The organism is Catenuloplanes japonicus, from assembly GCF_000717135.1.
Taxonomy (GTDB): domain Bacteria; phylum Actinomycetota; class Actinomycetes; order Mycobacteriales; family Micromonosporaceae; genus Catenuloplanes; species Catenuloplanes japonicus.
On the sequence record NZ_JNXY01000018.1, the window covers coordinates 1 to 115343 of the forward strand.

Here is a 115343-nt window from a genome sequence, read left to right on the forward strand (position 1 = left end):
CCGTGTGCGACCAAGCCAGCAACCCTCGATCTACCCGTGCGCTCAAACCTCAACAGCGCACCCCGCAAAACCACTGCCCAGCAGCTACACCAAGCCCCCCATACAAACTGCCACCGCCCCACCCAAGGCGACCACCGGAGGGGTTCGGGGCATGGTGCCTCACTGAGGGATCAAGCCTGACCGCCCGAAGTGAGGCACCATGCCCCGAACCCCCACCCAACGCAACCCGCGCAACGAAGTCAGACGTCGCGAAAATCGCGCCAAAACGCAACCACCCACGGACGGCGAGCCCGCGGGAGCATGCAAAAAGCAACCACAGCGAAAGCGGGAAGAAAAAGCTCTTAACGCACTGAGGTCTTCACAAACGGAGGCTTGACGATGGTCATCGCAGTGCGACGCCCACGGATATCCACCTCAACCGTGTCCCCAACAGACACTCCCGCCGCCGCATCCACCAGCGCCAGCGCAATGCCAACCTTCCGCGTCGGCGAGAACGTGCCGCTGGTCACCTCACCGACGCGCGCGTCGCCGGCGTAGACCTCCATGTGCGCACGCGGAATTCCGCGCCCCTGCGCCTCCAGCCCGACCAGCGTGCGCCGCGCCCCGGCCGCCTTCTCCGCGAGCAGCACGTCGCGCCCCCAGAAGGACGGCTTCGACCAGCCGACGGCCCACCCGGAGCGCGCCTGCACCGGCGTGATCTCCAGCGAGAGGTCTTGCCCGTGCAGCGGGTAGCCCATCTCGGTGCGGAGCGTGTCGCGTGCTCCCAGCCCGCAGGGCTTCAGCGTCGGGTCCGCCTCGAACAGCGCGTCCCAGACCGCGACCGCTGCGTCGGACGGTACGACCAGCTCGTAGCCGTGCTCGCCGGTGTAGCCGGTGCGGCAGACGACCAGCTCCGTGCCGGCCAGCGTGGCCGTGCTGAAGCTCATGTACTCGTGGTCGGTCGGCAGGCCGAGCGTGGTGAGCAGCGCTGCGGAGTTCGGCCCTTGGACCGCGAGCACCGCGTACGCGTCGTGCTCGTTGGTCACGGTGACGCCGGCGGGCGCGGCTTCGGTGAGGCGGCGCACGACCTCGGCGGTGTTGGCCGCGTTCGGGATGAGGAAGACGTGTTCGTCGTCGTAGAGGTACGCGATGATGTCGTCGACCACGCCGCCGGTCGCGTCGTCGCAGCACAGTGTGTACTGGGCGCGGCCGGGGCCGATGCGGCCGAGATCGTTGCTGAGGCTCGCGTTGACGAACGCGGCGGCGCCGGGGCCGGTGACCCGTGCCTTGCCGAGGTGGGACACGTCGAACACGCCGGCGTTCTCCCGGACCGCGGTGTGCTCGGCGATGACGCCGCCGTCCGCGTATTCCAAAGGCATCTCCCAGCCTCCGAACGGCGCGAACTTCGCACCTCGGGAGACGTGCCGGTCGTGCAGGGGAGATCTCTTCATGGGTGGCAACTTACCTGCAACAGCCCGTCTGGTTAGCATCGGCGGGACATGATGTTGTCCAGCGGGTACCGCTCGCAGACGACCTACGCCACCGGATGCGCACCCGCATGCCGCCCACAAGTCGGAGAAGCCGAGTGACTCAGCCCAATCCCTCCCTGCACCTGGTGGACAGCGACCCCGCCGAGCTTGCCGTCGACGCCGTCGTGATCGGCGTGCACAGTCGCGACGACGAGCCGTCCGGTCTGCTGATCGCCAGCGGCGCGGAGAGCGTCACCGTCGCCTTCGAAGGGCGGCTGGCGGAGACGCTGCGGCTGCTCGGCGCGACCGGTGGCGCGGGTGAGGTGATCAAGATCGCAACGCTGGGTACGGTGACCGCCCCGATCGTCGCGGCTGTCGGCCTCGGCCCGGAGCCGAAGGGTGCCGCGCCCGAGCCCGAGGTGCTGCGTCGTGCCGCCGGTACTGCCGTGCGCGCGCTGGCCGGTGCCGGGACCGTGGCGCTGGCGCTGCCGCTGCCGGACGACGCGGACGGGCCGGCCGCGCTGAGCGCGGTGGCCGAGGGCGCGGTGCTGGGCTCCTACCGGTTCGCCGGTTACAAGACGAAGCCGCAGCCGGGCCGCCGCGAGCAGGTGGCGACCGTGCAGGTCGTGGTGGCCGATGCGGCCGACTCCGGCCTGGTCGCGGCGCTGGCGAAGGCGTCCGCGGTGGCGTCCGCCGTGGTCCGCACGCGCGACTGGGTGAACGCCGCGCCGAACGAGCTGCGGCCGCCGGAGTTCGCGGAGCAGGTCGCGGCCGCGGGCCGGGCGGCCGGCCTCGAGGTCGAGGTGCTGGACGAGAAGCAGCTGCGCGACGGCGGGTACGGCGGCATCACCGCGGTCGGCCAGGGTTCCGAGGCCCCGCCGCGGCTGGTGAAGCTCACCTACACGCCGCAGTCCCCGGTCGAGGGCGCGAAGCGGGTGGCGCTGGTCGGCAAGGGCATCACGTTCGACACCGGCGGCGTCTCGATCAAGCCGGCCGCGGGCATGTGGGAGATGAAGTCGGACATGGCGGGCGCGGCCGCGGTGGCTGCCACGCTGCTGGCGGTCGCGGAGCTGAAGCCGGGCGTGCCGGTGACCGGCTACCTGCCGATCGCGGAGAACATGCCGTCCGGTTCGGCGTACCGGCCGGGCGACGTGGTCACCATGTTCAACGGCAAGCGCGTCGAGGTGCTGAACACGGATGCCGAGGGTCGCATGGTGCTGGGCGACGCGATGGCGCGGGCCTGCGCGGACGGCACGGACTACCTGTTCGAGACGTCCACGCTGACCGGCGGCCAGGTCATCGCGCTGGGCAAGCGCATCTCGGGCGTGATGGGCACGCCGGAGCTGCTGGAGCGGGTCAGGACCGCGGGTGACCTGGTCGGCGAGCCGGCCTGGCCGATGCCGCTGCCGGATGACGTGCGCAAGGGCATGGATTCGGACGTCGCGGACATCTCTCAGGTCAACGCCGGCATGGACCGGGCCGGTCACATGCTGCAGGGCGGCGTGTTCCTGCGCGAGTTCGTCACCGAGGACGTGGCCTGGGCGCACATCGACATCGCGGGCCCGAGCTTCCACACCGGCGAGGCGACCGGCTACTGGACCAAGGGCGGCACGGGCGTGCCGGTGCGGACGCTGGTGGCGCTGATCGACGACGTCGTGGCCAACGGCTGACCAGAAGCATCGTGCGAACGTCGGGTAGTCAATCAGGGCGTCCCGTCAACGGGACGCCCTGATCGGCGGTAGATTTTCTCAGGAGGAAGCGCGTTTACGACGCTCGTTGTAATCGCGCATTCGCTGGGGATATCCGACCAGCTGGATGTCGTAGACCGGGATCGCCATCTTGTGTGCGAACCGGCGCGCGCTCTCGGGAGAGTCGATGCGCCGGCGGGTCCACTCGCCGTCGTGGGCGATGAGAATGACCGTGTGTTCCGTCACGGTCGTCTTGGGCTCGATGAAGACCTCGACGCCCTGCCGGGACGTCACGAACTGTGCGAGGTGTTCCAGGGCCTCATTGTGTGCTGCTCGGGCGACCGAGGCCCCACTCGTCTTCTTCTGCCGCCTGAACCAGGCCACCGCCGTTTTCCCCCATCCGCAACCGTCACGGGCGACTCGCCGCCAAGGGTACTGCCAGGAGACGTGTTCCTGGGCACCTCCCTACGCGGCCCCCTTCCACAAGTGACAGGATGGGCACGGCACCATGCACGTTACGACAGTGTGACCGTCGTATGCAGCGACGCGCGACTTGGGAGTTGACTGTGAGCCAGCCGAACGGCGAAACCTTCGACATCGTCATTCTCGGCGCCGGCAGTGGTGGCTATGCCACGGCGCTTCGTGCGGTCCAGCTGGGCCTGACCGTGGCCCTGGTGGAGAAGGACAAGCTCGGCGGCACCTGCCTGCACGTCGGCTGCATCCCCACGAAGGCGCTGCTGCACGCGGCCGAGGTGGCGGACGAGACGCGTGAGTCCGAGCAGTTCGGCGTGAAGGCCGAGTTCCAGGGCATCGACATCGCGGGGGTGAACTCGTACAAGGACGGTGTCGTCTCCCGCCTTTACAAGGGCCTCAGCGGCATGCTGAACGGCAACAAGTCGATCACCGTGATCGAGGGCGAGGGCAAGCTCGTCGCGCCGAACACGGTCGAGGTGAACGGCAACCGCTACGTCGGCCGCAACGTGGTGCTCGCCTCCGGGTCGTTCTCCCGGAGCCTGCCGGGCCTGGACGTCGACGGCGAGAAGATCATTACCAGCGAGCACGCGCTGAAGCTGGACCGCGTGCCCAAGTCCGTCATCGTGCTGGGCGGCGGCGTGATCGGCGTCGAGTTCGCCAGCGTGTGGAGCTCGTTCGGCGCGGACGTCACCATCATCGAGGCGCTGCCCCGCCTGGTCGCCGCGGAGGACGCGGACGTCTCCAAGGCCGTCGAGCGCGCGTTCCGGAAGCGGAACATCAAGTTCAAGGTCGGCAAGCCGTTCGAGAAGGTCGAGAAGACCGACTCCGGTGTGCGCGCCACGATCCAGGGCGGCGAGGTCGTCGAGGCCGAGCTGCTGCTGGTCGCGGTCGGCCGTGGCCCGCGCACCCAGGGCCTGGGCTACGAGGAGCAGGGCGTCAAGATGGAGCGCGGCTTCGTCCTGACCGACGAGCGCCTCCGCACCAACGTGCCGAACGTGTTCGCCGTCGGCGACATCGTGCCCGGCCTGCAGCTCGCCCACCGCGGCTTCCAGCAGGGCATCTTCGTCGCCGAGGAGATCGCGGGCAAGAACCCGGCCGTCATCGACGAGCTGGGCATCCCGCGCGTCACGTACTCGAACCCGGAGGTCGCGTCCGTCGGCCTGACCGAGGCGAAGGCCCGTGAGCAGTACGGCGACAAGGTGAAGACCTACAACTACAACCTGGCCGGCAACGGCAAGAGCCAGATCCTCAAGACCTCCGGCTTCGTCAAGCTGGTCGGCGTCGAGGACGGTCCCGTGGTCGGTGTTCACATGGTCGGAGCGCGTGTCGGTGAGTTGATCGGCGAGGCGCAGTTGATCTACAACTGGGAGGCGTTCCCGGGCGAGGTGGCTCAGCTCGTCCACGCGCACCCCACCCAGAACGAGGCGCTGGGCGAGGCGCACCTGGCCCTGGCGGGCAAGCCGCTGCACGCCCACGCCTGATCTTGAACATACAGTCGCGGTTGCTTGTTAAGGAGTCTTGAGACATGCCGGTATCGGTCACCATGCCCCGGCTCGGCGAGAGCGTCACCGAGGGCACCGTTACGCGCTGGCTGAAGCAGGTCGGCGATACGGTCGAGGCGGACGAGCCGCTGCTCGAGGTCTCCACCGACAAGGTCGACACCGAGATCCCGTCCCCCGCCTCGGGCGTGCTGACCAGCATCCTGGTGAACGAGGACGAGACCGCGGACGTCGGCAGCGAGCTGGCGGTCATCGGCGGCGAGGGTGACTCCCCCGCCCCGGCCGCGGCCCCCGCCGAGGACAAGGACGACGCGGCCGTCGAGGCGCGCACGGAGCAGGCCGAGCCGGAGTCCGGCCCGGAGGCCCCGGCGGCGGAGCCGGAGACGCCGGCGCCGTCCAGCGGCGGTTCTGCCGAGGGCACGGTCGTCACCATGCCGGCGCTGGGCGAGAGCGTGACCGAGGGTACGGTCACGCGCTGGCTCAAGGAGGTCGGTGACACGGTCGAGGTCGACGAGCCGCTGCTCGAGGTCTCCACCGACAAGGTCGACACCGAGATCCCGTCGCCGGCCGCCGGCACGGTGCTCGAGATCAAGGTCCCGCAGGACGAGACCGCCGAGGTCGGTGCGGCACTGGCCGTGATCGGCGTGGCCGGTGGCGCGGCCCCGAAGGCGGAGGCTCCGAAGCCCGAGGCCCCCAAGGCCGAGGCCCCCGCGCCCAAGGCCGAGGCTCCCAAGCCGGCTCCGAAGGCCGAGGCGCCCGCGCCGAAGCCCGCCGCGGCGCCCCAGCCCGTCGCGGCCGACAAGCCCGCCGCCGTGGCGACCGCCGAGTCCAACGGTGCCCCCGCCGACGGTGAGGCCGCCTACGTGACGCCGCTGGTCCGCAAGCTGGCCGCGGAGCACAACGTCGACCTGGGCGCGCTGACCGGCACCGGTGTCGGTGGCCGCATCCGCAAGCAGGACGTGCTCGACGCCGCGGAGAAGGCGAAGGCGGCCGCCGCCAAGCCCGCTCCCGCCCCGGCCGCGGCGCCTGCCCCCGCGGAGAGCAAGGCGAAGCCGGCGCCGAGCCCGCTGCGTGGCCGCACCGAGAAGCTGACCCGCACCCGCGCCACGATCGCCAAGCGCATGGTCGAGTCGCTGCAGGTCTCGGCGCAGCTGACCACCGTGGTCGAGGTCGACATGACCAAGATCGCGAAGCTGCGCGCGCAGGTGAAGGACGCGTTCCAGCAGCGGCACGGCGTGAAGCTGTCGTTCATGCCGTTCCTGGCGCTGGCCACGGTCGAGGGCCTGCAGCAGCACCCGGTGGTGAACTCGCGGATCGACCAGGAGGCCGGCACGGTCACCTACTTCGACGCCGAGCACCTGGCGATCGCGGTGGACACGCCGAAGGGCCTCATCGTCCCGGTGATCAAGGACGCGGGCGACCTGAACCTGGGTGGCCTGGCCAAGCGCATCGCGGACGTGGCGGAGCGTACCCGGAACAACAAGATCGGGCCGGACGAGATCTCGGGCGGCACGTTCACGCTGACCAACACGGGCAGCCGGGGCGCGCTCTTCGACACCCCGATCATCAACCAGCCGCAGGTCGGCATCCTCGGCACCGGCTCGATCGTCAAGCGCGCCGTGGTCGTGGACGACCCGGAGCTGGGCGAGATCATCGTGCCGCGCTCCATGATGTACCTGGCGCTCTCCTACGACCACCGGATCGTGGACGGCGCGGACGCGGCCCGCTTCCTCACCACGCTGAAGGAGCGCCTGGAAGGCGGCAACTTCGAGGCCGAGCTCGGCCTCTGATCCAAACAAGATCACAGGGGGCGAATCCCGGCCGCGCGCCGGGGTTCGCCCCCGATCTTTTCCGGGAACAATGGGCCCATGAGGATTCTGCTGGCGGGGGCGTCGGGCTTTCTGGGAACGGCGTTGCGGGAGCGCCTCGCGGCGGACGGGCACGACCTGCGACGCCTGGTCCGGCGTACGCCGCAGTCCGGCGACGAGATCCCGTGGAAGCCGTCCGCCGGCCACCTCGACCCGGCCGCGCTGCGCGGTGTGGACGCGGTGATCAACCTGGCCGGCGCCAGCATCGGCGGGCAGCGGTGGACCGCGGCGTACAAGCGGAAGCTGCGCAGCAGCCGGGTGGACACGACCGGCACGCTGGCCCGCGCGATCGCGGCGCTGCCCGAGGGCGAGCGGCCGTCGGTGATGCTCAACGGCTCCGCCAAGGGCTTCTACGGCGACACCGGTGACACGCCCGTCGAGGAGGACGCGCCGCCCGGCGACGGTTTCCTGTCCGACCTGTGCCGGGTGTGGGAGGCCGCGACCGGCCCGGCCGAGGACGCCGGCGTGCGCGTGGTGCACCTGCGGTCCGGGTTGCCGCTGGACAAGCGCGGTGGCCTGCTGCAGCCGCTGGCGCTGCTGTTCAAGGCCGGTCTCGGCGGGCGGATCGGCAGCGGGCGGCAGTACATCCCGTGGATCTCGCTGGCCGACTGGGTCAGCGCGACCGTGTTCCTGCTGGAGCGCGACGACATCTCCGGCCCGGTCAACATGGTCGCGCCGGCCCCGGCCACGAACGCGGAGTTCACCCGGGACCTGGCGGCGGCGCTGCACCGGCCCGCGCTGATCCCGGTGCCGGGGTTCGCGATCTCGGTGGTGCTGGGCGAGTTCTCCACGGAGATCCTGACCGGCACGCGTGCGCTGCCGGGCGTGCTGCTGCGGTCCGGCTACGAGTTCGCCCACCCGACGCTGCCGGCCGCGCTGGAGGCGGCGCTGTAGGGGTCGGGCGCGGCCTCGACGAAGAGCAGCGTTCGCCGTACCCCCGGAAGGTCTTCGATCGTGTCGTGGATCCGGCGGAGCCGGGCCGCGTAGGCGTCCAGGTCACGGTGCGCGGGCGGCGAGCCGTCGATGCGCACGTAGTCGCGGGTGCGCGCCAGCAGCTCCTCCAGCCGCGGCGACGGGCCCGGGGCCAGGTGCACGGACGCGTGGTCGGCCGCGGCCGGGTCATGCCCGTGCGCGGCGGCCGTGGCGGCCCACACCGCCAGCATCTCCTTCTTCTGCGCGATGTCGGCGTCCATGCCGAGCAGCAGCGGCAGGCCGCGCCGGGCCGCCAGCTCCACGGTCGGCCGCGAGGTCGCCGCCACCCAGATCGGCATCTTCGCGGGCAGCGACACCGTGACCTCGCGGAAGCGGTGGAAGTCGCCGTGCGCGCCGAGCCGGGCGGCCCCGGAGAGCCATGCGCGCAAAAGATCAAGAGCTTCGGAAAAGCCCTGCTCACGGTACGGCAGGCCGGTGCCGAACACCTCCAGGTCGACCCACGGCCCGCCGCGCGCCACGCCCAGCCGGAACCGCCCGCCGGACAGCGCGTGCAGCAGCGCGGCCTCCTCGCCGAGCGCGACCGGGTGCCGGCTCGGGAGCACGCAGGCCGCGGTGCCGATCTCGATGTGCCGGGTGGCGCCGAGCGCGTGCCCGGCCGCGACGGTCGCGGACGGGAGCGTGCCGTACGCGGTGAAGTGGTGCTCGGCCAGCCACACGTCGTCGAGCCCGGCGTCCTCGGCGGCGCGGGCGAGCGCCGGGATCGAGGCGGGCCCGTGCGCGCCGAGCAGGAAGAGGCCGAGCCGCCGGCGGACCGGCGACCCGGCATCGGCCTCGTGCATCAGCAGTCGCGCAGCTCGGGGCTCTGGTTGGCGATCTGCGCGGTGGGCGAGATGAACCGCTGGTACGTGTCGCCGCCGACCGCGGACAGCTTGAACGCGGCAACCCGGTGGCAGTTCTGGAACGCGAGCTTCACGCCGAAGTGGCGCTCCAGCCCGGCGCGGATGGCGTCGCTGGCCAGCGCGCGGAGCAGCTGGCCGCGCTCCTTCTCGCTCGGCGGCGGGACGGCGTGGTCGACGAACTCCGCTCCACTCGCGGCGGACTGGGAGGCGACCTCGGACACGATCGTCCAGGCGTACGGCAGGGACTGACGGACGACGTCGACGAACTCGGCGTCGTCGACGACCTGGCCACGCTCCACGCGCTCGAGCAGGGCGGTGGGTACGTCGAGGGACATGCGGTTCTCCTAACGTGGTACCCGTGGATCTGATTACCCACGGGAGTCTATTAACTCCGTAGAGCTACGTCGATGGCTGACGGATTGATAATGAAATCCAGATCGATCTGCTCGGTAAGGTCCGCGCCGACCCGATCACTGGCCCACGCTGCGGCGTTGCGGCGGTGGAAGTCCGCGGCCTGCTCCGCGTAACGCGCCCAGTCCTTGTCGCGCGCGTCCAGCCGCGCGCGCATGTCCGCCAGCACCGCGCGGTTCGCCGGCTCCAGCGCGTCGATCGGCTGGAAACGCCCGCGCTCGGCCGCCTTCACGAACGCGGAGCGGCCCACCCAGCCGGCCAGGTCGTCGCCGACCTCCTCACGCAGGAACTCCACGTCGGACTCGTCGTCGACCTTGTTGCCGATCACCTTGACCGCGACGCCGAAATCCCGGGCGTAGCCGGTGTACTGCTTGTAGACGCCGATGCTGCGCACGGTCGGCTCGCAGACCAGGAACGTCAGGTCGAAACGGGTGAACAGCCCGGAGGCGAACGAGTCCGCGCCCGCGGTCATGTCCACCACCGCGTACTCCCCCGGGCCGTCCGCGAGGTGGTTGAGCAGCAACTCCACCGCGCCGACCTTGGAGTGGTAGCAGGCGACGCCCAGATCCTCGGACGCGAACGGGCCGGTGACCGCGAGCCGCACGCCGTGCACGTCGCGGACCAGCGCGTCGTAGAGCGGGTTCGGCCGGTCCACGCCGATCAGCCGGGAGCCGCGGCCGGGCGGCGTGGTCTTGACCATCGCCGCCGCGGAGGCGATGCGCGGATTGTCGCCGCGCAGGTACTCCTTGATCTCGGGCAGGTGGTCGCCGAGCGCGGGCAGCAGCACCGCCTCGTCGTCCGTGGCGCCGAGCGCGGCCGCCAGGTGCTGGTTGATGTCCGCGTCCAGCGCGAGCACCGGCGCCCCGCCGGCGGCCAGGTGACGCGCGAACAGTCCGGCGAGCGTGGTCTTCCCGCTGCCGCCCTTACCGACAAAAGCTACTTTCACAGGATTTTCCCCTACACGGCGTTGTGTGCGTGGCCTATACATATTGGTAGTCATTTCCAATAACGGAGTCAAGCCGGGGTCACCCGAAAGATGGGGCTAGCCTGGGCGGCGTGACGAGCACGGTTACGGCACCGGAATCGGTGCGCGCGGGAGTCGTGGACTACGAGACGGCCTGGGCCGAGCAGCGCCGCCTGCACGAGCTGGTGGCCGCCGGCGAGCAGCCCGGCACGGTGCTGCTGCTGGAACACCCCAGCGTCTACACCGCGGGCCGCCGCACGGAGCCGTTCGACCGGCCGATGGACGGCACCCCGGTCGTCGACGTGAACCGCGGCGGAAAGATCACCTGGCACGGTCCGGGCCAGCTGGTCGGCTACCCGATCATGAAGCTGCCGGCGCCGCTCGACGTGGTGGCGTACGTGCGCCGGGTCGAGCAGCTGATGATCGACAGCTGCGCGGAGCTCGGCCTTGAGGTCACCCGCGTCGAGGGGCGCAGCGGCGTGTGGGTGCTCGCGGACGACCGCGGGCCGGACCGCAAGGTCGGCGCGATCGGCATCCGCGTCGAGCGCGGCGTCACGCTGCACGGCTTCTCGCTCAACTGCGACTGCGACCTGACGTTCTTCGACCGGATCGTGCCGTGCGGCATCCGCGACGCGAGCGTGACGTCGCTCAGCGCGGAACTGGGCCGCCCGATCACGGTCGCGGACGCGCTCCCCGTGGTGGAGCGCCGCCTGCACACGCTGTCCCGCTGATCGGGGCACCCGCCGGGCACCCCGATCAGCGACGCCTCAGGGCGTGAGGCGGTGCAGGTCTCGCGGGAACGCGGTGACCTCACGCACGTTCGCCGCGCCGGTCAGCCGGGAGACGAACCGTTCCAGCCCGATCGCGAAACCGCCGTGCGGCGGCATCCCGTGCCGGAACGTCTCCACATAGGACGCATACGGCTCCAGCGGCTCGCCCCGCGCCGCCAGCGCCGCGACATAGTCGTCGTAGGCGTGCAGCCGCTGCCCGCCCGTCACCAGCTCCACGCCGCGGAACAGCAGGTCGAAGCCGTTCGAGTAGCGCGGTGCGGCCGGGTCCGGCGCGGTGTAGAACGGCCGCTTCGCCATCGGATAGCCGGTCACGAACACGAAGTCCGACCCGTGCGCGTCCCGCGCCCACTCCCCCAGCGCCCGCTCGTGCGCCGGCGCCAGGTCCGGCTCGTCCGGGTGCGCGCCCGCGATCCGCAGTGCCTCCGGGAACGCCACGGCCGGGATCTCGTCCGGCACACCGGGCAGGTCCGCCACCGACGGCACCCGCTCCCGCACGGTCGTGACCATCCGCGCCAGCACGCGGGTGAGCACCGCCATCACGTCCCGGTGGTCGCGGATGAAGCCCAGCTCCGCGTCGAGCGACGTGTACTGCGCCAGGTGCCGCGCCGTGTCGTGCGGCTCCGCCCGGAACACCGGCCCGACCTCGTAGACGCGCTCGAACACGCCGACCATCATCTGCTTGTAGAACTGCGGCGACTGCGCCAGGAACGCGCGCCGCCCGAAGTAGTCGATGCCGAACACGTTCGCCCCGGACTCCGTCGACGACGCCACGATCTTCGGCGTGTGCACCTCGACGAACCGTTCCTCGTCCAGCGCGGCGCGGAATCCCGCGACCGCGGCCGCGCCGACGCGCAGCGCCGCGCTCCGCCGCGGATGCCGCAGAGAGATCGCCGCCTGGTCCAGTTGCGTCGGCAGCGTCGCGGACAACTCGGGCCGATACAGAGCGAAATCAGTGGGTACGGCGAGCGGGCTGAGGGTCCGTAGCGCGACCTCGACCATCTCGGTCCCGCCCGGGGCAGCCGGGTTCGCGGCCACCAGGCCGGTCACCTCGACGACGGTCTCCTCGGTCAGCCGTTCCAGCTCGGCACGCGTCGCAGGCGCGGTGATCACCACCTGGGCCAGGCCGGACGCGTCGCGGACCACCAGGAACGCCACCGATTTGAGCAGCCGGCGGCGGTGGATCCAGCCCTGGATCGTAACGGTCTCACCGGCGTGCGCGGCCAACTCGGCGGAAAGGATGCGTTGCATGAGGGCACCTCCAGATCGCTTCGCAACGCGATCCCGGCACCTCCCGGCCGGACGGCCGTGAGGCAGGTGCGGGCGAGCGGGTCCTCGCGGTACCACCGCACCTTCGCGCGGCCCCTGGACGGGATCGCGCCTCGTTCGTCGCCCGATGACGGGGGCCAGACCGGCGGGTTCTACTCCGCGCGACTCCCACGCGTTTCCTCCCGCGGCTCGGGAGGGTCTTCGCACGCCGGCGCACGATCGCCTTCACAGCTTCCGGCGACTCTCTCGGCGTGCGGTCCGGCGCGCTACTCGTCTCCGTCAGCGCCGTTGCCGCGTACCGTACCCACGGCTCCGGCTCTTGATCTATTGATTTTTTCTGTGCGCTTTTCTGCTTTTCTGTGCGGTATTTTTCGCCGAAGGAGACATTGCCGTTGGGTAACCGGAGGTTTGCCGTTTGTGGTGAGCGCCGTCACACGCCATCGGGCGTGAGCCACGTCGCGGTGCGCCTCTCGGGGCCCAATGCCCGGCGTAGGCTGACTTTCGTGACGATCGAGCGCTCCGGGCCGCCGACAGCGACCGCGATTAACAGCAGCATCCACCCCGCCCCCGAGGGCCGGAGAATGTTGCGCATCGAAGCGCGCAATGCGAGCACGCCGATCGAACGCAAGCCTCCGTGGATCAAGGTCAAGGCCAAGATGGGCCCGGAGTACACGGAACTGCGCGGGCTCGTCTCCCGCGAGGGCCTGCACACCGTGTGCCAGGAGGCCGGCTGTCCCAACATCTACGAGTGCTGGGAAGACCGCGAGGCCACGTTCCTCATCGGCGGCGACCAGTGCACCCGCCGCTGCGACTTCTGCCAGATCGACACCGGCAAGCCGGCCGAGTTCGACGCGGACGAGCCGCGCCGGGTGGGCGAGTCCGTCGCCACCATGGGCCTGCGCTACGCGACCATCACCGGCGTGGCCCGCGACGACCTGCCCGACGGCGGCGCCTGGCTCTACGCGGAGACCGTCCGGCAGATCCACAAGCTGCAGGCCGACTGCGGCGTCGAGCTGCTCATCCCCGACTTCAACGCGGACCCGGTGCAGCTCGCCGAGGTCTTCGACTCCCGCCCCGAGGTGCTGGCGCACAACGTCGAGACCGTGCCGCGCATCTTCAAGCGCATCCGGCCCGCGTTCCGCTACGAGCGCTCACTCGACGTGATCACCCAGGCCCGCGCGGCCGGGCTGGTCACCAAGTCCAACCTGATCCTCGGCCTCGGCGAGGAGCGCGAGGAGGTCAGCCAGGCGCTGCGCGACCTGCACGCGGCCGGCTGCGAGCTGATCACCATCACGCAGTACCTGCGGCCGACGCCGCGGCACCACCCGGTCGAGCGCTGGGTCAAGCCGGAGGAGTTCGTCGAGCTCCAGGCCGAGGCGACCGAGATCGGTTTCGCCGGCGTGATGAGCGGGCCGCTGGTGCGCTCTTCGTACCGCGCGGGCCGCCTCTACCAGCAGGCGCTCGACGCCCGCTCGGCCAAGGTCGCCTGAGAATCCGACTTCACCTTCACCACCCGCGCGGCCCGATTCGGGCCGCGCGGTTTTTCTGTCCGCGGGTTTCCGGGGTCGTCCTGAGCCGTTGCGGCTCAGGTCAGCGGGCTGCGGCTTGCTCCTCGGGCGGCTTCCGGACTCCCGATAGGCCTCCGGACCCGGCAGCATCCGGGCCCGGCAGCATCCGGACCCGGGCGGCCCCCGCACCGGGCGATCTCCGGACCCAGACGGTCCCCCGTACCTCGGGCGGTCTCACCCAGGCGGCCTCCGGACCAGGGGCAGCCGCCGCCCCCAGGCGGTCTCCGGACCGGGCATCCTCCGCACCCGCGGCAACCGCCGCCCCAGGCGGTCTCCGGACCAGGCGGCCTCCGGACCCGAGGCAACCGCCGCCCCCAGGCGGTCTCCGGACCGGGCAGTCTCCGCACCCGAGGCAACCGCCGCGCCCCCGGGCAGCCTCCCCGGAGACCGATGAGCTTCCGGTCCTCGGTCAACCTTCGATCACGGGTCAGCCCTCGGTCAGCGGGCGCTACGCGCCCGAAATTTCATGAAATAGCGGCCTGCTTGGCCAGCGGGGTCTGAATGCGATCGCGCGCGAGCGGGCCGCTCCGCGGGTCAGCGGGCGATCACCGGGGTGCGGGTGCCGATGACGTAACCGCTGGTCAGGGCGATGGTCAGGACACCGACCAGGATCAGCGCGGTGATCGCGAGCGCGCGGCCCTGGGCGCCGGTGCGGCGGATGCGGTAGAGCGCCATCGGCGCGGTGACCAGCGCGGCCGGGGCGAAGACCAGAGCCAGGACCAGCGAGATGATGGCCAGATTGTCGTAGCCGACCGGGCGCGCGGTGGAGATGAAGTCGCGGCGCGGATCGGCCTGGCGCGGCGCGGACCAGGAGTTGAACGGCGGCGCGGCCTCGTGCCTGCCCTGCTCCGGCTCGGACTCGAAACGGCGCTGCTCGGGCTCGTCGTCCTCCCAGCGATCCCACTCGTCCGGCGACAGGAACCCGGATTCCGGCAGGTCCGACTCCTCAGGACGCGGCTGCCACTCACGGAAGAGCCCACCCTCGGGCTCGCCACGGTGCGGCTGCCGTCCCCGGAACAGCTCGTCCTCCGGCTCGCCGCGGTATGGCTGGCGCTCCCCGACCAGCTCGTCCTCCGGTTCGCCGCGGGAAGGCCATCCCTCGTCCGGCTCGTCACGATGCGACTGCCGCTCCCGGAAAAGCCCCTCCGGTTCGCCCTGGGCGGGCCATCCCTCGTCCAGCTCGTCGCGGTGCGGCTGCCGACCGCGGAACAGCCCGCCCTCCGGCTCATCGCGCGAGGGCTGCCCCGCGTCCGGCTTCCCGCGGTGGGGCCGCCACGCCTGGAAGAATCGGTCGTCCGACGCGCGGGCGCGGTCGGCGGGCGGTTCCCGGAAAAGCCCCTCGTCCGGGTCCCGGGACGGTGGCGGCTCCGGCTCGCGGGCGTGCGGCTTGCGGGCCGCCGGCTCGGGTGCGGGTGGTGGCGGTTGCTGCCACGGACGTGGCGGCGGACGACGCGCCGGGGGCGGGCTCGTGGCGCCGACCAGCAGGACCGTGCGGCGGTAGCGGTCGTACTCGTCGCGGAGGGCGCGATCGGAAAGGGTGTCGTAGGCGACGTTCAGCAGCGACTGGATGTTGTCGCTGCCGCCGACGTCCGCGTGGTGCAGGCGGGACATCGCGCGCCAGGCACGCTTGATCTCCCGGGCATCGGCATCCTCGGCCAGGCCCAGCAGCGCATACGCGTCACGGCCGCCCAGCTCGCGGAAGTCGCGGCTCATGCCGGACACCCCGCGAGGCCGGCAACGCGGGCCAGGCCGGCAACGCGAGCCGAACTGGCAGCGTGGGCCGAGCCGGCAACGCGAGCCAAGCCGACAACGTCGGCCAAACCAACAGCGTGACCGGCAGCGCGATCAAGACCAGCGGCGGCGGCCGAGCCGGCCGCGCGGACCGGACCAACACCGCGGGCCAGGGTGACAGCGCGCCGAGAACGGCGGCTCGTGGGCTCGCTCATGCGGGTCGGTGGGGCTCAGGCGTTCCGGAAGCAGGCAAAGCGCCTCCACGCGGGATGAACCACTCCTTCCGGCCGAAGGAGGTGGGTAGTGCGAACGTTACCCAAGGCGATCCTAGATCGCCGCTCATCCACGCGGTCGCATTCCCGTCGCTTTCCGATATACCCGTTTTGCCCCGTAATGAAACCGGTCCTGGACCCGGTCCGGGACCGGTTTGGGACTCGGTCCGGGACCCGGTTCGATGCCCGGTTCAGCAGGCCCGCGACTCAGTCCCCGGCTCAGCCCGCGACCGCCGGTGGCGCGTTCAGGAGGCCGAGCCGGTGTGCGACCGCGGCGGCCTCCACCCTGTTCGCCACCTGGAGCTTCGCGATGATCCGGGAGACGTGCACGCTGGCCGTCTTCGGCGAGATGTAGAGCTCGGCCGCGATCCGCGCGTTGCTCAGGCCCTCCGCGACCAGCCGTAGCACTTCACGCTCCCGCTCGGTGAGCAGCGCCGCGCCCGGCGCGGTGACCGCGGTCGAGAGACCGGCGACGGTGCCGCGCAGGCCCAGGCGGCGCGCCAGCGTGCTGACGTCCGCGGAGAGCGGGGTCGCACCGAGCGCGCCGGCCAGCGCGCCGGACTCCTCCAGCGCCGCGACCGCGGCGTCCCGGTCTCCGGCCGCGGCCGCGACCTCGGCCAGGCTCAGCAGCGCGCAGGCCAGGTCGTGCGGCCGGCCGTCCCGCCGCCACGCGTCCACGGCCGCACGCCAGGCAGCCGCCGGATCGTCGTTCGCGGCCTTCGCCATGACCTCACCGCGCGAGATCGGCAGGCCGCCGACGCTCTCCAGCAGCCCCAGCGAACCGGTGACGCCGCCCGGCAGACCAGCAACGTCTCTCACCGAACCGGCCGCGCCCACCGGCAAACCGGCGCCCACCGAACCACCAGCACCGGTGACACCGCCGGCCGAGCCCGCGACGCCCACCCGCCAGCCGGCCATGGGCAGAGCCGGAACCAGGCCGTTGAGCAGTGCGAACGTCTCGGCCGCATACGCCTGCTGCGGCGGATACACCGCCGGCCAGCCGCTCATCGCCGCGGCCGCCTTGCCCGCCAGATCCGTGTCCGCCGTCTCCCGCGCCGCGTGCGCGACCGCCACGATCAGCGGCCAGTCGTAGCGCGGATATTCGCCGAGGCGTGCGTCGCCGATCGCCCGGTACGCCGCCTCCCGCGCGGCCGGCCCGTCGCCGCGGGCCAGCGCCGCCGTGATCGACAGCTCCAGCAACGGCATCCGCAGCTGCTCCTCCAGGTACGGCCGGCCGAGGAACGCGAGCGCCCGCGCCACCGCCTCGTCCGCGCCGGGCAGGCCGCGGGCCAGCCAGAGCCGTGCGCGCAGCGCGGTCCAGTGCGCGCCGAGGTTGCCGGGCGGGTCGAGCCGGGCCGTGTCCGCGCAGCGTGCGTCCGCCTCGTCCCAGCGGCCGAGCGCGATCAGTGCCTCGGCCGTGTTGGAGATCAGGAAGAGGCCGACGGACCGGCTGATGCCGACGCGTTTCGCCTCCGCCATGCCCTCGGCCGCGGCCCGTGCGCTCGCGGCCCAGTCGCCGATCTCGAACAGCGAGTCGGAGTTGTTGACCAGCGCCTTGACCAGGCCGTGGACGTCGCCGATCTCACGGGCGAGCGCGATCGCGCGGCGCTGCTCCTCGATGCCGGCGCCCATCTCGTTGCTGCGGCAGTCGATGCGGGCCAGCGCCAGGATCGCGGCGACCTGGGCCGGGCGGTCGTCCGTGTTCTCCGCAGCGGACCGGACCAGTGCGGCGGTCGCGAACCCCCGCTCGCGCCCGGTCTTGGTCAGGTGGCCGGAGATGTCGGCCAGCAGGTGCACGCGGGCCGCGGAGGGCTCGCAGCGCACGGCCAGCTCCAGCGCCCGGTCCATCTCCGCGCCGCCGTCGGCCTTGCCGAGCACGCGCAGCAGGCGGCCGCGCTGCTCCAGCAGCCGGGCCACGCGCAGCGGCTCCGCGTCGTCGTCGGCCTCGGCGAGCGCGGCCCGGGTGAGGCTGACGCCGCGGTGGTAGTCGCCGGACGCGGTGACCGCGCCGAGCGCCTCCTCGACCAGGTCCAGGTGGGTCATGCCGAGCAGCGCGGACGCCTCCGGCACCTGCTCCCAGAGGTCGAGCATGCGGTCCAGCAGGCGGCTCTGCTCCGCGTACGCGTACCGCCGGCAGGCGGCGTCCGCGGCCGCGTGCGTGGTGACGAGCGCCCGCGGGTGGTCGTGCGCGACGAACCAGTGGTGGGCGATCTCCGCGGGCGCGCGGGACGAGCCGACCAGCGACACGTCCGCCTCGATGATCGCGGCGTAGCGCGCGTGCAGCCGGGTGCGCTCGCCGGGCAGCAGGTCGTCGTGGACGGCCTCGCGGACCAGCGCGTGCCGGAACTCGTAACCGCCGTCGGCGTCCGTGACCATCAGCTGGCCCGCGATCGCGGCGCGCAGCGCGGCCTCCAGCTCGTCCGTGGGCAGGCCGGCAGCCTCCGCGAGCAGCTCGTGGCCGACCTGGTTGCCGCCGACCGACGCGATCCGCAGCACGCGCTGCGCCGGCTCCGGCAGCCGGTCGACGCGGGCGAGCAGCAGGTCGCGCAGCGTCTCCGGGATGGTGGAGCAGCCGACCGGGTCCGCGGTCGCGGCCAGCTCCTCGATGAAGAACGGGTTGCCCTGCGCGCGGCCGTGGATGTCGTCGACCGCGCGGGCCGTGGGCTCGGCGCCGAACAGGTGGGTGAGCACGCGCGCGGTGCCGTCCCGATCCAGCCGGTCCAGCTCGCGGCGCTCGACGCCGCGCACGCGGTCGAGCTCGGCGAGGTAGGGCCGGAGCGGGTGGCCGCGGTGCAGCTCGTCCGACCGGTACGTGCAGAGGAGCAGCACCCGGGCGGTGCGCCCGGAGCGGATCAGGAACGCGATCAGGTCGCGCGTGGACCGGTCGGCCCAGTGCAGGTCCTCGATCAGCAGCACCAGCGGCCGTTCCGCCGCCATCCGCGCGAACAGGCCGGCGACCAGGTCGAACAGGTAGCCGCGACTGGCCTCGGCGCCCTCGGGGCGGCTCAGCTCCGGCAGCAGCACGGAGAACTCGCGCTCGTGGCCGGCGAACAGGTCCGCCCCGCCTCGGCGCAGCACCTCACGCAGCGCGGACGCGAACGGCGCGAACGGCAGGCCCTCCTCGCCCAGCTCCAGGCACTGGCCGGTGAGCAGCTGCACGCCCTCGCCGCCGACGCGCCGGCCGAACTCCTCGCAGAGCCGGGTCTTCCCGACCCCGGCCTCGCCGCCGATCAGCATGACCGCGGTCTCGCCGCCGCGGGCGCGCTTGAACGTCTCACGGAGGGCGGCGAGATCGCCGTCCCTGCCGACGAGCGTGCTTCCGGTCGCGTGAGAGCTCACAGGACCGAGCATGCCATGGGGGTACGACACAGGCGTCGATGGCACGAGCGCGAGCACGGGCCGGGCGGCCGTCTCCGGCGCCCGGCCCGCGTTCCCCCGTGCCGACCCCTCAGCGGTTCCGGGGTGGTCCATCATCCGATACGCCGTTTCAGCCCTGCGTCGGGGCAGGTCCGGGACGGCGGGGATGCCATCGGCCGGCTTTCCGGACGCGTACGCGGGAGGCGAGCGCGTCCGCCCGCGCCGCGCGGATCAGGTCGGCCTCGCGGGAGCGGTGCAGTGCGAGGATCATCTCCGAGTTCTGCAACATGATCGATATGCCTTTCGTTCGGTGGTGCCCGTCTCCGTGCTGACACCTACGGTCCTCGGGAAGGCAGGCCCGCCGCATGGGGTGCGTGCCGCATTCCCGGGCGATATTGGCGTCTTACGGACGTCTTAGCCCGGCTCGGTAAGGGCCGTATTCGCCGTAAGGTACTTACGCAGCGCGGGCCAGGACGGGCGCGCGGAGCGGTGGCGCGGCACCGTAGACTCGACGCATGGCAAAGCCCCAGGAGAAGGTCACGTTCGGCGCGCGGCTGAAGCAGATCTGGATGGTGTTCCAGTTCACCGCCAAGCACGACAGGTGGTTCGCGCCGCTGCTCGCGGCCGCGCTGATCATCCCGATCGCGCTCGCCGTGCTGGCCATCCTGCTGAGCTGGGGCGTCTTCACGGTCATCCTGTTCTTCCTGCTCGCACCGCTGGCCGCGCTGGTCGTGCTGAGCATCCGGTCGAACAGCGCGATGATGACCGCCGCCGAGGGCCAGCCGGGCGCGGCCGCGTCGATCCTGGAGCAGATGCGCGGCGACTGGCGGGTGCGGCCCGCGGCCAGCTCGACCACCAGCTTCGACATGGTGCACATCGTGATCGGGCGGCCCGGCGTGATCCTGGTCGGCGAGGGCGACCCGAGCAAGGTCCGGCACCTGCTCGGCTCGGAGAAGAAGCGGCTCTCCAAGGTGATCGGCAACGCGCCGCTGCACGACTACGTGATCGGCACCGGGGAGAACGAGCTGTCCATCCGCAAGCTGCGGATGACGCTGCTGCGCCTGCCGCGCGACATCTCCGGCGCCGAGGTCAACGCGCTCGACAAGCGGCTGGCCGCGCTGTTCGCCCGGCCGCAGATGCCGAAGGGCGCGATCCCGAAGAACATGCGTCCCAGCAAGGGCCAGTTCCGCCAGTCGCGCGGGCGCTGACCGACCGCATCGCCGTCAGCAACAGGGGGAGGTCTGCCGTGCCGCTGCTGCGCCGCATCATCGGGTCGGTCCTGCGCCGGATCCGGCTCGCCCAGGGCCGGACGCTGCAGGACGTGTCCCGCGACGCCGATGTCTCGCTGCCCTACCTCTCGGAGATCGAGCGGGGCCGCAAGGAGGCGTCGTCGGAGATCCTGGCCGCGATCTGCCGCGCGCTCGGCATCGGGCTCGGCGACCTGCTCGACGAGGCCCGCCGTGAGCTGGCTCGCACCGACCCGCGCCGCATCTCCCCGCGCGCCACGGCTCACGTCTCCTTCGTGCGTCTGGGCGGCGACGCCCGTCCGGGCGGCGACGCCGGGCAGGTGACGGCCTCGGCGCAGGGCTCGCGACGGCGCGGCCGGGTGACGGCCTCGACGGGCGATCGCGCGCGGTCCGCCGCGCGTGCGGGCGGCTGGGTGACGGCCGCCGCAGGCCGTGGCCCGCGATCGGCCGCGCGCCTGTGCGGTGGCAACGCCGGGCGGTTGCGGGCGACCGTTGCGCTGGCAGCGATTCTCCGCGCAGAAGAATCCTTCGAGGGTACGGCGGCGGCCGCCGCACGCTGAACGGAAGCGATCGGGTGGGTCCGCCCACCCCCGACTTCCGGGAGCGTGTCATGCACCCCATCCGTCCGGCCCTGCCCACCCAGCACCACCCCGCGGCGCGGCACTACGCCTCGGCGCAGCCGATCAGGATGCGCGACGAGCCGCCCACGGGTGGCGGCCTGTTCGAGGGCCAGGTCTTCGAGCGGCTGCTGCAGGAGCGGATCATCTTCCTCGGCCGTGAGGTCGACGACGCGATCGCGAACACGATCTGCGCCCAGATCCTGCTGCTGGCCGCGGACGATCCGAAGCGCGACATCGTGCTCTACATCAACTCCCCCGGCGGCTCGGTCAGCGCCGGCATGGCCGTCTACGACACCATGCGCTTCGTCCGCAACGACATCGCGACCGTGGCGCTGGGCATGAGCGCGTCCATGGGCCAGTTCCTGCTGTGCGCCGGCACGCCGGGCAAGCGGTACGCGCTGCCGCACGCGCGGATCATGATGCACCAGGTCTCCGGCGGCATCGGCGGCACCAGCGCGGACATCGCCATCCAGGCCCAGAGCATGCTGCACGTGCGACGCACCACGATGGAGCTGATCGCCCGGCACACCGGCCAGACCCCGGAGCAGATCGCGGCGGACTGGGACCGCGACCGGTGGTTCACGGCCGAGCAGGCCCGCGAGTACGGCATGGTCGACCACGTCATCGCCAGCGCCGACCAGCTGGCCGCACTCCACTGAGGTCTCGCCGGGTGGCCGGGATCCCGGCCACCCGGCCCGGAGGCCCGCGACCACCGCGGGGTGTGCGGGACCACCCACGGATCCGTCGGCCGCGGGAGCGCGCGGAACCGGACCACGCTGGAAGCGGGAAATCTGAAATTTCGGCTTTTAGGGTTTTCTCTGGGGTTATGGGTTTCTGCGCGGTGCGGGGATGACGATCGAGCGCGCGAGGCGGTCGTGGAGGCCGCGGCGCCGGTCGTCGAGCACGAGCAGCGGGATGACCAGGCAGATCGCGAGGCCGCGGATCAGGCCGCGCAGCGGGCCGATCCGAGCGCCGGTGGTGACGTCGACGACCGCTATGCGGACCAGTGCCATGCCGGGCGTCTGGGCGAAGAAACCGGCGAAAACCGTGTAGACAAAGATGAGCGCCACGACCGGTGACCAGCCGTCGTGGGCCGGATCGCCGTAGATTGTCGCGACGAGAAGGCAGAGCGCCCAGTCGATGACGAGCGCGCCGAAACGGCGGCCGAGAGTCGGCAGTTCGATTTCTCCGCCGGGGGGCGGATCATTCGAGTTCCGTTGTTCATTCGCGCGATTCGTTGCCACGAAGACCCAGGTTAACGGTCAGTATCCGGGAGGCGTGAACCCGGTCCGGGTGTGCGCTGTATGGTCCGTTCAGGCCATGTCGAGACCCCTGCACGGTGGATAATCCAACAGCACGCGGTCGTAACACGGCAGAAACAATCGAGACATGCTCGGGCAATCCCGCAGCCATACGGTCGCGACCAGCCTAGCCAAAAGTGGACGTGCCAGGAGGACGTGTGTTCGCCAATTCCGAGGAACTCCTGCGATACCTCAAGGATGAGGACGTTAAGTTCGTCGATGTACGTTTCTGTGACCTCCCGGGTGTGATGCAGCACTTCACGATCCCGACGGAGTCCTTCGACGAGTCGGTCTTCTCCGACGGCCTCGCGTTCGACGGGTCCTCGATCCGCGGGTTCCAGGCCATCCACGAGTCCGACATGCTGCTGCTGCCGGACGTCGCGTCCGCGTTCATCGACCCGTTCCGGGTCCACAAGACGGTCGCGCTGAACTTCTTCATCCACGACCCGTTCACGCGTGAGGCCTACTCGCGTGACCCGCGCAACGTCGCCAAGAAGGCCGAGGCATACCTCGCCTCCTCCGGCATCGCGGACACGGCGTATTTCGGCGCCGAGGCGGAGTTCTACATCTTCGACTCGATCCGCCACAGCACCTCGGCCAACGAGGCGTTCTACCACATCGACTCGATCGAGGGCTGGTGGAACTCGGGCAAGGAGGAGCCGGGCGGCAACCGCGGCTACAAGACCGCCTACAAGGGTGGCTACTTCCCGGTCCCGCCGGTCGACCACTACGCCGACCTGCGCGACAAGATGGTCACCAACCTGATCGGCTCGGGCTTCACCATCGAGCGTGCGCACCACGAGGTCGGCACCGCCGGCCAGGCCGAGATCAACTACAAGTTCTCGACGCTGCTGCACTCCGGTGACCAGATCCAGCTGTTCAAGTACATCATCAAGAACACGGCGTGGAACGAGGGCAAGACCGCCACGTTCATGCCGAAGCCGCTGTTCGGCGACAACGGCTCGGGCATGCACACCCACCAGTCGCTGTGGGCCAACGGCGAGCCGCTGTTCTACGACGAGACCGGCTACGGCGGCCTCTCCGACACGGCCCGCTGGTACATCGGCGGTCTGCTGAGCCACGCCCCGTCGCTGCTCGCGTTCACCAACCCGACGGTCAACTCGTACCGTCGCCTGGTGCCGGGCTTCGAGGCGCCGGTCAACCTGGTCTACTCGGCGCGTAACCGGTCCGCCTGCACCCGCATCCCGGTCACCGGCACCAACCCGAAGGCCAAGCGCGTCGAGTTCCGCGTGCCGGACCCGTCCAGCAACCCGTACCTGGCGTTCTCCGCCATGATGCTGGCCGGCCTCGACGGCATCAAGAACAAGATCGAGCCCCCGGCCCCGATCGACAAGGACCTCTACGACCTCCCGCCGGAGGAGGTCGCGAACGTCAAGACCGTGCCGGGTTCGCTCGACGCCGTGCTCGACAAGCTCGAGTCCGACCACGAGTACCTCACGGCCGGCGGCGTCTTCACCGAGGACCTGATCGAGACCTGGATCGACTACAAGCGCTCCAACGAGGTCGACGCGGTCCGCCTGCGCCCGACCCCGCACGAGTTCGCGATGTACTACGACTGCTGATCTCGCTTGATGCTGAAGGCCGGGCCCCTGCGGGTCCGGCCTTCAGTCGTGTGTCGGACGAATCGGCATGCTCATGACTCCCTATATTCAAAGACGGTAGTGTTCGACCGGTTGCCGAAGGTAATGTCATCGCGGTTCGCTCGCCGAGTCGTGATGGAGGTCGGCCTTGCCGGACTGGCGCGATTCAGTGGTCACCGCGCTGGATTTCTGGATCACCGCCGAGGGCGGCCCGCGGCGGTCCGGGAAAGCATCGGTGATCGGGCAGGCCCGGCCGGCAGAGCCCGGATGGTTCTCGGTAGATCTCCGGGGAACGCGCTTCTCCGGCCTGGATCAGGTCGAGTCGCTACGGCTGTGCGGGCCGGCGGGTCCAGAGTCCGGTACCGCGCATCCGGTGCTGGAGGCTGTGCTGGAGGGCGAGACGATCCGCTTCCGCGCGCCGCAGTTCGCCGACCTGGACGATCCGCAGCTCTGGCAGATCAAGCAACCACCCACGCACCTGCTGGTCAAGCTACGCGAGGGCATCACCGGACTCGGCGATGCCGGCTTGGCTCATGATCTCGCTGCCGGCAGGCTCGCACCGGCGCCTCCCGTCACCCGGCAGATCAGCGGCTTCACTCCGGCGCAGAACTCGGCCTACTCCGCCTGCCTGGGCCGCGGCGTGCACATGGTCTGGGGACCTCCGGGGACCGGCAAGACGCGGGTCATCACCGAAGCGATCGACACGCTGGTCCGCGACGGCAAACGAGTCCTCCTGGTCTCGGCAACCAACATCGCCGTGGACAACGCGTTGCTCGGCGCGATCAAGAGCGGACGCCACCAGCGCGGCGACCTGCTACGCGTCGGCCCTCCCCACCATCCCGAGGTGATGTCGCACGCCGATGTCTGCCTCCCGGCCCTGGTGGACGAGCGACTGGCAGCCGTCGCCCGGAGCCGTAGCCAGATCGAGCAGCAACTGGTCGGGATCCGTGCGGAGCGCGACGAACTCACCCGGCTGGACATCTCACTCACGGGCTTCGCGGCCGATGCCTATCACCTTGCGAAACGCGTCGTGGCCGCAGCCGCCGCGATACCCGGCCTTGCCCTGGCGGCCGCGGACGCCCGCGAGGCATCGAGATCGGCCCGATCCGCGGCCGAGGAGGCGAGCAGCAGCCTTGCCGACGCGGAACGAGCCTGGGAGGCGCTCGAACCCGCGCGACAGGCGTACAGCCGGATCGACGACATCCAGCAGGACCTCATCGATCTGGAGGCCGCCGCGGACGGGGAGGCCGCCCAAGCGCTTCGCGCTCGCCATCAGGCCGACCTCATCGACGCCGAGATCCAGGCTCTGACCGGTACGCACCGGTTGTCCCGCCTGACGAACCGCGGCCGGTTGCGAAGACTGGCCGAGGATCTGAGCCAGGCCAGGTCGCACGCCGAGGAGGCACAACTGCGCGCGCGGGAGGCGAACGAACTCCTCGGCCGCCGACGCCGCCGTACCATCGACCTCGCCCGGGAGCTGACCGATTCGGCGGGATGCGGACGTGCGGACCTCGATCGTGCGGAGTCCGCGCTGGGGACGGCGCGGCGCGAGGCAACACGCCTGAGCGACCTCGCCGACGCGGCCGGGAACGCACGCGAGACCGCGCAGCAGCGTCTTCTTACCGCCGAGGCCGGCGGCCCGACCGAAGCGCAGCGCGTCCTGGTCGCCGATGCGGACCGACGCGGGCTACCGGCGCTCCTCGCCCGCGCAAACATGCTCCGGACTCGGGCCGGCACCTCCGAGGCCGAGAAGCACCGCCTGGAGCAGCAGTACGCGAAGGTTCAGGAGGACTACACACGGCTGAGCCGCGATGCCGAGGGCGAGATCATTCGTGGCGCCCGGCTGGTAGCCACCACGCTCGCGCGGCTCCGCACCAGCAGGCCGCTGATGGACGGCCCCTACGATGTCGTGCTCGTCGATGAGGTCGGCGCCGCGAACCTGCCCGAGGTGCTGCTCGCCGTTTCCCGAGCGACCCGGGCCGCGGTGCTCCTCGGGGATTTCATGCAGCTGGGCGCCATCATCGACAACAAGCAGGTCAAGGACTCGGACCGGCCGGACGTGAAGACCTGGCTCCATCCGAGCGCCTTCGCACACTGCCGGATCGCCGACCCTCGCGACGCCCAGCGGCACCCGGGCTGCACGATGCTTGACGTTCAGCATCGGTTCGGGCCGGAAATCATGGAGCTGGCCAACGCGATCGCATACGACGGTCGGCTCACCGCAGGAGACTCCGTCCGGGCACATCCCGCGAACGATCCCGAGATCGTGTTCATCGACGTCGACGATCTCGGGGAGATCGCTCGTGTCAGGCCGGACGGATTGCACAGGGGATGGTGGCCTGCCGGCGCGCTCCTGGCCCGGGTGCTGTCCGACTATCACCAGAGCAGGGGCGAACGGACAGGGATCGTCACACCGTACGGCCGGCAGGTCGAGGCGACGCTGGAAGCCCTGCGCGACCACGAGACGGGATCGTCGCTCACCACGGAGGTCGGCACCGCCCACCGCTTCCAGGGCCGTGAGTTCCCGATCGTCGTCTTCGACCTGGTCGAGGACGCCTTCGCAGAGCGCTGGATGGCCAAGGCCGGCAGGGGGACGGACGCCTACCTCTTCGATGGCATCCGCCTCTTCAACGTCGCCATCACCCGCGCCCAGCATCGGCTGTACCTCATCGGCAGCCGAAGCCGGCTCACCGCCGCGATGCCTCACTCTCCGTTCGGCCACGTCGCCAGGCTGATCGAGCAGCGACGAGCCCGCGTCGTCCGCGCGAGTCAACTGGTGAGCCCCGCGAGCACTCCCCGCGACAAGCTGGCCGTGCTGGCCGAGACGTTCACCGGAGAGCTCGCGGAGTTGCTCGCCCAGCACGTCCGGGTCTCCGACATCGGGGACGAGCGCGAGTTCTACGCCACCTTCGCCGATCATCTCGCCGCCGCCCGGCGCTCGATCTGGCTGTGGGCGCCCTGGACCACCAAGCGGGTACGGACGATCCTGCCGATGTTGCGCGACGCCGTCGATCGCGGTGTGCACGTCACACTGTTCGTCCGGGACGAAAGCGATCAGGTGCAGCGGAAGCCCGAGCACCAGACGTTCCTCTCCGATCTGCGATCGGTGCTGCACACCGTCGTCGAGGTCAACGTCATGCACCAGAAGATCGTGGTCATCGACGAGCAGGTCGTGCTCCTCGGCAGCTTGAACGTGCTCTCGCAGTCGTGGACCCGCGAGGTGATGGTGACCATGCGAGGGTCGCACTTCGCACGGAAGCTGCTCGATCACGAACACGCGAAGGACTTCTCCCGGCCGCCGCCGTGTGGCGCCTGCGGTGGGAACGACGTCGCGCTTCGCCGGAGAAAGACCGGGGTCTGGTTCTGGCGCTGCTACTCGGAGCGATGCCCCCGATGGCGGCCGAACGGCCACGGCCACTGGTCGCAGGATGTCGTGTTCGGCGCGGCGGGGCAGCAACGACGCGCTGCGGGAACGACGGCGGCACCGCGCCGACGTGCGTGAGCCGGCCGCGGTCCGTGGTGCGGAGAAGGCGCAGTCCCGCGGGCGGGGTTAGGGACGCCCGCGGGACTGCTGTTCGGAGTGGCGACCGGCGGGGGTGAACGCTGCCGTGGTTCACCCCCGCCGGCGCCGGAGCTACCCCTGCGGCGGGGGTTTGGGGGCCGACGAGACGCTGGGAGGCGTGCTCGGCCTGCCGCCGGGGTAGCCGTTCTGCCCGCTGCCACGGGATGGATCATCGGACCGGGAGCCGTTGCCGTTGCGAGGGCTGCGGCCGCTGTCGCGGGGGTCGGTGCGGGACTGGTTCTGCGAGGAGGGGGACCAGGAGGGCTGGCGGTCGCGGCAGAAGGTCGCGACCCGGTCGGTGCCGCCGGCGTCGCGGACCAGGTCGTGGTAGCGGACGTCGCGCAGGGCGCGGTCGCGCTGCCCGTCGTCCATGCCGGTCAGCTCGCGGCAGAGCTGCCGCGGGCTCGGCGTGCTGCGGCCGCCGGCCTGCTCCGACGGGTCGGGGGCCGGAGGTGCCGGAGAACCGTAGGACGGCGGCGCGGCCGCGACCGGCGGCAGCGCCTGCGTGGTGCCGCTCTGCGACCGGGCCGACGCGGCCGGCCGGGTGCCCTCGCCCGGGTGCTGCAGCGGCGCGGCCACGGCGACGAGCGCGACGCCGCCGACGCCACCGACCGCGAGCAGTCCGAACGCCGCGATCTTCGCGGTGAGGAGCCGGGAGAGCGTGCCGGAGCGGTGGGGCACGGGTGCGGACCGGAACGCGGCCAGCGCGGCGGCCTCGCCGGGCAGCTCGCGGTCGGTCGGGGCGGGCACGGAGGCGGCGGCGAGCAGCTCGGCCAGCGGGTCGCGGGCACGGCGGAACCGGCCCTCCCGCAGGAGGTTCTCCGCTGATTCCCGGTCCATGCTCATCTCACCTCCCTCAGCGCCGGGGCCGGGGAATGTGTCACCCGGGGTGCGGGCCGGGGCGGCGGCGCGGGCGTGGAGAGGCGTTCGGCCAGCGTCTTCAGGCCCCGGTAGGCGGCGGTCCGCACCGCGCCGGCGCGTTTGCCGAGGATGCGCCCGGTCGCCTTCGCGTCCAGGCCGATCACCACGCGCAGCATGACGGCCTCGGCCTGGTCGCGCGGGAGTGCGGCGATCAGCGCGACCGCGGCCTCGGTGCCGATCAGCTCGATGGCCCGGTCCGCGGTGTCCTCCAGCACGCTGACGACGGATTCCGGCAGGTGCTCGATCGGGAGCGCGGAGACCGGGCGGCGGCGCTGGGCGCGCAGGCTGTCCATGGCGCGGTGCCGGGCGATGGTGGCGGTCCAGCCGCGGAAGCCGTCCCAGTCGCCGCTGAAGCCGCGGAGGTCGCGGGCGATCTGCAGCCAGGCCTCGGAGGCCACGTCCTCCGCGTCGTCGCCGACCAGCACGCGCAGGTAGCGCAGCAGGGCCGGCTGCTGGAGCCGGTAGAGCAGCCGGAACGCCTCCTCGTCGCCGGCCTGCGCGGCGCGCAGCGCGACGTCGACGTCCTCCGGTTGCTGCATCAACGACCTCCGCGCCCAAAATGCCCAAAATGCCGGTTTGCTGCCTGGTGGACGTGGGGTCCCTCAGTGACAGCGCCGGACGGCGGGAAAGTGTTACAGCGCGGCGGGCTCCCCGTCGAGGGTCGGCTCCTCCAGCGACGCGGTGTAGATGGTCGGACCGAGCCGGCCACGCTTCGCCACGTACATCGCGATGTCCGCGTGCTGGAGCAGCTGCGACGCGTCCGCGGCGTCGGTCGGGAAGATCGAAATGCCGATGCTGCCGTGGGTACGCAGTACCTGCCCGTCATCCAGCACGATCGGCTCGGCGAACGACTCCGCGATCCGGCGCCCGACCAGCAGCGCGTCCCCGGGCGCGGACAACCGGGGCAGCAGCACGGCGAACTCGTCGCCGCCGAGCCGCGCGGGCGTGTCCGAGTCGCGGACCGCGCCCTTGAGCCGCTCCGCCACCTGCTGGAGCAGCACGTCGCCGACCGCGTGGCCGAGCGTGTCGTTGACCTCCTTGAACCGGTTGAGGTCGATCAGCAACAACCCGATCCGGTCCTGGTGGCGCGCGGCCTCCCGTACCGCGCGATCGGTCTGCTCGTGGAGCAGCAACCGGTTGGCCAGGCCGGTGAGCGGGTCGTGAAGTGCCTGGTAGCGGTTGGCCTCGGCCTGGCGCTCGATCCGGCGCTGGTAGCCCAGCAGCACCGCGGCGGAGAGACCGAGCGGCAGCAGCACGACCCCGATCATGGCCAGCGAGGTAGCGCGCAGCCGGTCGTTCTGCTGCTCCGCCTCCTCCAGGAAGCCGGTGGTCTCCAGCCTGATCCGGTCCATCTGCGCGGAGATCTGTTTGCGCAGCGCCTGCTCGGCGAGGTCGGCCTGCCCGGCCTGCGCCTGCACCTGCGCGGACGCGCCGTCGTCGCCCAGCTCGATCATCTGGCGCAGCGTCCGGCCGTACGACCGGTAGGCGGGCAGGATGACGGCCACCACCAGCCGGTCGTCCGCGTCGCCGTTCTCCGCCAGCCAGAGCAGATTCTGCTCACCGCCGCCGATCGTCGAGGCGAGCGGTTTGCGCCCCACGTCCGAGCCGGCCCGCAGGTAGTCGCGCATCGCGTCCTGCTCGGCGTTGAGGCTCTGGAAGACCTGGCCCCACTCGTCGCTGATCTGGTTCAACCGGCCCACGCCGGACGTGGCGCGCTGCATGATCAGGTTCGAGGCCATGGCCAGCGCGGCCAGCGCGAGCAGGCTCAGCGCCAGGCCCGCGATGGCCACCCGGGCAACGCCGCGCCCGCCGGGAAAACGCGCCGGCATGCGGCCACCTCCCGTGCGACTCGTGCGGCCCTGCGGTGTGTGCGGCCCTGTGAGGTCACCGATCGGTCTGCCCCGCCGTCGGCTGAGACGTTTCGGGCCGGCCTCAGCGCGCGTCCGTCATCGGCCGGATCCCCGCGGGCAGGCCCGCCTTGATCGCCTCCACCTGTGCGCCGAGCTGCTGCGCCCGCGCCTCCGCGGACGCCTGGCGGATGATGATCGACTCGACGTTCTCCGCGGAGACCGGCAGCCCCGGGATGTAGACCCAGCCCTCCGGCAGCGACTCGCCGCTGAGCGCGTGCTCGGCCTGGATCCACGCCGCGACCGCGCTCTTGAGGTAGTGCTCCGGCGAGACGACCGCGGTGAGGTGCCCGTCCCGGATCGCGGTCAGCGTCTGCGCGTCCAGGTCGAACGCGCCGGACAGCCACGTCCCGTTCAGCTCGGTCCGGACCGACGCCAGGTTGTACGCGTCCGGGTCCCCGTTGCCGATGAACGCCAGTGCGTCCGGGTTCGCCGTCGCCAGGCGCGCCCAGGCGGCGCGGTTGGCCGGCACGTCCTGCGCGGTGTCGTACGGCCCGGTGACCGTGATCTTCGGCAGTTTCTCGGTGAACCGGTCGCGCATGCCCTGGGTCCGGAAGTCCATGGTCGGCACGCCGGGCGCGATCGTGCCGAGCACCACGGTCCCGGTCGTGTCCGTGGGCAGCCGCCGGATGATCTCGTCGGCCAGCATCCGGCCCAGCTCGTAGTTGTCGTTGCTGACCAGCAGCGGCACGCCGGACGCGGGCGCGGGCCGCACGCCGACCGCGATCAGCTGGACGCCGGCCTTCGCGGCCTCGGCCATCGGGCGGGCGAACAGCTCGGGCGAGAGCGTGGTGACCGAGATGCCGTCGATCCGGTTGTCCGTCAGCGCCTGGAACTGCTGCACCTGCCGCGGCCCGTCGACCACCTCGGGGCCGGAGACGGAGGACTGCACGCCGGCCACGCGCGCGGCGCCGGCCTGATATCCGAGCCCCATCTCGACCGAGAAGTTCGAGGCGGTGTCCGGCACCACGTAGGCGATGGTCGGCGTGCCCTCGTCGCGCGGATCGTCGCACGCGGTGAACGCCGCCAGCCCCGCGAGGCCGAGCAACAGACGGCGGCGAGTGGGTCTCATGCCACCATCTTTCACACTCTTAAAACATGATTTGTCGTATTCGGCGGATCAGACTGCGCGGGCGGTGCACACGGGAAACCACCCGGAAACCGATAACCTCATCACGTGGGTACGGCGCTGGTAGTGGAGAACGATCCTGCGGACGACGTCCGGCGACTCGGCGAGTGGCTGACCGAGGCAGGCCTGACACTCGAGATCCGTCGGCCGCACGCGGGCGACGAGCTGCCCGAGACGCTCGACGGATATGACGCCTTCGTGGTGCTCGGCGGTGATCAGAGCGCCTTTCCGGCCGAGGACGGCACGCCCGGCGCGCCCTGGTTCCCCGCGCTGGAAGGGCTGCTGCGCAAGGCGGTGCGGTTCCGCACGCCGACGCTCGCGGTCTGCCTCGGCGCGCAACTGCTGGCCACCGCGCACAACGGCACCGTGATCCGCAGCCCGTCCGGCCCGGAGATCGGCCCCGGGCTGATCGGCCGCCGCGACGCCGCCGACAACGACCCGCTGTTCCGGTACGTGCCGCTGCTGCCGGACGTGCTGCAGTGGCACCTCGACGAGATCACCGAGCTGCCGCTCGGCGCGGTGCTGCTGGCCGCGTCCACCCGGTTCCCGCATCAGGCGTTCCGGCTCGGCGACCGGGCCTGGGGCCTGCAGTTCCACATCGAGTGCGACACCGACATGATCGCCGGCTGGACCGCGTCCGACGCCGGGCTGCTGGCCGACCTCGGCTACGCGCCGGACGTCGTGATCGACGCCTGCACGGCCGCGCTCGCCGACGTGGAGGAGATCTGGCAGCCGTTCGCCGCCCGGTTCGCCGCGCTCGCGCTCGGCACCCCGCACGGCGCCGGGCCCGGTCGCCCGCTGCCGCTGCTGGGCCAGGAATGACGAGGCCGACGAGCGCGCGGCTGGCCCGCTACGGGTTCTCGCTCACCGACGCCGGCCCCAAGGCGGCAGATCTGCTGGGCGGGCTCGGGCTCTGGAACACCGACGGCCAGGAACCGGCCGACGAGGGCGCGGGCGAGTTGCTCACCGTACTGTCCCGGACCGCGGATCCGAACCTCGCGCTCCGCCAGCTGCACCGCGTGGTCGAGGCCGAGCGCCGCGCCCACCCGCCGGCCGAGACGCCGCCCCCGCCCGCCGAGAGCCGGCTGCGCCGCGCGCTGCACCTGCACCGGCACCACGAGGAGCCGGTCGACGAGAGCCTGCTCGGCACGCTGCGGCGGGACAAGGGCCTGGCCCGGCGGCTGTTCTCGGTGCTCGGCGCGTCCAGCTCGCTCGGCGACGACCTGGTCGCCGACCCGGACCGCTGGCAGGTGCTGCGCACGGAGAAGAACGGTGTCGCGCCGTCCGCGGAGGGCACGCTCGACCTCGGCGCGGACGGGCCGCCGACCGTGCCGGCGCTGCGCCGGGCGTACCGTGCCGCGCTGCTGAGGATCGCCGCCGCGGACCTCACCGCGGGCCGTGGCCTGGAGCAGACGATGGCCGCGATCACGGCGCTGGCCGACGCGACACTCGGCGCCGCGTACGACATAGCGGTCTCCGAGGTCCCGGCCGAGCCCAGCCTCTCCGTGATCGCGATGGGCAAGTGCGGCGCGGTCGAGCTCAACTACGTCTCGGACGTCGACGTGATCTTCGTGTGCCGCGGTGACGAGGATCTGGCCGCCGGCACCACGGTCGCGGCGCGCCTGATCGAGATCTGCGGCCAGGTCGCCTGGCCGGTCGACGCCGCGCTGCGCCCGGAGGGCGGCCGTGGCCCGCTGGTCCGCACGCTCTCCAGCCACCTCGCCTACTACCACCGGTGGGCGCGCACCTGGGAGTTCCAGGCGCTGCTCAAGGCGCGGCACGCGGTCGGCGACGCGGAGCTCGGCGCGGAGTGGCTCGCCCAGCTCGGGCCGCTGATCTGGCACGCGGCCGAGCGCCCGGAGGCGGTCGACGACATCCGCAAGATGCGCCGCCGGATCATCGACCAGGTCCCGCCGAAGCAGAAGGACCGGGAGATCAAGCGCGGCCCCGGCGGCCTGCGCGACATCGAGTTCGCGGTGCAGCTGCTCCAGCTCGTGCACGGCCGGGTGGACGAGTCGCTGCGCGTCGGCGGCACGGTCCCGGCGCTGCGCGCGCTGGTCAACGGCGGATACGTGGGCCGGCAGGACGGCGAGACGCTGCTGCGCGGCTACCGGTTCCTGCGCGCGGTCGAGCACCGGCTGCAGCTGCAGCACCTGAGCCGCACGCACACCGTGCCGGCCGGCACGGACGCGCAGCGCTGGCTGGCCCAGTCGCTCGGCTACGCGCCGCTGCCCGGCCGGGACGTGGTCGAGTCGTTCCGCGCGGACTGGGTCGCGCACGCGGCCGGCGTCCGCCGCCTGCACGCGAAGCTGCTCTACCGGCCGCTGCTGGAGTCCGTCGCCCGGGTACCCGCCGAGCAGCTGCGCATGTACCCGGAATCGGCCCGCCGCCGCCTCCAGGTGCTCGGCTATGCGGACCCGGCCGGCGCGCTGCGGCACATCGAGTCACTGACCGGCGGCCTGTCCCGGACCGCCGCGATCCAGCGCACGCTGCTGCCGGTGCTGCTGGAGGAGCTGGCCGACGCGCCCGAGCCGGACCGCGGCCTGCTCAGCTACCGCCAGCTCTCCGACAAGCTCGGCAGCGCACCCTGGTACCTGCGGCTGCTCCGCGACGAGGGACCGGTCGTGCGCCGCCTGGCCCGGCTGCTCGGTCTGTCCCGCTACGCGGCCGACCTGCTGGCCCGCGACCCGGAAGCGTTGCGGCTGCTCGCGGACGACGCCGAACTCACGCCGCGTACCCGCGAGGTGCTGGAGCCCGGGTTCATGTCCGCAGCCACCCGGCACCTGTCCGCCGACCTCACACAGGCGATCGCGGCCGTCCGCGCGCTGCGCCGCCGGGAACTGCTGCGCCTGGCCTGCGCGGACGTCCTGGCCAATGCGGAGGATCTGGCCCCGGCCAGGCCCGCCGCCATGCAGGACGTCGCGCGCGGCCTCTCCGCCGTCACCGACGCCACGCTGGCCGCGGCGCTGCGCGTCGCCCGTGAGGCCCAGGACACCCGCCCCGGCCTGCGGTTCACCGTGATCGGCATGGGCCGGCTCGGCGGCGACGAGATGAGCTACTCCTCGGACGCGGACGTGCTGTTCGTCTTCGACGCGCCGGCGTCCGATCGTGCAGCCGGTCAGTCCTCCGACTCTCAAGTCGCGCACGCGATCGCGGAGGAGCTGCGCCGGCTGCTCGGCATGCCCGCGCACGACCCGCCGCTCGGCATCGACGCGGACCTGCGCCCGGAGGGACGGCAGGGGCCGCTGGTACGCAGCCTCGCCGCCTACCGGTCGTACTACGAGCGCTGGTCCAAGGTCTGGGAGGCGCAGGCGCTGCTCCGGGCCCGGTACGTCTGCGGCGACGTCTCGCTCGGCGACGAGTTCCTCGCGCTCGCGGACACGCTGCGCTACCCGGACGGCGGGCTCAGCCGCGAGCACGTCACCGAGATCCGCCGGATCAAGGCACGGGTGGAGAACGAGCGGCTGCCCCGCGGCGCCGACCCGGCCACCCACACCAAGCTCGGCCGCGGCGGCCTCGCGGACGTGGAGTGGGCCGTACAGCTGCTCCAGCTCCGGCACGCGCACGCGGTGCCCGGCCTGCGGTCCACCCGCACGCTCGACGCGCTCGACGCCGCCCGGGACGCGGGCCTGGTCGACGACGCGGACACGGCCGCGCTCCGGGCCGGCTGGACGCTGGCCGCGGAGGTCCGCAACGCGCTCACGCTGGTCCGCGGCCGGCCCACCGACCAGCTGCCCCGGCACGGCCCGGAGCTGGCCGGTGTGGTCCAGATGCTCGGCGCGCAGGACCCGCAGGAGTTCGTCGACGAGTACCTGAAGACCACCCGCCGGGCGCGCGCCGCGACCGAACACGTGCTCGAAGGGTGACGTGTGCCGTGTGAGTCGTGCACGGGTGGCTTAGCCTTTCTCCCGGCAATGGCCGCCGATCCGGAAGCAGACCTCACCGTGTCCGAACAGACCACCGCCCTGTCCCCGCCCGCCCCGGCGCCGGCCGACGCACCGTCGCGTCTGCCGCTCCACCTGGCCCGCTGGGCCGGGCTGGCCGGCGCGGTGCTGCTGGCGACCGCGGCGTACCTGGGCGGCGCGCTCCCGGTGATCCAGCCGGAGTGGGTGTCGCCCGTCACGATCTGGCACGCGGAGAACGGTCCGGCGTCCGTCATCGCGTACTTCGCCGGAGTGATTCTGATCGCTTTCGCGTGGTGGCGGGCCCTGGCCGGCGCGATGACCGTGCGCTGGGTCGCGGTGACCGCGGCGCTGTGGTCGCTGCCGCTCATCGTCGCGCCGCCGCTGGCCAGCCGGGACGTCTATCCGTACTCCTGCCAGGGTGAGGTCTTCGCGGCCGGCATCGATCCCTATCGCCACGGCGTCGCCGCGCTGCCCTGCGAGTGGCTGGACCTGGTCACGCCGATGTGGCGGGAGACCGGCGCGCCCTACGGCGCCGTGTTCATGGCCGTGGCCGGCCTGGTCGCGCACGTCACCGGCACACTCTGGGAATCGATCGCCGGATTCCGCACGGTTGCCGTGATCGGCCTGCTGCTGGCCGCCGTGAGCCTGCCCGCGCTGGCCCGCCGCGCCGGCGCGAACCCGGCCCGCACGCTCTGGCTCGGCCTGGCCACGCCGCTCGTCGCGATCCATCTGCTGTCCGGCGCCCACAACGACGCGCTCATGATCGGGCTGTTCCTGGCCGGCCTCGCGGTCACGCCCCGGCCGGCCGCGCGGCGCCACGCCGTCTGGTGGTGGCGGCTGGCCGCGGCCGGCGTGCTGATCGGCCTGTCCGTCGGCGTCAAGGGCACCGCGATCGTGGTGCTCCCGTTCGCGGCGCTGCTGGCGCTCGGCGCGCCGTTCAGCTGGCGCGCGCTCTGGCCGGTCGCGGGCGTGCTCACGGCCGGCGCGGTCGGCGTACTCACGGTCACCACGGTCGCGGCCGGGCTCGACCTCGGCTGGCTGGCCGCGCTCTCCGGCACCGGCGACTCCGTGGTGTGGCAGTCGCCGCCGACCTCGTTCGGCCTGACCATCGAGTGGCTGATCCGGATGGTCGGCATCCGCTTCAAGTTCATCAACACGTTCCGGGTGATCGGCCTGGTCCTGCTGATCCCGGTGCTGGTGGTCGTCTGGCTGCGCGCCCGCCGCGACCAGACCGACGCGACGGTGCTGCACCACGCCGGCCTCGCGCTGGCGGCCACGCTCGCGCTCTCCCCGGTCGTGAACATCTGGTACATGGCCTGGCCGATCACGCTGCTGGCGATCGCGGCCGCGTCCGGCCGTGGCCTCCTGGGCCTGACGTTCGCCACCATCGGCGGACTGTTCCTGATCATGCCGGACGGCACCGGCCTGGCGTACTTCACCCGCATCCCCGGGGCGCCGCTGATGTTCGCGTTCTCCGTCTGGTTCCTGGTCCGGTTGTACCGCCGTCTACGCGAAGAACGGCAGCTGAGCACCGCATAGTGTCACCATCGGCTGATGGATTCGAACTCGTTCTCGTCCGAGGGGGCCGTGACCGCGCTGCACACCGCCGTGCTCACGGCCTGGAACACGCGTGACGCCGCCGCCTTCGCCGCCCTCTTCGCGGACCACGGCCTGCTGATCGGATTCGACGGCAGCCAGGTGCCGGCCGCGGAGATCCCCGCCCACCTGGAGCCGATCTTCTCCGGCCACGCGACCGCGGCCTATGTCTGGAAGGTCCGGGAGGTCCGGCCGCTCGCGGACCGGGTGGCGCTGCTGTCCGCGATCGCGGGCATGCTGCCGCCGGGCGCGGAGGTGGCACATCCGGCGCTCAACGCCGTGCAGTCGCTGGTGGCGGTGCGTGCGGCGACGGGGTGGCGGGTCGCACTCCTGCAGAACACGCCGGCGCAATATCACGAGCGGCCGGATCTGGCCGAGGCTCACACGGCGGAGCTGGCGGGCGCCTGATCACGGCGTCCCGGGCGCGGCCAGGTGCAGAAAATTCTTGATCCTCCCGCTTCCGGCGCGGTCCGGCAACGTTGCTCCCGCGGGCGCTTGAGCTTGCCTGGGGACGACCCCAGACCCCGAGCCCGCCGGCGCGCTGGTCCGGCCCCGCGCCTCACCGCCGGAATCCGCGCCGATCAGAAGACGGCAACCCAGATCAAGATCTTGCTTTCCCGCTTCCGGCGTGGCCCAGCAGCGTTGCTCCCGCGGGCAAACCTCGCCGTCCGCCAAGCCTCCGCCGGCGCTCCGCTTGCCTCCCGGCGTCGGAGCCGGTTCCGCCGTGGCACCGGAAAGAGCGCGCGGCTCCCGCCGTGCTCGCGTCGGTCGAGGCGCGTCGCGTGCCGCGGCAGCGATGGTGGCAACCGCCCGGACAGGTCTTTGCGCGAAACCGGTGCGGCGCGGGAGCGGAAGGGAGGAGCGCCGGCGACGACCGGTGCCCGCGGGAGCATGCGGACCGCAACCACCGCGAAGCGGGAAAATGAACTAGATCTTGATCTGGCTCTCAGTCCGATGGGGCGTGCAGTTCCAGGGCGGCGATGGCGGCGCCGCGGGCGCCGGCCATGTCCAGGTCGGGGACCAGGGCAAAGGTGGCGACGGCGGCCTGCTCGGCGCGGAGCAGCGTGTGTTCGCGGACGGTCTTGATGAACCACTCGCGGAAGTGGGGCTGGGTCTCGACGACGCCGCCGCCGACGAAGTAGGCGTGCGGGTCGGTGAAGTTGGCGGCGACGGTGAAGAGGCGGCCGATCGCGGTGGCCTGCTGGGCGAAGACGCGCAGCGCCATCTCGTCGCCGGACTCGGCCATGCCGCGCAGTTTCTTCGCGGCGGCCAGGACGGACGGCTCGGCGTGCAGCGGGTGGTCGGGGTAGCGGGTCAGCCAGTAGGGAAGCAGGTTCTTCGCGATGCCGGTCAGGGACGCGATGCTCTCCGAGTCGCCGGTGAAGCCGCAGTTGCAGAGCGGGAGCGGCTGGTCGTCCTCGATCAGGCCGTGCAGCGGGATCGTCACGTGGCCGAGCTCGCCGGCCATGCCCGCGGCGCCCTTGACGACCTGGCCGTCCTCGACCACGCCGCCGCCGAGTCCGGTGCCGACGATCGCGGAGATGGACGACGTCTCCGCCGCCTTGGCGCCGAAGTAGACGTGGTGGGCGTAGAGCGCGGCGGCGTTGCCGTCGTTGTTGTAGACGACCGGCAGGCCCAGCCGGGCCTCCAGCGCGCCGCGGATGTCGAAGCCGTGCCATTCCGGCTCGGAGAAGTTCGTCGAGCCCTTCTGCGAGATCACGCCGTGTGCGGTGGCGGGGCCGGGCGTGTCCAGGCCGACGGCCACCACGGCCTCGCGCGGCACGTCGGTGACCTTCAGGATGTTGTCGAGCGCGTCGGAGAGGGCGCCGACCGCCGCCTCCGGGCCCTGCTTGACCAGGCTCGGGATCTCGACCATGCGATCGACCAGGAACTCTCCGGCCGCCGTGAGGATGGTCGCGTTGTTGGCGGTGCCGCCGTTGTCGATGCCGACGACCACCGGACCGTTCACCAAGACCATCGTGCCTCCGCCCGTACGCCGGAACCCTGACCCGCATCGTACCGACGATCTTCTCCGGTGGAGATGAATCGGCCCCCGGGACGATCGTCCCGGGGGCCGTTCGAAGATTTAGCGGGCGAGCGGGAGGCCCTGCTTGTCCTTGAAGCTGCCCACGGCGATGATGATCAGATCGATCAGCGTCCAGACGCCGAAGCCGCCGAGCGTGATCAGCATGAGCAGGCCGGTGCCGATCTTGCCGACGTAGAAGCGGTGGACGCCCAGGGTGCCGAGGAAGAAGCACAGCAGAAGGGCGACGATCCAGGACTTCTGGCCGGCAGCGGTGGTGGTGGACATGGTGGTGTATCTCCTACCTGAGAGTTACCTGCAAAAATCGATGCACAATAACGGGGTACGGTGCTCATAGGCAACAGCCCCGCTGCTCATTGCTAATCTTCTGTGCGTGCCGTCCGACGGATTTCGTGCAGATCTCTCCCAAGCGTTCCGTGCGCGAATTCCCATTCTCTACGTCGAGTCATATGAGGAACACCGTGCGCTGGCCGAGATCGCCGCGGTCGCGCGCGATCCGGAACTCGTCCGTACCCCGCGGGCGCTGCTCACCTGGTCACCGACGAGCGGGCTGATCCAGCCCGACGGCACGGCCCGGCGCGGCGCGATCGACCCGGAGGACGCGATCGTCGCGGCGCTGCGCACGGAGGAGCCGAGCGTCTTCGTCTTCTGCGACCTGCACGCCACGCTCGGCCCCGCGGTCGTCCGGCTGCTGCGCGACGTCGCGGCCGCGTTCCGCGCCGGCCCGGTCCCGCGCACGCTGGTCATCCTCGCGCCCGCGCTGCACATCCCGCACGACCTGGAGCGGGACGTCTCGATCCTGGACTTCCCGCTCCCGGCCGAGACGGACATCCGCGCGCTGCTCGACCGCATGATCGACGACAACGTGGCGACCGGCCGGATCACGGTCACGCTCACGTCCGGCGACCGGGAGCGGTTCGCCAAGGCCGCGCTCGGCCTCACGCTGCACGAGGCGGAAAATGCGTTCGCGCGCGCCATGGTCGACGACCAGGTTCTCGCGCCGGCCGACCTCGCGGTGGTCCACGAGGAGAAACGTCAGGCGGTCCGCAAGTCGGGGCTGCTCGAGTTCGTCGAGCCGCACGCCGGGCTCGCCGACGTGGGCGGTCTGGAGAACCTCAAACGCTGGCTGGTACGCCGCGACGGCACCTGGCTCGACGAGGCCGCCGCCTGGGGCCTGCCCGCGCCGCGCGGCGTGCTGATCACCGGCGTGCCCGGCTGCGGCAAGTCGCTCACCGCGAAGGCGGTCTCGGCCGGCTGGGGGCTGCCGCTGCTCCGGCTCGACATGGGACGCGTGTTCAGCGGCCTGGTCGGCTCGTCGGAGCAGAACATGCGTACCGCCATCCGCGCGGCCGAGGCCACCTCGCCGTGCGTGCTCTGGGTCGACGAGATCGAGAAGGGCCTGGCCGCGTCGTCCGGCTCCGGGGACAACACCGGCACCGGCGCGCGGGTGTTCGGCACGTTCCTCACCTGGCTGCAGGAGAAGACGCGCCCGGTCTTCGTCATCGCGACCGCGAACGACATCGACCGGCTGCCGGCCGAACTGCTCCGCAAGGGACGGTTCGACGAGATCTTCTTCGTGGACCTGCCCACCGGGCCGGAACGTACCGCGATCTGGACCGTCCACCTCAGCCGCCGGCTCAGCCATCCGGCCGTCGCCGGGCGCCTCGACCTCTCCCCTGACCTGCTGTTCGAGCTGACGAAGCTGACCGCGGGCTACTCCGGCGCGGAGATCGAGCAGGGCGTGGTCGCGGCGCTCTACGACGCGTTCGCGGAACGGCGGCCGCTGCAGCGCGACGATCTGGTCCGCGCGGTGTCCAACACGGTGCCGCTGAGCGTGACCCAGGCGGAACGCATCGCAGCGATCCGGGCCTGGGCCTCCACCCGCGCGGTCGCCGCGACCGCGCCGGAGGACTGGGATCTGGGCGCGGGCAACGGACGGGCCGTAGAGTTCTGATCTCCGGACCGGTTGCGGGGGGTTTCTGGTGAGTTGGTGGCAGCGCTTTACCGCTTCGTCTCCCGACTCCGACGACGCCCCGGATCCGGACTGGTCGGCGAGCCCGGGATTCTGGCCGGCGTCGCCGTCCCGGTCCGATGAGTCCGCCGCCCGATCCGGTGCGTCGTTGTCATCGCGGACCGGTTACTCGTCGGCGAGGCCGGGGCCGCAGTCCGGCCTGTCGTCGCAGTCCGGTGCGGGGTCGGATCTCGGCTCGGGGTCGCAATCCGGTTCGCGATCCGGTCCGGGGACGCGAGCTAGTTCGGGATCACGATCCGGTTCGGGGTCCTGGTCCGGCTCGGCGTCGTGGGGCGGGCGTGCGGAGCCGGCGCCCTCGCCCCGGCTCCCGGCCGCGTCGTCGCCCGCGGCCGAGGACCAGCTGGTGCTGCCGTTGCTGCCGCCCGGCACCCGGCCGCCCACGTTCGTGGACCGGGTCGACGTGAACGCGGCCACGGCGGAGGAGCTGTCCGTCCTCCCGGGAGTGTCGCTCACCGGCGCGACCCGCGCGGTCGACCTGCGGGAGATCGGCGGCCCGTTCGCGAACCTCGACGAGTTCGCCACCGCGGCCGGCGTCGACCTGACCGAGCATCCCCGCCTGGCCAACCTGCTCGCCTGCCACAAACCCCAGGCCCCCTACAACCGGGCCGCCCCCTATCTCCCGGACGCCCGCATCCTCGACGTCTGACGGGCCTGGGCACCACCAGGGGTTTTCCGGACCACGACGGGACCGGCTCCTCGCGTCGAGCGGAGCGCCAGCGGAGCCCGACGCGAGGTTTGCCCGCGGGAGCAACGCTGCTGGACCATGCTGGAAGCGGGAAAGAAACTGGATCTTGTTTTTAGGATTTTCGGGCGCCGGTGAAAGCGATCGACATCATCGGGTGTTTCGCGCGGCCGGTCAGCGTGTCGCCGGCCACCGAGGCCTCGCAGCGCAGCGTGGCGGGGAAGGGGGACGTGATCCGCGCGCGGAAGCGGACCGTGTCGCCGTCCGCGCTCGCGTCGTCGATCATGCGGCCGTCCAGCGCGCCGGTCACGCCCTCGTCGGTGACGCGGAGGCTGAGGTCGGCGCGCTGCTCACCGCCGCCGGTCTGGAACGTGAGCGTCCAGTCGCCGGTGAGCGCGCGGCCGTGGAGGTAGCGGTCCGCGTTCTGGTGATATCTGCGGTGTTCGGCGGAGGTGTCCGGGGCCTGATAGGTGTCCTCGTCGTCGACACCGATGCCGAAGAACGCCTGGGTCGCCCGGTTCGCCCCGGCGGCGAGCCCGGCCGCGCGGGCGCGCATGGCCGGCTCGTAGCGGCGGATCGCGTCGTCCACCGTGGGCTCCTTGGCGATGGCGTGGGCCAGCTGGAACAGCGCCTCCGCGACATCGAAGCCTTCACCGCCTGGCTGGAGGCGCAGCCACGCACGCCCGGCCTTCTCCGCGTCGCTGCACTACGCTGGCTCGACACCACCACCGAGGAACACGTCAACGCCCAGCGTCTCGCTCAGGCCAATCAGGCCGCACATCGCCGCCTGGCCGACGACGGCCCTGGCGTCCTCGACACGTTCGCGCGTATCGTTCACATCTTCGCGCCTCCCGGCGCACCCCCGGCGGAGACGCTCTACATCCGCTCCGTCTTCAACGCGGTCGGTTCCGTCCTCCTGGTCACCGGCCCCGCCGACGCGGCCCCCGCCGACATCATCGCAGCAGCACGCCGCATGGTGATCTCACTGACCGACGAGTGACCCAGCTCAGGCGGGCGCGGCCACGTTCAGCCCGGCGCTCGCCGCGATCACCGCGAGCCGCTTGTCATATGTGACGAACGCGCTGATCTCCTGCCCCGACGCTATGAGCAGGTCCGCCGTAGCGAGGTGAACGGCGTCCAGAGACCTGAGCAGCGGATCCTGATAGGCGCCGGCGGTTGCCCGGACCGCAGCATTGATCTCCACCCGATGAAGCCGTGCAATGACGCCTGCCACGCTGCCCAGGACACCCGGCTGCGCGCGACGCAGCGCACGCGGCACCTCGACCTCAACCAGCGCCGAGGCCACCAACGGCTCGGACGCGCGCTCATTGAGCCAGGCGATGAGCGCGGCGGACTCCTCTTCCACGCGGATCAGTTTGATCAACGCTGCGCTGTCAAGGTAAATCACCAGCGCTCCTCCTCGCGGAGTGACGAGAGGAGGGCTGCGGCCTCCGACCCAGGCTCAGCCGCCACTGTCGGCATCGGAAACGGCCCGGTCACGGTGGGTGGGAGCACTGTTCCGGAGTCGATGAGCGCGGTAAGGGAGTCGGCGCCGGCGGGCACGATCCGTGCGATCGTCCTGCCCTGGCTCGTGATCTCGATGACCTCGCCCTGCTCCACCTTGGCGAGAACCGCTGCGGCGTCCTGGCCCAGGACCCGGATCGGAATCTGCTCCATACATGAAGCGTAGTGCCTCATGCATGGGACACGAGGCACTGGAAATGTCCGGCGGTGCCGACGCGACCGAGTCCCGGATCCATCGGGTCCGGGGCTCGGTCGCGGGACGTTACAGCGCGCCCAGGTACCTCTGCCGCTCGTACGGCGTGACCTCGCGGCGGTACTGCTCCCACTCCGACCGCTTGTTGCGCAGAAAGAAGTCGAAGACATGCTCGCCGAGAACCTCGGCGACCAGTTCGGAGCCGGCCATGGCCTCGACGGCCTCGGACAGGTTCTCCGGGAGGGCCTCGTAGCCCATGGCCTTGCGCTCGGCGTTGGAGAGCGACCACACGTCGTCCTCCGCGCCCGGCGGCAGCTCGTAGCCCTCTTCGATGCCCTTGAGCCCGGCGCCGAGCATGACCGCGAAGCCCAGGTACGGGTTCACGGCCGAGTCCAGCGACCGGATCTCGACCCGCGCCGAGTTCGGCTTGCCGTAGGCGGGGACGCGGACCAGCGCGGAGCGGTTGAGGTGGCCCCAGCAGACGTAGGCCGGCGACTCGGTGATCTGGTTCGGCAGCTGCTGCGGGAAGAGCCGCTTGTACGAGTTCACCCACTGGTTCGTGACCGCGGTGTACTCACGCGCGTGCACGAGCAGGCCGGCGATGAACGCCTTGGCGACCTTGGAGAGCTTCATCGGGTCGCTGGCGTCGTGGAAGACGTTGCGCTCGCCCTCGAAGAGCGACAGGTGGGTGTGCATGCCGCTGCCGGGCTGGTCGGTGAACGGCTTCGGCATGAAGGTGGCGCGGACGCCGTGCGAGAGCGCGACCTCCTTGACCACGTGCCGGAACGTCATGATGTTGTCGGCGGTGGTGAGCGCGTCCGCGTACCGCAGGTCGATCTCCTGCTGGCCGGGCGCGACCTCGTGGTGGCTGAACTCGACGGAGATGCCGATCCGCTCCAGCGCGAGCACGGCCTGCCGGCGGAAGTCGCGCGCGACCGCGTGCGTGGTGTGCTCGAAGTAGCCGCCGGTGTCGACCGGCGTGGGCACGGAGCCGTCCAGCGGACCGTTCTCCAGCAGGAAGAACTCGATCTCCGGGTGCGTGTAGAAGGTGAAGCCCTTCTCCGCGGCCTTGGAGAGCATGCGGCGCAGCACGTGGCGCGGGTCCGCCCAGGACGGGGAGCCGTCCGGGAGCAGGATGTCGCAGAACATGCGCGCGCTCTCGCCGCTGACGCCGCCCTCGAACGGGAACACCTGGAACGTGGTCGGGTCCGGCATGGCGACCATGTCGGACTCGAAGATGCGGGCGAAGCCCTCGATGGCCGAGCCGTCGAAGCCGATGCCCTCCTCGAAGGCGGACTCCAGCTCGGCCGGCGCGACCGAGACGCTCTTCAGCGTTCCCAGCACGTCCGTGAACCAGAGCCGGACGAATCGGATGTCGCGCTCTTCCAATGTGCGGAGCACGAACTCCTGCTGTCGGTCCACCTTCTGTACCCCTCGCAACGACGTGCCTGCATCACCAAAGGCCGTCGGATGGCCTGATGGAGACCTTACGCCCACCTAGGCCGGAGGGCCTGGCGCACGGTGTTCCCCAGCCCACCAACACGCTCAGCGGCGCCAGTGTCTCCCGGTTCGGTTACGCGCGTGTTACGCCGCATCCACACACGCCGATGTGCGCAACCTGTCCGGTTTATAGGCGTTGGAACCATTCAGACGGAGGGAGCGCACATGCGACACCTGAGTGGGCGGCCCCTGACGGTCGCCGGTGGCCTGCTGCTCGGATTGCTGCTCGCCGCCGTTCTGCTGGCGCTCAACGTGATGGGCGTCCACATCGACGACGATCCGCGGCCGCACGCGCGGCCGACGAACGCCGCCGGCGAGCCGCTGACCGGCAACCAGCCGGAACTGTCCAGCGCGCTGATCTCCACGGCCGACCTGGCCGCACGCCTGACGCCCACGCCGTCCGCGTCCGCGCCCACGCCGGCGCCGCACCGGACCGAGGCCGCGGCACCGCCTCCCACCCGGGCCGCGGCCGTGCCGCCGGAGCGCGCCGAGCGGTGCCGCACGCTCTTCATCGCACCGTGGGAGCTGATGCCGTCCGGCGAGGCGATGGCCGACTCGCAGATCACCATCAACCCATCAGGGGGTACGCCGCTGCTGCGTCAGATGCTGTCGCTGTTCACGGACGACGGCGCGACGGCGGCCTACGAGACGATCCGCGACTCGGTCACGGACTGCCAGGCGTTCGAGACGACGCTGGAGGACGGCAGCGCGGCCACGATCTCGCTGCGCGAGCTGGAGGTGACCGACGGCGGCGCGGACGGGGCGTACGCGGTGCGGATCGTCGCGCGCGGCAAGGAGGGCACGCTCACCGGCTATCTCGCGGTCGGCCGGGTCGGGCCGATGCTGTCCGTGCTGCGGACGGTCGGTCCGGAGGGCGCGATCGACTCCGAGGACGCCGAGACGACGCTGGACCTGGCGATCGACAAGATGGCGCTGCTGGAGGGCGTGATCCCGGACTGAAAGACTCAACCTGAGTCAATCGTGACCGGGTTAACACCTCCGATTGCGGCGTGACCGGGGTCCGGCAGGGAAAGATGAGCCCATGCCCACGTTGCGCCTCGCGCTTGCTCAGGTGAACCCGACCGTCGGTGACCTTCCGGGGAACGCCGCCCTGGTCCGGCAGTGGACGCGCGCCGCCGCCGGCTCCGGCGCCCACCTGGTCGCGTTCCCGGAGATGATGCTGACCGGCTACCCGGTCGAGGACCTGGTCTACCGGGAGTCGTTCGTGGCCGCGTCCCGCGCCGCGCTGGAGTCGCTCGCGGCCGGGCTGGCCGAGGACGGCCTCGGCGACCTCCCGGTGATCGTGGGCTACCTCGACTCGGACGGCCCGGCCCGGATCCGCGCGGACGCCACGCCCGGCCGCGGCCCGCGCAACGCGTCCGCGGTGCTGCACGGCGGCGCGGTCGTGGCCCGCTACTTCAAGCACCACCTGCCGAACTACGGCGTCTTCGACGAGGACCGCTACTTCGTCTCCGGCGACGACCTCACCGTGGTCCGGATCGGCGGCGTCGACGTGGCGCTGACCATCTGCGAGGACATCTGGCAGGCCGGCGGCCCGTTCGCGGTCGCCCGGGAGGCCGGCGTCGGGCTGGTCATCAACATCAACGGCTCGCCGTACGAGCTGGACAAGGACGACGTGCGCCTCCCGCTGGTGCAGCGGCGGGCCGCGGAGGCCGGCGCGACCGTCGCCTACGTAAACATGGTCGGCGGGCAGGACGAGCTGGTCTTCGACGGCGACTCGATGATCGTGGCCGCGGACGGCACGCTGCTGGCCCGCGCGCCGCAGTTCACCGAGACCCTGCTGGTCCACGATCTCTCCGTACCCGCGGCGGCCGTTGATCCCGGTTCTTTCGAGGGCCCGATGGGGGTGGTCCGGGCACACGTCACGGACGCACTCGCACCGCTGGACCCGGCCGGCCTGGAGGGTGGCATCGTCGAGCGGTCCGCCACCGAGCAGGAGATCTGGAGCGCGCTGGTGCTGGGCCTGCGCGACTACGTGCAGAAGAACGGGTTCCCGTCCGTGGTGCTGGGCCTGTCCGGCGGCATCGACTCGGCCGTGGTCGCCACGATCGCGGTGGACGCGCTCGGCCCGCAGCGCGTGGTCGGCGTCTCGATGCCCAGTGAGTACAGCTCGGAGCACTCCCGCGACGACGCGGCCGACCTGGCCAAGCGGCAGGGGCTGGACTACCGGGCGCACGCGATCGCGCCGATGGTGGACGCGTTCCTGGCCAACCTCACGCTCTCCGGCCTCGCGGTGGAGAACCTGCAGGCCCGGGTGCGCGGCGTCACGCTGATGGCGCTCTCCAACCAGGAGGGCCACCTGGTGCTCACCACCGGCAACAAGAGCGAGCTCGCGGTCGGCTACTCCACGCTCTACGGCGACTCGGTCGGCGGCTTCAACCCGATCAAGGACGTGCCGAAGACCACGGTCTGGAAGCTGGCCCGCTGGCGCAACGAGGAGGCGCAGCGCCGGGGCGAGACGCCGCCGGTACCGGAGAACTCGATCGTGAAGCCGCCGAGCGCGGAGCTGCGGCCCGGCCAGCTCGACTCCGACTCGCTGCCGGACTACGAGGTGCTGGACGCGATCCTGGCCGGTTACGTGGACGGCGACCTGGGCCGGGACGGCCTGATCGCGGCCGGGCACGACCCCGCGGTGGTGGACCGGACGCTGCGGATGGTGGACCTCGCGGAGTACAAGCGCCGCCAGTCCGCGCCCGGCACCAAGATCTCGATCAAGGCGTTCGGCCGTGACCGGCGGCTGCCGATCACCAACCGGTTCCGCGACGAGTCCTGAACCGTCGTTCACGAGGGTGCAACAATCCATCAATGCGTGTGAAATCTTCCACTCTTCCTCCACGCTCGTTCGCGCTGGTGGGACGATCTCGCTAGGAGCCCGGGGACCGCGGACGCGGCCTCGAGGTGAGAGGAGACCCCGATGTCAGAGGAAGTGCCCACGCTGTACGGCATCGCCGCCAACCGGCGCATCCGCACGCGTGACCTCATCGCCGCCAAGCAGCGCGGCGAGCGCTGGCCCATGCTGACCTCGTACGACCAGTACACCGCGTCGATCTTCGACCAGGCCGGCATCCCGGTGCTGCTGGTCGGCGACTCCGCCGCGAACAACGTCTTCGGGTACGAGACCACCGTCCCGGTCACGGTCGACGACCTGCTGCCGCTGGTCCGGGCCGTGGTTCGCGCCACGAAGAGCACGCTCGTCGTGGCCGACCTGCCGTTCGGGTCGTACGAGGAGGGCCCGACGCAGGCGCTGCGCACCGCGGTCCGGTTCATGAAGGAGGGCGGCGCGCACGCGGTCAAGCTGGAGGGCGGCCGCCGCGTCGCCGCGCAGATAGCGGCCATCACCGGCGCCGGCATCCCGGTCATGGCGCACATCGGCTTCACGCCGCAGAGCGAGCACGCGATCGGCGGCTACCTGGTCCAGGGCCGTGGCGACGCCGGCGAGCAGCTCCTGGCGGACGCGCACGCGGTCGCGGACGCCGGCGCGTTCGCCGTGGTGCTGGAGATGGTGCCGGGCGAGGCCGCCAAGCGCGTCACCCACGAGCTGGACATCCCGACCGTCGGCATCGGCGCGGGACCGGACACGGACGCCCAGGTGCTCGTCTGGCAGGACATGGCCGGCCTGCGCACCGGAAAGGCGCCCCGTTTCGTCAAGCGGTACGCGGACCTGGCCGGCGAGCTGAACCGGGCAACACGGGCATTCGCGGACGAGGTACGCGGCGGCGAGTTCCCCGCGGGCGAGCACACGTTCAGCTGACTCACAGGTGAGGGAGTCACGCTTCCCCCTCACCACGGAACGCGGGTCGATTCGGGCATAGCCGTACTAGGCTGAATAAATCGGCCCGCGCTTGCCCCGGGCCGGCCCCGAGCCCGAGAGGAGGCCCGCCGATGCACCGCACCGACGAGACGACACCACAACCGGATGCGCACGCTTCCGGCCCCAGGTCAGACCGCTCCCCCGGTACGGCCGGCAGGCCAAACCCCGCCATGCTCGGAGCCCGCCTGGCCCGCATTCATGCGCAGGCCGAGCAGGCTCCGGCTCCGGACGAGGACGAGCAGGCCGCACCGGCCCTCCAATAGGAAACGCAGATGACGGTGGCGCGGACCCTTTCGGGGTCCGCGCCACCGGTCTATACGTGCTGTCAGATCTTGGACCGGGATCGGGCGGATTTCGCGGCCTGGCTCGCCGGCGTCGCACTCCTGGCCGTCGCCTTCGCCGGCGTGATCTTCGCGGACGCGGCCTTCGCGGTCTGCTTCGCCACGGCCTTCGCGGCCGCGGTTCCCGTGGCCGCCGTCTTCGTGCCCGTTGCCTTCGTGCCCGCTGTCTTCGTGGCCGCTGTCTTCGGGGCCGGCGTCTTGGCGGCCGTCGCCTTCGTGAGCGAGGCTTTCGCGGACGGCGTCTTTGAGGTCGGCGTCTTCGCGAGCGAGGCCTTTGCGGTCGATGCCTTCGTGTCCGGTGTCTTCGTGAGCGACGCCTTCCCGGTCGGTGCCTTCGCGGCGCCCGCCTTTGTCGCCACGGTCCTCAGCGCGGAGGTCTTCGAGGTCGGCGTCTTCGCGACCGGCGCCGCCGCCCCGGTGGTGGCCCTGGCGGCCGTCTTCGTGGCGGTGGTCCGGGTGACACCGAGCGAGTCGGACGTCTTCCTGGCCGCCGCCTTGGCCTGCTTCGCCAGGCCGGCGGCCTGACGCACGGTCTCACCGGTCCTGGCCGCGGTCGCCGAGGCCTTCTGCGCGACCGCCTTGGCCGTGACCGCCTTCGTCGCGGCCGTGCCGGTCCTGGCCGTGGCGGCCCGTCCGGTGGCGGCGTTCCCGGCCGACGCGGTCCGGCCCGTCGTGCTCTCGTTCGTCGCGCTCCGGCCGGTGGTCTTCGCCGGTACGGCGGCCCGGCCGGCCGTTGCCGTCATGCCGGCCGCTGCAGTCCTGCCGGCCGTCGCAGTCCTGCCGGCCGTGGCATTCGTGCCGGTCGCGCGGGGCGTCGCCGCCTTTCCCGCGGCCGGGGCGGGCTTCTTCGCAGCCCGCGCGTTCGGCACCACGGTCGAGGCGATGCTCCCGCCGGAGGTCCTGGTCAGGACCGAGTTCCCATTGGTGATAGGCGTCTTGGCCGCATTCCCGTCCTTCGCCCTGGACGCCCGCGGCAGCGACGCCGTGCCCACGGATTCGAACGTCGCGCCCTTCGCGGCCGCCGCCCTGGTCGAGGCGGGCCGCGGCACCAGCGCGTCGACGGAGGTGGCACGCGTGCTCTTCGTCGCGGCGGCCGTGCGACCCGCGCTCTTCACCGCCGAGGTCCGCGACACGGCGGCCGTGGGTCCCGTGGCCTTTGCGGCACTCCCGGCTCCGACGGACTTGCGCGGGCTCGCGGCGGCGGCCGTCTTGGAAGCACCCGCGGCGGCGGCCGTCTTGGAAGCACCCGCGGCGGCGGCCGTCTTGGAAGCACCTGCGGCGGCGGTCGTGCTGGACGCGCTCGGGGTGGCTGTCCTTGACGTGCTCGCGGCGGCCGCCGTCCTGGACGTGCCGGCGGCGGGCCGGGAGCCGTTCGTCGTGGTCGCGCCGATTCGGGCGGCCGGGCTGGTCAGCGACGCCTCCAGGTCGCGTGCCTTCTTCGCGGCCGAGGTCATTTTCGTCGCGGCGGACCGGGCCGAGGCGGAAGCGGCCTTGGCGTTGTTCGCCGCCGTCCGGGTTGCCCGTCGTGTGGTCGTGACGGAATCGGCGGCACCCTCCGTGGCATAGGCGGCGCCAGTGTAGAGCGCACCTGCCGCCAAATCACCATTTGTGCTGATATTTTGCCCGACGCGAGAAGAGGCACCGCGCGCCTTGGACCCGCCGACCGGCACCGAGGCCCGGCCGGTCACCTTGCCGTTCCGCGAAGCGGGCAGATCGGCCACGGACTCACCGCCCGCCGCATTCGCGGAGGCAGCCGCCCCGCGCGCCGCCGACGCGCCGTTACGCGACGCCGCCGAGCCGTTCCGCGAAGCGGGCGAGCCGTTACGCGACACCGCAGATCCATTACGTGATGCGGCAGAGCCGTTACGCGACGCGACCGAGCCGACGGACGTGGCCGACCGGCTCCTCGCCGTCTTCGGCACCGTGGCCACCCGCTCGGCCCGGCCCACCGCCGGCGCCGTCGGCATTCCCGCCTCGAACCCGTCATCCGGCTCTCCCATGACCCCCGCGCCTCCCGCCGTCGGCGGCATCGCGGCCAGTCCGGTCGCCGGTGCGGTCCGGGAGTCCGCGGCCATCGCCGCCCCCGACTCCCCCGGTTCCATCGGCGGGATGGCGGCCACCGGCGAGATCCCGCTCGGCGGCATCGACGCGGCCGCCGGGCCCGGACCCGCGGAGATCGCGCCGTCGCGCTCGGCCTCGGGAACGAGCGGCTTCCGCGTACCCCCGGCGGCCTTTGATGTTTTTGTGGGTCGTGATCCGGCGGCTCCGCCGGAGGCTGACGCGGCCGCGCCGGAGGGGCGGGATCCGGCGGAACCGGACGACCTGGTCCGTGCCGGGCCTGCGACCGCGGAGGTGTCCGCACCGGTCGCCGGAGCGGCGTCCCCGGGGCGGGCCGCGCGTGAAGACGTGGTGGCCGAGGTCTTGGCAGACTTCTTCGCTGCGGCCATGGTCGGTCCTCCCTGGGACTTTTGTGCATGCGCCACCGCGCCCGGTGCTGTCTGCGCCGGTGCGGTCAGATTCGCTTGTGCTGCGGCACGATCCGGATGCCGCTCCGGCCTAACGCTCCCCCGTCCAGCGTTTGTCCTCGGCCTCCCACGACTCGTTGCGCTCCTGGACCTTCTCCAGGGCGTGCGAGGCGTCTTCCTCGGAGGCGAAGGGGCCGATCCGGTGTTTGGCCGGGCACAGATTCGCGTCCGATTCGACGCGATTGTGGCGTATACACCAATAGAAGCGGCCGACACTGTCGCTCATGACATCACTGTGCACCGCAAAGCGGCCAAGCGCTACCGATTCGCGCAAATACCAAGGTAGAGGGCTGCACGCCGTCCGGGGCCGACTCCCACCAACGGGCGACGAAGCCACCCCATCGGATGACAGAGTCGACAGCGAGGCCGGGGATCGCGCGATGTGCACCCCCATGGCCAACTCGGCATGATCTGCGACACAGTGGGGTAACGACGCTCAACCGTTTCGGCCCCGGGAGAGTCGAAACGGTCGGGGATGGCGCGACGCACCAGGGAAAGGCGGCCAGCATGCTCAGTCAGGAGGACAACCGCCGGCTCAACGAGATCGAGGAACACCTGGCCCTCACCGATCCGGCATTCGTGGCCAGGATGCGAGCCAGGAAGGCCAGGCGTCCGGGCATCGGCGCGCTGGCCACGATTGCGGTGATGTGGGCCGCCGTGCCGATCATCGGGGTCGCCGGCGGTCTGGTGCCGGCACTGTTCGCGGGCCTCGCGTTCGTGGCGGGCACCGTGCTGGTGCTGCGGCGCCCGTTCCGCCGGGCCTGAGGATCAGAAGAACAACAGCAGCGGGGGTACGCGTACCCCCGCTGCTGTGTGCGGTCAGGCCGTTCGTGGTCAGGCCTTCAGGAAGGCGAGCAGCGCGGCGTTGACCTCGTCGCCGTGCGTCCAGAGCAGGCCGTGCGGCGCGCCCTCGATCTCGACGTAGGTCGCCTGCGGCAGCCGCTTGCGGAACTCACGCGCGGTGGCGTCGATCGGCAGGATCCGGTCGCCGGTGCCGTGCAGGATCAGCGCCGGCACGTCGACCTTGGGGATGTCGTCGCGGAAGTCGGTGATCCAGGTCGGGACCGCGGCGCTGGACGCGAACCAGGACGAGCCGGCCGCCACGTTCCAGCTGTTGCGCAGCGCCTCCTCGGACAGGCGCGTGCCGAGGTTCTCGTCCGTGTTGTAGAAGTTCGTGTAGAAGTCGGTGAAGTACCGGTACCGGTCCGCCTTCACGGCCGCGCTGATCCCGTCGAAGACCTCCTGCGGCACGCCGGCCGGGTTGTCCTCCGTCTGGAGCAGGAACGGCTCGAGCGAGGCGAGGAACGCGGCCTTCGCGACCCGGGCCGAGCCGTACCGGCCCAGGTAGCGGGCGACCTCGCCGGTGCCCATGGAGAAGCCGACCAGCACCACGTCGTTCAGGTCGAGCGTCTCGAGCACGGTGTTGAGGTCCGCGGCGAACGTGTCGTAGTCGTACCCGGTGGTGGGCTGGCCGGACTGACCGAAGCCGCGGCGGTCGTACGTGATGACGCGGTAGCCGGCCTCCAGCAGCACCGCCTGCTGCTTCTCCCAGGAGTGGCCGTCGAGCGGGTAGCCGTGGATGAGCACGACCGGCTGGCCCGCGCCGTGGTCCTCGTAGTAGAGGTCGACGTTGGTGCTGTTCTCGGTACCGACGGTGATGTACGGCATCTCTGCCTCCGGTGCGCTCAGTGGAGAACGTGCGTTCTCCGCTCATCACGTACTCTAGAGAACGCGCGTTCTCCACCGCCACTTCACACACGGTGAGAGGCGTCACGGAACATGGAGGGAACATGACGACGCCGACCGACGACGCGGTACGGACCCGGGTGCTGGACGCGGCCGACCGCCTCTACAACGCCCGCGGCATCCAGGCCGTCGGCATGGATGCGCTGCGCGCCGAGTCCGGCGTGCCGCTCAAACGCCTCTACCAGCTGTTCCCCGCGAAGGAGGCGATCGTGGCGCAGGTGCTGCACCGCCGCCACGACCTGTGGACCTCGCTGGTCGAGGACGCGGTGGCGACCGCACCCGCGCCGCGCGAGCGCCTGCTGGCGATCTACGACATGCTGGCCCGCTGGTTCGACGAGGACGACTTCCGCGGCTGCGTCTTCATCAACACGTTCGGCGAGCTGGGCACCGGCGCGCCCCGGCTGGCGGAGATCATCCGCGCGCACAAGGCGGACTTCCAGGCCCGCGTGGCGGAGCTGTGCGCGGACGCGGGCGCGCCCGGCTCGCTCGCGCCTCAGCTGGCCATCCTGGCCGAGGGCGCGCAGACCACCGCCGCCATCGCCGGTACGAACGAGGCGGCCGGCCACGCGCGGGCCGCCGCCGAGACCCTGATCGACCTGGCCCTGGGGAGGACAACACCGTGACAGTCGAGGCGGTAACACCGACCAGCCCGCGCCCGATACGCCGTTCGATCATGGCGCAGAGCTGGCACGACCTGTCGTTCCTGCACTGGCCGGCGGACCCGGCGACGGTGCAGCGCTTCCTGCCGCCGGACACCCGGCCGGACACGTTCGAGGGCGTGACCTACGTGGGCCTGATCGGGTTCCGGATGGTCGACGTCGGGCCGGTGCCGGGCGTCGGCGTGCCGTACCTGGGCACGTTCCCGGAGACGAACGTGCGGCTCTACTCCGTGGACGGCCGGGGCCGGCGCGCCGTGGTGTTCCGGTCGCTGGACGCGTCCCGGCTGCTGCCGGTGCTGGTGGCGCAGACCGTGTTCCGGCTGCCGTACAAGTGGTCGCGGATGTCGCTGCGCCGGGACGGGGACGTGTTCACGTACACCAGCCACCGCCGCTGGTTCGGCAGCCGGGCGCGCAGCAGGATGGTGGTGCGCGCCGGCGAGGCGATCGCGGAGCCGACGCCGCTGGAGCACTTCCTGAGCGCGCGCTGGGGCCTGCACGTGGACGCGTTCGGCCGCTCGCTGCACCTGCCGAACGTGCATCCGCAGTGGCCGCTGCACCGCGCCGAGCTGCTGGAGTTCGACGACGAGCTGCTCACGGCCGCCGGCTTCCCCGCACCGCTGGAGGCACCGGTCAGCGTGCTCTACTCGCCGGGTGTACCGGTCCGGTTCGGCACGCCGCAGAGTATCGACAGGACTCCGCCCGGTAACTAGTCTGAACGGCATGACTCCTTACACGTTCAACGGTCCCGCGTGGCAGGAAAGCTGGGATCGCCAGCAGGAGGCCTACCTTCCGGACCGTGAGGAGCGCTTCACCGCGATGCTGGACGCGGTCGAGGCCGTCACCGAATGGCCGGCGCCGCGCATCCTGGACCTGGCCGGCGGCACCGGCTCGATCGCGCTGCGCGCCCAGCGCCGTTTCCCGCAGGCGAACACCACGCTGCTCGACCTCGACCCGGTGACGCTCGCGATCGCACGCGCCACCCTGGACGAACGCTCCACCGTCGTCACCGCGAACCTGATCGACCCCGGCTGGGTCGCCGCGCTGCCGCACCGCGACTACGACGCCGTGCTGGTCGCGACCGCGCTGCACTGGCTGACCCCGGAACGACTGGCCGCGCTCTACGCCGAGATCCGCACCGTGCTGCGCCCCGGCGGCATCCTGGTCAACGCCGACCACATGCCCGACGACGGCCTGCCCGGCCTGTCCAAGCGGCTCGGCGAGCGCGCCGACGCCCGCCGCGAGGCCCGCTACGCCGCCGGCGCCGTCCTCTCCTGGAACGCCTGGTGGGACCACGCGAAGACGGACCCCACGCTCGCCCCGCTGGTCACTGAGCGGGCGGCACTCTTCACGGCCGACCACCACCAGGAGTGGCTGCCGCCCGCGTCCTGGCACCAGCAGGCACTGCGCGACGCCGGCTTCACCGAGGTCGGCCTGATCTGGCGCGGCGCCCAGGACGCAGCCGTCGCCGGCGTCAGATAGCCGCACCTAGGATCAATCGCATGTCCGCTATCGACGACCTGCTGCCCGCCGCCCACGAAGCCGTCGACCTGGCCCGCGACATGATGCGCACCATGCGCCCCGGCGTCCTCACCGCCAAGGGCGACCGCGACATGGCCTCCGAGGTCGACATCGCCATCGAGCAGCGGGTCCGCGCCTTCCTCGCCGACCGCACCCCGCACGTCGGCTTCCTCGGCGAGGAAGAGGGCGCCCGCGGCACGTCCGACGGGCTCACCTGGTCCCTCGACCCGGTCGACGGCACGGTCAACTTCGTGCACGGCTCGCCGCTCTGCGCGGTCTCGCTCGGCCTGATCGAGGACGGCGAGTCCGTCCTCGGCGTGATCGACACACCGTTCCTGGGCACCCGCTTCTGGGCGTCACCCGGGGGCGGCGCGATCTGCGACGACGTGCCGATGCGGGTCAGCGAGGTCGCCGACCTGTCCGAGGCGCTGTGCGCGATCGGCGACTTCGCGGTGGGTCTCGACGCCGACGAGAAGAACCGGGAGCGCTTCGCGATCCTGGAGACGCTGGTCCCGCGCGTGCAGCGGATCCGCATGCTGGGCACGGCCGCCACGGACCTGGCCTGGCTCGCGGCCGGGCGGCTGGACGTGCTGGTCATGATGTCGAACAAGCCGTGGGACACGTCCGCCGGCACCGCGATCGCGCGCACGGCCGGCGCGCACGTCGTCGACCGGGACGGCTCCGCGCACAACGTCGCGTCCGAGGCCACGATCGCGTGCGCGCCGGGCCTGGCGGAGACGCTGCTGCCGCTGCTGGCCGCGCGGATTCAGTGATCAGCTCCGCGGGTTCAGTGAGATCAGCTCCGAGATGAGTCCGCCGCCGGGGAAGTCCATCAGGACCATGCCGGCGCGGACGACCGGAGTGTGCACCTCCGGGCCCTCGTTCAGATAGGTCAGCAGGAACGGGTTGACGCCCTGCACACCGAGCGCGCCGCCCGCGACCGCCTCCGGCGTGGCGAAGACGCTCGCGCCGGAGGTGAAGTTGACGTACATCTTGGCCGGGTCACCCGCACTGGTCCTGTCGAGGTGGCGGCGGACCTGGTCGCGTTTGGTGGCGATGGCGCCGACGTTCGGCACGTTGTACTCGTCCTGGACGTAGGTGGACGATCCGTCGCCCCACTCCGGCGTGAACTGCGACAGGCCGTACTGGTTGTAGCGACCGCCGAACGGCCCGTGTAGCAGCGCCAGCACCACCCGGCCGCGCACCGCCCCGAGCGTCGGCGTGGCCGCGGCAGCGGACCGGTTCACGGACGGCGCCCAGAACAGGCCGGGTCGCGCGTCGCGGTAGCGGTCGAAGATGTCCGGGAACGCGAGCTGGCCGGACGCGTCCGTGCACGAGCCGGTCTGGGCCGTGCACTCGTGCTTGAACCGCAGCACCACGGTCTCGGCCGGGTGCGCGCCGAGGAAGCTGGACAGCACGTTCAGCACGTCGTCGAAATTCGCGTTCTGGTACGTCGCGCCGTGGTGGATCGTGAACGTGTTCCCGTCGTTGATCCGCGCCCGCACGTCGATCACCCGGATCCCGGCGTCGAGCTGCGCGGCCAGCGTGGCACCGCTGTCGCCGTGGTTCTCCTGGGTCTGGGTCCAGGTGCCGCCGCGGATGGAGAGCGTCTCGTGCGTGCCCGGGATCGACATCGCGGCGAGGCTGGTCCCGCTCGGCACCGTGGCCATCCAGTCGGGATTGCTGGTGCTGCGCAACGACCGGTACGACGCGTCCGCCGCGAGCACCTGCCCCTGGGTGAAGAGCACGCCCGCGCCGGCCAGCAACACCGTGGCCCCGATGGTCAGAATACGTCGCCGCATACCGGCCACCCTGGACCCCGGACACGTCGAGCACCAGGGCACGAATCAACGAACGGGAATATCCCTCACGAACGGCCGGTGGCCTTGTTCACCGTGAACAGCTCGCCGGGCTGGCAATCGAGCGCGTCGCACAACGCGGTCAGCGTGCTGAAGCGCACCGCCCGCGCCCGCCCGTTCTTCAGGATCGACAGGTTCGCCAGCGTGATCCCGACCCGGTCGGCCAGCTCGGTGAGCGTCATCCCGCGTGCGGCCAGCAGCGCGTCGATGTGCACGTCGACGCGGTGTTCCTCCTCCGGTGGCACGGGTCAGACCACCTCGTCCAGCTCCGCGCGCAGCGCACCGCCGCGGCGCAGCACCTCCGCGACCGCGAGCAGCCCGAAGCCGAGCAGCAGCCACCAGAAGCCGGAGCGGAACGACAGCGCCCAGAACTCGCCGTAGACCACGGTGGACGCGGCCGCGTCGATCGCGACCTGCGCCAGCTCCGCGCAGACGCCGAGGACGAGCGTGGCAACGCCGAGCCGGCGCAGCCTGCGGGGCAGCTCCGGTGAGAACGGGTCCGTGCGCCGGGCCACGGCCACGATCCGCCAGAGCAGCACGATGATCAGGAGCCCCAGGAGGTACGCCGGCGCACCCTGGAGCGCGGAGAGCAGCCGCTCGCCCCACGCCGGGTCCGTGACCGTCACCTCCACGCCGCCGCCGTCCGCGAGCCGCACGCCCGCGGGCAGCCCGGTCACGCCGGTGGCGCCGGCGGTCTGGATCGTCAGGTCCACGGTGCCCGCCACGACCGCGCGGCCGATCGTGGCCACGCCGCCGAGCACGCCGAACCCGATGCCGACCACCAGCGCGGTATGCAGTTCTCCCAGCCAGTCCCGATGCGCGTCGATCATCGCTACCTCCCCGTCTTATCGAAAAACGATGTATTGATAATCGATAAGTTACGGGCCGTTGTCAAGCGGCGGCCGGGGCGTCCCACGGACGCCCCGGCCGCTGACCGGGAGTTGACCAAGCGGGGATCAGGACGAACAGGATTCCCCGCGCCGCGAGGTCCGAGGCTACGGCCGGGATGCTGCCCCCGGAGAACAAACATTGCCGACCGTAGATCTCACCACCGCCGCGACGTGACCGCGGCCGCGGGCGGCGGGCGACCGGCCGCGGGACTCGCGGCCGTTGCCCGTGTGACGCGAACCGGCTCCGATCGGCGATCGGAAGCGGAGCGCCGGCGGAGTCTTCCGAACGCCGGAGGTTGGCCCGCGGGAGCATGCGGGCCGGACCACGCCGGAAGCGGGAAATGACGTTCTTGCTCCTGGGGTTATTCCTGGGTCGTGGTGACCTTGGCACGGCCGACCGCAGGGCGGTTGATCGTGGCGCGACCGGCGGGACGGGCCGTGGACCGGGGCGTGGCGCCGGACGGGCGGCGGTTGAGCGGCGTGCCACCGGTGGCGGCCGGGACGCGCGTGTCGTTGCCCGCCTCGGGCTGCGTCGACGCGTCGTCACTGCGCGGCGACGCGTCGACGGCCGGCGGCGTGGCCTGCGCGGGACCGGTCGTGGCGGTGAGGTCGTCGAGCTCGGGCCGGAGCTCGCCCGGGGACTCGCGGAACGGGCGGATCTCGCCGGTGAGCAGGCCCGCGTCCCGGGCGGCCGCATGCCAGCGGAGGCTCTTCATGCCGGTCGTCGCCGCGGTGGCCGCCTCGACGATGCCGATGGCCAGCGCGGAGACCGCCACCGTGGCCGCGGGCAGGTGACCGGAGATCGCGGCGGCGCCGGTGGCCAGCGCGGCCGGCAGGTAGACCGCGGCACGCGCGCCGACCCTGCTGCGGATCCCGCGGCGCATCGCGACCGCCACGTCCGCCAGCGCGATCAGCGACAGCACCACCGTCACCGCGATCGCGAGCGGCGCGTCCACGCCGACCAGGCCGCGCAGGATCACCATCGCCGCGAGCAGCGCGGCCCCGGTCGCGACCCAGCCCGGCAGACGACGGCGACGCGTCGCGGCCGGCGGGTCGGTGAGCAGGTCGGAGACGCGACAGAAGGCGACGCCGAGCAGCCACATGCCGACGAACACACCACCCCACATGTGTACGGTCGCGGGCCATAACGCGATCAGCAGACCGAGCGTGGCCGACAGGCCGCCGAAACTGATCCCCAGCCACCAGGCGAGGAGTTCGCGGACCTGGCCACCCAGGTAGGCGGCCTCGTGTCGGGCGTGCGTGACCAGTTCATGTGGCATGTTCGGACCAACCTCCGTTGTGGGGTGACGGATACTGCTTTACCCAGGAGACCGGGCACACACCCGAGGAAAGCATCGTCTCTTCGACGGACAGCACGCCCGGCGCTTCCCGTGCGGGCGATACCCGCACCTCCGGTCGCCTTACGATTGACCCCGGGTTCCGGGCAGGCAGGATGATGTGATGGACGACAGCGGTGACGACGTGCTCGGCACCATCGAGACACAGATCGCGCTGCTCATGCGCCTCGGCGAGGCCACCCGGCGGGCCACCCCCGTCGAGCCGCACCGCGCGCTGGACAGGGCCGCCTACGTGATCCTCCGCCACCTCGCCGAGGCCGGCCCGACGAACGTGTCCGCGCTCGCCGCCCGCCTCAACCTCGACGGCTCCACCATCACCCGCCAGGTCTCCGCCATGCAACGCGACAACCTGGTCACCCGCGGCTCCGACCCCGCCGACGGCCGCGGCACGCTGGTCTCCCCCACCGACCACGGCCTCCACTGCGTGGCCGTGGTCCGCTCCGCCCGCCGCGACCTCTACGGCCACATCCTCGCCGACTGGAACGCCGCCGACCGTGCCACGCTCGCCAGCCTCATGCATCGACTGAACGTGTCGCTCTCCGCCCACAAGCCACCCGCGCGCGGCTAGTTTGTAGGATGTTCACGCGATGAGCGAGTCGGCTGGACGGCCGCGTCAGCGACTCCCCGGAGTCCTGCCGAGGAACGTCCGGACTCCACAGGGCAGGGTGGTTGCTAACGGCAACCCGGGGCGACCCGCGGGACAGTGCCACAGAAAACAGACCGCCGCCGCAGTTTTGCGGCGGTAAGGGTGAAACGGTGGGGTAAGAGCCCACCAGCACCCCGGGTGACCGGGGTGGCTCGGTAAACCCCACCCGGAGCAAGGCCAAAAAGGGCCCCAGGGCCTGCGCAGGTGCTTGAGGGCTGCCCGCCCGAGCCTGCGGGTAGGCCGCTCGAGCCCGCCGGCAACGGCGGGCCTAGATGGATGGCCGTCACCCGGCGCCAGTCGCCGGCACAGAATCCGGCGTATCGGCCGACTCGCTCATCGCCCCTTTCTGTTCACAGTTGTCGATCAAGTCTCGGTTGGCCAACCGGCGGCTCTGGCAGCCGACGTGGGCTGCCAGGCCCAGCCGGTGGCGTACTCCCGGCGCTCATGAACTTGCTTTCTGGGCCGTGACCGGCTGCTTCAGTGCCAGCGGAGCGAGTCCGGCCCCGATCGCCACGGCGGCCGGCGGGAGTAGGTCGAGGCTGGCCGCGATCGCGAGGAAACCGGCGAGGACCGCGAACGGGGACCAGCGCGGCACACCGCGCGGATCGGTGAAAGAGAGCAGGCCGAGCAGCGTGAGCAGGCCGAACTGGAACAGCAGTGGGCCGATGAGCTGGAGGGCGCCGGGCAGTGGGAGCGCGCGGCGGAACGGGTCGGAGAGGTCGCCGGCGATGATCCAGCCGAAGCAGCCGGCGCCGAGGATGGCGGCGGCCGTGGCGGGGGTGGCGAGCGGGGAGTGAGTCACCGCGGGGCGGATCAGTGTGGCGAGCAGCGCGAACAGCAGCATGGCCAGGAGGAATGCGGTGTGGCCGGCGTCCCAGGCGAGGCCGTTGCCCCGGTCGCCGTCGAAGCCGTCGATCCAGCGGAGGATGCCGTAGGTGAGCAGCAGCAGCGGGGCCGCGACGGCACAGAGACGCGTCATGGGGGAAGCCTGCACTGATGCGGGCGTACGTTCATCGGGGTTCTTCCCTGGACTGACCCGGATCTGACGGCGCGGGCGGCCACAGGGGATCATGGATGGATGAACGAGTTCCCGGTGGGCGGCGCGCCCTATGGCATCGTGTGTGACGCGGACGGGCAGGTGTGGACCACGCTGATCCACACCGGGCAGATCGCGCGGGTGTCGCGTACCGGCGAGGTCTCGGTATTTGATCTTGAAGCGACGGAGAGCGGGCCCGCCGTGATCGTGGCCGCGCCGGACGGCGGCGTGTGGTTCACCCGGTCGCGCGATCATCAGATCGGGCGCATCTCCGCCTCAGGTGTGATCGAGGCGTCTCCGCTGGCCGGCGCGGTCGGCCCGTTCGGGATCACGTGTGCGGCCGACGGCGCGGTCTGGTTCACGGAGATGGCGGGCAACGCGGTCGGCCGGCTGGCGCCGGACGGATCGGTCACGGAGTTCCCGCTGCCGGTGCCAGAAGCATTTCCAAGCATGATCGCCGAGGGTACGGACGGCGCGCTCTGGACCACGCTCAACGCGGCGAACGCGCTGGCCCGGGTGACACTCTCCGGCGAGGTGACGGTGTTTCCGCTGCCCACGCCCGCTGCGGGACCGGTCGGGATCACAGGCCGTTCCGACGGTACGGTCTGGTTCGCCGAGATCCTGGCCGGGCAGATCGGGCGGTTGTCGCCATCCGGCAAGATCACGGAGTTCCCGCTGCCCGATCGTGACGCCAAACCGCACGCGATCGTGGCGGATCCGGACGGCGGGTGCTACTTCACGGAGTGGGCGGCCAACAGGATCGGGCACGTTACCGCGGCGGGGGAATTCCAGCACTGGGACCTGCCGACGCCCGGCTCCGAGCCACACGGCCTCGCTATCGCACCGGACGGGGCGGTGTGGGTGGCGCTGGAGGCCGGCTCGGTCGTGCGCGCGGAACTCGCCTGAACGCGCGAACGCCGGTTGTCAGAGTCTCACCAGCGCCGTTCCTAGCGGAGGATCTCCCGATGCCCCGTCCTCATGTGCTGCTCAGCGTCGCCGTCTCCATCGACGGCTACATCGATGATGCGAACCCGGAGCGGCTGCTGCTCAGCAATACGGAGGACTTCGACCGGGTCGACCAGGTGCGCGCCGAGTCCGACGCCATCCTGATCGGCGCCGGCACCATGCGCGCGGACAACCCACGGCTGCTGGTCAACAGCCCGGAGCGGCGGGCTGCGCGGGTGGCGGCCGGTAAGCCCGCCTACCCGCTGAAGGTCACCGTCTCGGCCGGCGGCGACCTCGACCGCGACCTCACGTTCTGGCACCACGGGGGCGAGAAGGTCGCCTACACCACGGACGCCGCGGTCGAGAAGCTGCGCGAGCGTCTGTCCGGCCTCGCCGACGTCGTCTCCACCGGCCCGGCCGTGGATCTCGGCCGCGTCCTGGACGACCTCGGCGCACGCGGCATCGGCCGGCTGATGGTCGAGGGCGGCTCCCGCATCCACACCGCCTTCCTCTCCCAGTCCCTCGCCGACGAGATCCAGATGGCCGTCGCCCCGATCGTCGTCGGCGACGCCGACGCCCCCCGCTTCCTCAACCCGGCCACCTACCCGGGTGGTTCCGGCCGGCGCATGCGCCTGGCCGAGGCGAGGCCGGTCGGCGACGTGGTCCTTCTTCGTTACCTGCCGAAGCCCGAGGACATGCTCGAGTGGTGATTCAGCCACCGAGACTCGAGTGAGTGCAGGCCTCGAGGCCTTCCTTAAGGTGTCCCTGTGACACTCGAGCCCCACGTCGTGCAGAATTTCGGCGAAGTCTTCACCCGTCGATGGGTGGTCGAGGCGCTGCTCGACCTGACCGGCTACACCGAAAGCCGCGATCTCGGCTCGTTGCGCCTGGTGGAGCCGTCCTGTGGTTCCGGAGCATTTCTGGGCCCCGTGGTCGAGCGCCTCATCGCCAGCGCCAGAAAACACGGACGCGACCTGGCCGGCCTCGGCGACGCGATCCGCGCCTACGACCTCCAGCCCGAGCACGTGCAGGCCGCACGACGACTATGCCAGGCGCTTCTCCTCGCCGCGGGCGCAGCGGAGTCGACCGCGGCGAACCTGGTCGGCACCTGGATTCACCGTGCTGACTTCCTCATCCCGGGGCGGACGGCTCTCACCGCCGATGTCGTGATCGGGAACCCGCCGTACATCAGGTACGACGACCTCTCGGAGGACCTCGCGACCGAGTACCGCAGCACGTGGCCCACGATGCGTGGCCGGGGTGACATCTTCGTCGGGTTCATCGAGCGGTCGCTGAGGTTGCTGAAGCCGGACGGCAAGGTGGGGTTCATCTGTGCCGATCGCTGGATGCGGAACCAGTACGGCGCCGAGCTCCGGGCCCTGGTGGCGCGTGAGTACGCGGTCGAGCACGTCTGGACGATGCACGACGTGGATGCCTTCGAGGCACAGGTGTCGGCCTACCCCGCGATCACGGTGTTCGGAAATCACGCGCAGCGCGTCGCCTGGGTCGCGGACACCAACAGCGATTTCGGCCCCGCCGCGGCACAGGCGCTCACCGAGGCCGCGCAGGATGACAGCGTGGAGGAGTTCTCGACCGCCGGCGTCAAGGCCAACCGGTTGCCGCATTGGTTCGACGGCGGCGAGATGTGGCCGACCGGGTCTCCCGCCCGTCTGGCGCTGATCGAACTCCTCACCGATCAGTTCGCTCCGCTGCACGACCCGGATACCGGTACGAAGGTGTCGATCGGCGTCGCCACCGGAGCGGACAAGGTCTTCATCACCAAGGATCGGACGGTCGCCGAGCCGGATCGGCTTCTCCCGCTCGCGATGCGACGAGACCTCATGACCGGCTCCTTCGCCTGGCAGGGGAATTACCTGGTCAATCCGTGGGCTGAGGACGGTTCCCTGGTGCCGTTGCGGGACTATCCCCGCATGGCCGCATACTTCGGCCGACACCCGGTTCTCAAGGACAGGTTCGTGTCCCGGAAAGATCCGTCCTCCTGGTATCGCACGATCGACAAGGTACAGTCCGGCCTCACCGGAAAGCCGAAACTGCTGCTGCAGGACATGAAGACCACCATCCATCCGGTGCTAGAGGAAGGTGGCCATTATCCGCACCACAACCTCTATTACGTCATCTCCGACAACTGGGACATGGAAGTCCTCGGCGGGCTTCTGCTGTCGCGGATCGCGCAGGCCTTCATCGAGGCGTACTGCGTTCGCATGAGGGGCGGGACACTCCGTTTCCAGGCCCAATACCTGAAGCTGATCCGGGTGCCCAGTCCTGAGGGAATTGATGCGGAGACGTGTGATGCACTGAGGTCGTCCTTCCGGACACGTGACGTGCGCGGCGCGACTCTGGCCGCGGCGCGGGCCTACAAGATCGACCCCGCACTGTACGAACTCGACGAAGCATAGGGAGACCGCGGTACGTGAGTGCGACATTCGAGGATTACGATGCGGCCATCAGGGCCTTCTGGACCGGCCGCGATCTCCAGACTCAGAAGCAGATCGAGTCGGGGAAGGTCGACGCCGGCACGCGGGGAAGTGTCACCGGTGGCCAGCACCTGACCGCGCTGCAGAACCTCATCGCGTCGCAGTTCGCCCCGCTGACGGCGCTCGGCGCGACGATTCGGCAGACGGGTGTCATCCCACTTCCCGGCTATTATCGGCGTGCCAAGAACTGGGACATCGTCGTGACCTACGGCGACACCCTGGTGGCGGCCATCGAATGCAAGTCCCAGGTCGGCTCGTTCGGCAACAACTTCAACAACCGGACCGAGGAGGCCATCGGAAACGCGGTCGATCTATGGCGTGCCTATGAGGCGGGCCTGGTCGGTCCGGTGAAGCCGTGGCTCGGGTTCGTCTTCGTCATCGAGAATGCGGCCGGATCCACATCCGTCGTACGTGATCAAGGAAGACCGCTCTATGCGCCGGACCCCATGTTCGACAGCTCGTCCTACGTTCGCCGCTACGAACTCCTCTTCGAGCGGCTGTTGCGCGAACGCCTCTATGATGCCGCCTGCCTGATCAGCACCACCAAGGGTGAGGGCATTCATGACGAGCCGCTGGCCGCCGTGTCCACGCACAATCTGACGGCCGCGATCGCGGGCAGAATCGCCTATATCCAGGCCCTCGGCTGAACGGGGCGGCAGGACACGTCACCTCGTGTGACTGACCGCGGGCCAACGGCATGGGTCGTGCCTGCATCCGGACATGCGAGAACCCCCCGAGGCCCAGCCTGCCTCGGGGGGTTCTCTACTACCGGGGTGATTGCCTATGCGGCCTGCAGGAACGTGACCGGGGGTGTGGCCTGGGACGGGACTGCGGTGACCGGGGAGGGAGCGGTGGCGGTGCGGATCGCGGCGAGGGTGAGGGTCGCGATCCGGGTGGCGGCCTGGCCGTCGCCGAAGGGGGACGGGGTCTGGGCCAGGCGGGCCAGGTGGGCGGGGTCGAGCAGCCGCTGGGCGGCCTCCAGGATCGTCTCGGGCTGGGCGAGCAGGGCGAAACCGGCGCGCATGGCCTCGGGGCGTTCGGTGCTGTTGCGGACCACGACCAGCGGCTTGCCGATCACGGTGACCTCCTCCTGGACGCCCCCGGAGTCGGAGACGATCAGGGTGGCGGAGCAGGCCAGCGCCAGGAAGCGGCCGTGGTCGAGCGGGTCGATGACGGTGATCCCGGAGGGGACGCGCACGCCGTACCGTGTGATGGTCTGCCTGGTCCTGGGGTGCAGGGGCAGGACCACGGGGTGGCCGAGCGCGGCCAGCTGCGACAGGATGAGCGCGAGCCGGGCCGGGTCGTCGGCGTTCTCGGGGCGGTGGATGGTGGCGAGCACGAAGTCGGGGTCGGTCAGGCCGGTCTCGGCGAGGATGCGGCGCCGCTCGAGCTCGGTGGGGAGCATCGCGCGGGTGGCTTCCACGATCGGGTTGCCGGTGACGTGCACGGAGGAGGCGGGCGTGCCGGCGCGGAGCAGGAATTCCGCGTTCTCGTCGGTGGCGGCGCAGTGGACGTCCGCGACCGCGGAGATGACCAGGCGGTTGATCTCCTCGGGCATGTTGCGGTCGAAGCTGCGCAGCCCGGCCTCCACGTGCACCACGGGAATTCCGAGGTAGTGGGCGGCCTGCGCGGCCGCGTTGGCCGTGTTGGTGTCGCCCTGCACGATGACGGCGTCGGGGCGGTCCTCGCGCCACAGGCCGGTGAGGCCGGTGAGCATCAGGGAGAGCTGGTCGGCGCGCCCGGTGCCGCCGATGCCGGGAAGCGCCGGCTTGAGGTCCGGCACACCCGCGACCGACAGGAATGTGGCGACCAGCGCCGCGTCGTAGTGCTGGCCGGTGAAGACCGGCCGGGCGGCCGGACCGAGCGCGGCGATGACCGGCCCGAGCTTGATGATCTCCGGACGGGTGCCGAAGACGACTGCCACCGCGGTCATCGGGTACCGCGCAGGGAGTGAGCGAGGTTCTTGATCCGGTGACGGCCGAACCACATGGCGACTGCGAGCACGCCGCCGGCGATCGGGATGCCGTGGATCGGCAGCGCCGGCGTATACATGGTCTGGCCGCACTTGACCTTGCCGACCTCGACGGTGGAGCTGAGGACGCCGACCGCGCCGAGCAGTCCGATCCGCAGCGCGGTGGCGCTGGCGCTGTTGGTGGTCGCGTCCGTGCTCTGCTCGTTGATCATCAGCGTGGCGATGTTGCCGAGGCCGAGCAGTCCGCCGACGTTGATGCCGGTGTTCGGGCCGGTCTGCCCGGCGAGGCTGGTGGTGGACGTGGTGCCGGTGCCGATCAGGGGCGTGGTCTTGGTCTCGAGCCGCAGGTTCGCGAGGGTGGACTTCGCCCGGAGGTCGCCGAGGGACGTGGCGTAGCACTCGCTGGTGATGGCGTCCGCCTTGAGCGTGACGGTGCCGAGGCCCGCGACGTTCAGCAGTTCGAGCGAGACGCCACCGCCGCCGGAGACGGTGCAGGTGCCGTCGTTGCCGATGGCGACCGCGCCACCGTTGCCGGCCACGCCGGCGCAGGCCGCGTCCCGGCCCTCGGCCCAGGCGGTGGCCTGCTGCACGAGCACGCCCGCCTTGATGATGCTCTGCCCGCCGACCAGCGCCGGCGTGCCCGGGTTGGCCGTCTGCATGGGCTGGGTGCCGTCGTTCGCGACCTGGCTGGGCGTGGTGTGCGCGCCGACCAGGCCGCCGACCAGCGAGGTGTTCAGGGCCTGGGCGTACGCGTTGGACGTGTCGGCCATGGCCGGGGTGGCCGCACCGAAGATCGTCGCGAGGCACACGCCCGCGGCGAGCGCCGCGTTACGTGCGGTCTTCCGTCGTGAGTTCATGATCTGTGCCTTTGCGGTTCAGACGCCGGTGAGCGTGGAGGAGGAGTGGTGGTGGAGCTTCTGGGCGGTCTCGATCTCGGCCGCCCACTCGTCGGGCGTCTGCGCCTGGGCGAGCGCGATGCCGACCCGGGTGCCCGGGTGCTGGGTCTTCTTCCAGTCGGTCTTGCGGCGGATGATGCGGATGAGCGCCCACCACACCGCGGCCTGCAGCAGGTAGCCGTAGAGCAGGTTGCCCATGGCCAGCGCCAGCGCACGCCGGCGGGTGATCATGTTTCCGCAGCGGGTGCGGTAGAGCAGGCCCCAGACCGCGTGCGGGAACACACCGAAGAGCAGCGCCAGCGGTACGACACCCCAGGCGCCGGTCACCCACCATCGGTCCGCGCCGCCGCCGGTGTTGAGCGCGTACCAGAGGTCGATGCCGATCGCGGCCGGGAAGATGATGCTGCCGGACAGCTGGGACCACGGGACGTACAGGTAGTAGGCGATCTCCAGCGCGCCGGAGAGCGACACGTTGCGGGACTGCATGACGGCCCAGAGGTACTTCAGGCACTGGATGCCGCCCTGTGACCAGCGGCTGCGCTGACGGATCAGCGGTCGCAGCTTGTCGAGGCCGGCCTGGGCCACGAACGTGTGGTGGCAGTACTCCGTCCGGTAGCCCATCAGGAGCACGTGCAGCCCGAGCTCGAAGTCCTCCAGCAGCGCGCCGTGCCACGGCGTGCCGAACTTCTTGGAGATCTCGTTGAGCACCGAGAGGCGGGTGAACTGGCCGTTGCCGCCCATGCCGACGCTGCCGGTGCGGCGGCGCAGGCCCTGCATGGCCGCGATCGGGCCGGTGAACTCCATGTCCTGCAGCTGGACCAGGATGGACGCGTCGCCGGGCGCCGGCAGCGCGCTGCGGGACGCCAGCGTCTGCACGTCCGTGCTGACGAACGCCTCGACGTCCTCGACCACGCGGACCAGCACCTGGACGGCGCCGACCGTGCCGTCGGCGAACATCTCCTCGCCGGAGATGATGTCGAACGCGTGCGGGTCGAGCCGGCCGTCCGCGTCGACGACGCCGACGATGGTCTTCTTCTTGTCGCCGCCGTTGCGGGTGACCCACTCGTCGATCGAGGACCAGCCGAGGTTCAGCACATCACCCTTGCCGGTACGCGCGTCCGGCGCGACCCGCGTGATGACGTGCAGCTTCGGCAGCCGCGGTGCGAGCTCGGCCAGGACCCGGCCGGTGGCGTCGTCGGAGCCGTCGTCGATGACCCAGACGTGCGCCTGCGGGAACGTGGTGGTGAGGTGCAGGACGGTGCCGCCGATGACCTCTTCCTCGTTGAGCGCCGGCACGATCAGGTGCCAGTCGTTGTCGGCGGAGTCGCCCGGCGGCAGCTCCTTGATGCTGAGGTACGGCCGCATGATCACGATGACGTAGACCAGGAAGCCGACGCAGAGCAGGAACGCGCCGGTGTTGAGCAGGGCCAGCAGCCAGTTCGAACTATCCATCATTGCGGGCTCCCTGGGGCTTGTCGCCGTAGAGCAGGACGTAGAGGTAGGCGAGGCCGCCGCCGATGACCCCGAGCGTGGAGATCAGCGTGCCGACCAGGATGTGCGTCGCGGAGTAGCCGTCCTCCGCGCCCCAGATCCGCATCGCCACCTCGATGGCGAGAAGCCGCAGGTGGTTGCAGACCATGATGAACGCGATGGCGGAGATGAGCGCCAGGAACGACTTGATCAGCGAGACGCGGTGGATCACGAAGAGGCCGGACGTGGCCAGCAGGAACGGGATGGCCAGGAACGTCACGGTGCAGCCCAGCGTGATGGTCACGCCGCTCTGGAAGCCGTTGATGTCGAACAGCACGGACGATCCGTTGCAGACCGCGTCCGTGAGCCCGTTCCGCCGGGCCAGCCAGGCCGACATGCAGGCCTCGGTGTGCCGCAGCTCCTCGTCCCAGTAGATCAGCGCCGCGATCGCGAGCACCGAGGCGATCGCGAGCGCGATGCGGAACGGGCCGATCGTGGCCTCGGACATCGCGCGGTGCGAGCGCGGGCGGGGAAGGTCGTACGTCGTCATGTCAGCCGCCCACGTGCATGCTGTCGCGGTGGCGCTCGAACTTGCGCTTGTCCGCGAGTCGCCAGGTCTCCTGCAGGTCGTCGGCCTCGCCGCGCATCGCCCAGCCCACCCGCGGGTGGACCTTGAGGTCGTTGAGCTTGCGCTCGAGGCGCGTGGCGGTGCCGGACACCTCGCGGCGCGTGCGGTCGAGCGTCAGCAGCGCGAAGTGCCGGCCGTCCAGGCGGACGGCCGTGGCGTCGTTGTTGCGGCGGCCCTCGTCGCGCAGCGCCTTGGTGATGCGGCGGAGCGCACCGGCCGTGATGACCGCGTCGACGCCGATGACGATGACGCCGGCGGGCGTGCCGTACCGGCGGACGACGGCCTCCTGGTCGGCCAGCAGGCCGCCCCAGGCGACGCGGTCCGGCAGGCCGGTGGGGGCGTCGCGGTGCACGCCGAGCAGCTCGCCGTGCACACCGCGCTGGAAGCGGGCGTTGAGCAGCTCCGCGTCGAGCAGTTTGGCCAGCATGGCGGCCTGGACGGCGACCAGGTCGGCCAGCGCCGGCATCTCGACCGCGTGCGGCGTACGGTCCAGGCCGCACAGCGTGCCGATCAGGTTGCCGGCCCGGTCGTACATCGGGGCGCCGGCGTAGAAGCCGATGTTCAGGCGGTCCGCGACGGAGTGCTTGTAGCCGGGCAGCGTGGTGAGGTCGTCGATGACCAGCGGCATGGTGGCGCCGCCGCCGAGCAGCAGACCGCAGACCGACTCTTCCCAGGGCTGGTGGAAGCCCGGGGCGACCGGCAGGCCGTCCGCGTCGGCCGCGAGCAGGACCTGCTCGTTGTCGACGACGCGGGCCACCATCCAGGCGTCCAGGTCGGTGAGGCTGCGCAGCGAGCGGACGACCGAGTTGGCCAGGACCGTGAAGTCCGCGGGCGCGGTCTGCTCGGCCGGCGTCGGCGCGAGCTCCTCGCCGGACTTCCGGAAGCTGATCTGCTTCAAAGTGTTCCCCCGTTGTGTTTCCCCCACACCGGTACGCGTCGGACTCTGCTGGAGACGCGGTAGCGGCGGCCACGTCGCGGTGGCACCCTGCACTTCGGCCTCGCCGGCGAGGGCTTGACGAATCACCCGGTTGTCACTCGGTGGCAGGTGGGGTCCCCACGCGTGCGAAGCCTCTTGGCGATCGAGTCGCATGCCCGCCCCTCCGTCACTCCGTAATAACAGTCAGTTACCGACTGCTCACACAAAGATGCGGAGGCGCGGGCGGGGAATCAATGGCGGGGCGGGTTTTGCAACCGGGGCAACCCGCTTGCAACTTCCTCCGTGGAAGTTTCCACGCCCCTGTCGGCCGTTCGGGGGGTCGACCCCTTCATGCCCGGCCGTTACGTTGACAGCTACTCGTACCGGTTTGACACGGTTGGATCTTCAACGCGTGCCAGGAAGGCGGTCGAATTGAGAGCTCAGGCCGCGTATCGCGCCCCCGTCGACTGCCGGGGCAACAGCGGCCGGGGGTCGACGTGCCGCCCGTAGAGCCCGAGCGCGTCCACCAGCATGGCCTGGACGGCGTACGAGTCGGGCAGCCGCCACTGCACCTCCTCCGGCGACACCGCCCAGCGCACCGGCCCCTCGGGCATCCGGGTCGGCGGGGCGGGAATCCAGGAGCCGGGACCGTGCCGGACCACGTCCAGGCACTCGTCCAGCTCCGGTCGCAGCGGGTCACCGGGCGCGACCAGCAGCATCCACCGCCCGGTCGGCGTGACCGCGATCGGGCCGCGCACCTGCCCGCGCCCCGGGCCGACCACGCCGGCCAGCAGGCGGGCCGCGCCCAGCACGCGCAGACCGAGGTGTGCGGGCACCTCCAGCACGTCGAACGCGCGGCCGGTGGCCAGCAGCACCGAATACGGCCGGGAGCGCCACCAGGCCGCCACCCGGGCGACGTCGACCGTGGCCTCGCGCTCCCAGGACTCCAGCGCCGGGTGGCAGGCGATCGTCGGGCAGCCCGGTCGCCCGCAGACGAACTTCGTGCCGGTCAGGCACGCTCCGGGGAGCACGTGCCAGTCGTGGTCCGCGTAGCGCAGCGCGGCACGGCGCAGGCGCGGCCGTTGCAACACGCTGGTCAATCCGGACAGGGCCGGCGAAACAAATGGCGGTCGGGCGCTCCACCGCATGGCTAGAAAACCCCCAGGTCGGTAATTCATCCAGATTCTCGGGTGATCAAGCCGTCACCCGACGCACTCGCCGTCGTTATCGAGTGTCGTACCGGTTGCAACTTGCACATGAAGTTACGAACAGCGGGAGCCCGGCGAGCACACTCGCTGTGCGACCGCACCAAGCAGTGACCCCCACCGGCACCGGAAATTCAAAGACGTGTTTCTCCGCTCGGGGTGCCGCCATATCGAGCACGGTGAGCAAGGGGAGGACCAGTGGACGAGCTGCCGATCGGACGCCGCGTGGCGTACTGGAGGGGCCGACGCAAGATGTCCCAGCAGGTCTTCGCGGACCGGCTGGGGAAGTCGAAGAGCTGGGTGGACAAGGTCGAGCGCGGCGTCCGCCGGCTCGACAAGTTCTCCGTGATCTACGAGATCGCGGATGTGCTGCAGGTCGACGTGCAGCTGCTGCTCGGCAAGGATCCGGAGCGCCGGCCGGACACCGTCAACTGCATCGACCAGGTCGAGGTGGAGGAGATCCGCTCCGCGCTCGAGCGGTACAACCAGATCAGCGCGTTCTTCGCGGCCACGCCGCAGGCGCCGCCGCTGGGCGAGATGCGCAAGGCGGTCAGCCACGCGTGGCTGACGTTCCAGCACGCGAAGTACGGCGTGCTGGCCCGCGCGCTGCCCAAGCTGCTGCGCGACGGCCAGGCGCTGGACACGTCCACACCGGACACGGACCGCCCCGAGGCCGCCCACCTGCTCGGGCAGGTGTACCAGATCGCCTCGTCCACATTGCGCAAGCTGGGCGAGCACGAGCTGTCCTGGCTGGCGGCGGACCGGTCCATCGCGGTGTGCCAGCGTGCCGACGACCCGCTGCTGGCCGGCGTCGCGACGTACCGTGTCGGCAGTTCGCTCCTGGCTCTGGGCCGCGCCAGGCCCGCGCTGGAGATCCACGTGAACGTCGCGAACCAGATCGCCCCGGCCGGTGACACGGACAGCACGCCGGAGCGCCTCAGCGTGTACGGCATGCTGCTGCTCCAGGGCGGCATGGCCGCGGCCCGGCTCGGCGACACCGCCACCGTGCACGACCTGATGAACGAGGCGACCCGCGTCGCCGAGCACGTCGGCGTGGACGCGAACCACTACTGGACCTCGTTCGGGCCGACCAACGTGCAATTGCACCGCGCGGCGGCCATGGTGGAGCTGGGCGACGGCCGGATGGCGATCGAGACGCACGACAAGATCGCCGAGACCGGTGGGCTGGACTCGCTGCTGCCGGAGCGCCGGGCGCATCACTACCTCGACCTCGCCCGCGGATACTCGCAGATGGGAGAGATGGAGAGGGCGGGAGAGATGCTGCTCGAAGGTGACCGGCTCGCGCCGTCGGAGATCCGCTGCCGGCCGATCGCGCACGCGGTCATCTCGGACGTGCTACGTCGCACCCGTGGTACGCCGCCGGCCGCCATCGCCGAGTTGGCTGAGCACATGGGAGTTGGCGTATGAAAGTTCATCAACCATGATCGGCGGTGTGCCCGCGCGCGTGCTCTACGTCGTGGCCTGCGGATCTCCGGTCGCCAGCAAGGTCGGCGTGCTGGTGGATCTGGCGCGGGCCGACGGCTGGGACGTCTGCGTCATCACGACGCCGGACGGTCGCCGGTTCGTCGACGCGGCGGCGCTGGCCACGCAGACCGGACACCCGGTCCGTTCCAGCTACAAGAACCCGGGCGATTCGGACGTGCTGCCGCCGCCGGACGCGATCGTCGTCGCGCCTGCCACGGTCAACACGGTCAACAAGTGGGCGGCCGGCATCGCGGACACGCTCGCGCTCGGGCTGCTGGTGGAGGCCTACGGGAAGGGTCTGCCGATCGTCGCCATGCCGTACACGAACGAGGCGATGGCCGCGCACCCCGCGTTCCGGGAGAACATCGACCGGCTGCGCTCCTGGGGCGTGAGCGTGCTGTTCGGCGACGACGTGGTGGAGCTGCACCCGCCCGGCACCGGCGACCGTTACGTGGACCGGTTCCCCTGGGCCCTGACGCTGGAGGTGCTGCGCGTGCGGCTCCCCACGGACGGCAGCCTGACCTGAGGCGAGGCCGATAGAGTCTTCGCCGTGACATCGGAAACGACCGTCGGCCGGCTGGTGGACGCGCTCGAGGCGCGCTACCGGCCGGCCTGGGCGGAGGAGTGGGACCGCATCGGCCTGGTGCTCGGCGAGCCGGAGGCGGTCGTGCGCCGCGTGCTGTGCGTGGTCGACGTGGTGCCCGAGACCGTCGACGAGGCGCTGGAGATCGGCGCGGACCTGATCGTGGCGCACCATCCGCTGCTGCACAAGGGCGTGTCGTCGGTCGCGCCGACCACGTTCAAGGGCCGGATCGTGCACCGGCTGATCAAGGGTGACGTCGCGCTGTTCACCGCGCACACCAACGCCGACTCGGCGAATCCGGGCGTTTCCGACGCGCTCGCGGCCCGGCTGGGCCTGACCGATCTGCGCCCGCTCGTCCCGCGCAAGGACGATCCCACGCTCGGTCTCGGCCGGGTGGGCACGTTGCCCGCGCCGCTGACGCTCGCCGCGCTGACCGCGAAAGCCGCAGATCAACTGCCGAGGACCGCCTGGGGGGTACGCGCCGCGGGCGACCCGGAGCGCATCATTCGTACCGTGGCGGTCTGTGGTGGTGCCGGCGACTCGTTCCTGGGCGCGGCGGCCGCGTCCGGCGCCGAGGCATACTTGACCGCTGACCTCCGGCACCACCCGGCCGGTGAGCACCTCGCCGCGGGCGGCCCGGCGCTGCTGGACGCCGCGCACTGGGCCACCGAGCGCCCCTGGTGCGACGACGTCGCACAGTGGCTGCGCGCCGCGCACCCGGTCGAGGTGATCGTCTCGGACCTGGACACCGACCCCTGGACGCTGCATGCGGCGTCCCCGCTCTCCACTGAACAGAAGAAGGAGCCCTCGTCGTGAAGGCCGCGCCGAAAGATCAACGCCGTCTGCTGGATCTGCAGGCTGTCGACACCTCCCTGGCCCAGCTCGCACACCGGCGCAAGACGCTGCCGGAGTTCGCCGAGCTGGACACGCTGGCCCGCACCCTCTCCGCGCTGGAGGACGAGCGGGTGCGCGCTCAGGTCACGGTGGACGACATCGACCGCGACATCGCCCGCCTGGAGCGGGACATCGACCAGGTCCGGCTCCGCCGCCAGAAGGACGACGACCGGCTGGCCGCCGGCACCGGCCCGGCCCGCGAGCTGGAGGCGCTGCAGCACGAGGTGGCCAGCCTGACCCGCCGGCAGAGCGAGCTGGAGGATCAGGAACTGGAGCTGATGGAGCAGCGGGAGACCGCGCAGGCCACGCTGGACGAGATCGGCGGCCGTCAGGTCGCCGCGCGGGAGAACCGCGTGGCGGCCGAGGCGCGCCGCGATGCCGCGCTCCTGGAGATCACCAAGGAGGAGGAGTACAAGGCGAAGTCCCGCACGCCGCTGGCCTCGGACCTCCCGGGCGACCTGATCGCGCTCTACGACCGGCTCCGTGAGGCGAACGCCGGGCTCGGCGCCGCGCTGTTCCGCGCCGGGCGCTGCGGCGGCTGCCGCCTGGAGCTGTACGGCCAGGAGCTGCACCGGGTGAAGGCCGCGCCGGCCGACGACGTGGTGCGCTGCGAGGAGTGCGGCCGGATCATGGTGCGTACCGCGGAGTCCGGTCTGTGAGCCTGCACGTCATCGTCGAGGCGGACGGCGGGTCGCGGGGCAACCCCGGCCCGGCCGGGTACGGCGCGGTGGTGTTCGAGGCCGCCACCGGCCAGGTCCTGGCCGAGCGGTTCGACTCGGTCGGCGTGGCCACGAACAACGTCGCGGAGTACTCGGGCCTGATCGCGGGCCTCACGGCCGCCGGCGAGCTGGGCGCGACCGAGGTCGACGTGCGGATGGACTCCAAGCTGGTGGTCGAGCAGATGTCCGGCCGCTGGCGGATCAAGAACCCGGGGCTGCGTCCGCTCGCCGCCACGGCCGCCGGTCTGGTCGACACCTTCGACACGGTCCGTTTCTCCTGGATCCCCCGGGAGAAGAACAAGGCCGCCGACGCGCTGGCGAACAAGGCGATGGACGGCGAACGCAGCGTGTCGCCCATCGCCGCCGCTCCCGCGCCCGCCCCCGTGGAGACGCCGCGGTCCTGGGCGCCGCCGTCGATGGCCGCGGCGACCCGGATGATCCTGGTCCGGCACGGTGAGACCGAGCTGACCGCGGAGAAGCGCTACTCGGGCCGCGGTGACGTGCCGCTCTCCGCGCACGGCCAGGAGCAGGCCGAGGCCGCGGCCCGCCGGGTGGCCGCGCTCGCGCCGGGCCTGGCCGCCGTGATCACCTCGCCGCTGGCCCGGTGCGCCGCGACCGCGGCGGAGATCGCCCGTGCCGCCGGCGACGTGCCGGTGCTGGTCGAGCCCGGTTTCATCGAGTGCGACTTCGGCGACTGGGAGGGCAAGAGCTTCGCGGAGGTACGCGAGAACTGGCCCGAGGAGATGCGTCGCTGGCTGGACTCGACCGCGGTGGCGCCGCCCGGTGGCGAGTCGTTCAAGGCGGTCGCGAAGCGGATCCGGGGCGCGCGGGCCGCGGTGCTGGCCGCGCACGAGGGCGCGACGATCGCGGTGGTCAGCCACGTGTCGCCGATCAAGCTGCTGCTCCAGGACGCGCTGGCCGCGTCCGACGCGTTCCTGCACCGGCTCTACCTGGAGCCGGCCGGCATCTCCATCGTGGACAGCTGGCCGGACGGCAACGTGGCGGTGCGGACGGTCAACGACACCGCGCATCTGGCCTGACATCGACAACGACGACGCCCGCGTCCTGGGATTCCCGGGGCGCGGGCGTTCGGCGTACCACCGGATGATCGTGATCTAGGTCGATGAACCATCCGGCGCACGGGCCCCGCCACTGGCCGCATTTGTGAACTGCATCACTTCACAGCCTCATTCTGCCCATGGGTAGTCTCCCCGCGCCCAAGCGTGATCGTTAGCACCTGAAGGCGGCGCGCCCCCGCCGCCTCCTGACGCACGCCATTTGCAGGAGGTAGCACTTCATGGCCGAGCCACCGCCGGACATCACCCCCACCGAGGCCGCGGCGTCCGCGCCGGTCCAGGCCCGCACGGACCGCAGCCCGTGGAACTGGCTGCTGATCATCCCGATCGTGGTGCCGCTGACCACGCCGCTGTTCAACCACGACGACCCGCGCCTGCTGGGATTCCCGGTGTTCTACTGGTTGCAGCTCGCGTTCATCATCCTCGGCGTCTCCACCACCACGCTGGTCTACCGGATGAGCGGACGGGGTGAGCGCCGATGAGCGACCACATCGTCCAGATCGTCGTCTTCTCCGTGCTGTTCCTGCTGGTCAGCGGCATGGGATTCGTGGCGGCCCGCTGGCGCGCGCCGAAGGATCTCAACCACCTGGACGAGTGGGGCCTCGGCGGCCGCAACTTCGGCGGGTGGATCACCTGGTTCCTGGTCGGCGGCGACCTCTACACCGCCTACACGTTCGTCGCGGTGCCGGCGCTGCTGTTCGGCGCGGGCGCGGCCGGGTTCTTCGCCGTGCCGTACACGATCATCGTCTACCCGCTGGTGTTCCTGGTGCTGGTCCGGCTCTGGTCGGTGTCGCACCGGCACGGGTTCGTCACGCCGGCCGACTTCGTGCGCGCGCGTTTCGCGTCCCCGACGCTGGCGCTGCTGATCGCGATCACCGGCATCGCCGCGACCATGCCCTACATCGCGCTGCAACTGGTCGGCATCGAGGCCGTGCTGAAGACCATGGGCGTGACCGGCGACTCCACGCTGGCCCGGCACGCGCCGATCATAGTGGCGTTCGCGATCCTGGCCGCCTACACGTACCAGTCCGGCCTGCGGGCGCCCGCGCTGATCGCGTTCGTCAAGGACACGCTGATCTACATAGTGATCATCGTGGCGGTCATCTACCTGCCGGCCAAGCTCGGCGGCTGGGGGTCCATCTTCGACGCGGCGGAGGCCAAATTCGCCGCATCGCCCGCGCCGAACGACGGGATCACGCTCAACGCCAACAACCAGCTGCAGTACATCACGCTGGCGCTCGGCTCCGCGATGGCGCTGTTCCTCTACCCGCACTCGATCACCGGCGTGCTGGCCAGCCGCGACCGTGGCGTGATCAAGCGGAACATGTCCGCGCTCCCGGCGTACAGCCTGCTGCTGGGCTTGATCGCGCTCCTGGGTTTCATGGCCATCGCGGCCGGCGTGAAGCCGCTCCCGGGTGCGCGCGAGGGCACGGTGGACAGCAACACGGTCGTGCCGCTGCTGTTCGACCAGCAGTTCCCGGCCTGGTTCGCGGGCGTGGCGTTCGCGGCCGTCGGCATCGGCGCGCTGGTCCCGGCCGCGATCATGTCGATCGCGGCGGCGAACCTGTTCACCCGCAACATCTACAAGGAGTACCTGCGCAAGGACGCGACCCCGGCGCAGGAGGCGAACGTCTCGAAGATCAGCTCGCTGGTGGTCAAGGTCGGCGCCGTCGCCTGCATCGTCTTCCTCGACCCGCAGTTCTCCATCGACCTGCAGCTCATCGGCGGCGTGATCATCCTGCAGACGCTGCCCGCGGTCGCGCTCGGCCTCTACACACGCTGGCTGCACCGCGGCGCGCTGGTCGCCGGGTGAGTGGCCGGCATGGGCCTCGGCACGTGGATGCTCTACTCGATCCCCAACGCCGCCACCGGCCGCAAGCACTTCGGCGGCTCCGCGTTCCCGCTGTCCGACTTCGGTTTCGACACCAAGATGACGATCTACGTCGGCCTGGTCGCGGTCGCGGTCAACCTCCTGGTCGCGGTGATCGCCACCCCGCTCATGCGCTCCATGCGCCTCACCGAGGGCGACGACGCCACCGTCCGCGAGGACTACTTCGCCGACGCCACCCCGGCCCCGTCCCCCGCCCCGGCCGCTCCCGCGGACCCGGCCCCGACCGCAACCACGTAACCCACCCCGGTCCCCGCCGCTTCACCGCGGCGGGGACCGGGCGGCCGTCGATCACCAGCACAAACCGGGTCAAACCCACAAAATCTTTCTGCCCGCTTCCAGCGTGGTGGCGATCCGCATGCTCCCGCGGGCACCGGTCGTCGCTGGCGCTCCTCCCTGCCGGTCCCGCGTGTGGCCGGCCCAGACCCGCCCGGATGCTGAAAGTCCGCGTGTCAGGCTCAGCGGGTGGTGGGGGTGACGGCGGGGAGGCAGGCGACGAGGTCGTAGGCGCGGGCGACGGGGAGATCCTGGTAGGTGTCGAGGACGCGGATGCGGGCGGCGGAGAGGGCGCGGACGTCGGTGATGACCGGGGCGTCCGTGGCCAGCAGGGACTCGATGCTGCCGTCGGCCGGGGGTTCCAGGTCGACCGGCGGGAACTCCGCGCCCTCGGGGGCGGTGGCGGAGCGGCGGCGGGTCATGATCCGGCCGGTGGCCGTGGTCAGCGCGATGACCAGGAGATCGTCGCCGAGGTCGGCGGCGAGGTGGGTGCCGAGCGTCGGGATCTCCAGGCCGGCGACGGGCAGTGGCACGCGGGCCAGGTGGGAGTTGGCGGCGCCGATCACCAGCCGCTCGCCGCGGGCCAGCAGCATCCGCGCGGTCTCGGCCATGGCGGCGTCGCGCGCGTTCACGGCCAGGTGGGTCACCGAGCCGGCCGCGCTGCGGGCCTGCGCGCGCAACTGCTGGTCGAGCAGCACGGCCAGGCGCAGCTCGTGGCGGGTCGTCTCGTACTGCGCGGCGGGGACGGTGCGCAGGTGCAGCGGGCGGAGCGCGTCCGCGTGCGTGGAGAGCGCCGCGAGCAGCACGGTCTGCGCGTCGCGATCGGCCTGCGGCATCGCCAGGTAGGCGGCGAACGCGGGCATCGTGTGCGGCCCGGCCCAGCGTGCGGCCAGTTCCCGTACCGCGTCGACGAGATCCTTGCCGAAGACGTCCAGGCGGTCCAGCGCGGGCAGCATGGAGGCGAGGTCGCCGGGCAGGTCCAGGCCGGTGTAGCGGACCGCGCCGGACGCGCGCATCCACGCGAACGTGGCCCGGGTCTCCGGCGCGTTCCCGAACCGGTAGGTCAGCCCATCGGCCGGGAAGTCGCCGGGCCCGCCCGCGACCCAGGCCGCGAGCGCCAGGCCCTCGCTGAAGCCGGACTCCTGCGCATATGCCGTGAAGCCCATCCGCTCGACCAGGAACCGCAGCAGCCGGTGCCGCAGCAGCTGATATTCGCGCACGTGGTGCGAGGTCTCGCCGATGGCGACCACCCGCGCGCCGCCGATCGCGGCGCGTAGGGGCTCCAGGTCATCGAGCGGCGCCGTGGGGTCCAGAGTGTCCAGTCTCACGAACGGGCAGAGTACCGGCAGGCACGTGCTCGGGACGCAGACCGACGCCGATCATCCGGGCCGGGATGCCCTGCAGCACCGGGAACCGGTCCAGCACGCGGAACGGCAGCGGCGCGTCGACCGGCCGTTCCGTGCGCAGCAGCGGCGCGACCATGCCGCGCTGCGCGATCCGCTGCACGCGCTGGACGACGCGGGTGGGCAGCATGCGCCGGCGCTGCACCGCGGCCAGGTCCGCCTCGGTGAGCCGCCCGGCCGTGAGCGCGGGCGCGAGCAGCCGCGCGGCCGCGACCGCGTCCTGGATCGCGAGGTTGATGCCGACGCCGCCGATCGGGGACATGGCGTGCGCGGCGTCGCCGATCAGCAGCGCGCCGGGCACGTGCCAGCGGCGCAGCCGGTCGACCTGGACGGTGAGCGTGCGCACGTCGTCGAACGAGGTGATCCGGTCGACGCGGTCGGCGAGCGCGGGGAAGAGCGAGACCACCCTGGCCCGGAACGCGTCCAGCCCCTCCGCGACCACGGTGCCGTACGCGCCCTTGGGGATCAGGTACGCGATCTGCCAGTAACTCCCCCGGTCGATCGAGACCAGCGCACCGCCGGCCCCGACCAGCCCCTGCACGCCCTCCGGGTCGGTCTCGGTGCGGGGCAGGCGGAACCACAGCACGTCCATCGGCGCGCCGAACTCGACCGGGGTGAGGCCGAGCTCGCTCCGTACCCTCGAAGATCTTCCGTCGCAGGCGACGGTGAGCGTGGCGTGGATCGTGAGCGCGCCGGCCCGCACGCCGCGCACCGTGCCGTCCGGGTCGCGGAGCAGGCCGGTCATCTCGGTCTCGCGGAGCAGCGTGAACGTGTCGTAGCGCGCGGCCTCGGCGGCCAGCATCTCCAGGAAGTCCCACTGCGGGACGAACATCAGGTACGGCGGCCAGCCCCGCAGCCGGGTGAAGTCCGCGATCCGGCGGGTGCCGTCCGCGAACGTGATGGTGACGTTGCGGACCTTGCGGTGCGGCAGTTCCTCCGCGCGCCGGGCGAGACCGAGCTCCGCGATCAGGGCCAGCGTGGACGGGTGGACGGTGTCCCCGCGGAAGTCGCGCAGGAAGTCGGCGTGCTTCTCCAGCACGGTCACGCGGACCCCGGCGCGGGCGAGCAGCAGGCCGAGCATCAGGCCGGCGGGTCCGCCGCCGACGACGCAGACATCAGTGCTGATCTCGGTGCGACTCATAGCGCACCTCCAATCTCATCGACCGTTGAATTATAGGCACAAGCAGGAGGGAAGCGTTTTCGGATAGATGGCGGCAGTTGTCAACCTCGCGGCTTTCGTGCAAGCCTCGACATCGGAACATGTCGATCTTTCGGAGGCTCCACGTGACACTCACCCGGCGAGCCGCGCTCGCCCTCACCCTGCCGGCGGTCGCCGTCGCCGCGCTGCTCACCCCGGCCCTCGCCCAGGCCGGCTCCACACCCACGCTCGACCCCGCCGGCGCGGCCGCGCTCAGCGACCGCCTCGGCGACCGCTCGGCCGGCGCCTACCTCGACGGCGACGCCATTGTGGTCACCGTCACCGACGACGCGGCCGCGCGGACGGCCGAGGACGCCGGGGCCGTCGCCCGGCACGTCACCCGCGGCGCCGGCGCGCTGGCCGCGGTCGCAGCCGACCTGCGGGCCACCGCCGCGATCCCGGGCACGGCCTGGGCCGTACGCCCGGCCGAGAACCTGATCGTGGTCACCGTGGACGACACGGTCACCGGCGCCGGACTGTCCGCGGTCGAGGCCGCGGTCGCACGGTCCGGCGGCGCGGCCCGGCTGGAACGCGTCCCCGGCCGGCTCGGCACCCGGATCAGCGGCGGCGAGGCGATCTACGGCGGCGCCTACCGCTGCTCGCTCGGCTTCACGGTCACGGACGGCGTCGCGTCGTACTTCCTGACCGCCGGCCACTGCACCGAGGTCTCCGAGGTCTGGTACGCCGACCTGGACCACACCGCGCAGCTCGGCACCGTGCGGGGCGGCAGCTTCCCGGGCGACGACTACGGCATCGTGCGCTACTCCGCCGACGACCACCCGAGCGCGGTGGACCTCTACGACGGCACCACGCAGGAGATCACCTCGGCCGGGACCGCGGTCGCCGGCCAGGCCGTGCAGCGCAGCGGCAGCACCACCGGCCTGCACGCCGGTACGGTGCTGGAGGTGGACGCGACCGTCATCTACCCGGAGGGCACCGTCTCCGGCCTGATCCGGACGGACGTCTGCGCGGAGGGCGGCGACAGCGGCGGATCGCTCTTCGCCGGGCCGGTCGCGCTCGGGCTGACGTCCGGCGGCCTCGGCGACTGCTTCACCGGCGGTACCACCTACTTCCAGCCGGTGGACGAGGTGCTGGCGGTCTACGGGGTGAACATTCCCTAAGGGTTTTCCCTTGCACCCTTCGGGGCAAACGGCCCGGATCAATGCGATCCGGGCCGTTTGCGCAGCTCATGAGCCCCATACCGCCTAGTACCTCATGCGGGAAATAGGCCTTGTGAGGGGCATTGACCGATGACAGTCTTTCCCACATCTGGGGCGTTAACTCTCCCCAAATGAGTGGAATGTCCGCTGCCGATCCGTACCCCCCACGGAGGACCACGTGAGATCCACAAGCTCCTCGATCCGGCGCTCAGCGACCATCCTCGCCGCGCCCGCCGTCATCGTCGGCGCCCTCATCGCGCCCACGAACGCCCAGGCCGCTCCCACCCTGCTGACCGAGGCGTTCGCCGACAAGGCCACGACGCTCAGCGACAGCCTCGGCGCGGACCGCACCGCGGGCACCTACCTCGACGCGGAGACCGGCCGCATGGTCGTCACCGTCACGGACGCGACGGCCGCCCGCGCGGTCCGCACCCAGGGCGCGGTCGCCGAGACCGTCTCCTTCAGCACCGCGCAGCTCGACGCCGTGATCGCGGATCTGAACAAGACCCCGTTCGCCGGTACGAGCTGGGCGACCGACGTCATCAACAACCAGGTCGTCGTCTCGATCGACGGCACGGTCAGCACCGCCGACGCCGCCGTGATCAAGGCGAAGGTGGCCAAGGCCGGCGCGGCCGCCCGCGTCGAGACCACCGACAAGATCTCCACCACGATCGCCGGTGGCGCCGCGATCTACACCGGCGGCAGCCGCTGCTCGCTCGGCTTCAACGTGCGGTCCGGCTCGACGTACTACTTCCTGACCGCCGGCCACTGCACCAACGCGGGCGCGACCTGGACCAACGGCTCCGCCACGCTCGGCACCCGGTCCGGCACCAGCTTCCCGGGCAACGACTACGGCATCGTCCGCTACACCAACACCTCGATCACGCACCCGAGCGCGGTCGGCAGCACCACGATCAGCTCCGCCGCCACCCCGGCGGTCGGCACCGCGGTCACCCGCTCCGGCAGCACCACCGGTACCCGTACCGGCTCGGTCACCGCGCTGAACGCCACGGTCAACTACTCGCAGGGCTCGGTCTCCGGCCTGATCCGCACCACGGTCTGCGCCGAGCCGGGCGACTCCGGTGGCCCGCTGTACCGCGGCTCCGTCGCCTACGGCCTCACCTCCGGCGGCTCCGGCAACTGCACCTCCGGCGGCGTCACGTACTTCCAGCCGGTCACCGAGGCCCTCTCGGTCTACGGCGTCTCGGTCGGCGGCTTCTGAGCCATCCCTCCACCCCGGAGCCGCGCCGCCGGATTCCCCGCATGGGTCCGGCGGCGCGGTTCTGCGCCCGGGTTCAGGCCGCAGCTCAGGCCGTGGTTCAGGCCGTGGTTCAGTCCGTGGTTCAGGCTGCGGCGATGTTCGGCTTCGACGGGAAGAGATCGTCGAAGACGCGGCCGCGGTCGAAGGTCATGGCGTGGGCCCGCGCACGGGTCTCCAGGTCACGACGCTCCTCGGCGGTCATCTGCAGCACCACGCGGTCGACGGCCGCGGCGATGCCGTTCACGTCGCCGGCCTCGATGATGACGGCGGCGTCGCCGACCGCCTCGCCGGTGCCGCCGGTCAGGGCCGTGATGATCGGACCGCCGCCGGCCAGGCCCTTCTCGGAGAGCGCGATGCCGAACGTCTCGACGAAGTCCGGCTCGGGCTTGGTCGGCAGCGCGTACGCGGCACAACCGTTCATGAGCAGCGGCTTCTCGTCGTCGTCCACGTCGGTCAGGAAGATGATGTTCTCGTCCTCCTTCGCCATCGCCTGGATGTGCTCCAGCGCCGGGCCGTTACCCGCTATCACCAGCTTCACCCGGTCGCGGCACTCCATCTGGCCGTACGCCATGACGAGGTCGTAGATGCCCTTCGCCCGTGCGACCCGGGACAGGAACAGCACGTAGCCGTCCCGTTTCAGGCCCCGCTTGGCCAGCGCGGCGTCCACCGCGGCCGGGTCCAGCTCCAGGTACGCGGAGGCGTCGATCGGCGGGTAGCTGACCGTCACACGGCGGCGGCACTCCTCCGCGAACCGCGTGCCGACCTTCGCGTCGACCTCCTCGGCCGAGGCGATGATCTCGTCCCGCGTGTAGTCGGAGACGGCCACCACCTCGTCACTGGCCAGGAACTGGGTGAACAGCACGGTGGCGGCGCCGAAGCGGTCCTCGCGCAGGCAGTTACGGATCACGTTCGTGACGTCGGAGCCGACCGCCTTCGCGATCGTGTAGACGTCCGGCGCGAAACCGGCGGCGCGGGCCGCGTTGACCGCGTCGTTGACGACCTGCGTGTGCGGCACCGTATACATCGACAGGACCGTGGTCGGGACCGGCTCCGCGAGCAGCTCGACCAGCCGGCCGGTGAGACCGGCCAGGTGACGGCCGTCCGGCACGCGGTAATCGCCGACCGGCTCGGGACGCTCGACGGTGATGCCCTCGCTGTACGGCAGCAGCCGGTCCAGCGGCTTGAGCGGCAACCCTGCTGCCTGGAGCGTGGGAATCGTCCAGGTCAGCAGGCGCACGTCGTCGAACCCGCGGGTCAGTGCCACCTCGGCGAGGTTGCGCGCCTCGCCTGAATGGCCGCAGATAACCGGATCCGCCCGGACCACGATCACGAGACGGCGACGGGGGTATTTCATGGTCTTTCCTTTTAAGGTGCTGCCGCCGAGTCTGACAGGGACGGCGGACGGATCCCGCGCCCCCACGAGGACGGCTCCGGGCCCAGGGTGAGCTGCAGCCTGCCACCGCGGTGAATGTCCGCGGCACTCAGATGCGTGGCTTCCAAGGGCCTGCCGTTGAGGGTGGCGGCCTGAACGTACTGGACAGGCGGGGTCCGATCAATACCATCCACTCCGATCGGTGAGTCGCGGTGTCCGCTGGTCTCGATAACGAACTCGCCCTCCCCCGTCCGGATCATCGCACTACGAAACGCGGGCGAATTAATCAGGAAAAGATTCTGACCCGCAACGGGGAAAAGACCGAGCGACGCCCAGATGTACCAGGAGCTCAGGCCACCGGAGTCGTCGTTGCCCGGCAGACCACCCCGCCCGGTGCCGAATTGCCAGGTCAAGGCCGCATTAACGACCTCGGCAGTACGGTCCGGACGGCCCGCGTAGTGGTAGGCCCAGGGCGCTTCCATGTCCGGTTCGTTGTTCAGTCCCTCGAACCGGTTCAGCGCATATCCGGCCGCCATCTCGGACGGTTTCGGGCAGCGGCCGGGCTGGGTCACCGGATCCGCACCGTACCCGAAAAATTGGTCCAGAATTCGGGTGAAGGCCGTGTCGCCGCCCGCCAATGCGATACGTGCTCGCATGTCGTGCAGGAGCCGGAACGAGTAGTTCCACTTACCGCCCTCGTAGAACTCCGAGTCGCGCAGCAGACCGGTCTCCGGGTCGAACGCGTTGCGCCACCCGCGGCTGCGCTCCTCCAGATCCTCGGCGAGGCGCCGGTCGTTGAGCGCACGGGCCACCTTCGCGGTCGCGTAGTGCGCGAACGACAGGTCCAGCGTGTGACTGATCGGGTGCACGACGCCGTGCTCCCAGAAGTCCTCGCCGTACATCCGCCGCAGGTCGTCGACCATGTGGACGAGCGCCCAGTTCCAGTCCAGACCGTCGCGGCCGAGCGCGTGCGCGTCCGCCAGCGCGGTGTGCGCGAGCGCGCTGCCCTGGCGGAAGAACCGGTCCGCACCGCGCGCCATCCGGTAGCCGATCGGGAAGTTGCCCTCCTCCTCGCACACCCGGATGAGTGACTCCAGCAGGTCCGTCGCCCGGTCCGGCACGATCGCGGACAGCAGCGGCAGCTGGGTCTTGTAGATGTCCCACATGGTGCAGACGTCGAACGCGTACGGCCCGGAGTCCGGCCAGAACGGGGACTCGTCGTCGCCGAAGCACGGCTTGATCAGCGAGTGGTAGAGCGAGGTCGCCAGCACCGTGCGCCGGGCCGGCGTGCCGCCCTCGACCTGCACGCGGTCCAGATGGTCGCCCCAGCGCGCCCGGGTCCGCGAGCGCACCAGGTCGAACGCGGACGACTCGGTGCCGCCCGCCTCCTTCTCCAGGTTGCGCCGGGCCTGCTCGTGGCCGCGCAGCGAGAAGCCCATCCGGATCTCGACGGTCTGGCCGGCCAGCGTCGGACCCATGAAGAGCATGCCGAACGGGCGCAGCGTGGTGTGCCGGATGCTGTCGAAGTCGAGCCGGGTGCCGCCGTTGATCAGGCGCCGGTCGTACCACAGCATCTGGCGCCAGCGCGGCGTGTCGATCTCCATGAAGACGGAGAGCGGCACGCCCTCCATCCACACCGTGCCCTGCGCCTGGCCCTGGCCGAGGCTCTCCACCTGGGCGCGCAGCGGCACGGTCCGGCCCAGCTCGATCGCGAGGCCGCCGCAGGACATGTCGATCACGACGCGCGCGCTGCTGTGCCTCGGGAACGTGTAGCGGTGCACCGCGACCTTGTCGCCGACCGTGATCTCCGAGCGGATGCCGGTGTCCAGCGTGGCCGCGTAGTAGCCGGGCTCGGCCGTCTCGTCGTGCAGCGGCCAGGACTGCCCGAGGTCGTCCAGCGGCTGGACCATGGGCGTGACGCGCACGTAGTTGTAGTACTTACGGATCGCGCCGGTGCCGGACTGCTGGAAGTGTGTGAAACCGGACGCCTGCATCCGGTCGAACATCTCCTCCGGCACGCCCTCGGTGTTCTTCGCGTACCTGCCGTAACCGGTCGGATAAGCACCGGAGTAGGCACAGGCGGAGACCATGCCGAGCGGGGAGGTGGCGCCGGGGTGCGTGTTCCCGACCTGCGGCTTCGGCCACCACCAGGTTGCTGCCAGACCCTCGGCACGGGGCAGGTCGGTCGCCGCGGTGCCGATGAACGGATCAACGTCGTCTAAGATCCCAAAACTTTACCTGGCGTACGATCCCCGGTCGGTTTCCGGGACGTTTCGGCGCGCGATTTTCCCGGTTGCCGGGACGGATTCTCGATTGCCCGCCCTGTGCCCGCTTGCCATCCTTGGGCACCTGCCGGACTACCGCCTTCGAGGAGGATCGACGATGAACTTCGACGTTCGCACCACCGACCTGCGAGCCCTGAACTCCCTCACCAAGTACCCGTCGATCCCGACCTACCACACGCTCGACCCGAAGAACGGCGGCCTGCTCGACGGCACGGTCCCGTTCACCGGCCCGGTCCTCGCCACGGAGAAGGTCGACGGCTGCCTGACACGCACCACGCGGGTCTCCATGGCAGACGGGTCGCGGAAGCTCATCAAGGACGTCGCGGTCGGCGACGAGGTCCTGGGAATGGACGAAGAAGGCCGGGTCGTACCGACGCCCGTCGTGAACGTCTTCAACAACGGCCGCGCTGAGACCTGGATGAAGATTTCGGGACGGCGGCTCGGTGCCGGACGTGGCAACTCTCAGTTCAGCATCACCTGCACCCCGAACCACCGCTTCTGGATCGCCTCGCGCGATGAGTACGTCGCGGCCGAGAAGCTCGCCGACGGCGATGAGGTGACGCTCCTGCGCAGCGAACTGGATCTCACACCGTGTCAACGATCGGTACTCCTCGGCAAACTGCTGGGCGACGGTACCCTCGCCGTACGGAAGGGCTCCCGGACCGCAGCGGTCGAATGGGGTCACCGCGTCCAGGACTCGGCGTACGTCGAGTGGACGCTCCTCGGGCTCGGAGACATGGCAAGCTCCGCGATCAACGAGCGGACGAGCGGGTACGGCTCCACGATGGTTCGCGCACGCTCGTCGTTCCACCCCAGTGTGCGAGACCACTTCGGCGACATGATCGCGTCGGGGCGAAAGCGCATCCCGGGCTGGGTCGCCGATTCGCTCGACCCGCTCGCCCTGGCGTTCTGGTACATGGATGACGGTTCCCTGCAGACCGTCCCGGGTCAAGAGGATCGTGCGACGCTCTCGGTCTGCGGCTTCGACGAAGACGACTGTGCCGTGCTCCTCCGTGGGCTGCAACGCCTCGGCATCGTCGGGGAACTCATGCGCGACGGCGGGGGCTACCTGACGATTCGCCTGAACTCCGATGCGGCCGAACGCCTGTTCCTGACCGTCGCCCCATACGTACCGCCGGTGATGCAGCGCAAGCTGCCGGAGCGATACCGTGGCCATCAGGGCTGGCTACCACCCGCTGGCACACGCAGCTACAAGACGCAGCTCGTCCGTCAGATCATCGATCGCGTCGATTACGACCTCACGAACGTGTTCTCGAATCGCTACGACCTGGAGACCGGCACACACAACTTCTTCGCCAACGGCATCCTGGTCCATAACTCCAACAGCCGTGTCATTCAGCTGCCCGACGGTACCTACCTGCTCGGCTCGCGGGAGGAGCTGCTGTACGCACAGGGCGACCTGATCGGCAACCCGTCGCAGGGCATCGTGGAGAACCTGAAGCCGCTGGCCGAGGCGCTGCCGCCGGTCACCGGCGACGTGATCCGCGTGCTCTACCTGGAGCTCTACGGCGGCAAGATCGGCGGCCAGGCGAAGCAGTACAGCACGCGGGGCACGGTCGGCTGGCGGCTCTTCGACACCGCGCTCATCGCCGGCTACCCGGCGCTGCTCGCGGCCGCGCCGCAGGAGATCTCGGCGTGGCGGGAGAGCGGCGGCCAGCCGTGGGCCGGCGAGGACGCGCTGCACACGATCGCGGCCGAGGCCGGCGTGGAGCTGACACCGCGACTGTTCACGCTGGACGCGGCGGAGCTGCCGACCGACGTGGAGAAGATGCAGGCGCTGCTGGCCGACCGGCTGCCGGCCACACTGGTCGCGCTGGACGAGTCCGGCGGGCGCGCGGCCGAGGGCATCGTGTTCCGCACCCTCGACCGCACCGCGATCGCGAAGGCCCGCTTCCAGGACTACGCCCGCACGCTGCGCCGCAAGCGCTAGCGAGTGATCGGGGCGTCTCCCGTGCCGTGGGAGACGCCCTGATATTCGGTCAGTAGGTCACCGGCAGTGCGGACAGCCTGCGGGTCGACGGGTCCGGGATCCAGATCAGCTCGGCCGGGTCCACGGCCAGGCGCAGGCCGGGGAACCGGTCGAGCAGCGCGGCCAGCGCCACCTCGGTCTGCACCCGGGCCAGCGGCGCGCCCAGGCAGAAGTGCGGGCCGTGGCCGTACCCCAGATGCGGTGCCTCCCTCCGCCGGAGGTCCAGCCGCTCCGGGTCGGTGTAGACGCGCGGGTCGCGGCTCGCGGCCGGCAGCACGGCCGTGACCGGCGCGCCCTTCGGGATGGTCACGCCGCCGATCTCGATCTCCTGGCCGGCGAACCGCGGGATCGTGAACATCTGCGGCGGCTGCCACCGGGTCAGCTCCTCCACCGCGCCGGGCAGCAGCGCCGGTTCCGCGCGCAGCATGTCGAGCAGGCCGGGCTCGGAGAGCAGCGTCGCGACCGAGTTGGCGATCAGGTTCGCCGGGACCTGACCGGCCAGGACCAGGTGCCAGACCAGCGTGACCAGCTCGTCCTCGGAGAGGCGGTCGCCGTCCACGGCCGCCAGCATCCCGATCAGGCCGTCGTCGTCGCGGCCGCCCTCGACCGCGCGTTTCGCGTCCTCGATCATGTCGGGGATGCTCGCCATCAGCGCGTGGCCGTCGCCGGAGAGGATCACGGCGCCGTACTCGCGCCATCGCTCCCGCTCCCCCGCCGGCACCCCGGCGAGCTCGCAGATGACCGCCATCGGCAGCGGCGCGGCGAAGCCGGTCAGCAGGTCCGCCGGGCGCGCGTCCAGCAGCCGGTCGACGATCGGCGCGATGCGCGGGCGCAGGTCCTCCGCACGGCGTGGCGTGAACGCCGGCCGGGCCAGGCCGCGCAGCCGGCGGTGCTCCGGCCCGTCCTGCTCCTGCATGGTGCGCATGTAGCGGCGGCAGTGCTCCGGCACCGCCGCCCGCATGAAGCTCTGCTCGGACGGCGCGAGGCGCGGGTCGGTGAGCATGGCGCGCGCGTCCGCGTGCCGGGTGACGCCCCACATGGTGCCGAATCCGGGCGTGGACAGGCGCACCACCGCGGTCGCCTCACGTGCCCGGTCGTAGGCGGCGACCGGGTCTTTCAGCAGCTCGGGGTCGGTCAGGTCGAGTTCCATCACGCACTCCACATGTCGTCGGCATTCAGATGTTGAGCGTATCTGAAACGAAAATGTCGGTGCAAGGACGTATGGTGCGAGCATGTTTATCGAGCTGCGTCGCTACGCCTTGCATCCAGGCGCGCGGGAGGACCTGATCTCGCTCTTCGACCGCGAGTTCGTGGAGTCACAGGAGGCGGTGGGCGCGGTGGTGCTCGGCCAGTTCCGCGACCTCGGCGATCCGGACAGCTTCGTGTGGCTGCGCGGCTTCGCCGACATGAAGACCCGGCGCGCCGCGCTCGAGGCGTTCTACGGCGGCCCGGTGTGGACCAGGCACCGCCGTGAGGCGAACCGGACCATGACCGCCTGGGACGACGTCCTGCTGCTCCGCCCGGTCACCCCGTTCACCCCGGACACCGCGACGCGCCCCGCACCCGGCTCACCGGAGCCAGATCAAACCCTCTTGAACCTCACCATTCGGTACGCTGACGCGCCCTTCGACAGGGTTCCCGAGGCGCCGTCGTCGCTGCTCACGCTGGTCTCCGCCGATGAGGAGAACGACTTCCCCGCGCTCCCGGTCCGCACCGGCGAGAACGTGGCGGCGGTGCTGTCCCGCGACCCGTTCGACGCGGACTCGCTGCCGCCGGGCCGCACCGAGCGCCTGCGCCTGACGCCGACCGGGCGGTCCTGGCTGCGCTGAGGCCCTGCCGCCACCCGGGGTTTCCGGGACCAGCGACGGGACCGGCTCTGAGCGTCGTGCGGAGCGCCAGCGGAGCCCGGCGCGAGGTTTGCCCGCGGGAGCAACGCTGCCGGACCACGCCGGAAGCGGGAAAATGAACTAGATCTTGATCTTGATTCAGTCCGGGAGTTGCGCGGTGACGCCCTGCCGGCGGTTCGCGAACCCGCCGACCCGCGCGATCCGCGACGCCGTGCCGCCGGCCATGAACTCACCCCGGCAGGACTGGCTGCACCGGCAGCACATCGCGTGGGCCGGCCAGCCCCGGTAACGACTCGCCGGAGCCGCTGTCAGCTCCGCGACGCCGGGCCACGACCGGATTAGGCCGAGCCGACGCCCTGAAAGCCCGTTAAGCACGCGTTCGCGGACTGCGTTCCCGATGTTGCGGTACGTCACCGAACGGCAGAGTTGGCCCCCGACGCCAACGCTACTTCGGGAGGTGACATGACCAACGACCGCAGCCGCGCCCGGCAGCGAATCACGATTGCAACCGGGATTCTCGTTGCCGCTTCCGCGATCGCCTCGGTCGGCGCGGTGGCCGGGCGGGCCCTGGCCGACGAGACATGGACGCAGGAGACCACCGCGACTGTTCCGGCCGTGGTCGTGTCCATCCCGCCGAGCGCGGGCGCCACTTCTCCGGCCGGCGGTGCGGCCGTCGCCCCGGGCACGAGCACGCCGAGGGTCACGGCGGGTTCGACCGGGGCGACGACCGCGCCGTCGGCGGAGACACCAGCAGCCGGCCTGCCGGTGCAGCCCGCGGCGATCGAGCCGCCGCCTGCCGTACCGGTGCCGCAGCAGCCGTCGACGCCCGAGGCAGTGAGCACGCCGGCCGCGCCGGCCTCTCCGGCTTCGCCGGGGGTGTCCACGACGGACGTACCGATTCAAGCTCCCGCCTCCTAGGCGGATCCGGCAGCCCGCACTGCCGAAACCCCTGATCAACACGCTTATGAAAGCGAGCTTCAGCATGTCCAAGAACCGCAAGCGCGCCACCACCGTCGCGGCCGCCGGCGCCGTCATTGCCATCGCCATCGGCGGCGGAGTCGCCTGGGCGGCGTTCAACCGCGCCACCACGGCGAACGCGGCGGGCAACAGCGAGACGTTCAAGCCGCTCACCGTGGCGGGCACGATCGTGCTGGACACCGGGACGACCGGACTGCTGCCGGGCGAGAACGCCAACGTCAACATCAAGGTGACCACTCCCGCGGGTAGCACCGTCAACGGCAAGATCAAGTCGGTGACGCCGAAGACAGTGGTCGCGGGAGACATCGGCGGCATCGTCGAGACCGACAAGGCCGCCTGCGCCGGATGGCTCGGTCTCAAGACTTACGTGCCCACCGCCAACGCGGTCATCGCAAAGACGGCCGGCGACGTCAACGTTCTACTGACCGACGCGGTCACTCTGCACACCGATGCGACCGAGATCTGCTCGGGAATGACCTTCACCACCAAGTGGGACGTCGTTTTCGAAGCCACCCGCGAGGATGCAACCCCGACCGCGATCGTGCTGACCACGCCGTAAGCCAGGCTCAGCGCAAGCGAGGCCCGCACGATCCCCGGAGGGGCGCGTGCGGGCCCGCCGCGTACCCGCTAGTGGTTGAGGAGGGTTTCGACCAGGTCTCGGGGAAGGCCGTGGGTGTCGTGGAGGTCGCGGAAGTCGGCCTCGGTCAAGGGGCCGGTGCGGTGGAGGCGGCGGGAGACGATCTGGCGGCCGCGGGTGAGCAGGGTGCGGAAGCGCTTCTCCTCCGCGAGGAGCACCTCGCGGACCGACGACGGCGAGATCGGGAGTCCGAAGTGGGTGATCGTGTGGGTGAGCAGCTCCGGTGGGAGGTCGCCGAGCGTGCGCGCCGGGTCGTCGCGCCACAGCAGCGTGAGGGAGCGGCGGAGGAGGCGGCGCAGGACGTACCCGCGGCCGGTGTTGGAGGGTGTCACGCCGTCGCCGATGACGACGATCGCGGAACGGAGGTGGTCGCAGACGACGCGGGTGTCCGTCTCGCGCAGCGGCCACAGCGGCGGCACGTGTCGCCGCCACGGCGCGAAGCCGTCCGTGTCGTAGACCGATGATCCGCCCTGCAGAATCGTGACCAGGCGTTCCAGGCCGAGGCCGGTGTCGACGGACGGCTGGTCGAGCGGCGTCAGGCTGCCGTCGTCGCCGCGGCGGTAGAGCATGGTGACGTGGTTCCAGATCTCGACCCAGCGCGTGTCCGTGGTGGGGGTGCCGGTCGGCGGGCCGTCGCCGGTCCAGTAGAAGATCTCCGAGTCCGGGCCGCACGGTCCGGTGGGGCCGTTCGACCACCAGTTCTCGTCGGTGCGTTCGACCGGTACGCCGAGTTCGTCCCAGACCGGCGGCGCCAGCAGGTCCGTCGGGTGGACGGTCGCGTGCAGCCGCCCCGGGTCCAGTCCGAGCCGCCCGACCAGCAGCTCGTGGCCCCAGCGCAGGCTCTGCGGCCCGTCGTAGTCGCCGAACGACCACGTCCCCAGCATCTCGAACGTGGTCAGGTGCGTGTCGTCGCCGACCTCGTCCAGGTCCGTGGTCCGCAGGCATCGTTGCACGTCGACGAGCCGCCGGCCGAGCGGATGCGGCTCGCCCTCGATGTTCGCGGTCAGCGGATGCATCCCGGACGTGGTGAACAGCACCGGATCGCCCGGCGGCGGGATGAGCGTGGTCCCGGTGATCTCCCGGTGGCCGCGCGCGAGGTAGAAGTCGACGAACGTCCGTACCATCTGATCGGTTTGCATGGTTTTTGCCCTTTCGAGGAAAGCCGGAAGGGCCGTGCCATGGGATTGCAGCGGCCGTTTCCGGCCGCGCGGGAAGCAGAAGAGCTCAGGCAGCGGCGACCGGCGAGCGGGAAGCTCGCGCGGTCGCGGTGGTCATGCCCTCAAGACTCTGCACGGGTACGACGATAGCCTCGTCCGGCCGGTCCGCCGACGGATTTACGGTCGGTAGTCGGCGAGCGCCTGCTCGACCCGGCTCAGGTACGCGGAGTCCCCGGTCCAGACGGCCTCGGTCCCGAAGGTCTCCTCGCCGCGCACGACCGAGGTGCGGAATCCGAAGGCCAGGCCGAGCTCCGGACCGCGCGGATGCCCGGCCGCCTCGGACGTGTGCCGGCAGAGGAACTCGCCGAGCGCCGGAATGGACACCTCCGGCGGGAACGGCGGGGCCGGCAGCTCGGTGCGCTCCCCCGCGGGCAGGTATTCGCGCAGCATGGACTGCGTCCAGCGGGCGATGCCGTTCTCGTGCGTGGCCGGATCGTCCAGATCCGCGTCGAAGTCGCTGGTCGCCTTCAGGATCGCGGCGACCAGGAGCGGCGTGACATGCTCGCTCTCCGGGCAGGCGGTGCCGGCCTCCACGATCAGCGGCTGGAACTCGGCGGGAACGGCCGCGTCGGCCCGGAAGTAGCGCGGGTCCGACGGCGCCGCGTCCCGATCCGCGACCACGGTCGCCACCACGACGAACGCGACCAGCGCCACCGCCCCGGCAGCCAGCACCCGATTCCGCTCGACGCCCACAGGCCCGCTCCCACTCATCGATGTGGTCCGCAGCCTACAGATCGATCGACATCCGTGGGGCCCGCGATTCTCGATGGCACCAGGTCACGCGGTGGTGTTAACGTCTGCGCACGCCGGATCGGGTGCCCGGTGCGAAGACGCCGGTTACTTCCTCTCTCAAAGGGACAACGCGGGTTCGAATCCCGTCGTCGGCTCACGCCGACGTCGACTAGCGGCCTAAGTCGTCAACCGTCACCGACGTCGACTTTGATCTCGGGCACCCGGTTCCAGGCGTGTTTCGCGCCGGCAGGCCCGCAGCGGCCGGGCGCATCGCACCACCGGCCCGCGGGGTCTCCGGGGGCTCGGCCCCCGGAGCGGAATGACGGCCGCCCCGGTCCGCGCTTTCCGCGGACGTGGGACGGCCGAGGCCGGTGGGCGCAGCAGGGTTCGAACCTGCGACCCTTCGCTTGTAAGGCGAATGCTCTTCCGCTGAGCTATGCGCCCGGAGACCAGCGTCAGCGTACCCTGTGCGGGCTCTACGAGCCGAGTGAGGCCACGGCCTCCCGCCAGGCGGACTGGTCGCGCGGGCGGGCCCGGTCCTGCAGCTCCGCGAAGCGGACGATGCCGGTCCGGTCGACGAGGAACGTGCCGCGCTCGGCGGTGCCGCGCTGAGGGTCCAGGACGCCGTAGGAGCGGGCCGCCTCCCCGTGCGGCCAGAAATCAGCCAGCAGGGGGAACGTGAAGCCCTCGCGGTCGGCCCAGACCTTGTGGCTGAAGATGGAGTCGACGCTGATCGTGAGGACCTGGACGGCGGGGTTCTGGAAGTCGGGCAGGTGGGCCTGGAGGTCCTGGAATTCACCCTGGCAGGTGTTGGTGAAGGCCAGGGGGTAGAAGACCAGCAGCACGGCCTGCCGGCCGCGGAACGAGGCCAGCGACGTCTCCTGGTTGTTCTGGTCGCGCAGCACGAAAGCGGGCGCCTCGTCCCCCACCTGGATCACGCTGAACCCCCAGCTAGCACCGAACCCGGACACGCCTCGTCGCGACGGCACGGGCCCGGTGCCGCCGCGACGGTGAAACATCCGGCCGCCCGGGAGGGAGCGGTCGGCAAGCTTGTTATTTCTTGGCGCGGACGGTGCGCGGCGAAACGAGCCGCGCCGCAGTCCAGTCCTTACCCGCGTTCACCGTCGAGGTCTGGGTCAGACCCGCGGTCGGTGCCGATTCGCTGATCTCACTCGGCTCCACATGGCCTTCCCTGCCCGCTTTCGGAGTCAGGAGCCACACCACGCCGGCATCGCCCAGCGGGGTGAGCGCGTCGGTGAGCAGCTCGAAAAGATCACCGTCTCCGTCGCGGAACCAGACGAGAGCCACGTCGACGACCTCGTCGGTGTCCTCGTCGACCAGGTCGTTGCCACTACGGTCGGCCAGGGCGTCGCGGAGATCGTGGTCGACGTCGTCGTCGTACCCCATCTCCATGACCACCATGCCCGGTTCGATGCCGAACCGGTCCGCCAGGCTCCGTACGCCGTCGGCGGCCTGACCAGCGGTCGCGCTCACTGTTGAGTGCCTCCTTGTCTCCTGCTCAGTCCCGGCCGCCGGGTGGCGGCGCGGGGGTCTCCCCCGGAAGTGCTGTTCCGATGACCGGTAGTCCACACAGTTACCGGCCGGGACGCAAGTGGCGCACCGAGCCTTCGGCGAGTTGTTGCGTCCGGTTGGTTACTCAAGGCTTGCCTGCTCATCGGGATACATAGTGTCACGGGGCGAGCAGGGCCTGGGCACCTTGGGCGATGGAGTCCTCGGAAACGAGGATCTGGCGGGCGGCCGGGCCGAGCGGCACGAACGAGTCGACGGACGCGACACGCCGTGCTGCGCCTACGAATCCGGCGTCCACGAGCGCGGCCAGGACGCCCTCGCCGACGCCGCCGGAACGCCGTGTCTCGTCCACGATCAGCACCCGTCCGGTCGCGGCGGACTCCCGGATGATGTCCGCGACCGGGAGCGGGGAGAGCCAGCGCAGGTCGACCACGCGTACGCCGTAGCCCTCCGCGGCGAGCCGGGCGCCGACGCGCAGCGACATCCGTACCCCGTTGCCGAATGTGAGGATTGTCAGATCTTCCGCCGATCCGAGCGGGTAGACGCGGGCACGCCCGATCGGGACGTGCGCCGTGTTCCACCCGGCCGGGGCCGCGTAGGGGGCCAGCCACTCGCCGTCGCCGTCCGCGTAGAGGTCGCGCGTGTGGTAAAGCGCGATCGGCTCGACCACGGCGACGACCGAGCCGTCCGTCTGCGCAGACGCCAGGCAGGCCCGCAGCATCGGGGCCGCGTCCTCCGCGCGGGCCGGCACGGCCACCACCAGGCCCGGGATGTCGCGCAGCACGGCCAGCGAGTTGTCGTTGTGGAAGTGCCCGCCGAAGCCCTCCTGGTAGCCGAGACCGGCGATCCGCACGACCATCGGGTTGCGGTAGGCGCCGCGGCTGAAGAACTGCATGGTGGCGGCCTCGCCGCGCAGCTGGTCCTCCGCGTTGTGCAGGTAGGCCAGGTACTGGATCTCGGGGACCGGGAGCAGCCCGGCCAGGCCGGCGCCGAGCCCGAGGCCGAGGATGGACGTCTCGTCGAGCAGCGTGTCCAGCACCCGGTCCGGGCCGAAGCGGTCGGCCAGCCCCTTGGTGACGCCGTAGACCCCGCCCTTGGCCGCGACGTCCTCCCCAAAAATGATCATTCCGGGGTACGTGAGCGCCGCGTCCGCCAGCGTCGCGTTGATCGTCTGGGCCAGCGTGAGCGGGCCGCGCGTCTCCGGCAGCCGGTCCAGCGTGGCGGCCCGGACGGCCGCGCCGGGCCCGGTCGCGAACGAGGCCGCCTCCGTGATCGCGTGCGCCACCCGGACCGGACGGCGCGGCGCGATCGGCGCCATCACCTCGGCCGCGGTGGCGAGCTTGGACTCGCCCAGCACCTCCTCCGCGACCTTGCGGACCAGCCAGCCGATCTCGTCGTACCGGCCGATCAGCTGTGCGGGGCTCGCCAGCCCGGCCTCGGCGAGCAGGCGCGCGGTGGCGATCAGCGGATCGCGCTCCGCGTCCGCGGTCATCTCGGCCGCGCTGCGGTAGGCGACCTCCGCGTCCGCGCCGGCGTGGCCCATCAGCCGGACCAGCTCCAGGTGCAGCACGGCGGGGCGGCGCTCGCGGCGCACGTACGCCGCGGCCTCCGCGGCGGCGTCGTAGGTGGCGGCCAGATCGCACCCGTCCGCGTGGAAATATGTGATGCCGGGGCGCGAGGACAGAAGAGCCGCGACCCAGCCCTCCGGCGACGGCACGCTGATGCCGAGCCCGTTGTCCTCGCAGACCAGCAGCAGCGGCACCTTGGCGCCGGAGTGGTCGGACCAGCCGGCCGTGTTGAACGCGGCCTGCGCGCTGGCGTGGTTGACCGAGGCGTCGCCGAACGAGGCGACCACGATCGCGTCCGGCGGCCACGGCGAGACCGGCTGCGGGCGGGCCGGCCCGGAGCGCTCCGCGGACGCCAGGTGCCGCCCGTGCTCGATCGCGACGGCCGTGCCGACCGCGCGGGGCAGGTGCGACGCGACCGTGGACGTGGTCGGGACCACGTGCAGCGACGCGTTGCCGAAGACCTTGTGCCGGCCGCCCGCGATCGGCTCCTGACCGGACGCGATGACGCCGCGCAGCACGTCCCGCGCGGCCTCGGCCAGGGGCGCGCTGTCGTCGCGCTCCGCGGCCGCGTGCCGGGGCCCGTCGTCCAGCGGGGACTCGCCGCCGGCGGCCTGGACCGCGCGGGCGCAGTAGTAGCCGCCGGAGCGGTAGTGCAGCAGCGCCGGGTCGGTGTGCCGGACCGCGGCCGCGACCGCGGCGTTGCCCTCGTGGCCTGACGAGCCGATCGTGTAGTACCCCTCACCGAAGCTGCGCAGCCAGCGCGAGGCCAGGTCGAGGTGGCGGCTGGTGAGCTGGGCGTCGAAGAGTTCGAGTGCGCGGGCGCCGGTCAACCCGCTGCCGTCCCGGACGGGGTCGGCGGAGGTCCGCCGCTCGTCCGGCTTGGTCAGCGCGCCGACCGCCTCCCGGAACCGCTCGTCGAGATCTTGAGGGGTGGTCACCCCGAAAGCATTACCGACCCATGCCAGCACTGGCCACTCGAACGGACCGCCCCGGAGCGTTCATTCACGCCATCCGTCCAGGTCGACGCCCTTGCCGACCTCGGCCCGGAAACCGAACGTGATGATCTGGCTCTCACCGGCCGGCACGCGCAGCCGCCAGGTCAGCTCGCCCATCTCGTTCCGGTCGGCCGGGGCCGGGTCGAGCCGGGTCTCGCGGACCGAGATCGCCTCGTCGCGGGAGACCGGCAGCTGATCGAGCACGGTCACCCGGGCCTCGCGCGGCGTGTGGTTGCCGATGGTGATCGTGTACTCCGCCTCGCGGCGGCGGGTGGTGGAGAGCGCGGCCTTCGTGGCGGTACGCCGGGTCTGCTCGCGCTCCACGCGTACCCGGTCGTCGACGCCGAGCGCCAGCTCCAGCTCCTCGCCCGGCGCCCACGGCTTCAGCCCGGTGCGCCCCACGAAGTCCCCGCCGTGGAACACCGCGGCCGGGCCGGGCAGCAGCGTGTGCTCGCTGGTGTTGGTCACGGTGGCCCGCAGGTACGCGGCCGCGTCCCGGACCGGCGCGGTCACGTAGTCGAGCCGGGCCGGCAGCTCCAGCGACGCCACCACGGCCCGGTGCGCGCTGCCGTCCGCCGGCACCGCGACCGGGCGCGACGGGCGGTAGGTGGCCGCGGCCACGCCCTGCTCCACGGTGGCGACCGCCTCGGCGACCTCCGCGGTCTTCGCGCGCATCATCCGGGGCGCCGCGGCCGGGGCGGGCGGCCCGGCCGCGTCCATCATCGCGGCGTAGACCGGCATGGCCGGCGGCGGCGCCGGACGGAACCGGTCCAGGAACCAAGGGTCCAGCTCGGGCACGGTCACCAGGCCGGCCGGGCGCGCGGTGGAGAGCCGCAGCTCGGTCTCCGGCCAGTCCTCGCCGGTCTGCTGCCGGACCAGCCCGAACCAGGTCAGCACGAGCGAGTCGCCGCGCTCGTCCAGCCGTACGTCGTAGCTGGACTCCCAGGACGCGCCGGTCGCCACGTAGGACAGCTCCAGCTCGACCTCGCCGGTGTGCGCCGCCTCCAGCGCGACCATCGCCACCAGCCGGTCCGGTGCCTGCTTCGCGTAGAGCGCGCCCAGCTCGCGGGTGACCGCGGCCAGCTCCTGCTGCAACGTCTCGCGGCGCAGCTCGGTCTCGCGCTCCCGGGCCTTGCCGGCGGACAGCTGCTCGGCCAGCGAGTCGCCGAACGTCACGATCGCGCCCGGCTCGGCCGTACCCTCGGCCAGTGCCTTGGCATAGCTCATGCCGGCCCGGCGGGCGAGCTCGTGCAGGAACTCGGTGCGCTCCTTCTCGATCTCCCGGTCGTCGTCCAGCTCGCGGAGCGCGTTCTCCAGGCCCTGCCGGCGCTCGTCCAGCGCGGCCACCTCGGGGTCGGTGCTGCGCGGCTGGTGACGGGTGGTCACGTCCACGCCGAGCACGGTGGCGGCGCCGCGCCCGCCGACCCGGACCGAGCCGGGGTCGACGGTCTGCGGCAGCGGCCCGAGCGGGACCGTGTGGTCGCCCGCGGGCAGCCGCACGGCCGCACGGCGGGTGACGCGGGCGCGGTCCGGGTAGACGGTGACGCCGACGACCGTGGCGTCCACCGGCTCCGGGAACAGGGCATCGCTCATGCGGTAAAGGATGTCATCCCGGCAGGAACGAGAAGCGGACCTGGCGTTCCGGGTTGTCGCCGTTCGGGTCGACCAGGCAGATGGACTGCCAGGTGCCGAGCGTGATGCGGCCGTGCAGCACCGGCAGCGTGGCGTGCGGCGGGATGAACGCGGGCATGACGTGGTCGCGGCCGTGGCCGTACGACCCGTGGCGGTGCTGCCAGCGGTCGTCCGCCGGGAGCACGTCCTCCAGCGCGGTCAGCAGGTCGTCGTCCGAGCCCGCGCCGGTCTCCAGGATCGCGATGCCGGCGGTGGCGTGCGGGACGAAGACGTTGAGCAGACCGTCACCCTCACCGGCGACGAAGCGCGCGGCTTCCGCAGTGATGTCCACGACGACGGGTTGGTCTCCGGTGCGGATGGTGATCAACTCGGTGCGCATGACCCGCAGTGTCCCACTGCGGACAACCGGTTCGTTAAGCAGAAGTTACCGTTCGGTATCTGTGGCAAGCATCGCGTCTGGCGGTGGTAAGCGTGACGCCCCCCGTCATACGAGGCAGGATGGCCAGAGAGACTTATCCCACAGACATACCGTTTCCATCTACCCTGAGGAATGCCCGTGGCCACGGAACGCAAGCGCCCGGTCATCAGCGATGGCCTACCAAGCCAGCTTCCGGACATCGACCCCGAAGAGACCAGCGAGTGGGTCGAGTCGCTTGATGGAGTGATCGACGAGGCCGGCGCCAAGCGCGCGCGGTACGTCATGCTTCGACTGCTGGAGCGGGCTCGGGAGCGTCAGGTCGGCGTGCCGCCGCTGACCTCGACCGACTACATCAACACGATCCCGCCGGAGCAGGAGCCCTGGTTCCCCGGCGACGAGATGATCGAGCGCCGCATCCGCGCCTACATCCGGTGGAACGCCGCGATGCTGGTGCACCGCGCGCAGCGCCCCGAGGTCGGCGTCGGCGGTCACATCTCGACGTACGCGTCCTCCGCCAGCCTCTACGAGGTGGGCATGAACCACTTCTTCCGGGGCAAGAACCACCCGGGCGGCGGCGACCAGATCTACTTCCAGGGCCACGCGTCCCCGGGCATGTACGCACGTGCGTACATGGAGGGCCGCCTGACCGAGGACAACCTGGACGGGTTCCGTCAGGAGCTGTCGCACCGGGGTGGCGGCCTGCCGTCGTACCCGCACCCGCGGCTCATGCCGGACTTCTGGGAGTTCCCGACCGTGTCCATGGGCCTCGGCCCGATGAACGCGATCTACCAGGCGCGGTTCAACCGCTACCTGCAGCACCGCGGCATCAAGGACACGTCCGACCAGCACGTCTGGGCGTTCCTCGGCGACGGCGAGATGGACGAGGTCGAGTCGCTCGGCGCGATCGGCCTGGCCGCCCGCGAGGAGCTGGACAACCTCACCTTCGTGGTCAACTGCAACCTGCAGCGCCTCGACGGCCCGGTCCGCGGCAACGGCAAGGTCATCCAGGAGCTGGAGTCGTTCTTCCGCGGCGCCGGGTGGAACGTCATCAAGGTCGTCTGGGGCCGGGAGTGGGACCCGCTGCTCGCGGCGGACTCCGACGGCGCGCTGGTGAACCTGATGAACACCACGCCGGACGGTGACTACCAGACGTACAAGGCCGAGTCCGGTCTCTACGTCCGGGAGAACTTCTTCGGCCGCGACCCGCGTACCCGCAAGATGGTCGAGGGTCTGTCCGACGACGAGATCTGGGGCCTGAAGCGCGGCGGTCACGACTACCGCAAGCTCTACGCGGCGTACAAGTCCGCGACCGAGCACACCGGCCAGCCGACCGTGATCCTCGCCAAGACGATCAAGGGCTGGACGCTCGGCTCGCACTTCGAGGCGCGCAACGCCACGCACCAGATGAAGAAGCTGACGCTGGACGACCTGAAGAAGTTCCGCGACCGCCTCTACCTGGACATCTCGGACAAGCAGCTGGAGGACAACCCGTACCTCCCGCCGTACTTCAAGCCGGCCGAGGACTCCGAGGAGATGCAGTACCTCCAGGAGCGGCGGCAGGCGCTCGGCGGGTACGTGCCGTCGCGCCGGACCGAGCCGAAGAAGCTGGCGATCCCGGCGACCGAGGTGTTCGGCGACATCAAGCGCGGCTCCGGCAAGCAGAAGGTCGCCACCACCATGGCCTTCGTCCGGCTCCTCAAGGACCTGATGAAGGACAAGGAGTTCGGCAAGCGCTGGGTGCCGATCATCCCGGACGAGGCGCGCACGTTCGGCCTGGACTCGCTCTTCCCGACGAAGAAGATCTACTCGCCGCACGGCCAGAACTACACGTCGGTGGACCGGGAGCTCTTCCTGTCGTACAAGGAGGCGACGACCGGCCAGATCCTGCACGAGGGCATCAACGAGGCCGGCTCGGTCGCGTCCTTCACGGCCGCGGGCTCGGCGTACGCCACGCACGACGAGCCGATGATCCCGCTCTACATCTTCTACTCGATGTTCGGGTTCCAGCGGACCGGTGACGGCTTCTGGGCCGCGGCGGACCAGATGGCGCGCGGCTTCGTGATCGGTGCCACCGCGGGGCGTACCACGCTCAACGGTGAGGGCCTGCAGCACGAGGACGGTCACTCACTGCTGCTCGCGGCCACGAACCCGGCGGTCGTGGCGTACGACCCGGCGTTCGGGTTCGAGATCGCGCACATCGTCGAGAACGGCCTGCACCGCATGTACGGCGAGCAGCAGGAGAACATCTTCTACTACCTCACCGTCTACAACGAGCCGATCCTCCAGCCCGCCCAGCCGGCGGACCTGGACACCGAGGGCCTGCTCAAGGGCATCTACCGCTACTCCCCCGCCCCGGCGGTGGAGGGTGACGCCCCGAAGGCGGCGATCCTGGCCTCCGGCACCGGCATGGGCTGGGCGCTCAAGGCGCAGCAGCTGCTGGCGCAGGACTGGGGCGTGGCCGCGGACGTGTGGTCGGTGACCTCGTGGACCGAGCTGCGTCGTGACGCGGTGCAGGTCGAGGAGCACAACCTCATGCACCCGGGCGACGCGCCGCGCAAGCCGTACGTGCAGGAGAAGCTCGCCGGCGTCGACGGCCCGGTCGTCGCGGTCAGCGACTTCATGCGCGCGGTGCCGGACCTGATCTCGCGGTGGATCCCGGGGTCGTACACGTCGCTGGGCACGGACGGCTTCGGCATGTCGGACACCCGGCACGCGCTGCGCCGCCACTTCCACGTGGACGCGGAGTCGATCACGGTGGCCACGCTGCGCCAGCTCGCGCTGGACGGCAAGGTACCGGCCGGCGTGCCGGCGGACGCCGCGCGTAAGTACGCGATCGACGACGTGCACGCGGCCCCGGTCGGCGAGACCGGCGGCGATTCCTGACATAGCACGACAAATCCCCCGTCGTCCGGAAGGCCCGGATGACGGGGGATTTCGTATATCAGCATTCCACTCATAACCGGACAAGATCGGCCGATCAGGTCGGTCATGCGCGTGGGATGGTTGCAGAACGGGTTCCAGCTGAGCCACAAGCTGCTGATGCTCGGCGTCGGCGGCGTCGTCGTCACCGCCACGATCCTGGTCGGCGTGGGCACGTACGAGTCGAGCTCGTTCCAGGACACCACCGAGGAGAGCGTCAACCGGCTCACCTCGGAGGATCTCAACCACGTCAGCACCGGCATCACCCAGCTGGTGAAGGCGTCCGGCGACACCGTGCAGAGCCAGGTCAACCGCGACATGGCGTCCGCGAGCACCGCGCTGTCCAACGCCGGCGGCATGCGGCTCAACGGTGCCCAGACCGTCACCTGGGAGGCGACCAACCAGGTCAGCCAGGCCAAGACCACGGTCTCGCTGCCCCGCGCCGAGGTCGGCGGCCAGTGGCTCGGCCAGAACCGGAACCTGAACGCCCCGACGCCGCTGGTGGACGACGTCACCCGGCTGATCGGCGGCTACGTCACCGTCTTCCAGCGCATGAACGAGGCCGGTGACCTGCTGCGCGTCGCCACGAACGTGAAGGCGGCGAACGGCAACCGCGCGATCGGCACCTACATCCCCGCGATCGGCGCGGACGGGAAGCCGAACGCGGTGGCCGCCGCGATCAAGGACGGCAAGCCGTACCGCGGCGTGGCGCAGGTGGTCGGCACCTGGTTCATCACCGCCTACGACCCGATCAAGGACGACGACGGGAAGGTGATCGGCTCGCTCTTCTACGGCGTGCCGCAGGCCGAGGCGATCGAGTCGCTGACCAGCACGATCGCGGAGACGAAGGTCGGCGACAACGGCTGGGCCTCGGTGATCAGCACGGCCACCGCCGACCGCGGCCGGGTGATCGCGTCCAACATCTCCGACGCGGTCGGCCAGACCGTGCTGGACGCGAAGGACGCGGACGGCACCGCCTACATCAGCGACATCATCACGACCGCGGAGGCGCTCGAGGCGAACGCGAACGGCACCGCCACGTTCCAGCTCGGCGGCATCACCAACACCGCGGTCGCGGACACCCGCACGGTGATCACCTACTACGCGCCGTACAAGTGGGCGATCGCGGTCGGCGGCTACCTGCCGGACTACTCCGAGGCGATGGAGAAGGTCGACGCGGGCCGCAACGAGATGCTCACCGCGTTCATCGCGGTCGGCCTGATCCTGGCGATCGGCGGCGGCATCATCGCGTACGTCCAGGCCCGCCGGATCACCCGCCGGGTCGGCGACCTGACCGGCGCGCTGGCCGGCTTGGCCGAGCGCGACCTCACCGTGCGCGTCACGCCGGCCGGCGGCGACGAGATCGCCCGGATGGGCCACGCGCTGAACACCGCGGTCACCGGCCTCCGGGAGCTGATGAGCGAGGTCACCAACGCCTCCCACCAGGTCTCCCAGGCCGCGGACCGGGTCGCGGACGTCGGCGGCGAACTGGCCAGCGCGTCCACCACCGCGGCGGCCGAGGCCGGCTCGGCCGGCGACACCGCGGCCGAGGTGTCCCGCGCGGTCTCCACCGTCGCCGCGGGCGCGGAGGAGATGGGCGCGTCGATCAGCGAGATCTCCAGCAACGCGCAGGAGGCCGCCCAGGCCGGTCGCGACGGCGTCGGCCTGACCAAGCGCGCGGCCGAGGTGATCGACGAGCTGCGCACGTCCAGCGAGAAGATCGCGGACGTGGTGAAGCTGATCGCCAGCATCGCGGAACAGACGAACCTGCTGGCCCTGAACGCCACCATCGAGGCGGCGCGGGCGGGCGCGGCCGGCAAGGGATTCGCCGTGGTCGCGGGCGAGGTCAAGGAGCTGGCCCAGGAGACCGCGCGCGCCACCGAGGACGTCACCGCGCGCGTCTCCGCGATCGACGCCGACACCGCGAAGGCCGTGCAGGCGATCGAGGCGATCACCGCCACGATCACCCGGGTCAACGACTTCCAGAACGCGATCGCGGCCGCGGTCGAGGAGCAGGCCGCGACCACGAACGAGATGGCCCGCAACATCGGCGAGGTCGCCCAGGGCAGCGAGCAGATCGCGGCCACCATGACCCGGGTCAACGACACGGTCGAGACGACCCGTGGCGCGGTCGACACCTCGCAGGAGGCGGCCGGCACGCTCAGCGGGACCGCGAGTCACCTCCAGACCCTGGTCAGCCGGTTCCGCCTCTAAAAAAAATCACAATCTTTCAGCGGTACGCCCGACACGCCCGACGCCTCGCTCAGCGGCGCCGGGCTCGTCGGTCGCCGTCGCGGTCTCCCGCCCGGATCACCGCTCGGCGGATCCAGGTTTCCGTCACCTCCGCCGGCATCGGATCACCGCTCGGCGGATCCGGGTTCCCGGCCCGTGCGGCCGGGCGGCACCGGATCGCCGCTCGGTGGGTCCGGGTTCGCCGGGCGCGTGGCACGCCGCCACTGCGACGACGACCGGATCGTCCGGTGGTCTTCCGCGTGACGTGCCGACCGATTACAGTCCGAGAACCTTTCATGTTCGGCAAGTCGCGCGCCGGAGGTGGCCCATGACCACCATCAACCCCACACCGACCTCACTCCCCCTGGCGCTCGCCGAGCCGACCGTCCGCGTGCCCCGCACCTGGACCACGCTGCTGTTCGCCGCGAACCTCGGGCTCTGGATGGCGTTCTTCACGCCGATCCAGGTGCTGCTGCCGATCCAGATCGCCCGGATCGACGCCGGCGCCAAGGAGTCCATGCTGGCCTGGGTGATGGCCGCCGGCGCGCTCGCCGCGATCATCGCGAACCCGCTGGCCGGCGCGCTGTCCGACCGCACCTGCCTGCGCATCGGCGGCCGTGAGCTCGGCCGCCGGCACGCCTGGACGTCCGGCGGCGCCGTGCTCGCCGCGGCCGGCCTGGTGCTCCTCGCCCACCAGCAGACGATCCTCGGCGTCGCGCTCGGCTGGGCCGGCGTGCAGACCTGTCTCAACGCCATGCTCGCCTCGCTGACCGCCGCGGTCCCGGACCGGGTGCCGGTCGTGCAGCGCGCCGCGGTCTCCGGCTGGGTCGGCATCCCGCAGTCGCTCGGCCTGGTCGTCGGCGCCGTGCTGACCACCGCCGTCTTCACCGGCCTGATCAGCGGCTACATCGCGATCGCGATCGCGCTGCTGCTGCTCGGCCTGCCGTTCGCGCTGCGCACCACGGACGATCCGCTCCCGCGCAGCCACCGCCCGCCGCTGTCGATCCGCACGCTCCTCACGGACATGTGGATCAGCCCGCGGCGGCACCCCGACTTCGCCTGGGCCTGGGGCACCCGTTTCCTGGTGCAGCTCGGCAACGCGCTCGGCACGCTCTACCTGCTGTACTTCCTGACCGACGGCGTGCACCACCCCGACCCGGAGACCGGGCTGCTGGTCCTGATCCTGCTCTACACGGCCGGCATGATGGCCACGGCCGTGGTGTCCGGCCGCATCTCCGACCGGTCCGGCCGGCGCAAGGCGTTCGTGATCTGGTCCGGTGTGGAGATGGCGGTGGCCGCGCTGATTTTGGCGATCTGGCCCACGTTCCCGGCCGCGATCGTGGCCGCGATCCTGCTCGGCGGCGGCTACGGCGTCTATCTCGCGGTGGATGCCGCGCTGATCACCGAGGTGCTGCCGGCCGCCACGAACCGCGCGAAAGATCTCGGCGTCATCAACATCGCGAACGCGGCGCCGCAGGTCCTGGGCCCGCTGCTCTCCGCCCCGATCGTGATCCACCTCGGCGGCTACCCCACGCTCTACGTGCTCACCGCCGTCGTCACGCTCCTCGGCAGCGCCTTCGTCCTCAAGATCCGCGCGGTCCGCTGAGGCCGCCGGAAACTCTGTCGCCCGCGTGGTTAGGCTGAGCGGGTGACGGTACGTGTGCGATTCGCCCCCTCTCCCACTGGCATGTTCCACGTCGGCGGCGCCCGCTCGGCGCTCCAGAACTGGATCTACGCCAAGCAGCAGGGCGGGGTGTTCGTGCTGCGCGTCGAGGACACCGACGCGGCGCGCAACAAGCCCGAGTGGACCGAGGGCATCCTCAACGCGCTGGACTGGATCGGCATCGCGCGCGGCACGTACGAGGGCCCGCACTTCCAGTCGGCGAACGCGGCGCAGCACCGCGAGGCCGCGCAGAAGCTGTTCGACGCCGGTCGCGCCTACTACTGCGACTGCACCCGTGAGGACGTGCAGGCCCGCAACGGCTCGCAGCACCAGGGCTACGACGGCTTCCACCGCGACAAGGGCCTGGCGGCCGGCGAGGGCCGCGCGCTGCGCTTCCGCACGCCGGACGAGGGCGCCACCGTCGTGGTGGACCTGGTCCGCGGCGAGCCCACGTTCGAGAACAAGAACCTGGAAGACTTCGTGATCGCGCGCGGCGACGGCTCGCCGGTCTTCCTGCTGGCCAACGTGGTCGACGACATGATCATGGGCATCACGCACGTGATCCGCGCCGAGGAGCACCTGCCGAACACGCCGAAGCAGCAGCTGCTCTGGGAGGCGCTCGGCGTCAAGCCGCCGATCTGGGCGCACGTCCCGGTCGTGGTGAACGAGAAGCGGCAGAAGCTGTCCAAGCGCCGCGACAAGGTGTCGCTGGAGCAGTTCCGCGACGAGGGCTACCTTGCGGACGCGATGCGCAACTACCTGATGCTGCTCGGCTGGGCGCCGTCCGGCGACCGGGAGATCGTGCCCTGGTCCGTGATCGAGGACGAGTTCCGCCTGGAGGAGGTCAACCCCTCCCCCGCGTTCTTCGACGAGAAGAAGCTGCGCGCGTTCAACGGTGAGTACATCCGGGCGCTCAGCCTGGACGACTTCATCGCCGCGGTCGCGCCGTTCCTGGCCGAGGGCCCGTGGCCGGCCGAGTCCTACGACCCGCTGGTCTTCGCGAAGGTGGCGGAGCTGGCCCAGACCCGGATCGCGCTGCTCTCCGAGATCAACCAGAACGTGGACTTCCTGTTCCTGGCCGAGCCGCCGGTCGACGAGGCCGCCTGGGCCAAGGCGATGAAGGACGGCGCCGCCGACCTGCTGGCCGCCGCGATCACCGCCTATGAGGCCCAGGAGGACTGGTCCGCCGAGTCGCTGAAGGCCACGCTGGAGGCGGTCGGCGCCGAGCGCGGCCTCAAGCTCGGCAAGGCCCAGGCCCCGGTCCGCGTGGCGATCACCGGTCGCACGGTCGGCCTCCCGCTCTTCGAGTCCCTCGAGGTCCTCGGCCGCGACACCGTGCTCTCCCGCCTCCGCACGGCGCACGCGAAGCTCTGACAACACACGACCCGATGGGGGTACGGCCGGGAGCGCGCGCTCCCGGCCGTACCCCCATCGGGGTCTGTCCTTGATCTGGACCTGACGCGGCGGCACAGGCGCATCGCGCCGGCACCTGGACTCCGCCAGGGCAGCGCTCGCGGCGCAGCGGCATCGCTCCGGCCGCGCCCCGATCTCGTTCCCGCCGACGTCGACTCGGCCGGATGGCCGGCGCCGACCGCCACGATCGCGGCCGGCGGTCCGCGGGCGACTCAGCCGTAAACGGCGCGGGCCAGCCGGTGAACGTCGATACGGAGCCGGGTGAGCGCCCGGAACGACGGCGTGCGATGGTCGGCCAGGACGCCGCGGAGCAGCGCGTCCTCGGTGGCGGTGCCGCGGCGGTGCAGCGCCACCTCCACCGCCTTGCGGGCCGGCTCGGTCAGGATCAGCGAGGTGCCGGGCCCGTCCAGCCGCAGGCGCAGCGGGGCCGCGAACGGCCGCCGCAGCCGCCACCGGGCCGGGTCGTCGATGCGGGACGGGAGCGAGGCGCGCACCTCGTCCAGGTCGATGCCGAGCGTGGCCAGCAGCTCGCGGTCCCGATCGCGGGCCGCGCCGGGGCAGGCCTCGCGCACGGCGTCGGCCGGCACGCCGAGACGCGCCGCGGCCCGGTCGGAGAGCGCCAGCGCCACCAGCAGCGTCTCGTCGTCGAGGTGGGTGCGGCCGGCCTCACGCGCCAGCAGCCCGGCCCGGACGATCGCACCCCGCGCGCCCTCGTCGAACCGCGACAGCGTCCCGGCACGGGTGATCGCGCCATCGCCGGACCGCGCCCGCAGCCCGCGACTGATCGCGCGCCGCACCCCGTCACCGCACCGCGTCAGCGGCACGACGAACCGCCGTCGGCCATCACCAATTTCAGGATTTTTCATGACTGCCCCCGAATCGCGTGTTTGCGGTGTGCGGTCTGGCGGCGGACGCCGAGCGCGGCCGCGATCGCCTCCCAGGACCAGCCGGACGCGCGTGCCTGCGCCACATGCGCGGCCTCGACCTCGTCGAGCAGCCGGCGCAGCGCCGCGACCGCGGCCAGACCGGTCGCCGGATCATCCGTGCCGGCCGCGGCGGCCAGTGTGGTGAGACGACTCATGCCCGTCAGCATAAGCTGACACAGCCCGCGCTGTCAGCGCCGGCTGACGAATGATTGACGGCCACCACCATCCGGGTATGGGTACGCCCATGGCCAAGAAGAGTGATGTGGCGGTGATCGCGCATCGGCGGAAGGTGCTCGGCGGCGGGCTCGACGAGCTGCGCAAGCTGCTCACCGACGAGATCCACGACGAGCTGATCTGGTACGAGGTGCCGAAGAGCAAGAAGGCGCCGAAGAAGATCCGCAAGGCGCTGAAGGAGGGCGCCAGGACGGTCTTCGTGTGGGGCGGCGACGGCATGGTGCAGCGCACGGTGGACACGCTGGCCGGCACGGACACCACCATGGCCATCCTCCCGGCCGGCACGGCGAACCTGTTCGCCACGAACCTCGGCATACCCGAGGATCTGCCCGAGGCGGTACGCATCGGCCTGCACGGCCGGAAGAAGAAGCTGGACCTGGGCCGGATCAACGGCGAGCACTTCGCGGTCATGGCCGGCGCCGGCTTCGACGGTCACCTGATCTCCGAGGCGGACCGGGGCGCGAAGGACCAGATGGGCAAGCTCGCCTACGTCTGGACCGGGCTGCGGCACATCCAGGACGACCCCGCACCCACGAAGATCACCGTGGACGGGAACACCTGGTTCGAGGGCGAGGCCAGCTGCGTGCTGTTCGGCAACGTCAGCACGATCACCGGCGGCATCCACGCGTTCGACGACGCGAAGCCGGACGACGGCTGGATCGAGGTCGGCGTCGCCACCTCGCAGAACGCGATCGAGTGGGCCCGCACGCTGGGCCGGATGGCGTTCGGCCGCTCCGACAGCTCACCGTTCGTGCAGATCACCCGCGCGAAGCGGGTGGTGGTGACGTTCGCCGAGCCCACGCTGTACGAGCTGGACGGCGGCGACCGCGACCTCACCCGCAAGCTCAAGGTCAAGGTGGTCCCGGGCGGCGTGACGGTCCGGATCCCCGAGAAGGAGTAGCGGTCAGCGGCGGCGGGCCAGGAACGCGATCCCGGCCAGCCCGCCGGTGATCAGCACCAGCACGCCCACGTTGATCAGCAGCATGCCGCGCAGGCCGCCCATGCCCTTGAAGATGTCGCCGGTCGGGTCCACCGGCTCCTGCGCGTTGATCCGCTCGCCGCCGCCGATGCCGCCGGTCATCACGTCCGTGGTATCCGGCAGCGGCGCGCCGGCCAGCCGCAACGCGTTCGTCATGTTGAGCCGGCCGAAGAACCAGGCCGCGCTGGTCTTGCCGTCCGGCTGCTCGGCGGGCCGGAACACCCGCGGACCGCCCTCGGCCAGCGGATACAGGTCGTACGAGTACCGGTCCTTGTCGCCGTACCGCACCACGACGGTGTACTTCGGACCCAGCTTCCCCTCGTCCGGCGTGCCGGACCGCCCGCTGTTGCCGGTGAGCCAGCTGACCTGGCCGAGCATCCCGGCGAACAACTCGTCCCCGTGGCTTTCCGCCGTGATCTCGATCGGGTCCTTCAGATCCTCGCCGGACAGGACCACCGCGGTCGGCTTGGCATCATCGGCCAGCGCGGGAAGCGGCGCGGCGAACAGCGCGGTGACGATCAACAGGAGTGGTATCACGATCCGCCGGACGTTCTCTGTGATCATGAAACCCGCCGTTCCGTCGGATCGAGACCCCTACCCTGCCTACCCATCTAGAGTTCGCAGGACACGCAAGATGTTGCATCGGTCTAGGTCGGAATTGGAACCATGTGCGACTCACGGCCGACCAACGAGGGAAATTCCTCGATCGGCCGCCGCATCGTAACCAGCTGGAGGTATCTGATGGGTCACAGGGGCACACGCGTGGCGCTCGCGGTCTGCGCCGGGCTGCTGGGCGCGATGGTGGGCGCGTCACCCGCCCTCGCCCACAACTCCTTCACCGGCAGCAACCCGGAGGAGGGCGCCACGGTCGAGAAGGCGCCGGAGGAGATCGAGCTGCGCTTCCTGGAGGAGGTGGACGCGGCCGCCACCAAGATCTCGGTCACCGCGCCGCACGGCGCCTCCGGCATGAAGGGCGACGCCCGCTTCGACGGCAAGAAGATCTTCGTCCCGTTCGGTGTCGGCCAGGCCGGAAAATACACCGTGAACTACGAGATCCCGTCCGACGACGGCCACCCCGTCAAGGGCAACGTCTCGTTCACGCTGACCGAGGCCGCCGTTGCCGCCGCCGCCCCGACCCCCACCGCGGAGCCGACCACCGCCGCCCCCACGCCCGAGACCGTCCCCGCCACCGACGCGCCGGTCCTCGACCCCACCGCCAGCAGCGAGAACGACGGCGGCACCCCCGTCTGGCCCTGGCTGGTCGGCGGCCTCCTGCTGGTCGTCGCCGTCGCCGGCGGCACCATCGCCTACGGCCGACGCAAGGCTTCCTGAAACCGATCAAGAGCCGCCTACGGTACGGCCGGAACTCCCCCTTCCCGCTCCGGGACGATCCATCAGCACCGTCGTCCCGGGGCGGTCACAGCCCGGCCACGCACGTACCGGCCGCCGCAGGCGCGGCCGGAACGTGCGCCGTCTCCGTCTCGCGGCCCTCGCCCGTGCACCGCGGCACCCGCTCCGACGCGGCGTGCGGAACGGAGCGAAGCGGAGGTGAAGCCCGCCGCGAGGTCTGCCCGCGGGAGCAAGCGGGCCGGACCACGCCGGAAGCGGGAAGATCGGTATTGATCTGGATTTTTCAAGCAGCCGCGACTCGGTCAGCGACTGTGCCGCAGATATCGCTCGGCCGACGCGGCCAGCGCCGCCTTCGCGCCGGAGCTGATCACGCGGCCCCACCACGCGCCGTAGATCGTGTCGAAGTCGAACGGCTCGACCAGCGCGAGCGCGCGGCTGATCGCGGCCGGGCTCTCCGGGATCAGGTTGGGGTAGGAGTACATGAAGCTGACCCAGCGGCGGTCCATCACGACCGTGAGGACGTCGCCGGTGCAGAGGCCGCCGGGCCAGTGCAGGACGGTGCCGCCGGGGAAGTGCGTGCCGCAGTTGATCAGGGTGCGGCCGGGGAGGATCTCCAGCGTGTCGCCGTCCCAGAGGCGTACGTTGCCGCGGCGCGTGACCCACTGACGGTCGGCCGCGTGCACGTAGACGGGAATGTCGCCGAACGCGCGGCTCCACTCGATCATCGCGCCGTAGAAGTGCGGGTGGGAGATCGCGATCGCGGCCAGCCCGCCACGCTGGTGGATCTCGGCGACCGTGCGATCGTCCAGGTAGGGCACGCAGTCGAAGAGCACGTTGCCGCCCTCGCCGGGGATGATCAGCGCGCGCTGCCCGATGGCCACGGACGGCTCCACGCCGACGCCCCACAGACCGGGCGGTTCGGGACGGACGACGCCGCGGTGCCCGGCCGCGGAGAGCCCGGCCAGCGTGGTCCAGCGCTGGCCGTCCCACCCGGTGTACTGCCGCTCGTCCGCGCAGATCGCGCAGGAGCGGGCGTCGAAGCGCGCGGCACCGTACTGGACCCCGCAGGTGCGGCAGATCGGCAGCTCCGTCACGCCAAAACCCTAGTCCAGCAAAGGCCTTTCTAGAGAGCGCGGTGCATGATGTGCAGCCCGACGTACCCCTCGATGGGGTGGTGGAAGGCCGCGGGCACGGTCGCCAGGATGTCGAAGCCGAGCGAGGTCCACAGCTTCACGGCCGGCGCGTTCGTGGCCACCACCGCGTTGAACTGCATGGCGTGGTACCCGGCGGCCTTCGCGTCCGCCAGCGCGCGCTCGCCGAGCGCCCGGCCGATGCCGCGGCCGCCGTGCTCGGGCGACACCGCGAAGCCGGCGTTGGCCACGTGCGCGCCGTGGCCGGGCTGGTTCGGCGCGGTGTACGCGGTGCCGACGACGGTGCCGTCCGGGTCGACCGCGACGATGGTCGTGCCGGCGGTCCATTTGGCGCGTGCCCACTCCTCCGTGGTGTCCGGGCCCCAGGTGAAGTGCTCGCCGGTCGAGATGACCCAGCGGAGGATCGGCCAGATGCCCGGCCAGTCCGCGTCCGTCGCCGTCCTGATCTCCATCCGGCCAGCCTATCGGCGGGCGACGACCGCGGTAGCCCCAAGATCATCGTCTTTCACGACGTGGGCGGTCAGGCCCGCGCCCGTCAGGATCGCGACCGCGAGCGCGGCCTGCGCCTCACTCGTCTCGGTGAGCAGGCGGCCGCCCGGCGCCAGCCACCCCGCCGCCGACGCGGCCACGCGGCGCAGCAGGTCGAGGCCGTCCGGGCCGCCGTCCAGCGCGTACCGGGGCTCGTGGTCGCGCGCCTCCGGCGGCATCAGCGCGACCGCGTCCGTCGGCACGTAGGGCACGTTCGCCAGCAGGACCGTCACGGTGCCGCGCAGGTCCGGCAGCAGCGGCGAGAAGAGGTCACCGGCGAACGCGGTGCCGCCGAGCGGGGCGAGGTTGCGCGCGGCGCAGGCGACCGCGACCGGGTCGATGTCGGCCGCGACCAGGCGCGACCCGGGCAACGCCAGCGCGGTCGCGCCGCCGAGCGCGCCACACCCGCAGCACAGGTCCAGGACGGTCGCGTTTTCAGAACCGAGCGACGCGGCGGTACGCACGAGCAGCTCGCTGCGCTGCCGGGGCACGAACACGCCGGGGTCCACGGCCCACCGCCGCCCCGCGAACTCCACCCAGCCGACCACGTGCTCCAGCGGCTCCCCGGCGATCCGGCGGGCGGCCATCGTCTCCAGCTCGCCCGGGGTGGCGGCCGCGTCGCGCAGCAGCCGGGCCTCGTCCTCCGCGAACACGCAACCGGCCGCACGCAGCCGCTCCACCAGGTCGATCACGCGCGGAACGTACCGGAAACTGCCAGCAAACGCCCAGCAATTCCGCCTGGGCGGTGTGCCGTCCGGCCACGCATCCTGTGAGACATGGGGGCCATCGAGACCGAACACCTGACGAAGCAGTTCGCGGATCTGCGGGGCGTGCACGACCTCTGCCTGTCCGTGCCGGTCGGCGAGGTGTTCGGGCTGCTCGGGCCGTCCGGCGCGGGTAAGACCACCACGCTGCGCCTGCTGCTGGACCTGGT

104 protein-coding genes, 2 tRNA genes, 1 other RNA gene and 1 pseudogene (1 of these 108 running past the window's edge) are annotated in these 115343 nt (G+C 71.2%); 57 read left to right on the forward strand and 51 right to left on the reverse strand.

Features of this window, described 5'->3' with window-relative positions:
* Positions 1–341: 341 nt before the first annotated feature.
* Complete coding sequence (gcvT, locus tag OP04_RS24570; RefSeq protein WP_456297623.1) at positions 342–1430, reverse strand: glycine cleavage system aminomethyltransferase GcvT; 1089 nt, start codon at positions 1428–1430, stop codon at positions 342–344.
* Positions 1431–1537: 107 nt separating this feature from the next.
* Between gcvT and OP04_RS24575 the strand changes: the two genes are divergently transcribed.
* Positions 1538–3118: a leucyl aminopeptidase gene (locus OP04_RS24575; protein WP_408606778.1), complete on the forward strand. Its 1581-nt coding sequence runs from the start codon at positions 1538–1540 to the stop codon at positions 3116–3118.
* A gap of 78 nt (positions 3119–3196) precedes the next feature.
* Here OP04_RS24575 and OP04_RS24580 read toward each other — a convergent pair whose 3' ends face one another.
* Positions 3197–3520, reverse strand: a complete 324-nt coding sequence (locus OP04_RS24580; protein ID WP_033342203.1) for a hypothetical protein — start codon at positions 3518–3520, stop codon at positions 3197–3199.
* A 152-nt stretch (positions 3521–3672) separates the two neighbouring features.
* Between OP04_RS24580 and lpdA the strand changes: the two genes are divergently transcribed.
* From lpdA to OP04_RS24595, 3 genes are all read left to right on the forward strand, one after another.
* Positions 3673–5091 (forward strand): dihydrolipoyl dehydrogenase, encoded by a 1419-nt coding sequence (gene lpdA / locus OP04_RS24585; protein WP_198153966.1) that lies wholly within the window; start codon positions 3673–3675, stop codon positions 5089–5091.
* Between the two features lie 44 nt (positions 5092–5135).
* On the forward strand, positions 5136–6899 hold the full coding sequence (sucB, locus tag OP04_RS24590) for a 2-oxoglutarate dehydrogenase, E2 component, dihydrolipoamide succinyltransferase (protein ID WP_033342205.1): 1764 nt from the start codon (positions 5136–5138) through the stop codon (positions 6897–6899).
* Positions 6900–6977: 78 nt separating this feature from the next.
* A complete protein-coding gene (locus OP04_RS24595; protein ID WP_033342206.1) occupies positions 6978–7871 on the forward strand; it encodes a TIGR01777 family oxidoreductase in 894 nt (297 codons plus the stop codon).
* Here OP04_RS24595 and OP04_RS24600 read toward each other — a convergent pair.
* Genes OP04_RS24600 through OP04_RS24610 form a run of 3 tightly spaced genes read right to left on the reverse strand, consistent with a single transcriptional unit; the run spans position 7820 to position 10166 of the window.
* Positions 7820–8749, reverse strand: coding sequence for an LLM class flavin-dependent oxidoreductase (locus OP04_RS24600; protein WP_051798886.1), 930 nt, complete (start codon positions 8747–8749; stop codon positions 7820–7822). The genes OP04_RS24595 and OP04_RS24600 overlap by 52 nt on opposite strands.
* On the reverse strand, positions 8749–9144 hold the full coding sequence (locus OP04_RS24605) for an SCO5389 family protein (RefSeq protein WP_033342207.1): 396 nt from the start codon (positions 9142–9144) through the stop codon (positions 8749–8751). The genes OP04_RS24600 and OP04_RS24605 overlap by 1 nt, the downstream gene beginning before the upstream one ends.
* A 50-nt stretch (positions 9145–9194) precedes the next feature.
* Positions 9195–10166: an ATP-binding protein gene (locus OP04_RS24610; protein WP_033342208.1), complete on the reverse strand. Its 972-nt coding sequence runs from the start codon at positions 10164–10166 to the stop codon at positions 9195–9197.
* Positions 10167–10276: 110 nt separating this feature from the next.
* On the opposite strand from OP04_RS24610, the gene lipB reads away from it, so the two are divergent.
* Positions 10277–10915, forward strand: coding sequence for a lipoyl(octanoyl) transferase LipB (gene lipB / locus OP04_RS24615; protein ID WP_033342209.1), 639 nt, complete (start codon positions 10277–10279; stop codon positions 10913–10915).
* Between the two features lie 36 nt (positions 10916–10951).
* On the opposite strand, the gene aspS is transcribed toward lipB, so the two are convergent.
* On the reverse strand, positions 10952–12223 hold the full coding sequence (gene aspS, locus OP04_RS24620; protein ID WP_033342210.1) for an aspartate--tRNA(Asn) ligase: 1272 nt from the start codon (positions 12221–12223) through the stop codon (positions 10952–10954).
* A gap of 521 nt (positions 12224–12744) precedes the next feature.
* On the opposite strand from aspS, the gene lipA reads away from it, so the two are divergent.
* A complete protein-coding gene (lipA, locus tag OP04_RS24625; protein ID WP_232323727.1) occupies positions 12745–13731 on the forward strand; it encodes a lipoyl synthase in 987 nt (328 codons plus the stop codon).
* 612 nt (positions 13732–14343) lie between these two features.
* Here lipA and OP04_RS24630 read toward each other — a convergent pair.
* The 3 genes from OP04_RS24630 to OP04_RS53575 all read right to left on the reverse strand — a co-directional run bounded on the left by OP04_RS24630 (position 14344) and on the right by OP04_RS53575 (position 19458).
* On the reverse strand, positions 14344–15522 hold the full coding sequence (locus tag OP04_RS24630; RefSeq protein ID WP_157240276.1) for a DnaJ domain-containing protein: 1179 nt from the start codon (positions 15520–15522) through the stop codon (positions 14344–14346).
* Positions 15523–16031: 509 nt separating this feature from the next.
* Positions 16032–19151: a helix-turn-helix transcriptional regulator gene (locus tag OP04_RS24635; RefSeq protein WP_232323728.1), complete on the reverse strand. Its 3120-nt coding sequence runs from the start codon at positions 19149–19151 to the stop codon at positions 16032–16034.
* A 148-nt stretch (positions 19152–19299) separates the two neighbouring features.
* Entirely contained in the window at positions 19300–19458 is a 159-nt protein-coding gene (locus OP04_RS53575) for a hypothetical protein (protein WP_157240278.1), read from the reverse strand.
* Between the two features lie 226 nt (positions 19459–19684).
* Here OP04_RS53575 and OP04_RS24640 point away from each other — a divergent pair, with 226 nt between their 5' ends.
* The 3 genes from OP04_RS24640 (at position 19685) to OP04_RS24650 (ending at position 21695) form a co-directional block, all read left to right on the forward strand.
* The gene (locus OP04_RS24640; RefSeq protein ID WP_033342214.1) at positions 19685–20377 is read left to right on the forward strand and encodes a DUF4191 domain-containing protein; all 693 of its coding nucleotides are present in this window, start codon (positions 19685–19687) and stop codon (positions 20375–20377) included.
* Between the two features lie 38 nt (positions 20378–20415).
* Positions 20416–20976: a helix-turn-helix domain-containing protein gene (locus tag OP04_RS51960; RefSeq protein WP_085066731.1), complete on the forward strand. Its 561-nt coding sequence runs from the start codon at positions 20416–20418 to the stop codon at positions 20974–20976.
* A gap of 128 nt (positions 20977–21104) precedes the next feature.
* Positions 21105–21695 carry a ClpP family protease gene (locus tag OP04_RS24650; RefSeq protein ID WP_033342294.1) on the forward strand — a complete coding sequence of 197 codons (591 nt, stop codon included), beginning with the start codon at positions 21105–21107 and terminating at the stop codon, positions 21693–21695.
* A gap of 165 nt (positions 21696–21860) precedes the next feature.
* Here OP04_RS24650 and OP04_RS24655 read toward each other — a convergent pair whose 3' ends face one another.
* Positions 21861–22280: an RDD family protein gene (locus OP04_RS24655; protein ID WP_033342215.1), complete on the reverse strand. Its 420-nt coding sequence runs from the start codon at positions 22278–22280 to the stop codon at positions 21861–21863.
* A 215-nt stretch (positions 22281–22495) separates the two neighbouring features.
* Here OP04_RS24655 and glnA (OP04_RS24660) point away from each other — a divergent pair, with 215 nt between their 5' ends.
* Together glnA (OP04_RS24660) and OP04_RS24665 are read left to right on the forward strand one after the other, a co-directional pair.
* The gene (gene glnA / locus OP04_RS24660; protein ID WP_033342216.1) at positions 22496–23920 is read left to right on the forward strand and encodes a type I glutamate--ammonia ligase; all 1425 of its coding nucleotides are present in this window, start codon (positions 22496–22498) and stop codon (positions 23918–23920) included.
* Positions 23921–24107: 187 nt separating this feature from the next.
* Positions 24108–27440 carry an AAA domain-containing protein gene (locus tag OP04_RS24665; protein ID WP_051798889.1) on the forward strand — a complete coding sequence of 1111 codons (3333 nt, stop codon included), beginning with the start codon at positions 24108–24110 and terminating at the stop codon, positions 27438–27440.
* Positions 27441–27572: 132 nt separating this feature from the next.
* On the opposite strand, the gene OP04_RS24670 is transcribed toward OP04_RS24665, so the two are convergent.
* The 4 genes from OP04_RS24670 to OP04_RS24685 all read right to left on the reverse strand — a co-directional run bounded on the left by OP04_RS24670 (position 27573) and on the right by OP04_RS24685 (position 31400).
* Positions 27573–28346, reverse strand: coding sequence for a hypothetical protein (locus OP04_RS24670; protein ID WP_157240283.1), 774 nt, complete (start codon positions 28344–28346; stop codon positions 27573–27575).
* A complete protein-coding gene (locus OP04_RS24675; protein WP_033342218.1) occupies positions 28343–28960 on the reverse strand; it encodes an RNA polymerase sigma factor in 618 nt (205 codons plus the stop codon). Before OP04_RS24675 ends, OP04_RS24670 begins: the two co-directional genes overlap by 4 nt.
* A gap of 93 nt (positions 28961–29053) precedes the next feature.
* A complete protein-coding gene (locus OP04_RS50065; RefSeq protein ID WP_085066732.1) occupies positions 29054–30250 on the reverse strand; it encodes a GGDEF domain-containing protein in 1197 nt (398 codons plus the stop codon).
* 103 nt (positions 30251–30353) lie between these two features.
* Positions 30354–31400 (reverse strand): sugar ABC transporter substrate-binding protein, encoded by a 1047-nt coding sequence (locus OP04_RS24685; RefSeq protein ID WP_085066733.1) that lies wholly within the window; start codon positions 31398–31400, stop codon positions 30354–30356.
* A 105-nt stretch (positions 31401–31505) separates the two neighbouring features.
* Between OP04_RS24685 and OP04_RS24690 the strand changes: the two genes are divergently transcribed.
* The 4 genes from OP04_RS24690 to OP04_RS24705 all read left to right on the forward strand — a co-directional run bounded on the left by OP04_RS24690 (position 31506) and on the right by OP04_RS24705 (position 37366).
* Positions 31506–32279: a type 1 glutamine amidotransferase gene (locus OP04_RS24690; protein WP_033342219.1), complete on the forward strand. Its 774-nt coding sequence runs from the start codon at positions 31506–31508 to the stop codon at positions 32277–32279.
* A complete protein-coding gene (locus OP04_RS24695; protein WP_033342220.1) occupies positions 32276–35323 on the forward strand; it encodes a bifunctional [glutamine synthetase] adenylyltransferase/[glutamine synthetase]-adenylyl-L-tyrosine phosphorylase in 3048 nt (1015 codons plus the stop codon). The genes OP04_RS24690 and OP04_RS24695 overlap by 4 nt, the downstream gene beginning before the upstream one ends.
* A 78-nt stretch (positions 35324–35401) precedes the next feature.
* Positions 35402–36901, forward strand: a complete 1500-nt coding sequence (mptB, locus tag OP04_RS24700) for a polyprenol phosphomannose-dependent alpha 1,6 mannosyltransferase MptB (protein ID WP_157240285.1) — start codon at positions 35402–35404, stop codon at positions 36899–36901.
* A gap of 15 nt (positions 36902–36916) precedes the next feature.
* On the forward strand, positions 36917–37366 hold the full coding sequence (locus tag OP04_RS24705; RefSeq protein WP_033342221.1) for an SgcJ/EcaC family oxidoreductase: 450 nt from the start codon (positions 36917–36919) through the stop codon (positions 37364–37366).
* A gap of 538 nt (positions 37367–37904) precedes the next feature.
* Here the strand turns inward: OP04_RS24705 and OP04_RS24710 are convergent.
* A complete protein-coding gene (locus OP04_RS24710; protein ID WP_232323729.1) occupies positions 37905–38927 on the reverse strand; it encodes an ROK family protein in 1023 nt (340 codons plus the stop codon).
* A 117-nt stretch (positions 38928–39044) separates the two neighbouring features.
* Entirely contained in the window at positions 39045–39269 is a 225-nt protein-coding gene (locus tag OP04_RS24715) for a TM2 domain-containing protein (protein ID WP_033342223.1), read from the reverse strand.
* Between the two features lie 106 nt (positions 39270–39375).
* Here OP04_RS24715 and OP04_RS24720 point away from each other — a divergent pair, with 106 nt between their 5' ends.
* Entirely contained in the window at positions 39376–40956 is a 1581-nt protein-coding gene (locus tag OP04_RS24720) for an AAA family ATPase (protein WP_051798897.1), read from the forward strand.
* A gap of 421 nt (positions 40957–41377) precedes the next feature.
* Complete coding sequence (locus OP04_RS54795) at positions 41378–41680, forward strand: ComEA family DNA-binding protein (RefSeq protein WP_033342224.1); 303 nt, start codon at positions 41378–41380, stop codon at positions 41678–41680.
* A gap of 151 nt (positions 41681–41831) precedes the next feature.
* Here OP04_RS54795 and OP04_RS51970 read toward each other — a convergent pair whose 3' ends face one another.
* Positions 41832–42305: a hypothetical protein gene (locus OP04_RS51970; RefSeq protein WP_051798899.1), complete on the reverse strand. Its 474-nt coding sequence runs from the start codon at positions 42303–42305 to the stop codon at positions 41832–41834.
* A gap of 21 nt (positions 42306–42326) precedes the next feature.
* Between OP04_RS51970 and OP04_RS24735 the strand changes: the two genes are divergently transcribed.
* Entirely contained in the window at positions 42327–42716 is a 390-nt protein-coding gene (locus OP04_RS24735; protein ID WP_051798901.1) for a hypothetical protein, read from the forward strand.
* Positions 42717–42722: 6 nt separating this feature from the next.
* Here OP04_RS24735 and OP04_RS24740 read toward each other — a convergent pair whose 3' ends face one another.
* The 3 genes from OP04_RS24740 to glnA (OP04_RS24750) all read right to left on the reverse strand — a co-directional run bounded on the left by OP04_RS24740 (position 42723) and on the right by glnA (OP04_RS24750) (position 44855).
* A complete protein-coding gene (locus OP04_RS24740) occupies positions 42723–43124 on the reverse strand; it encodes a type II toxin-antitoxin system VapC family toxin (protein WP_033342225.1) in 402 nt (133 codons plus the stop codon).
* Positions 43121–43393: a type II toxin-antitoxin system Phd/YefM family antitoxin gene (locus OP04_RS24745; RefSeq protein WP_033342226.1), complete on the reverse strand. Its 273-nt coding sequence runs from the start codon at positions 43391–43393 to the stop codon at positions 43121–43123. The genes OP04_RS24740 and OP04_RS24745 overlap by 4 nt, the downstream gene beginning before the upstream one ends.
* Positions 43394–43502: 109 nt before the next feature.
* Positions 43503–44855 carry a type I glutamate--ammonia ligase gene (gene glnA / locus OP04_RS24750; protein WP_033342227.1) on the reverse strand — a complete coding sequence of 451 codons (1353 nt, stop codon included), beginning with the start codon at positions 44853–44855 and terminating at the stop codon, positions 43503–43505.
* A 243-nt stretch (positions 44856–45098) separates the two neighbouring features.
* Here glnA (OP04_RS24750) and OP04_RS24755 point away from each other — a divergent pair, with 243 nt between their 5' ends.
* The 7 genes from OP04_RS24755 (at position 45099) to OP04_RS54800 (ending at position 52396) form a co-directional block, all read left to right on the forward strand.
* Positions 45099–45893 carry a sensor domain-containing protein gene (locus OP04_RS24755; protein WP_033342228.1) on the forward strand — a complete coding sequence of 265 codons (795 nt, stop codon included), beginning with the start codon at positions 45099–45101 and terminating at the stop codon, positions 45891–45893.
* 82 nt (positions 45894–45975) lie between these two features.
* Positions 45976–47727 carry an NAD+ synthase gene (locus tag OP04_RS24760; protein WP_033342229.1) on the forward strand — a complete coding sequence of 584 codons (1752 nt, stop codon included), beginning with the start codon at positions 45976–45978 and terminating at the stop codon, positions 47725–47727.
* 141 nt (positions 47728–47868) lie between these two features.
* A complete protein-coding gene (gene panB / locus OP04_RS24765) occupies positions 47869–48705 on the forward strand; it encodes a 3-methyl-2-oxobutanoate hydroxymethyltransferase (RefSeq protein WP_033342230.1) in 837 nt (278 codons plus the stop codon).
* Between the two features lie 392 nt (positions 48706–49097).
* Complete coding sequence (locus OP04_RS50075; protein WP_157240287.1) at positions 49098–49631, forward strand: hypothetical protein; 534 nt, start codon at positions 49098–49100, stop codon at positions 49629–49631.
* Positions 49632–49691: 60 nt separating this feature from the next.
* Positions 49692–50672: a hypothetical protein gene (locus OP04_RS53580; RefSeq protein ID WP_033342231.1), complete on the forward strand. Its 981-nt coding sequence runs from the start codon at positions 49692–49694 to the stop codon at positions 50670–50672.
* A gap of 84 nt (positions 50673–50756) precedes the next feature.
* Positions 50757–51917, forward strand: a complete 1161-nt coding sequence (locus tag OP04_RS53585) for a serine/threonine-protein kinase (protein WP_157240290.1) — start codon at positions 50757–50759, stop codon at positions 51915–51917.
* 221 nt (positions 51918–52138) lie between these two features.
* Positions 52139–52396, forward strand: a complete 258-nt coding sequence (locus OP04_RS54800; RefSeq protein WP_051798905.1) for a DUF3040 domain-containing protein — start codon at positions 52139–52141, stop codon at positions 52394–52396.
* Positions 52397–52465: 69 nt separating this feature from the next.
* Here OP04_RS54800 and OP04_RS24790 read toward each other — a convergent pair whose 3' ends face one another.
* Positions 52466–53299, reverse strand: a complete 834-nt coding sequence (locus tag OP04_RS24790) for an alpha/beta fold hydrolase (protein WP_033342233.1) — start codon at positions 53297–53299, stop codon at positions 52466–52468.
* A gap of 122 nt (positions 53300–53421) precedes the next feature.
* Between OP04_RS24790 and OP04_RS24795 the strand changes: the two genes are divergently transcribed.
* Genes OP04_RS24795 through OP04_RS24810 form a run of 4 tightly spaced genes read left to right on the forward strand, consistent with a single transcriptional unit; the run spans position 53422 to position 56327 of the window.
* Positions 53422–54000 carry a TetR/AcrR family transcriptional regulator gene (locus tag OP04_RS24795; protein WP_033342234.1) on the forward strand — a complete coding sequence of 193 codons (579 nt, stop codon included), beginning with the start codon at positions 53422–53424 and terminating at the stop codon, positions 53998–54000.
* Positions 53997–54746 (forward strand): YqjF family protein, encoded by a 750-nt coding sequence (locus tag OP04_RS24800; protein WP_033342235.1) that lies wholly within the window; start codon positions 53997–53999, stop codon positions 54744–54746. The genes OP04_RS24795 and OP04_RS24800 overlap by 4 nt, the downstream gene beginning before the upstream one ends.
* Before the next feature lie 10 nt (positions 54747–54756).
* Positions 54757–55515, forward strand: a complete 759-nt coding sequence (locus OP04_RS24805; protein ID WP_033342236.1) for a class I SAM-dependent methyltransferase — start codon at positions 54757–54759, stop codon at positions 55513–55515.
* Between the two features lie 20 nt (positions 55516–55535).
* A complete protein-coding gene (locus OP04_RS24810) occupies positions 55536–56327 on the forward strand; it encodes an inositol monophosphatase family protein (protein ID WP_033342237.1) in 792 nt (263 codons plus the stop codon).
* On the opposite strand, the gene OP04_RS24815 is transcribed toward OP04_RS24810, so the two are convergent.
* The 4 genes from OP04_RS24815 to OP04_RS24830 all read right to left on the reverse strand — a co-directional run bounded on the left by OP04_RS24815 (position 56328) and on the right by OP04_RS24830 (position 59583).
* The gene (locus OP04_RS24815) at positions 56328–57356 is read right to left on the reverse strand and encodes a phosphatidylinositol-specific phospholipase C (RefSeq protein ID WP_085066737.1); all 1029 of its coding nucleotides are present in this window, start codon (positions 57354–57356) and stop codon (positions 56328–56330) included.
* A gap of 65 nt (positions 57357–57421) precedes the next feature.
* Entirely contained in the window at positions 57422–57658 is a 237-nt protein-coding gene (locus OP04_RS24820) for a helix-turn-helix domain-containing protein (protein ID WP_033342238.1), read from the reverse strand.
* 3 nt (positions 57659–57661) lie between these two features.
* Positions 57662–58243 (reverse strand): DUF2975 domain-containing protein, encoded by a 582-nt coding sequence (locus OP04_RS24825; RefSeq protein WP_033342239.1) that lies wholly within the window; start codon positions 58241–58243, stop codon positions 57662–57664.
* A 422-nt stretch (positions 58244–58665) separates the two neighbouring features.
* Positions 58666–59583, reverse strand: coding sequence for a hypothetical protein (locus OP04_RS24830; RefSeq protein ID WP_033342240.1), 918 nt, complete (start codon positions 59581–59583; stop codon positions 58666–58668).
* Positions 59584–59764: 181 nt separating this feature from the next.
* On the opposite strand from OP04_RS24830, the gene OP04_RS24835 reads away from it, so the two are divergent.
* Complete coding sequence (locus OP04_RS24835; protein WP_033342241.1) at positions 59765–60229, forward strand: MarR family winged helix-turn-helix transcriptional regulator; 465 nt, start codon at positions 59765–59767, stop codon at positions 60227–60229.
* Positions 60230–60253: 24 nt separating this feature from the next.
* Positions 60254–60643, forward strand: an RNA gene (gene rnpB, locus OP04_RS50085) — RNase P RNA component class A.
* Between the two features lie 106 nt (positions 60644–60749).
* On the opposite strand, the gene OP04_RS24840 is transcribed toward rnpB, so the two are convergent.
* The gene (locus OP04_RS24840) at positions 60750–61286 is read right to left on the reverse strand and encodes a hypothetical protein (RefSeq protein WP_051798912.1); all 537 of its coding nucleotides are present in this window, start codon (positions 61284–61286) and stop codon (positions 60750–60752) included.
* Positions 61287–61385: 99 nt separating this feature from the next.
* Between OP04_RS24840 and OP04_RS24845 the strand changes: the two genes are divergently transcribed.
* From OP04_RS24845 to OP04_RS24860, 4 genes are read left to right on the forward strand one after another with little or no spacing between them, the layout of a single operon-like run.
* Positions 61386–62249: a Vgb family protein gene (locus tag OP04_RS24845; protein ID WP_033342243.1), complete on the forward strand. Its 864-nt coding sequence runs from the start codon at positions 61386–61388 to the stop codon at positions 62247–62249.
* Between the two features lie 59 nt (positions 62250–62308).
* Positions 62309–62998: a RibD family protein gene (locus tag OP04_RS24850; RefSeq protein ID WP_033342244.1), complete on the forward strand. Its 690-nt coding sequence runs from the start codon at positions 62309–62311 to the stop codon at positions 62996–62998.
* A gap of 57 nt (positions 62999–63055) precedes the next feature.
* A complete protein-coding gene (locus tag OP04_RS24855; RefSeq protein ID WP_033342245.1) occupies positions 63056–64705 on the forward strand; it encodes an Eco57I restriction-modification methylase domain-containing protein in 1650 nt (549 codons plus the stop codon).
* Positions 64706–64719: 14 nt separating this feature from the next.
* Positions 64720–65430, forward strand: coding sequence for a PaeR7I family type II restriction endonuclease (locus OP04_RS24860; protein ID WP_033342246.1), 711 nt, complete (start codon positions 64720–64722; stop codon positions 65428–65430).
* 134 nt (positions 65431–65564) lie between these two features.
* Here the strand turns inward: OP04_RS24860 and wecB are convergent, their stop codons facing one another.
* The 6 genes from wecB to OP04_RS24890 all read right to left on the reverse strand — a co-directional run bounded on the left by wecB (position 65565) and on the right by OP04_RS24890 (position 71813).
* Positions 65565–66716, reverse strand: a complete 1152-nt coding sequence (gene wecB, locus OP04_RS24865) for a non-hydrolyzing UDP-N-acetylglucosamine 2-epimerase (protein WP_051798914.1) — start codon at positions 66714–66716, stop codon at positions 65565–65567.
* On the reverse strand, positions 66713–67612 hold the full coding sequence (locus OP04_RS24870) for a hypothetical protein (RefSeq protein ID WP_033342247.1): 900 nt from the start codon (positions 67610–67612) through the stop codon (positions 66713–66715). The genes wecB and OP04_RS24870 overlap by 4 nt, the downstream gene beginning before the upstream one ends.
* An 18-nt stretch (positions 67613–67630) precedes the next feature.
* Positions 67631–69106 (reverse strand): glycosyltransferase family 2 protein, encoded by a 1476-nt coding sequence (locus tag OP04_RS24875; RefSeq protein ID WP_085066739.1) that lies wholly within the window; start codon positions 69104–69106, stop codon positions 67631–67633.
* Positions 69096–69671, reverse strand: a complete 576-nt coding sequence (locus tag OP04_RS24880; protein ID WP_033342248.1) for a hypothetical protein — start codon at positions 69669–69671, stop codon at positions 69096–69098. The genes OP04_RS24875 and OP04_RS24880 overlap by 11 nt, the downstream gene beginning before the upstream one ends.
* 1 nt (position 69672) lies before the next feature.
* Positions 69673–70647 (reverse strand): GAF domain-containing protein, encoded by a 975-nt coding sequence (locus OP04_RS24885; RefSeq protein WP_033342249.1) that lies wholly within the window; start codon positions 70645–70647, stop codon positions 69673–69675.
* A gap of 458 nt (positions 70648–71105) precedes the next feature.
* Entirely contained in the window at positions 71106–71813 is a 708-nt protein-coding gene (locus tag OP04_RS24890) for a bifunctional DNA primase/polymerase (protein ID WP_051798918.1), read from the reverse strand.
* A 255-nt stretch (positions 71814–72068) separates the two neighbouring features.
* Between OP04_RS24890 and OP04_RS24895 the strand changes: the two genes are divergently transcribed.
* The 7 genes and pseudogenes from OP04_RS24895 (at position 72069) to mctP (ending at position 78755) form a co-directional block, all read left to right on the forward strand.
* Positions 72069–73298 (forward strand): helix-turn-helix domain-containing protein, encoded by a 1230-nt coding sequence (locus OP04_RS24895; protein WP_033342250.1) that lies wholly within the window; start codon positions 72069–72071, stop codon positions 73296–73298.
* Positions 73299–73311: 13 nt separating this feature from the next.
* Positions 73312–73881: a flavoprotein gene (locus OP04_RS24900; protein ID WP_033342251.1), complete on the forward strand. Its 570-nt coding sequence runs from the start codon at positions 73312–73314 to the stop codon at positions 73879–73881.
* A gap of 24 nt (positions 73882–73905) precedes the next feature.
* Positions 73906–74754: a Nif3-like dinuclear metal center hexameric protein gene (locus OP04_RS24905; RefSeq protein ID WP_033342252.1), complete on the forward strand. Its 849-nt coding sequence runs from the start codon at positions 73906–73908 to the stop codon at positions 74752–74754.
* Positions 74751–75491, forward strand: a complete 741-nt coding sequence (locus tag OP04_RS24910; protein WP_033342253.1) for a zinc ribbon domain-containing protein — start codon at positions 74751–74753, stop codon at positions 75489–75491. Before OP04_RS24905 ends, OP04_RS24910 begins: the two co-directional genes overlap by 4 nt.
* Complete coding sequence (locus OP04_RS24915) at positions 75488–76591, forward strand: bifunctional RNase H/acid phosphatase (RefSeq protein ID WP_033342254.1); 1104 nt, start codon at positions 75488–75490, stop codon at positions 76589–76591. Before OP04_RS24910 ends, OP04_RS24915 begins: the two co-directional genes overlap by 4 nt.
* A gap of 257 nt (positions 76592–76848) precedes the next feature.
* Complete coding sequence (locus OP04_RS24920) at positions 76849–77109, forward strand: DUF3311 domain-containing protein (RefSeq protein WP_033342255.1); 261 nt, start codon at positions 76849–76851, stop codon at positions 77107–77109.
* Positions 77106–78755 (forward strand): annotated as a pseudogene (gene mctP, locus OP04_RS48595) (monocarboxylate uptake permease MctP). The gene OP04_RS24920 and the pseudogene mctP overlap by 4 nt, the downstream one beginning before the upstream one ends.
* Positions 78756–78973: 218 nt before the next feature.
* Here the strand turns inward: mctP and OP04_RS24930 are convergent.
* Positions 78974–80119 carry an erythromycin esterase family protein gene (locus tag OP04_RS24930; RefSeq protein WP_051798921.1) on the reverse strand — a complete coding sequence of 382 codons (1146 nt, stop codon included), beginning with the start codon at positions 80117–80119 and terminating at the stop codon, positions 78974–78976.
* Positions 80079–81320, reverse strand: a complete 1242-nt coding sequence (locus OP04_RS24935) for an FAD-dependent oxidoreductase (protein ID WP_085066750.1) — start codon at positions 81318–81320, stop codon at positions 80079–80081. Before OP04_RS24935 ends, OP04_RS24930 begins: the two co-directional genes overlap by 41 nt.
* Positions 81321–81478: 158 nt before the next feature.
* Here OP04_RS24935 and OP04_RS24940 point away from each other — a divergent pair, with 158 nt between their 5' ends.
* On the forward strand, positions 81479–82513 hold the full coding sequence (locus tag OP04_RS24940) for a S1 family peptidase (protein ID WP_456297624.1): 1035 nt from the start codon (positions 81479–81481) through the stop codon (positions 82511–82513).
* Between the two features lie 217 nt (positions 82514–82730).
* On the forward strand, positions 82731–83774 hold the full coding sequence (locus OP04_RS24945; RefSeq protein ID WP_033342257.1) for a S1 family peptidase: 1044 nt from the start codon (positions 82731–82733) through the stop codon (positions 83772–83774).
* A gap of 121 nt (positions 83775–83895) precedes the next feature.
* Here the strand turns inward: OP04_RS24945 and OP04_RS24950 are convergent, their stop codons facing one another.
* On the reverse strand, positions 83896–85167 hold the full coding sequence (locus tag OP04_RS24950) for a glycosyltransferase (RefSeq protein ID WP_033342258.1): 1272 nt from the start codon (positions 85165–85167) through the stop codon (positions 83896–83898).
* An 11-nt stretch (positions 85168–85178) separates the two neighbouring features.
* On the reverse strand, positions 85179–87410 hold the full coding sequence (locus OP04_RS24955) for a glycoside hydrolase domain-containing protein (protein WP_033342259.1): 2232 nt from the start codon (positions 87408–87410) through the stop codon (positions 85179–85181).
* A 157-nt stretch (positions 87411–87567) separates the two neighbouring features.
* Here OP04_RS24955 and OP04_RS50080 point away from each other — a divergent pair, with 157 nt between their 5' ends.
* A complete protein-coding gene (locus OP04_RS50080) occupies positions 87568–89421 on the forward strand; it encodes an RNA ligase family protein (protein WP_051798924.1) in 1854 nt (617 codons plus the stop codon).
* 49 nt (positions 89422–89470) lie between these two features.
* Here OP04_RS50080 and OP04_RS24965 read toward each other — a convergent pair whose 3' ends face one another.
* Positions 89471–90610, reverse strand: a complete 1140-nt coding sequence (locus OP04_RS24965) for a cytochrome P450 family protein (protein ID WP_033342260.1) — start codon at positions 90608–90610, stop codon at positions 89471–89473.
* Positions 90611–90692: 82 nt separating this feature from the next.
* Here OP04_RS24965 and OP04_RS24970 point away from each other — a divergent pair, with 82 nt between their 5' ends.
* The 4 genes from OP04_RS24970 (at position 90693) to OP04_RS24980 (ending at position 92844) form a co-directional block, all read left to right on the forward strand.
* Positions 90693–91289 (forward strand): NIPSNAP family protein, encoded by a 597-nt coding sequence (locus OP04_RS24970; RefSeq protein ID WP_033342261.1) that lies wholly within the window; start codon positions 90693–90695, stop codon positions 91287–91289.
* A 175-nt stretch (positions 91290–91464) separates the two neighbouring features.
* Complete coding sequence (locus OP04_RS56510; RefSeq protein ID WP_269746699.1) at positions 91465–91596, forward strand: hypothetical protein; 132 nt, start codon at positions 91465–91467, stop codon at positions 91594–91596.
* Positions 91597–91769: 173 nt separating this feature from the next.
* Positions 91770–92225 carry a hypothetical protein gene (locus OP04_RS53590; protein ID WP_157240302.1) on the forward strand — a complete coding sequence of 152 codons (456 nt, stop codon included), beginning with the start codon at positions 91770–91772 and terminating at the stop codon, positions 92223–92225.
* 64 nt (positions 92226–92289) lie between these two features.
* Entirely contained in the window at positions 92290–92844 is a 555-nt protein-coding gene (locus OP04_RS24980; protein WP_157240304.1) for a hypothetical protein, read from the forward strand.
* A 68-nt stretch (positions 92845–92912) separates the two neighbouring features.
* Here the strand turns inward: OP04_RS24980 and OP04_RS24985 are convergent, their stop codons facing one another.
* On the reverse strand, positions 92913–94061 hold the full coding sequence (locus tag OP04_RS24985) for an alanine--tRNA ligase-related protein (protein ID WP_033342264.1): 1149 nt from the start codon (positions 94059–94061) through the stop codon (positions 92913–92915).
* A gap of 195 nt (positions 94062–94256) precedes the next feature.
* On the reverse strand, positions 94257–94832 hold the full coding sequence (locus OP04_RS24990; protein WP_033342265.1) for a hypothetical protein: 576 nt from the start codon (positions 94830–94832) through the stop codon (positions 94257–94259).
* 124 nt (positions 94833–94956) lie between these two features.
* Between OP04_RS24990 and OP04_RS53595 the strand changes: the two genes are divergently transcribed.
* Positions 94957–95026, forward strand: a tRNA-Ser gene (locus OP04_RS53595).
* A gap of 217 nt (positions 95027–95243) precedes the next feature.
* Here OP04_RS53595 and OP04_RS24995 read toward each other — a convergent pair.
* The 6 genes from OP04_RS24995 to OP04_RS25020 form a co-directional block, all read right to left on the reverse strand.
* Positions 95244–95315, reverse strand: a tRNA-Val gene (locus OP04_RS24995).
* Between the two features lie 32 nt (positions 95316–95347).
* A complete protein-coding gene (locus OP04_RS25000) occupies positions 95348–95809 on the reverse strand; it encodes a peroxiredoxin (protein WP_033342266.1) in 462 nt (153 codons plus the stop codon).
* A gap of 115 nt (positions 95810–95924) precedes the next feature.
* Positions 95925–96365, reverse strand: a complete 441-nt coding sequence (locus tag OP04_RS25005; RefSeq protein ID WP_033342267.1) for a DUF3052 domain-containing protein — start codon at positions 96363–96365, stop codon at positions 95925–95927.
* Between the two features lie 196 nt (positions 96366–96561).
* Positions 96562–98907, reverse strand: a complete 2346-nt coding sequence (locus OP04_RS25010; protein ID WP_033342311.1) for a thiamine pyrophosphate-dependent enzyme — start codon at positions 98905–98907, stop codon at positions 96562–96564.
* Positions 98908–98967: 60 nt separating this feature from the next.
* Positions 98968–100557 carry a DUF4139 domain-containing protein gene (locus OP04_RS25015; RefSeq protein WP_033342268.1) on the reverse strand — a complete coding sequence of 530 codons (1590 nt, stop codon included), beginning with the start codon at positions 100555–100557 and terminating at the stop codon, positions 98968–98970.
* Between the two features lie 13 nt (positions 100558–100570).
* Complete coding sequence (locus tag OP04_RS25020; protein ID WP_198153967.1) at positions 100571–100975, reverse strand: YjbQ family protein; 405 nt, start codon at positions 100973–100975, stop codon at positions 100571–100573.
* A 177-nt stretch (positions 100976–101152) separates the two neighbouring features.
* Between OP04_RS25020 and aceE the strand changes: the two genes are divergently transcribed.
* The 4 genes from aceE (at position 101153) to gltX (ending at position 109202) form a co-directional block, all read left to right on the forward strand.
* On the forward strand, positions 101153–103897 hold the full coding sequence (aceE, locus tag OP04_RS25025) for a pyruvate dehydrogenase (acetyl-transferring), homodimeric type (protein ID WP_033342270.1): 2745 nt from the start codon (positions 101153–101155) through the stop codon (positions 103895–103897).
* A gap of 105 nt (positions 103898–104002) precedes the next feature.
* Positions 104003–106147 carry a methyl-accepting chemotaxis protein gene (locus OP04_RS25030; protein WP_033342271.1) on the forward strand — a complete coding sequence of 715 codons (2145 nt, stop codon included), beginning with the start codon at positions 104003–104005 and terminating at the stop codon, positions 106145–106147.
* A 346-nt stretch (positions 106148–106493) separates the two neighbouring features.
* A complete protein-coding gene (locus OP04_RS25035) occupies positions 106494–107771 on the forward strand; it encodes an MFS transporter (RefSeq protein ID WP_033342272.1) in 1278 nt (425 codons plus the stop codon).
* A gap of 42 nt (positions 107772–107813) precedes the next feature.
* Complete coding sequence (gltX, locus tag OP04_RS25040; protein WP_085066744.1) at positions 107814–109202, forward strand: glutamate--tRNA ligase; 1389 nt, start codon at positions 107814–107816, stop codon at positions 109200–109202.
* Between the two features lie 251 nt (positions 109203–109453).
* Here the strand turns inward: gltX and OP04_RS25045 are convergent, their stop codons facing one another.
* A complete protein-coding gene (locus OP04_RS25045; protein ID WP_198153968.1) occupies positions 109454–110038 on the reverse strand; it encodes a Clp protease N-terminal domain-containing protein in 585 nt (194 codons plus the stop codon).
* Between the two features lie 65 nt (positions 110039–110103).
* Positions 110104–110322, reverse strand: a complete 219-nt coding sequence (locus tag OP04_RS25050; RefSeq protein WP_033342312.1) for a helix-turn-helix domain-containing protein — start codon at positions 110320–110322, stop codon at positions 110104–110106.
* Positions 110323–110399: 77 nt separating this feature from the next.
* Here OP04_RS25050 and OP04_RS25055 point away from each other — a divergent pair, with 77 nt between their 5' ends.
* Positions 110400–111302 carry a diacylglycerol/lipid kinase family protein gene (locus OP04_RS25055; RefSeq protein ID WP_232323730.1) on the forward strand — a complete coding sequence of 301 codons (903 nt, stop codon included), beginning with the start codon at positions 110400–110402 and terminating at the stop codon, positions 111300–111302.
* A gap of 3 nt (positions 111303–111305) precedes the next feature.
* On the opposite strand, the gene OP04_RS25060 is transcribed toward OP04_RS25055, so the two are convergent.
* A complete protein-coding gene (locus OP04_RS25060; RefSeq protein ID WP_051798926.1) occupies positions 111306–111944 on the reverse strand; it encodes a hypothetical protein in 639 nt (212 codons plus the stop codon).
* A 177-nt stretch (positions 111945–112121) separates the two neighbouring features.
* Between OP04_RS25060 and OP04_RS25065 the strand changes: the two genes are divergently transcribed.
* Complete coding sequence (locus OP04_RS25065) at positions 112122–112712, forward strand: copper resistance CopC family protein (protein ID WP_033342276.1); 591 nt, start codon at positions 112122–112124, stop codon at positions 112710–112712.
* Between the two features lie 320 nt (positions 112713–113032).
* Here OP04_RS25065 and OP04_RS25070 read toward each other — a convergent pair whose 3' ends face one another.
* From OP04_RS25070 to OP04_RS25080, 3 genes are read right to left on the reverse strand one after another with little or no spacing between them, the layout of a single operon-like run.
* Positions 113033–113824, reverse strand: a complete 792-nt coding sequence (locus tag OP04_RS25070) for an MBL fold metallo-hydrolase (RefSeq protein ID WP_033342277.1) — start codon at positions 113822–113824, stop codon at positions 113033–113035.
* Positions 113825–113853: 29 nt separating this feature from the next.
* On the reverse strand, positions 113854–114333 hold the full coding sequence (locus OP04_RS25075) for a GNAT family N-acetyltransferase (protein ID WP_033342278.1): 480 nt from the start codon (positions 114331–114333) through the stop codon (positions 113854–113856).
* Positions 114334–114342: 9 nt separating this feature from the next.
* A complete protein-coding gene (locus OP04_RS25080; protein WP_033342314.1) occupies positions 114343–115098 on the reverse strand; it encodes a putative protein N(5)-glutamine methyltransferase in 756 nt (251 codons plus the stop codon).
* A gap of 87 nt (positions 115099–115185) precedes the next feature.
* On the opposite strand from OP04_RS25080, the gene OP04_RS25085 reads away from it, so the two are divergent.
* Positions 115186–115343: the start of an ABC transporter ATP-binding protein gene (locus OP04_RS25085; protein ID WP_033342279.1), read on the forward strand. It continues 751 nt past the right edge of the window; only the first 158 of its 909 coding nucleotides appear in the window; it begins with the start codon at positions 115186–115188; its stop codon lies beyond the right edge, outside the window.

What these genes read in the sequence shown, in the direction of transcription:
- OP04_RS24695 (WP_033342220.1), top strand. Translation starts at nt 32,276, where the DNA reads ATGACGAGGCCGACGAGCGCGCGGCTGGCCCGCTACGGGTTCTCGCTC.
- OP04_RS53590 (WP_157240302.1), top strand. Translation starts at nt 91,770, where the DNA reads ATGACCAACGACCGCAGCCGCGCCCGGCAGCGAATCACGATTGCAACC.
- OP04_RS24870 (WP_033342247.1), bottom strand. Translation starts at nt 67,612, where the DNA reads ATGAACTCACGACGGAAGACCGCACGTAACGCGGCGCTCGCCGCGGGC.
- OP04_RS24705 (WP_033342221.1), top strand. Translation starts at nt 36,917, where the DNA reads ATGGATTCGAACTCGTTCTCGTCCGAGGGGGCCGTGACCGCGCTGCAC.
- OP04_RS24985 (WP_033342264.1), bottom strand. Translation starts at nt 94,061, where the DNA reads ATGCAAACCGATCAGATGGTACGGACGTTCGTCGACTTCTACCTCGCG.
- OP04_RS25035 (WP_033342272.1), top strand. Translation starts at nt 106,494, where the DNA reads ATGACCACCATCAACCCCACACCGACCTCACTCCCCCTGGCGCTCGCC.
- aspS (WP_033342210.1), bottom strand. Translation starts at nt 12,223, where the DNA reads ATGCAACGCATCCTTTCCGCCGAGTTGGCCGCGCACGCCGGTGAGACC.
- OP04_RS24980 (WP_157240304.1), top strand. Translation starts at nt 92,290, where the DNA reads ATGTCCAAGAACCGCAAGCGCGCCACCACCGTCGCGGCCGCCGGCGCC.
- gcvT (WP_456297623.1), bottom strand. Translation starts at nt 1,430, where the DNA reads ATGAAGAGATCTCCCCTGCACGACCGGCACGTCTCCCGAGGTGCGAAG.
- OP04_RS25065 (WP_033342276.1), top strand. Translation starts at nt 112,122, where the DNA reads ATGGGTCACAGGGGCACACGCGTGGCGCTCGCGGTCTGCGCCGGGCTG.
- OP04_RS24815 (WP_085066737.1), bottom strand. Translation starts at nt 57,356, where the DNA reads ATGCGGCGACGTATTCTGACCATCGGGGCCACGGTGTTGCTGGCCGGC.
- OP04_RS24805 (WP_033342236.1), top strand. Translation starts at nt 54,757, where the DNA reads ATGACTCCTTACACGTTCAACGGTCCCGCGTGGCAGGAAAGCTGGGAT.
- OP04_RS25020 (WP_198153967.1), bottom strand. Translation starts at nt 100,975, where the DNA reads ATGCGCACCGAGTTGATCACCATCCGCACCGGAGACCAACCCGTCGTC.
- lpdA (WP_198153966.1), top strand. Translation starts at nt 3,673, where the DNA reads ATGCAGCGACGCGCGACTTGGGAGTTGACTGTGAGCCAGCCGAACGGC.
- OP04_RS24890 (WP_051798918.1), bottom strand. Translation starts at nt 71,813, where the DNA reads ATGCGGTGGAGCGCCCGACCGCCATTTGTTTCGCCGGCCCTGTCCGGA.
- OP04_RS25050 (WP_033342312.1), bottom strand. Translation starts at nt 110,322, where the DNA reads ATGAGTCGTCTCACCACACTGGCCGCCGCGGCCGGCACGGATGATCCG.
- OP04_RS24965 (WP_033342260.1), bottom strand. Translation starts at nt 90,610, where the DNA reads ATGGAACTCGACCTGACCGACCCCGAGCTGCTGAAAGACCCGGTCGCC.
- OP04_RS53575 (WP_157240278.1), bottom strand. Translation starts at nt 19,458, where the DNA reads ATGTTGCAGAACTCGGAGATGATCCTCGCACTGCACCGCTCCCGCGAG.
- OP04_RS25055 (WP_232323730.1), top strand. Translation starts at nt 110,400, where the DNA reads ATGGGTACGCCCATGGCCAAGAAGAGTGATGTGGCGGTGATCGCGCAT.
- sucB (WP_033342205.1), top strand. Translation starts at nt 5,136, where the DNA reads ATGCCGGTATCGGTCACCATGCCCCGGCTCGGCGAGAGCGTCACCGAG.
- OP04_RS24670 (WP_157240283.1), bottom strand. Translation starts at nt 28,346, where the DNA reads ATGAGCATGGACCGGGAATCAGCGGAGAACCTCCTGCGGGAGGGCCGG.
- OP04_RS24970 (WP_033342261.1), top strand. Translation starts at nt 90,693, where the DNA reads ATGTTTATCGAGCTGCGTCGCTACGCCTTGCATCCAGGCGCGCGGGAG.
- OP04_RS50080 (WP_051798924.1), top strand. Translation starts at nt 87,568, where the DNA reads ATGAACTTCGACGTTCGCACCACCGACCTGCGAGCCCTGAACTCCCTC.
- OP04_RS24795 (WP_033342234.1), top strand. Translation starts at nt 53,422, where the DNA reads ATGACGACGCCGACCGACGACGCGGTACGGACCCGGGTGCTGGACGCG.
- OP04_RS24845 (WP_033342243.1), top strand. Translation starts at nt 61,386, where the DNA reads ATGAACGAGTTCCCGGTGGGCGGCGCGCCCTATGGCATCGTGTGTGAC.
- OP04_RS24640 (WP_033342214.1), top strand. Translation starts at nt 19,685, where the DNA reads ATGGCAAAGCCCCAGGAGAAGGTCACGTTCGGCGCGCGGCTGAAGCAG.
- OP04_RS24630 (WP_157240276.1), bottom strand. Translation starts at nt 15,522, where the DNA reads ATGAGCCGCGACTTCCGCGAGCTGGGCGGCCGTGACGCGTATGCGCTG.
- OP04_RS24790 (WP_033342233.1), bottom strand. Translation starts at nt 53,299, where the DNA reads ATGCCGTACATCACCGTCGGTACCGAGAACAGCACCAACGTCGACCTC.
- OP04_RS24875 (WP_085066739.1), bottom strand. Translation starts at nt 69,106, where the DNA reads ATGATGGATAGTTCGAACTGGCTGCTGGCCCTGCTCAACACCGGCGCG.
- OP04_RS24715 (WP_033342223.1), bottom strand. Translation starts at nt 39,269, where the DNA reads ATGTCCACCACCACCGCTGCCGGCCAGAAGTCCTGGATCGTCGCCCTT.
- OP04_RS24675 (WP_033342218.1), bottom strand. Translation starts at nt 28,960, where the DNA reads ATGCAGCAACCGGAGGACGTCGACGTCGCGCTGCGCGCCGCGCAGGCC.
- OP04_RS24595 (WP_033342206.1), top strand. Translation starts at nt 6,978, where the DNA reads ATGAGGATTCTGCTGGCGGGGGCGTCGGGCTTTCTGGGAACGGCGTTG.
- OP04_RS24810 (WP_033342237.1), top strand. Translation starts at nt 55,536, where the DNA reads ATGTCCGCTATCGACGACCTGCTGCCCGCCGCCCACGAAGCCGTCGAC.
- OP04_RS24605 (WP_033342207.1), bottom strand. Translation starts at nt 9,144, where the DNA reads ATGTCCCTCGACGTACCCACCGCCCTGCTCGAGCGCGTGGAGCGTGGC.
- OP04_RS50065 (WP_085066732.1), bottom strand. Translation starts at nt 30,250, where the DNA reads ATGCCGGCGCGTTTTCCCGGCGGGCGCGGCGTTGCCCGGGTGGCCATC.
- panB (WP_033342230.1), top strand. Translation starts at nt 47,869, where the DNA reads ATGTCAGAGGAAGTGCCCACGCTGTACGGCATCGCCGCCAACCGGCGC.
- OP04_RS24600 (WP_051798886.1), bottom strand. Translation starts at nt 8,749, where the DNA reads ATGCACGAGGCCGATGCCGGGTCGCCGGTCCGCCGGCGGCTCGGCCTC.
- OP04_RS25015 (WP_033342268.1), bottom strand. Translation starts at nt 100,557, where the DNA reads ATGAGCGATGCCCTGTTCCCGGAGCCGGTGGACGCCACGGTCGTCGGC.
- OP04_RS24685 (WP_085066733.1), bottom strand. Translation starts at nt 31,400, where the DNA reads ATGAGACCCACTCGCCGCCGTCTGTTGCTCGGCCTCGCGGGGCTGGCG.
- OP04_RS24880 (WP_033342248.1), bottom strand. Translation starts at nt 69,671, where the DNA reads ATGACGACGTACGACCTTCCCCGCCCGCGCTCGCACCGCGCGATGTCC.
- wecB (WP_051798914.1), bottom strand. Translation starts at nt 66,716, where the DNA reads ATGACCGCGGTGGCAGTCGTCTTCGGCACCCGTCCGGAGATCATCAAG.
- OP04_RS25030 (WP_033342271.1), top strand. Translation starts at nt 104,003, where the DNA reads ATGCGCGTGGGATGGTTGCAGAACGGGTTCCAGCTGAGCCACAAGCTG.
- OP04_RS24755 (WP_033342228.1), top strand. Translation starts at nt 45,099, where the DNA reads ATGCGACACCTGAGTGGGCGGCCCCTGACGGTCGCCGGTGGCCTGCTG.
- OP04_RS24650 (WP_033342294.1), top strand. Translation starts at nt 21,105, where the DNA reads ATGCGCGACGAGCCGCCCACGGGTGGCGGCCTGTTCGAGGGCCAGGTC.
- OP04_RS24950 (WP_033342258.1), bottom strand. Translation starts at nt 85,167, where the DNA reads ATGAAATACCCCCGTCGCCGTCTCGTGATCGTGGTCCGGGCGGATCCG.
- OP04_RS54800 (WP_051798905.1), top strand. Translation starts at nt 52,139, where the DNA reads ATGCTCAGTCAGGAGGACAACCGCCGGCTCAACGAGATCGAGGAACAC.
- OP04_RS25060 (WP_051798926.1), bottom strand. Translation starts at nt 111,944, where the DNA reads ATGATCACAGAGAACGTCCGGCGGATCGTGATACCACTCCTGTTGATC.
- OP04_RS24900 (WP_033342251.1), top strand. Translation starts at nt 73,312, where the DNA reads ATGATCGGCGGTGTGCCCGCGCGCGTGCTCTACGTCGTGGCCTGCGGA.
- OP04_RS24920 (WP_033342255.1), top strand. Translation starts at nt 76,849, where the DNA reads ATGGCCGAGCCACCGCCGGACATCACCCCCACCGAGGCCGCGGCGTCC.
- OP04_RS24835 (WP_033342241.1), top strand. Translation starts at nt 59,765, where the DNA reads ATGGACGACAGCGGTGACGACGTGCTCGGCACCATCGAGACACAGATC.
- OP04_RS25075 (WP_033342278.1), bottom strand. Translation starts at nt 114,333, where the DNA reads ATGGAGATCAGGACGGCGACGGACGCGGACTGGCCGGGCATCTGGCCG.
- OP04_RS24825 (WP_033342239.1), bottom strand. Translation starts at nt 58,243, where the DNA reads ATGATCGACGCGCATCGGGACTGGCTGGGAGAACTGCATACCGCGCTG.
- OP04_RS24840 (WP_051798912.1), bottom strand. Translation starts at nt 61,286, where the DNA reads ATGACGCGTCTCTGTGCCGTCGCGGCCCCGCTGCTGCTGCTCACCTAC.
- OP04_RS24575 (WP_408606778.1), top strand. Translation starts at nt 1,538, where the DNA reads ATGCCGCCCACAAGTCGGAGAAGCCGAGTGACTCAGCCCAATCCCTCC.
- OP04_RS24850 (WP_033342244.1), top strand. Translation starts at nt 62,309, where the DNA reads ATGCCCCGTCCTCATGTGCTGCTCAGCGTCGCCGTCTCCATCGACGGC.
- OP04_RS24745 (WP_033342226.1), bottom strand. Translation starts at nt 43,393, where the DNA reads ATGGAGCAGATTCCGATCCGGGTCCTGGGCCAGGACGCCGCAGCGGTT.
- OP04_RS24830 (WP_033342240.1), bottom strand. Translation starts at nt 59,583, where the DNA reads ATGCCACATGAACTGGTCACGCACGCCCGACACGAGGCCGCCTACCTG.
- OP04_RS24760 (WP_033342229.1), top strand. Translation starts at nt 45,976, where the DNA reads ATGCCCACGTTGCGCCTCGCGCTTGCTCAGGTGAACCCGACCGTCGGT.